This is a genomic window from Pedobacter foliorum (assembly GCF_013266735.1).
GTDB classification, from domain to species: domain Bacteria; phylum Bacteroidota; class Bacteroidia; order Sphingobacteriales; family Sphingobacteriaceae; genus Pedobacter; species Pedobacter foliorum.
Window position 1 is genome coordinate 115,344 of record NZ_JABSNU010000005.1, and the last position, 115,343, is coordinate 230,686.

The following is a 115,343-nucleotide window of genomic DNA, read 5'->3' on the forward strand; positions in this document are numbered from 1 at the left end:
CCCTGGCCAAGGATTTCATGAATACACCGCATCTCGCTACCGATACCAGGATCGATCTGGTTTTTGGCGACAATGGGAATGCTTCCTTTGAAGATCAAATGGAAAACTGGGAAAGATTTGCTAATACCTTAAAGCTCAAAATGTACTTACGAATGGCGTATGTAAAGCCGGCAGAGGCTGAGGCCGGTATCACCGCAATGTATGATGGAGATACGGAGTTTTTAAACATCAATGCAGGCGTGTCCGCGTATCAGAATGTCCCTAATAAAAGCAATCCTTTGTTTGAATACAATTTCAGAAGACTGAACACAACAGATAACCTGAAAGCGAGTGTAACACTGGTAAGCTGGCTGGAGCAAAACGCTGATCCCCGTGCCCAGGTTTATTTTGGAGCAGATAGTCCTGTTCCTGCAATTAATCAAGGTGATTTTTGGAATCAAAGTAACCATCCCGAATATTTTGATGCTGTAGTTCCAGTTATTGCGCCTACAGCCCCGGTTTGGTTCATCACCAAGGCAGAGTCTTGTTTTATGCAGGCAGAGTTTTTGGAGCGCTATTACGGAGGTGATAACGCAGAATCAAAGTACAACGATGGGGTAACAGCTGCATTCACAAACCTTGGTTTAGCTAGTCCGACAGATTTGTTGGCCGGTCCATATAAATATCCTAAAAATGCCAATCTCGAGACAAAAATAGAGAAGATAATTGTTCAGAAGTGGGCCTCACTATTTGGTTCCCACGCTTTAGAAGCTTTTTTTGAACAAAACAGAACAGGATATCCAAAAATTAGTCCAGTGTATTCAACAGAGCCGGGCTATCAGCCAGGTACTTTAGTGTATGCATCCAGGGGTGTTACCGGTGAAGGAAATTTCCCCAGAAGGTTAGTTTATCCAGACTATGAAAAAAGTAGAAATACCAATACACCGGCTGAAGTGCCGATTTACACCAAAGTTTGGTGGGGAAAATAATTTTTTAAACAAAAGAAATTCAAATGAAAACTAAGCATAATAAAATATTGACGTTAATGTTAACGCTTACGGCAGTGGTCTTTTATACCGGTTGTAAAAAGGATGTAGATTATGGAGGAACTAAAATGGAAAAAATGTCTGGTGACTGGCATGTATCTGTCGACAATTCTACAAGGCGTTATACCTTGTATAGTTTCAATACTGCAGACAATAGTGCAACGCAGTTTTGGATTCAAAGTACATCCCTCAGAGCCGGAACAAAGAACATAGCAATTAAAGGAAAGATCAATGTAGACCTTGCGAGTCAGACTTTCTCTGCATCAAATGTTACTAATCTTGGAACTGGAGCTGTTTACACCAGTTTCAGTGTGTCAAATGGCCGGATCATCACCAACGGTACTGTTGGTCCGGGATCTGGTACACCAACTGATTCAATCGTATTTGATCTGAACATTGATGGGGCTACGTTCAAAGTAACAGGAAGACATAAAACAGGATTTGTGGAGGATAGACCGTAATAAATTAAGTGGGTATCCAATAAGGCCATGTCGTCATCCTGAATTTATTTCAGGACCTCGCACGAGAAAGAAAGCCTTGTAAGAGAAGGAAAACTTTGCACGAGAAAGAAAGCCTCGCAAGAGAAGGAAAGCCTTGTAAGAGAAGGAAAGCCTTGCTAGTGCGAGGTCCTGAAATAAATTCAGGATGACGATGAGTATAATCAATGAGTATAATCAAATAGCAGTTAAACCTTTGTGGATACCCCTCTTTATTTTGAATCAATCCTCTTGGTTGTTGATTTCAATCAACAGATTAAAATATAGATTCATTTTTATTATATTTAATCGTTGTTTCTGTTGAATAAAAACTGCTCGGTATGAAACATATCTTTTTTCTCCCGGCTTTCCTTTTACTTTTGTCATGCAATAATGGCAACTCATCAAAGCAAAAGGAATCAGCTGTAAATACAGCACGGGTAGCTGTGTGCTATAGCCCTGCTACCAATGATAAAGATTGGTATAGTTCCGGTCGTAAGGCACCTATGTTAAAGGGACTTCAAGGAATTAACTTTAAGATTTCAACCACAGACCAGCAAGTACAAGATTATTTTAATCAAGGTATGATGCTGGCCTACGGATTTAACCATGCCGAAGCCGCAAGATCGCTCTATGAAGCCACAAGGTTAGATTCGGCATGTGCTATGGCTTACTGGGGATTTGCTTATGTGTTGGGCCCTAATTACAACGGGGGAATGGAAAAAGATAACTTCCAACGTGCATATGATGCAACTCTTAAGGCGCAGCAACTCGCCCATAACTGTACACCAAAGGAAAAAGCGTTGATAACAGCTTTGGCTACCCGATATGCTGTGCAACCACCTCCCGATCGTAAACCATTGGATATTGCTTATGCTGCAGCTATGAAAAAAGTGTACCACCAATATCCTTCTGACCCGGACATTGGAGCACTTTATGCGGAATCATTAATGAATTTGCATCCTTGGGATTTGTATCAAAAGAAGACAAAAACACCACAACCATGGACGCCGGAACTTGTGGCCGTATTGGAGCATCTCATCAGTATTAATTCACGCCATCCGGGTGCACATCATTTTTATATCCATGCGATGGAGACTTCCCTCAATCCTGAAAAAGCTATGGCAAGCGCCCGTCTGTTAGATACATTGGTTCCTGGTTCGGGTCATCTTGTGCATATGCCTTCCCATATTTACATCAATACAGGCGATTATCATTTGGGTTCTTTGTCAAATATCAATGCGGTTAAAACAGATAGCATTTATAGTACAGCTTGCCATGCGCAGGGTGTGTATCCGCTTGCCTATTATCCGCATAACTATCACTTTCTGGCTGCCACGGCTACACTGGAAGGAAATTCTTCATTGGCATGGCAGGCTGCTTTGCAAGTGCAGAAACATACTGCCAAAGACATTATGCGACTGCCCGATTGGGGTACTTTGCAGCATTATTATACCATTCCTTACTATGTGGCGGTAAAACTATCCATGTGGGATACCATACTTTCCCTGTCGCCTCCACCCAAGGATTTGGTATATCCTAAGGCCATCTGGCATTATGCAAAAGGCATGGCCTATCTGGGCAAAAAGGAGGTAGCCAATGCACAAAAAGAAATGAAGGCACTCTCGGCCCTTGTTGTTGATACTACACTGCAAGATTTAACTATATGGAATATCAATACAACCGCAGACTTGGTACAGATTGCTTCGAAAGTATTACAGGCAGGAATCGCTGTAAAACAAAAACAAACAGATCAGGCGATTACTTTACTCAAAGAGGCCATCGTTCTTGAAGATAAGCTCAATTACAACGAACCTCCCGATTGGTTTTTCTCCGTTAGGCATCATCTTGGAGCAGTATTGCTAAATGCAGGTAAATACAACGAAGCTGAAGAAATATACCTTCAGGATTTACAAACCTGGAAAAAGAACGGCTGGGCACTTGCAGGATTATACAAATCCCAGCTTAAGCAAAACAAAATCAACCAGGCAGAAAAAACCAAAAAGGTTTTGGATAAAGCTTGGCAATATGCAGATTTTTCACTTACTTCTTCCTCGGAAATAATGGAATGAAAAAGCTTGTTGCCGCCAACAATAACCTGCTATGCAGCCCATTATTTTGTTATTTTAAAGATGAACTATGTTATTTTATTACTTGCTGGCAGTCCTGGTTTTTTGGGTGGCTTTAGCCATTCTCCTTTTAATGAATGCGAAGAAGATTCGCTTTTTAAGGGATCAGCCCTTAGCTAAGGTTTCACCTACTGTTGCTGTAGTGATTGCTGTTCGTAATGAGGAAGATAATCTGGCAGAAGCACTTAAAAGCGTCTGTAGTTTAGATTATCCGAATTACCGGGTGATGGTGGTAAACGACCGTTCTACTGACCAAACGCAAACTATTTTGGAAAGCTTTACTGGGCAATACCCACATTTATCTGTTAGCGTAGTGAGCGAGTTGCCACCTGGCTGGCTCGGCAAAAATCATGCTTTACAACAGGGCTACCTTTGCACCGATTCAGAATGGCTTTTGTTTACTGATGCGGATATCGTTTTTGACAAAGCCGTCCTCAGTAGGTCAATGCATTACGTTACTGAACATTCGCTTGATCACCTCACTATTTTCCCTGAGGTCAAATCACGCTCGCTGTTCCTAAGGAGCATCCTGCAAACTTTTTTTATTATGCTGGAACTTAGACAGAAACCCTGGGATGCCAGAAATCCAAATTCAGATGCTCATATGGGTATTGGAGCTTTTAACTTGGTGAAGCGCAGTTCTTACCAACATGCTGGGACTCATTCCCGAATCAGGCTGAGACCTGATGATGACCTGCAACTGGGCAGGCTGATCAAGAGTTCGGGATTTAGTCAGGATGTGCTTTATGGAGAAGACCAAATCGGATTGGAGTGGTATACAAGTGTAGGTGAATTTATTGATGGGCTGATGAAAAATATGTTTTCCGTATTTGACTATAATCCGTTCAAAGCCCTGGGTACTGCAATCAGTACATTTCTTGTATTTACTTTGCCGTTGCCAGCGGCATTGCTGTCGGGAAACCGTTGGTGCATTTTGTTCGGACTGGCTATTTTGGTATTGCAATGGTTGGTGATGTGGTTTAAACCGACACGTAAACAATGGTGGGATTTTTTGACGATTGCTTTCGCAGGAGCGGTAATGACCTATATTGTCCTTAAGTCTACCTATAAAACATTGTCCCAAAATGGAATTGTCTGGAGAGATAGTTTTTACTCACTTAAAGAGCTTAAAAAAAGGAGTGACTGATAGTTGAAGTAATTTATCATTAAATAGTAATACTAGACTTTATTCCTTCATTTCTGTAAAGAGATACTGAATAGTAATGTAGGTTTTGCAAACTATAATGCTATTTTTGATAGCCATTGTCGTTTACAATTCTTCATGCAAAAATTTAACTTCAGCATTCTTAATGATCACTTTTCAAAAAATAAAGCTTTCTGGGCTGAGTTGATAGGTAGTCCATTAAAGTTTTCTTTAGAAAGTAGAATATTTCATTCTATAAGCATTAGTTTGATCGTTTTGGCTTGTATATATGTGCCTTATAATATATATGCACATCTGTATGTTGCGGCGGTGTCTACTTTTCTAATTGGCTTGTTCTTTTTGCAGCAATATTATTATTCCAGATTTTATGGAAAAGCACATAATAGTGCATTATTCGGTTTAGTAGGGGTTTTACTTTTAGGCGTTAATTACTTTTCTAATTCAGGAATCAATGGATCTACCGACCTGATATGGCCCGCTTATCTGTTATTGGTATTTGCAATTTCTCCGTATCAGCAGCACATCAAATGGTTAATTGTCTATTTATTGTGCTTCCTGGTGCTTCATATCATAGAGTATTATTACCCTTCTTTGGTGAAATATCCTTTTACCGCGGGTAAAGGGCAGTTTATCGACCGCATTACGGCATTTCCTATACCGGTAGTCACAATTTACATTGTCATAAAATTCATGAGGCGGAGTTATGATAAAGAAAGAAAAGCTACCGAAGAAAAGACAATAGCAATCCAAACACTGATGTCCATTATTTCTCACGATATGAGAACTCCCCTGATGAATGTACAAAGCTACCTGGAGTTGTTAAATACAAGTGATTTGGAGCCCAAAGACCGATTAGTATTAGAAAAGGCATTGCTAAAATCTACTAACAATACCATGGAAATGCTTTCCAGTTTGTTGCATTGGTCTAAATCGCAAATGGAGGGGCCAAATGTAAATCTAGTGGTTGTAAACTTGTTCTCAATATTACAGGGTACAATAGAGATGGAAAGAATACATGCCTTGAAAAAAGACATATCCCTAAATTACCATATTCCACAGGAACTTGAAGTGATTGCCGATGTTAATATGCTTCAGTTGGTAGTACGTAATCTGATTAGCAACGCGGTGAAATTTACTCCGTATGGAGGGCAGATTACTATTGAGGCTGAGGTGATATCTGATGAATGCAAAATAACTGTTAGCGATAATGGAAAAGGAATTCCGTTGGATAAACAGGAAAAGATTTTTTCTATTAACTCAGAACCTGAATATGGTACCGACAACGAAAGGGGAGTTGGCCTAGGCTTGGTATTGTGCAAAGAGTTTATAGAACGCCAAGGCGGAAGGATAAGGCTTGAAAGTAATCCAGGACTTGGTTCTCGCTTTTCGATTTTTATAAAATTGAAGCCCTAAACATTAGTATCTTAAAATTATCCCTCAAGGTAGAATATGCCATTAGTGAGTTATTGGAAATTATTTTTAGCGCCTTTCGTTAAAATTCTTAACCGTTTTAATCAGTGGGGCATTGTAGTCAGTTGAGCCTGGTATTGGCATTAAAACCAACCATCTCAAAATTATTAGGAAGTAAATAGATGATAATATAGTTTAAGTAGATGATAATTTGAATGGTATTCTGATACCAGACAAATTGTATTTTTATCCCTCTAGACAAATCAAATGAAAAAGATATTTATAGCAACAGCTTTAATGGCAGTTGTTTACTTAAATGCAGATGCACAAAGCATCGGAACAATTAAACTGCAAAACACTATTCCAGTTTCTGCAACCGACACAAAGGCTACAATTATAGCCAAGGCTGCTCATGTTGTGCCAACATCGAACCAGCTTAGTGCTTTAAAAAATGAATTTATTGCCTTTATACACTTTGGGCCAAATACTTTTACCCGCATGGAATGGGGTAGTGGTAAAGAGGATCCTAAGGTTTTCGATTTAAAGGAACTTCATACCGATCAGTGGTGCCAATCTATGAAAGCGGCAGGTATGAAAATGGTGATCATAACTGTAAAGCATCATGATGGATTTGTACTTTGGCAAAGCCGTTACACCACACATGGCATCATGTCTACAGGTTTCGAAAACGGAAAAGGCGACATTTTAAAAGAGCTATCAGCATCCTGCAAAAAGTATGGTTTAAAGCTGGGTATCTATTTGTCACCTGCCGACCTTTTCCAGATTGAAAGCCCTACAGGTTTATATGGCAACTTAAGCAAGGCAACCAAGCGCAGTATTCCACGTCAGGTTTCTGGCAGACCCTTTGCCAATAAAACGAAATTCGAATTTGAAGTAGATGATTATAACGAGTATTTCCTTAACCAACTGTTTGAAGTTTTAACGGAATATGGTCAGGTTGATGAGGTTTGGTTTGATGGTGCAACTCCTAAAACAAAAGGTGGTCAGCAATACAACTATGCCTCCTGGAAAAAGTTGATCCACACTTTAGCGCCTAAGGCTGTTATTTTTGGTAAAGAAGACATTCGTTGGTGCGGTAATGAGGCCGGTGCAACCCGAAATACTGAATGGAATGTTATTCCTTATATACAGAATCCCAATACGGCAAACAACTTTGCGGATTTAACCGAAGCATCATTGGGAAGCAGAGAGGATTTGTACAAAGGAAAATATTTGCATTACCAACAAGCAGAAACCAATACTTCAATTAGAGAAGGATGGTTTTACCGTGATGATGATAAACAAAAGGTACGTAGTACTGATGATGTTTTTGATATTTACGAAAGAGCTGTCGGCGGCAATTCTACATTTTTGCTTAATATTCCACCAAATCGCGAGGGTAAATTCTCTCCGGAGGATGTAAAGGTATTAACCGAAGTTGGTAAACGCATCAACGAAACTTACGGCAAAAATCTATTTACAGGTGCAAAAGGGCCAGCACAAGTATTGGACAAAAGCTTAAACACCTATTTGTTATTGGCTAAGCCTGAAAAAAGCATAGAAATTACTACCGGCAAACCGGTTACCATTAACAGAATTGTTTTGCAAGAAGCAATCACATCTCATGGTGAACGAGTAGAGCAGCATACTCTTGAGGCTTGGATTGATGGAAAATGGCAAGAAATTGCTTCGGCAACAAACATCGGTTATAAACGTATATTACGTTTTCCTGAGGTTACAGCCTCAAAATTCAGGTTAAAAGTACTTTCATCAAGAGCAGCACCTGCCATTGCAACAATTGAAGCGCATTATTACCATACAAAGCCATCTCAATTACAGTTTGACAGAGATGTTAATGGTTTATTAACCATATCGCCAAAAACCCATGAATTTGGATGGAACCCGCATGGTCAGAATGCCACAGAAAATTTAGGCAAAGGGGTCGAAATTTACTATACCACCGATGGTACTGAGCCTACTGCGGCATCAAAAAAATATACGGGGCCTGTTTCAATAGCTAAAGGCGAAATTAAGGCTATTGCTATCGCTCATAAAGATAAAGGAAGTATTGCCACTGAAACATTTGGTTTGATAAAGAAAGATTGGAAGCTATTAACGGTAAGTAGTGAAACTGATAAAAATAAAGGTGCAATGGCTTTTGATGCTAAAAAACAGACTTACTGGCTTTCAGAAGCTAATGATTCTAAACTTCAAATTGCTATAGATTTGGGTGCCGCGCACAATTTAAGCGCATTTGTTTATACGCCGCCAAAGAGCTTTTTAGATGGTATGATGGAAAAGGGGATAATCCAGATTAGTAACGATGGTAAGAATTGGGAGACTGTAGAAAGCTTTGAGTTTGGTAACTTAATAAATGATCCTACCGCCAGAACCCACTATTTTAAAAAGGCAGTAACAGCAAGGTATGTGCAGGTGCAGGCAACAACCATTGCCGGTAACAAAAAAGCATTGGCTATCGCTGAGTTGGATTTTCTGGAGAGATAATAAAATAGGTGGCTCAATTTTTAGCATAAGCATCTGAAATACCACATTTTATTATCGAAAAAAACTTGATTATAAAAAACGAGGGAATTTTATATATTTGTTATGCAATCGATTGTTTCGTTGTTTAATAACCAAAATAAAAGTATGACGATCTGTAAACGAGTTATGTGCTGCGTAGCATTTTTTATATGCTGCGCAACTAATACATGGGCGCAAAGCGCCAACCCTTATATCCTCAACGTAGGAAATAAACCTTATTTATTGCGAAGTTACCTCATGTTTGAAGGGAAGAAACGCACTCATGTGATCTCTGTAGGAACTCCAGAGAAGCTAAATTATAGTTATGATTTGAAGCAGGGTGCATTATTGCAGTTATGGCACGGACAGTTTATTGATGTGACTGAAATGTGGCACGATAGAGGAGAGCCGCAACTAGCCAAACCTCTGGGTACTGTGTTATCTCTTTCTGCGGCTCCAGCTATAGCAGCATTGGCTAATCAGAATGCAGCATGGCCTGATTCTATAGCTTTTGATGACCTTCAAAACAAGGGGTATGTATTGGATAAAAGCAAAATGCCTACATTCTTATACTCATCAAATGGCGCTGATATAAGTGATAAAATTGCAGTGCAAAGCGGGGGTGGAGGGATAGACCGTACCATCAGTATCAGTAATAGCAAAGGACTTCTTTATTGTAGGATTGCTGCCGCTACAACTATCGAAGCACTAAAAAACAATACTTATAGCATTGGAAATAAAGCGTATTCTGTAAAAGTTCCAGCTGAAGCAAAGGCTTTTATCAGGAAAACAAAAAATGGTCAGGAACTAATTGCTCCACTGGCCAACGGAACTGAGTCATTAACATATTCGCTAATCTGGTAATCGTAGAATGAAAAATTTAAAATACTTATTATCTCTCTTATTACTGGGTGCGGGCATGGCCAAAACGAATGCGCAAACAGAAAATACAATATTTCCAATTGTAACTATCCCTATTCCAAAAGAAGTAGCCCTTGAAGTTGGGGGAATGACCTTTTTACCCAATGACGAATTAGCTGTTGCTACCCGCCGCGGAGAGGTCTGGATCATCACAAATCCGTATATGAAAGACGGGCAACAACCTAAATACCGCCTATTTGCGCATGGTATGCATGAAATATTGGGATTGAGCTATATTAAAGGAGATCTCTACCTGACTCAGCGTGCTGAGCTTACGCGTCTTCGCGATTTGGACGGTGATGGTGAAGCCGACGAATACAGAACAATGTATTCCTGGCCATTATCTGGTAATTATCATGAGTATGCCTATGGCCCTATGCTTGATAAGGATGGTAATATGGTGGTTACCCTAAATTTAGGCTGGATAGGTTTTGGAGAAAGTATGTCCAAATGGCATGGCTGGATGCTTAAATTCACTCCTGATTTTAAAATGAAACCTTTTGCTACGGGCTTCCGCTCACCTGCGGCTTTCGCTCTGAACAATAGTGGAGATATATTTTATGCAGAAAACCAAGGCGACTGGGTGGGTTCAGGTAGCATCACACATGTTGAAGAGGGTGATTTTGTAGGTAATCCTGCAGGATTGATTTGGGCTGATCAGCCAGACTCTCCCGTAAAGCTTCGCAAAAAGGATATTCCAGATACAGGTGAACCTAAATATGATGTGGCTAAAAGAGTACCAGGACTAAAAACTCCTTCTGTATGGATTCCACATTCTATCATGGGTAATTCAACTTCCGGCATTCTTAGCTATTCGGATAATGGAAATATGGGGCCTTTTAAAGGGCAATTGTTTGTAGGCGATCAGGCTCAGAGTAAAATCAGCAGGGTATTCCTGGAAAAAGTTAAAGGAGTTTATCAAGGGATGGTATTTCCTTTTCGTGAAGGATTTTCTTCGGGTATATTGAGGATGAACTGGGGTTCTGATGGCAGTATGCTGGTTGGTATGACTTCAAGAGGATGGTCATCAACTGGAAAAGAAGAATATGGTTTGCAACGTTTAACCTGGTCTGGTGTTATGCCTTTTGAGGTGCAGACGGTAAAGGCGCAACCTGATGGTTTTGAATTGGAATTTACCATGCCGGTAGATGAAAAAACTGCCCGTAATGCGGGTTCTTATAAATTGTCGACTTTTACTTATAAGTACCACCACATTTACGGAAGCCCGGTGATAAACCAATCGCCACGTAGTATTAAAGCAATCGTAATCTCTCCAGATCATAAACGTGTACGCTTAGTGCTTGATAGTTTAAAAGAAGGATATATTCATGAGATCAAAACTGAAGGAATACGCTCAGAAAACGGCAATACTCCTTTACTTCACAATTATGGATATTATACTTTAAACAAAATTCCTGACGGGGAAAAAATAGTGGCTACGGATGAAAACAAACCTACTGGAGCCATGGAGGCAGATCATGCAATGCAAGGCATGGATCATCATAATATGAAGAATATGGCTTCGACCGGTGAAAAAGTTACCGGTAGCACTGATGCGGGAAAACATGTTACCAAACAACCGGAAAGCTGGAAGAATGGGGTGGTTAAAACCATTTTATTGGGAACCAAACCGGGATTGAAATTTAACATTACAAATTTAACTTTAAAGGCTGGTACTAAAGTGAAACTGACTTTTGCCAACACAGATGATATGCTACACAATTTTGTGCTTACAACTCCAGGGTCGGGCAATGTTGTTGGAGAAATGGTAATGAAGATGGGACTTGATGGTGAGAAGTATGATTTTGTTCCGAATAGTGTTAAGGTTATCGCACATACCTCATTACTGCAACCTGGAAAATCAGATACTATTTATTTTACAGTACCAAAAACACCTGGAATATATCCTTTTATCTGTACTTACCCAGGCCATTATATGGTAATGAAAGGGCAGATTAAAGTAGTGAAATAAAATTAAAGTAGTGAAATAAGATTAAAGTAGTCAAATAAAAGGTGTTGAAGTAAATTACCAATGACAGATTGTTTTTTAAACACTCTTCTAATGCGTTCGTCATGCTGAATTTATTTCAGCATCTCTCAAGAGAAAGAAAGCCTTGCTAGTGCGAGATGCTGAAATAAATTCAGCATGACGAAAGCATCAAAACAAGAAGTAAAAACAAGAAGTAAAAACCATAAGAGGGTGTATCATTTTTATGATACACCCTCTTATGGTTTTATCGCATTTTTTATAATTCTACACTTCACTATTCTGTCTCTCATTTCCTGTTCACTTTAATACACACTGTCCATAATGAAACAGTTGAGTTTTAATGTGTTTTTGTAACTATCTTATTTGTAGTTATTTGCGTTTGGCATTTGCATTGAAATATACGGTTCAAAGAAATATAATTATGGATCGTGAAATTTCACTCAAACAACAAGCCAGGCGAAGAACCAAAATATACCTCATTGTGTTTACCACTTTATTAGTTGCCGCTTTTGGATTTATTCAATTTAAAAGCATGGTTGAACCATCTGTAAAGCGGAGCACATTTACCACATCAATTGCAGAAATAGGCGTGATTGAAGCAACTGTACCTGCTTCAGGAATTATTACACCAGAGTATGAAGTTACGATAAGCGCTCCGGTAAGTGCCAAAATTGAGCAGGTGCTATTTAATGCTGGGGAAAAGGTATTTGCCGGTCAATCTATTTTACAACTGAACAAAGAAGCTTCCTTACTGGCCTTTGAAAAACTAAATGAGGAACAGCATGTTAATCGCAATAAAATAAACCAATTGTCTTTGGGACTTCAGAAAAGCCTTGATGAATTAAAAACCCAGTATTCAATTAAGCAGATGAAAATCAGTAGTCTGGAAACTGCTTTGGATCATGAACAATCGCTATTAGCTATTGGCGGAAGTACAGATGAAAATGTAAAACAAGCCCGTCTTACCTTAAATGTGGCACAATTGGAGTTAACACAAATCAAAAATCAGATTGACAACCAGAAGGCCACGATGCAGGCTGATTTGAAGAGTTTGGGTTATGAAATCAACATCCGTGAAAAGGATATTAAAGGCGTTAGTGATAAACTGAAAAACACCGCCATTTCTTCGCCTCGCAATGGTGTGATCACTTGGGTTAACAATAAGATTGGTGCAGAAATTAATGAAGGTGAAGAGTTGGTACGCATTGCAGATTTAAGCAGTTATAAGGTGGAAGCAACTATTTCTGATACCTATGCCGATGAAGTAAAAGCAGGTAGAACAGCTTTGGTACGCATCAATAAAACCGACCTGAGGGGAAACATCAGTAATGTACAACCTGCTGTTGAGAATGGCACTGTAAAGTTCTCTATCAGCTTAAGCAACAAAAGTTCAAAGCTACTTAGATCTAATTTAAAGGTGGATGTATTTGTAATTACTTCTTATAAAGAAAATACGGTAAGGGTAAAGAATGGCGCTGCCTTTAACGGCTCTGAAGAACAGAAAGTATTTGTACTGGAAGGCGAAAACGCGGTATCTCGTAAGGTGAAAGTAGGGGAAAGCAACTCGGATTATGTAGAGATTCTATCGGGCGTTAAAGCAGGCGAACGGGTCATCATCTCAGAGATGCAGGATTTTATCCACCTCAGCAAAGTTAAGATCAAATAATCCACATTAAATAAAAATACAGCCATGTTCAAGTTAATATTACTTGCCGGAATATTTATGCCTATAGTTGTAAAGAGTCAAAGCCTTAGTGATACTGTGAAACTAAATTTACAGGATGTCATTGAGATCGCTAAAACACATTCAACTGCAGCAGTACAAGCAGCTACCATTCGTGAAAATCAGTATTGGCAATATAAAACCTTTAAATCGAACTATAGTCCACAGTTAAGTCTGGATGGAACATTACCTCAGTTTAGTAAAACCAATATACCGGTTATACAGCCTGATGGAACAGTGGAGTTTAAGCCTGTAACTAATGATAATTCACAAGTGAATTTAGGCTTAACACAAAACATTGGGTTAACTGGTGGCCAATTGTTTCTTGGATCTAATGTATTGCGGTTTTCAGATTTCGATCGTAAACAGACCCGATACAACGGAAACCCTCTAATTATCGGGTTGAATCAGCCTTTGTTTGCATTCAATTCATTGTCATGGGATAAGAAAATAGAGCCATTGCGTTACGAGGAATCGCAAAAAAAGTATAGAGAAGACCTTGAAGTTGTGGGGCGTGATGCATCGGAACTATTCTTTAGCCTACTTATTGCTCAAATCAACAAAGATATAGCTGCTAAAAACCTGTCTAATAATGAAACAATCTATAAGATAGGCGAGGGTAAAGCTGCTTTGGGCAGGCTCTCTAAAGATGAGTTGCTGCGGTTGAAGCTGGGTGTTTTAAATGCACGAAAAGCTGTTTCACAGGCAAATGTTGATGCCGAAACATCAGACCTTCAGTTAAAATCTTTTATTGGGTTTTCAGCCACAAACCAAATTCAACTTATCCTACCCGAGAATTTACTCACTTTTGAGGTTGATGCAGCTGTTGCAGTTCAGCAGGCTAAAAATAACAGACAAAAAGCAATAGAGTTTAAAAGGGCATTACTTGAGGCCGATAAAGATGTAGCAAAAGCAAAGGGCGAGAACGGTTTAAAAGTTAACCTCTTCGGTACTTTTGGATTGACAAATGTTGCAAACCAACTACCGGGAATTTATAGGAATGCAAAGGATCAGCAGGAAATAAGTTTAGGTTTTCAAATCCCCATTCTGGATTGGGGGCGTTCGGCTTCAAGAATTAAAACGGCACAGTCGAACCGAAAGCTCGTAGAGGCTAACATTAAACAAGCACAAATAAATTTTGAACAGGAAATTTATACCACCCTGAGGCAGTTGGTTATGATAAAAGAGCAAATGCAAACTAATGCAGAGGCCGATATAACAGCAAATGAACGGTTTGAAATTGCGAAAAAAAGGTATTTCCTTAATGACTTAAGCATCACCGATTTGAATATCGCACTGCAGGAAAAAGATCAGGCTCGCCGTGATTATATTTTCTCCTTAAAAAGCTTTTGGAATGCTTACTTCAGCCTGCGCGTACTAACGCTATATGATTTTGCTACGAATAAAAACATCTAATTCATTTAAATTAAACAAATAGAAATATGAGAAATTTAATCCTAACTTTTACACCACCCTTAAACTAAATAGAGATGATACAGTTATTGAACATAGAAAAAATTTATCGAACCGATACCATTGAAACCACTGCCCTTAATAATGTTAATATCAATATTAACAAAGGCGAATTTGTGTCTATTATGGGGCCTTCTGGTTGTGGTAAAAGTACCTTGCTGAATATCATGGGACTATTGGACGCGCCAACTGGAGGTTCGATTACCATGGACAATCAATCTGTTACTTCTTTTAGTCGTAAGCGGTTGGCTGCATTCAGAAATCTTAAGCTTGGATTTATTTTTCAAAGTTACCATCTAATCAATGACCTTTCGGTTATAGACAATGTAGAGCTTCCTTTGTTGTATCGGAGCGGTATTTCTGGTGCTGAAAGACGCAAGAGGGCTTTGGAGGCATTAGGGAAAGTAGGACTAAGTGCCCGTACCAAGCACTATCCAAACCAGCTTTCAGGTGGACAGCGCCAACGTGTAGCTATTGCACGTGCCATTATTGGGAATCCTGAAATCCTCCTTGCAGATGAGCCTACCGGAAACCTGGATAGTGCAATGGGAGATGAGGTAATGAACTTAATGCTCCACCTCAATAAAACTGATGGAACTACTATAGTTATGGTTACTCACGATGAGCAAATGGCTAAAAAAACACAGCGTGTCATTCATTTCTTTGACGGGCAACAAGTCAGTTAACCATCCTTAACCTAGAAATCATGTTAAAAAATTATATAAAACTCACTTTTAAAGTAATGCTTCGTAAGAAGTATTATACGGCACTCACTTTGGTAGGCATAAGCCTTACCATTATGATTGTTACGATATTCGCATCTTTTATAGATCAGATTATCAGTGCAAATCCACCGGAAGTTAATAGAGATAAAACTTTAATAGTGGATAAAGTATCTGTATTTAAAAATGGTGAACAAACAGACGCAACGCCAAGTCTCACTTTCCTCCAGAAAAATATTAAGGATCTGGAAAGTGCTGAAACAATCTCTTATTTTTCTACCAAGGAGTTTATTTCTTTGCTCAATGGAAAAGCTGCCGGACACGCTCTTAAATTTACTGATGAAAATTTCTGGAAAATAACAGATTTTAAATTCCTGGAGGGAAAAGCTTTTGACCTCAATGAGGTGAAAAAAGGTGCTCGGGTTGCGGTTATCAACGAAAAAACTAAAGCCTATTTTTTTAATGAAAACGAGGCTCTGGGTAAAACGATCAATATATATGGTTCATCCTTTAAAGTAATTGGGGTGGTAAAATCTGCTACGCCTTTTAGCAAGGTTTATTCGGATGTTTATGTTCCCTATACTACAGACACCAATATTCAACTCACAGACAAGGAGATTGAAGGAACTTATAGTGCCATGCTTTTGGCAAAGACGAATGATCTGAAAAGAGTGCGTGCTGAGTTGAAAACCCGTATGAGAGGAAAGAACCTGGTTTCTGGGGCCGACTCTGTAAAAGTGCATGCTTTTACTGCCTTAGAGCAATTCGCTAAAAGTAGTTCCAGGAACGACGATGAGCCAGAGTATGGAAAAACAGCAATAGTTGTTCTCGTAGTTCTGACCCTGTTCATGCTGATTCCAGCAATTAGTTTGGTTAACATAAATATTACCCGGATAGGTGAGCGGGCAGAGGAAATTGGGGTACGCAAATCATTTGGCGCAACTTCAGGAACCCTGGTTACACAGTTGGTTATCGAAAATATCATCATCACCTTAATCGGCGGATTGATTGGGCTTGGCTTATCTGTGTATGCCTCAGAATTACTGGTTCATCTGATCAATACCTTCGATCCCTTGTTTAAGATGCCGACCGACAGTTTTATCATCAGCTGGCAGGTATTTTCATTCTGTCTTTTTAGCTGTTTGTTACTCGGACTGATCTCGGGAGTTTATCCGGCTTGGAAAATGTCACGCATGAACGTGATTTACGCTTTGAAAGGAGGAAACAACATATGATTTTGCACCTGTTTAAAATGATTATGAACCGGAAGAAAGAGAACTTTTTCTTGTTGTTTCAGCTGTTTGTTAGTTTTATTGCCTTGTTTCTTTTTATTGGGTTGAATTTGAAGAAGGTAAGTAACTATTTCAAACCTTTAGGCTATCACTATGAAGATGCCTGGTTGGTAAAGCTTGATTTCCAAAACCTATCAGAAGAAAAGAAACTGGAGTATGCCGGGTTGATTAAAGAAAAACTGCAGTCTATTAAAGAAGTAGAATTGATAAGTTCAACTCAGGTGGTTCCCTTTCTTCAATGGGGTAGGGAGGAAAAGATCACTTATAATAAGCAAGTTAGTAAGGCTTTAGCTTTTGAAGTAGATGAGCATTACAACGATGTATTGAACATTAAACTGCTTGAAGGACGATGGTTTGCCCCAAAAGATTACGCTTTAAATAACATCCCTGTAGTAATCACTAAAGATTTGGCTGAAAGAGATTTTAATAATGAAAACCCAATAGGGAAAACCATTTTGATAGCTAATAAGCCTGCGCTAATTGTAGGTATTTCGGAAACAGTAAGAGAAAACACAGGTGCTAACCTTAGCCCCGGCTTTTTCATTCCAATTAGCGGTGCGGCTAATACCTATCTTATTAAATCAAAAAACACAGATGATTTGTTGTTATTAGAAGAGAAAATTAGAAAAGCCATCATGTCGGTAAACGCTCCTGAAATCCAGATAAAGCAAAATTTATCCTTAACACTTATTCAAAAGTTTGCCCAGAAGATGGATTATATTCAATTAAGTATAGCCTTAGTTGTGTTTGCATTTTTATTTATAAACGTATTTCTGGGGATTTCCGGAGTATTTAGCTACAAGCTATCTAAACGTAAGGCCGAAGTTGGCTTACGGGTAATTATGGGTGCAAGTCCATTTGATATATTGAAGCAATTTCTTGGGGAATCCATGGTTCTTACTACCTTAGGTATTTTACCGGGTGTGCTGATTGCTACTCAATTGTTAATTATGCAATATTTAGATCCCTACGTGAACGGATATTACGGGGTATTAAGTATTGTTTTATCAGCCTTGTTTTTATACCTTTTGATGTTGAGCTGTGCCTTTTACCCAAGTTTAAAGGCGGCCAGACTTAGTCCGGTAAATGCCTTACATGAAGAATAAATTTATTTAATATGATCCTTATTATTGATGACGATATAGCGGTATGTGCTTCATTGAATCTTCTTTTAAAACAAGAAGGTTTCAAATCTATAAAGGCTCATGGTCCGGAAGAAGCATTAAAGCATCTTAAAGAAAAACCTATAGCGGCGGTTTTACTGGATATGAACTTTTCTATGGAAACTACGGGAGATGATGGTTTGGCTATGCTTCAGCAAATAAAAAAGTCATATCCAATGCTACCCGTTATTTTAATGACGGGCTGGGGTTCTATTAAATTAGCAGTTGAGGGCATGAAGTTGGGCGCAACAGATTTCATTAACAAGCCTTGGGATAATGAACATTTGATGCGCTCCTTAAGAACTGCCCTGGATTTATCTGATGAACAGGATACGCCCGGTGCGATGACCCGGAAAAGGCTAAATGAAAAATATGGCTTTGAGAATATTGTTGGAGAGGATCCTCAGCTGTTAGAAGTGCTCCAGACCATAGCAAGGGTTAGCCGTACCGATGCTTCTGTGTTGATTATTGGCGAAAGCGGAACAGGTAAAGAACTTATAGCAGAAGCTATTCACGAAAATAGCCCACGCAAACATAAGGCATTTGTTAAGGTGAATCTTGGAGGGATTTCATCCAGTTTATTTGAAAGTGAGATGTTCGGACATAAACGTGGGGCTTTTACAGATGCACGCAGCGATAGGGTTGGGCGGTTTGAACTGGCAGATAAGGGTACCATTTTCTTAGATGAAATCGGAGATCTGGATTTAAACAGTCAGGTAAAACTGCTGCGGGTACTACAGGATCGTAAGTATGAAGTACTGGGCGATAGCAGAACTCGTGCGGTAGACCTCCGTGTGGTTTGTGCAACTAATCGTGATTTACGTGAGATGATAGCCAGTAATAAGTTTCGGGAGGACTTATTTTACCGTATTAACCTGATTATTATTCGCCTTCCACCACTTCGTGAACGATCGGAGGATATCCCGATTTTGGCAAATTACTTTTTAAAGAACCTCAAAGAAATTTATAGCAGACCTAAGTTACAAATTGATAAAAAGACTTACAATTGGTTAAAATCACTTCCCCTTCCGGGGAATATACGTGAACTTAAAAACCTGATTGAACGTGCGGTTTTGCTAAGCGAATCAGATAGCCTTGGAATTAAGGATTTTGAGCAGCATCTTGAAGAACAGCGTTTGGCAAATACAGCGCTAAACCTTCCGGCTGTAGGCGCACTTTCAATCGATGAAATGGAGCTTTCTATGATCAAAAATGCGATGAATTTTCATCAAAACAACATCAGTAGAGTGGCCAAAGCATTGGGATTGAGCAGAGGTACATTATATCGCAAACTTGAAAAATATAATATTCCCTATGAAACTCAAAACTAAAGTTTTACTGTCGGCAATTGTTATTCATGGGATATTTATCTATCTGCTTACCGAGCTCTATGTAGTAAACAGAAATACATTTTTGATAGGGGAAGCTTTACTTTTTATCTCCATGATTTTTTCCTACTGGATGTATAAATCGATAAGCCAAACTTTTGATACGATCTCTTCAGGAATCGAAACTTTAAAAGACAAGGACTTCAGCGCTAAGCTAAATAGCATTGGCCATACGGAGATGGATGAACTGATTTATGTATATAATCTGATGATTGACCAGTTAAGGCATGAGCGATTGTTACAGGTTGAGAAAAGCTCTTTTCTGGAAAAACTGATTGAAGCTTCTCCTTCCGGGATTATCATTTTTGATTTTAGTGGGACTATTGCAACGGCAAATTCAGCAGCGCTAGAGATGTTTGGTTTATCGAAAGATAAGTTTTTAGGTAAACCTTTAAATGGAATTTCGGGCAGGCTGGCAGAGGAGCTGATAGATTTGGAGGTTAACGACCCTAAGGTAGTTAATTTAAATGGACTAAAATCTTATAAATGCCATAAGGCAACGTTTACTGACCTAGGATATTCCAGAACTTTTATCATTATTGAAGAGCTGACCCGCGAAATCTATATTAAAGAAAAGAATGCCTACGAGAAGGTAATCAAGATGATGTCGCACGAGGTAAACAATTCAATTGGTGCTATTAATTCTATTTTGAACAGTTGTTTGAATTATAAAAGTCAATTGGGGCAAGAGGATCAGGAAGATTACGAGACTGCCTTAAATGTTTCGATAAGCCGCAATGACGGCTTAAGTAGTTTGATGTCGAACTTTGCAAGGGTAATTAGGGTTCCTGAGCCTATTCGGCATGAAGTAGAATTGTACTCGCTGCTTCGGTCGGTGGTTTTATTAATGGAACCTGAAGCCAGGAAGAAGAAAGTGGATTGGCTATGGGAGACCGATTCTTTACCATTAGAAGCATTTGCAGATTACCAGCAATTGGAACAGGTATTTATTAATATTCTGAAAAATGCAATAGAAGCAGTGAATTTATCAGGAACAATACGTATTCAAATCCAGGCCTCTGCTAAAACAATCTCAATTGCCAATACCGGGCCTGGAATTTCAAATGAGGTCAGTCAAATGCTCTTTACACCCTTCTTTAGCACTACAAAGAATGGACAGGGAATTGGGTTGATGCTAACAAGGGAAATATTATATAATCACGATTTTAAGTTTTCTTTACAAAGTAGTGGTCAGTGGACTGAATTTAAAATATTGATGTAGCTGGACTGCTATATTCTTTATCCGTTACGGCCTCTAACCACGTTGTTTCACCTTTTTCTCTTCCGGTTATAGCTACTTGAATAAATTTGGTATCTGAACTTGCTCCGTGCCAATGAGGAATATCTGGTGGACATTTTATTGAGTCGCCTTTACGTAGTATTTTTTTGGGTTGCCCCAATTCCTGATAATAGCCAACACCATCAATTGCCAGTAATATTTGTCCAGCCGGATGAGTATGCCATTTGCTTCTGGCTCCAGGTTCAAAAGTTACACTCCCCACTGAATTCTGGTTTATGCTATCGGCCTGAATTAAGTTTTCTAACCATACGGTTCCTGTAAAATTATCATTCGTTATCAGTTTACCTTTTGCAAAAACGGTTTGTTGTTGGGTATCGGTTTGAGGTGTCTGTGCCGACTTATTTTGCTCTTTACACGACAATGAAACTGTTGCGATAAGAAATAGTATGGCTATGTTTTTAATGTTCATCATCTTTAATTTTAAAGGTTTGATTGATAGAAATTAAACAATTTACTTACGGCTTGGGCTACATATTCCGGCTTCCAATAGGTTTCTATATGAGTAGCTCCATCAATAAGAAACAGTTCCTTGCTTTTTGCATTGGTTGCTTTTGGGAATGCTTCGTCTGTTATGTATTTTGTATCGGCTTTGCTTCCGACTATCATCAATAGGGGTTGATTAATTAAATCCATATTGGTGCTGGCATCAAAGGTCATTAAGTCTAGAAGGCTGCTCATGGTATACTTAAATGTTGAATTTGGATGTGCATGGGTTTTGTAGTAATACACATATCCTTCGCGGTATAAATCTGTTGGGATTTTGGCAATCTCCTCGTCTGTTGGCATTGCTACACCAGCATAAATAATTTCACCGCCTGCGGCTTCCTGGGCACGAGCATCTGAGGCTTGTTTCAATCGCTCCTGAATTGTTGAAAGCTGTGAGTTCATGAAGCCGTTGCGTCTTACCTCACCAGAATTAAACATGCTTAAGGTTGCCACGGCTTTAAATCGTTTGTCGGACTGTGCTGCTTTTAAAGTGTAGCCACCGCCACCACAGATACCTAAAACACCTAAACGGTTTGCATCAACCCCTTTGTATTGAGTGATAAAGTCTGCCATGCCATGAATGTCTTCGATGCGGTTAGCAGGTTTATCTGTATGGCGTGGCAGTCCGCCACTAGCACCTTGGTAAGCCGCATCGGCAGCCATGGTAATATAACCAGCCTCGGCCAAACGCTGCGCATATAGCCCGGCTGTTTGCTCTTTTATACCTCCATTAGGGTGTGCCACTACAACAGCCGGGTATTTCTTTGTAGCATCGTAATTTGCCGGAGTATAAACATTGGCAGCAATATCAATCCCGTTCAGTTTATATTTTACAGGATGGATGTTTACTTTTCCTTTTTCATTTTTGGTAATGGCACCTTCATAAACCAAGGTAAAGGGATTTTGTTGATGTGATTTTGGAGTAGATTGTGCAGTTACCACATCTGTAGCTCCCAGTGATATTGCTAGTGCAATTATTGATGTTAATTTTTTCATGTTTTAAATTTTACTTCTTGTTTTTAGCACTTCGTCTAATACTTGTTGTGCCGATTTTGCTTCTTTTTTACCGATAGCTGATTTGATGGTTTCGATGAATTGTTGTAACTGGTTTGGAGTTAAACCTACATTTAGGCAGATGGTTAAATGTGAGCGCAACATAGGCTCTACACCTCCAATACTGCTGAGTACCGATACAGTTACCAATTCTCTTTCAACATAAGTCAATACATCTCTCTCAAAAATATCAGCGAAAAGATGTTCTTTAAGAAAGACCTCTATTTCAGGTGCAAACGCTGCATATCCTGTTTTCGATCCTGTCTCAGGCACACCGGTTAATTCTCCTAATATTGCTTTGCCTCTTTCGTACTTGCTGCGTTGATCAGTGATAGGAGAGGCTTCTGCGCCCATTTTATCGTTTATGCCTGCGGCTTTTCGTTCATTCAATACTGTCATTAGTGTTTGCAATCCTCTAATGCTGCGGGGAAATCCGGCATAGGCGTAGAGATGAACAATCGACTCTCTGATCTGATTGACAGTTAATCCGCTATCAAGGCCTTTATTTAATTCTATCTTTAATTTTGATAGGTCGCCTTTGGCCGTAACTGCTGCAATGGAGATCAAGCTTTGTTGTTTGGAATTTAATGCTTTTTCCATAGTGCTTTTTTGTTGTGCAGTTGCATTAAAGAACACGCAGATTAGTACAGTTATCGATATTATATGGAATAGCTTCATCTTTTACTTTAGTGTTTTGTGTTACTTATCTAAACCTTTTTCTTTTAGCCATTTTGACAATAGGTTAGCTATTTCTACATTATTCAGATCTGAAAAAGGGAAATGGGTATTGCCATTAATTCCTATTTCTGGCAGATGTACAACTGTGGCATCGCCTCCGTGTTTGTTAATTGTAGCAGCCCAGATTCTTGCCATTTCCAATCCTGAACGCCAGTGGTCTTTGTTCCATATTTTAGTAGGTTCTTTGGCTATGTTATCCCCATAATAAATAACAATGGGGATTTTAGTCAGTTTATTGAAGTCTGTTAGCGGTATTTCGGTGCCTTTCAACTCGCCAAAAAGACCTGCCGATTTTATCGGTGACGGCAGTTCTCCTTTAGGGAATACAAAGCTGCTATAGGGTTCGTAAGCTACAACTGCTTTAACTTTATTATTTTTGATGGCCGTAAACCAACCGGGACCACCTCCCTGTGAATGAGTGATGAGTATACCTTCGCCTATCTTATTGAAAAGTTGAGAGACGGCCTCAGAGATTACATTGCCATCAAAATCGCCAGTATTTGGGGTCATTTGTCTATAGAACTGCTCCAGGGAAGCCGAATCTTTAGGGAATTGGGTATTGGGGAAATAATCGGGGTAATTGCCAATCCTGAATTGTGTGAACCAGAATTGCTCATCGGGAACCGGAGTAATAGTTGCTGCCACTGTACTTTTTCCTGCTTCTCCACGTCTTGGCTGATCAAGAAGGTAAACTCCAAAACCACGCCTTAAGAAGATATTTTGGAAGCCCTCTCGTCCATCGGGTGTAGTCTCCCATGTTTTTTTAGATTGCCCTGCACCATGAAGGAACACTAAGGGATATTTGTGTGCCTTTACCGGAATTTGATAGAAAGCATAAGCATGATCTCCGTGAAAGGTCTGTCCCTGTGGTTTTAAAGCGTTGTTCAAATCAAAGCTACCCTGTTCGGTAGTTTTTGTTCCACCTACCGCAAAGCTACCTTGTTCTCTTATTACCAGGTTCTTGGGATCAGTCTGTTGCTTTGTAGTGATACAGGCTGAGAAAAACACTAGGACCGAAAGTAATGATAGAACTCCCTTATTTTTTTTCATGTTTACTGATTCAGTTTTCTTTCACCTAACCATTTTACCATTGCAGGATCGCGGTGATCAAAAAAGCTGCTGGTATTGGTGTCTAAAGTTTTGATGGTTTCCATATCTTCAGTGCTTAGCTGAAAATTAAAAATATCGAAATTCTCGGCCATGCGTTCTTTGCGTACCGATTTTGGAATAGCAACCACCCCGCGCTGAGTTAACCAGCGAAGTATTACCTGCGGAATGGACTTATCATATTTGCTGGCAATGGAACTTAGCAATTCGTTATGAAAAATGTTGTTCTTACCTTCGGCAAAAGGCCCCCAGGATTCTATCTGTACCTTGTTTTCGTTTAAAAACTGATGCGTTTCCTGTTGCTGATGAAAAGGATGGGTCTCGATCTGGTTTACAGCGGGGACGATTTTATTATGAATAATCAGGTCTATTAGTCTGTCTGGATGAAAGTTACTTACGCCAATTGCTCTTACTTTTCCTTCCTGATACAATTCTTCCATTGCGTGCCATTCTCCGTATACATCTCCATAAGGCTGATGGATCAGGTAAAGATCCAGATAATCCAATTGTAGCTTTTTTAATGAATTTTCGAAAGCCTTCTTGGTTCCTTCATATCCGTTTGATTGAATCCAAAGCTTTGTAGTGATGAAGAGTTCTTCTCTTGGTACATTACTGGCTTTAATCGCCCTGCCCACCGCTTCTTCGTTCATATATGAGGCCGCAGTATCAATTAAACGATATCCTGTATGGATTGCATCCAATACACTGCGTTCGCACTCTGCCTGATCTGTTACCTGAAATACCCCAAATCCTAAAAGTGGCATTTCAACTCCATTGTTTAATTTAACAGTTTCCATAAGTTATGATTAATGTTCTTTGTTTATTTTGGTAAAAGATAGCGATCCCATCTTCCAATGTCCTTTTTCTTTAATGTAAACCTCAGTTACAATAAATGGATTAGTAACTTCATTTCCACCAACAACAGCTAGTAAGGTGATGTTGTTTAATAATATGGCAGTATTACCAATTATATTTACTGAAACCGAATGGACATCTGCTTTTTTGTAATGAATTCCACCACTTTTGATCACATTGATCTCCTGTGCTTTTCCCCAGCTTCCGCCCATGTGAACAAAAACAGATTTTGTATCGAATAACACATTTAATGAATCTACATTCTTATCTGCCATCCAAAGCCATTTGGTTTTGGAAAGTTCAATGATTTGTTGTTCCTCTTTGGTTGGTGCCGGTGATGTACCATTTGGTGTTTGTGCAGCACTGTATTGTACAGTGGCAAATAATAGAAATAGTCCTAGAAATATTGTTTTCATGTTTGTATCGTTTTTGGTTTATCGTTGTAAAGGTTGCCATTTTAGATAGGTGCCGGATCTCAATAACCATTCTATTGGGCCATAGCGGAATTTCTTTAACCAATAATGGCTAATCTGTATTTGTAAAATGGTATAACATAAACATACCACTACACTTAAAAATACACCTAACTCATTGTGCAGTGCCAAACCATAGCCATAGAATATAAATACACCCAGCACAGATTGTAACATATAGTTGGTGAGTCCCATTCTTCCGTAACTCACTACCTTGGTCAGGCGTTTTTGCACCGAGCTATTCTTGTATAACCCTATAATCAGGACTACCCACAAATAGGCAGAAAGCAAGTTTATTAAACTATCTACCGGGGTGGCCAACCAAGCGGCTAAGCTTAGTCTTTCGCCACCAGGTAAAAAAGGCTTACCTGCATATAGTAAGAGTACCAATCCTAAAGCAATCCAGGCCCCTTTATACAAGGAATCCCGGTACTTGTCGAGATTTTGAAACAGGCGTATGCGGCCTGCCAGTAAACCCAAAATAAAAAAGCCCATAGTCATATAGCCACGACCATATTCTCCGAATTGGAAATTGAATTTAAAATTCAGTTGTTCGGTAGTATTGTGATGAATATTCGATGAAAATGATTCATTTAGAAAAATCTCCTGCCATCTTGCTCTTCGTTCTATTGATGTTTCTACTTGTTCGTGGCGTATTTGAGGAACTACAGATTTGTATCCGATATAGGTTAATTGTGCACCACCCAGCATGAAAAAAAGTGCTATGGAAAGTAGCCATTTACTAGGCCAACGATACATCAATACCAGAGGTACACCTAATACCGCATAAATGATTAAAATATCGTTACGAAATATAGCGCTATGTAATAATCCGATAATAAATAGTAGTGTTAAACGCCATAGGAAACGTTTACGAAAGTCGATTCCTTTTTTAGAGGCGCTATCCATTTGGATAAAGAAACTCAAACCGAATAGAAAAGAGAATATAATGAAGAATTTGCCCATGATTAAATACTGCAATATCCAATTGGTAATCTCATCCATAGTGCCTATCCAAGGGAATGGGGGCTGAGCGTTACTGGCAAATGCACCAAAATGTTGGAAAGCATGCGTAGCACAAATTCCTATTAAGGTAATGCCACGTATGGCATCAATAACGGTGATCCTGTTATTTGTGGTTTCTTGCTTACTTGTTAACTGCATAAAATGGTAATATTCTGATGTTATGCGGTAAATATCAGGTGATTACTTCATGCTTTTCTGTGCTGAGGGAGCAACACGAAAATGTTAAGCTTTAAGACGAAAGAGAGTGGTCAAAACTGCGTTGACTTATTCATTGACAAGCCATGCTTTAAAATCTGCGGCTTTGTTTTTACTGATGTAAATACGTTCAGGTACTTCTCTGTCTAGAGTAATCAGCAAGCGACTATCGAACCATACGGTAATATTTTTGACCGCATTGCGTGAAATGATGTATTGTTTATTGGCACGATAGAAATTGGCAGGGTTTAAAGTGGAAAAAATCTGCTCTAAGGTTTTGGGATAACTATAGGTATTTCCATTGCTTAGTCCAATCGAGGTGGTTTTATCTGTTGTATAGAAAAAGGAAACCTCTTGCATATCAATGGGCAACAGTTTGTCATTGATTGGAATTAGGAGTTTTTTGGTAAAGCGGGGTGTAGGAGCCAATTGGTTCACTTTGGATAAATACTCGAGGATGTTTGTGCGAGATAATTTAGTGAATTTTTGAAGCGAACGTTCCAATTCGCTGGTTTTTATTGGTTTAAGTAAATAGTCAATGCTATTTACTTTAAATGCTTCGATAGCATATTCATCATAAGCGGTTGTAAAAATAATCGGAACTTCAACTTCAATATGATCAAAAATTAGGAATGAAGAACCGTCAGATAAATGGATGTCCATTAAAATAAGATCGGGGAGGGGCCGTTCATTAAGCCATTTAATGGTCTGGCTAATACTTTCGGTATTGCCTATCACTTCAATAGTAGGATCAATTTCATTCAAAATCTCCACCAAACTTTCATAGGCGGCCGTTTCATCTTCAACAATTAGTATCTTCATATTGATTATCCCAGTGGTAAGTAAACATTAAATACATTCCCTTTGTTCTCCGTTTTAATTTGCTTGTTCATCAATAACAAAAAGCGGCCTTCCAGGTTTTTAAGTCCTGTTCCATTGGTTACAGATGGGCTCAGTTTTGGATAAATAGGATTAGAAATTACCAGCTCATTGTTTTCATTAACGAATATGTTTATGACCATTTTATGATCGCTGTCTATCGTATTGTGAACAACTACATTATCTAGGAGGGGAAGAATAGAAAGTACAGGTATCTTTTGTGACAGTGTTTTTTGGTCAATATTGATGTGGTATTCTAGTTTATTTGCAAAACGGATTTCCATCATGTAGCGAAACGCATCAACAAAGGTTAGTTCTTCTTCAAGTGTTACCAGACCTTTTTTGTCGCTTTGAAGGATATAGCGAAATACGTCGGAGAGTTTATTTACATAGGTCAATGTTTCTTCGTTATTCTTTTTCCTTATCAACGACGTCAACCCGTTAAGAGAATTAAAAAAGAAATGTGGGTTAATTTGATTTGTTAAAGCATCATAACGGCTTTCCAGATTCTTTACCTTTAATTCTTCTATTTCCAACTCTCTTTTTCGTTGCTCATTATACAAGGTTATAATATGTCCCATAAGTGTACTTAAAATTGAAATAATAAAGAACTGAAACAGGACTAAACTACCGTAATGTCTCACTTTTGCATACATCAAAAACGAGAGTCCTCCGTAGATTGCATAGGCTACTATGGAGATAATTACATTATAACCGAAACGTTTTTTGAAGTCGGGCGTTTTTATGCGTAGTAGGTTTATTTTTATCAATAGAAAAACCAGGGCTGCCAGGAACGCATATCTTAATAGATAGAAAGCAATATAGTTTGTTTTCTCTGATCCAGTGAGCCTTCCTAAATCGAAAGGTAGCCATGTGATATCCGGATACATCACAAATAGTGCAGCTATTAAGCTAATGAAAAGTAATTGGTAAGGGCTATATTTTTTAAGCAATTTGTTTCTTGTTTTTTGAATAAATCGATCTATGCATAATATACGAAATTAAGACTTTTGATCCCATGCTTTCTTTAAAGAGCGTATCAAAACGAAAAACACGAGATTCAAAACGAATAAAGAGCGATGTAGGTTATTTCTGTTTGTGTAATAAACGAAAGAAACTTTGATAAATATTTTAATTGTTGCTGGTTACTAATAGGATTTAGCGGTTTACTTATTAAAAAAATTGTAAAACTTGTTCGCTGTATTTTTAAAATTTATGGTTAACATTGAAAAAGAAATGTCTAAAATATTTTTTTAGGTCGAGGGAGATATTGATAAATCCATAAATGATTACTCATTTAAATGAAAACGTAGTAGCTGAGTATGCCCCGCTTTCAAAAGTAGCAGATGGTGATCATCAGGCATTTAGAGAGATTTATCAGAAATACCATAACAAAATATATACCTTTTCTATCCGAATACTGCATTCACAACTTCTGGCCGAAGAAGTAGTGCAGGAGAGTATGCTTAAACTTTGGTTGATGGGACCTGGCGTACTCAATATCAATAATCTGGATAGCTATTTAAAAAGAATTGCGCGTAACTGTGCTATAGATTTACTTAAGCGCAAAGAGCTTGAGCTTAAAACTGATCGTAAACTTGGGAATACCTGGGAAGAAAGCCACAATGAGACCGAGGAGCAAATACTATTGAATGACGTGCGAAAGATTTTAAATGATGGCGTGTCTTTATTACCTCAGCAGCAGAAGTTGGTGTATCAATTGTGCCATCTTGAAGGGCTAAAATATGAAGAAGCTGCTAATCGTTTAAAACTTTCTGTCTTAACGGTTCAAAGTTATATGAAACTCGCGTTAAGATTTTTAAGAAACTATATAAATGCCCATACAGATATAGTTGTCTTTCTTATCATTTTTAAGCTATTGTAAGTGACAAATGGCACAGGCTTTTTTTAAAATGGAAATGGATAATATACTGAAAATAAACCTGCAAGATATTGATGAGGTAATGTGCCTGATTAAAGAGGTTATTGCTGAAATGGAAAATAACGAAATATCTCAGTGGGATGAGGTTTACCCGGATTATAAAGGCATACTCGGTGATATACATGCAGAAACAATGTTTGGTGTTTTTAAAAATCTCGAATTGGCTGGAATCGTGGTTTTGGATAAAAATCAATCTCCGGAATATTCAAGTGTTAATTGGGAATTAAACAATGGCAGTCCATTGGTGATGCACAGATTATGTGTACATCCAAAATTTCAAAGACAGGGAGTTGCAAAGCAGTTACTTAAATTTTCAGAGCAATTTGCGATTAGTAGTAGGTGTAAGTCTATAAGACTAGATGCTTTTTCAGGGAACCCCTCTGCTCTCAATCTGTATGCTAACAATGGTTATTTGAAAAGAGGAATGGTTACATTCAGAAAAGGAGATTTCCATTGTTATGAAAAAATACTATAGTAAGGTGTATTTTTAAGCTATTTATCCCTCCATCAAAAGAAGTAAATCACATATTTTAAAAAAGTAACATTTTTGATACCCCCGATTTTTCTCTTCACTCGTCTTAATAGAAAGGGGTGTTGTTTAGTGCAATGATATCTCCTTTTTACTAAGCAATAAAAATGACCAAGTATAGATTAAGTAATTTGTACCAGCACTATTTGGCAGGTACTCTAACTACAGAGGAACAGATGGAATGGAAGTCCTTGTTAGCCAACCCAGATCTGAAACAAACTTTAGAGAAGATTGTTGAAGAAGGGTGGTACGACTTCTCTGACGAGGAAATTATCTCTATGGATCGGACCATAGCTGATCAGATTTTTGATCAAGTGGTTGCATTACCTCAAAAGAAAGTTAAGCGAACTATTCTGTGGAAACCTTTTGCTGCAGTTGCCTCTATAATTATTATTGCTGCATTGGGTTTATACCTCTACACCAACGGATCAGGCGGTAAAAAACAACAATTTGTTTCTTCTACTTCATATATCGAAACAGGTGGCAATAAAGCTTACTTGACTTTGGCAAACGGAAAACGGATTACTTTAACTGATTCGAAGAACGGAACTTTGGCCGCTCAGAATGGAGTGCAAATTACAAAGACAGCTGATGGACAGCTGGTTTACACCGTTGTGGGCAATAAAAGTTCAAGCGCCAACGATTTCAATACTATTGAAACTCCAAGAGGGGGACAGTATCAAATACGTTTACCTGATGGTACAAATGTTTGGCTAAATGCAGCTTCCTCTCTAAAATATCCTTCCATTTTTAAGGGAAATGAGCGCAAGGTTGAGCTAAAAGGTGAAGCCTATTTTGAAGTCTCCAAGAATAAAAAAATGCCTTTTAGAGTAATTACCAACACCCAAACTATAGAAGTTTTGGGTACTCATTTTAATGTAAAAGGTTATTTAGAAGAGGCAGATACAAAAACAACACTTTTGGAAGGAAGTGTTAAAGTGGTAAGCACTCATAGTACTAATGGCGTAGTAATTAAACCCGGGCAACAAGCACGGGTTAAGAATGATGGGGATGATGAGGTAGCTATTGTTGAAGCTGATATCGAAGAAGTGATGGCTTGGAAGAACAATTACTTTAGGTTCAATAATGAAAATATTCAATCTGTGATGCGCAAAATTTCAAGATGGTATGATGTGGATGTTGAATACAACGGTGACATCTCAGCTGAAGAATTTAACGGTACCATTTCCAGAACTAAGAACATTGCTCAGGTACTAAGAATGCTTGAAGAGACTAAAGGAGTTCATTTTAAAATTGAAGGAAGGAGGATTGTCGTGATGAAATAACCATTACCAGCACCGATAATCCAATAAAAAAGCCAGGAAACGACTGTAATCGAAATCCTGGCCATGTATGGGTTGTCTTGAATAATCAAAAACTAAACAACAAACCTAGCGTTGCAGGGCATCTGGACAATGAACAAGCACTCGCTATTAACCCAACTAAACAAATGTACAAAATTTGGAATCCAAACCTATGTCTCCAAAAAAGAGGCGTAACTAAACTACTATTGGTTATGAAACTAACCATTTTACTACTCACCACAGTAATATTGCAAGTAAGTGCAAACTCATTTGCCCAAAAGATATCCCTATCTGAAAAAAATGCAAAACTGACTAAGGTCTTTGACAAGATCAGGTTACAAACGGGATACGATTTTATGGTAACCAAGTCGACACTTAAAAATGCAAAACCGGTTAATATTGATGTAAAGGATAAGGAATTCCTTGAAGTATTAAAAATGATTTTTGCAGGTCAAAACCTTAACTATTCCTTTAACAATAATGCTATAATTGTTTCTGAAAAGCCTTTCAGTCCTGATTTTCCGGAAACAATTATTAAGGCGTTAATAAATGTGACAGGAAAGGTTCTTGATGAGAAGGGACTTGGTTTACCAGGAGCTACTATTAAAATTAAAGGAACTAAAAGAGCTGATATTACAGATGCTACCGGACGTTTTAGCTTAAAAGGAATAGACGAAAACGCAACTCTAGTGATCTCTTATTTAGGCTATGATTCGAAGGAAGTAAAAGCTGATGCCGCTGCGGAAATGATCATAACACTAACACCGCAGAGCAGCTCACTTACTGAAATTGTGGTTGTTGCTTACGGTACACAGAAAAAGACCAGCTTAACTGGCGCCATTGCTACTGTAACTCCTAAACAATTAAAGGACAGGCCTGTAACTTCTATACAGAATGCATTACAAGGAATTTCTCCTGGTCTAACTATTTTACAACGCCCTGGCGATGTAAGTCGCGATGCAGCTGCTTCTACAGCTGTTAGCATCAGGGGTAGAGGTAGTTTAGTAACTACAGCAGGTACAGGTAGCCCAATGTATGTTATTGATGGAATACCTGCTTCGGCACAAGAATTTGCAACCTTAAATCCAAGCGATGTATCAAGTATGTCGGTTTTAAAAGATGCTTCTTCGGCAGCGCTATATGGTTCCAGAGCAGCAAATGGAGTTATAATGGTAACCACCAAACGTGGTTCAGGAGATAAAACCACAGTTGAGCTAAATGCAAATTATGGATGGCAGTCACCTACAAAGATCGCACACTATGCAGGTTCTGTTGACTATACTACACTTTATAACGAAGCCCTAACAAATGCTGGCGCCGCACCGCTATTTACAGCCGAACAAATCCAATGGTACAAAGATGGCTCCAAACCAGATCTTTATCCAAATACCGATTGGTACAAACAGGTACTTCGTAAAACTGCTCCATTAAGTGATATCAACTTAAACATAAATGCGCCTGGTAAAATCACCAATAGTTATTTAGGCTTGTCTTATCTTAATCAGGAATCTATTATTCCTAATAGAAGTCAGGATCGTATAGTGGCTAAATTAAATACCGAAACTACCATCGTGCCTGAGATTTTGAAGGTTGGAACTAATTTCTCATTTATTAACCAAAATTTCGATCGCCAAGGTAACATGTCTTGGACAGAGCTGAATAGGTCATTACCTACTTCAGTGTTCCGTCAGAGCAACGGTGAGTGGGGATCAATTGACAATGGAAAAGCAAATTCACAAACTGCCGGCCGTAATCAAGTACGTATGATTGATGAGAGTGGTAAAGGCTGGGATCGTGATAATTACTTGCAAACAGCTGCCAATGCTACTTTAACTCCAATTAATGGACTATCGATAAAAGGTTTGGTTTCATTAAAGTATACAAATGGTAATTCTTGGGCTTTTAATAACACCATGAATCCGATTAATGATTTTTTAACCGGTAAGCCTATGACTTCTACACAAAAAGTGCAGAATGATATGCTTGAATACTGGCGTAAAAGAAAAGAGCTTTTAGTACAGGGAACTGCTGATTATGAGCGCACTTTTGGCAAACATTATGGTAAAGTAACTTTAGGAGCATCGCAAGAAAGTAATATGTATAGAACTGCCTTGGTTGGCCGTAAAAATTTCCCGAACAACGATATGACTACTGTGGTATCTGGTTCATCAAATCCTGAAGACATGAATTCTGATGTCGATGGACAGGCAAACCGAAGTAATGAGGAAGATTGGGCTATGCGTTCTGTATTTGGGCGTTTCAACTACGTTTTTAATGATAAATACCTTTTTGAAGTAAATACACGTATTGATTATTCATCACGTTTCCGCGCAGATGTGAGACAAGCTGTATTCCCGTCTTTTTCAGCAGGATGGAATGTTAGTAAAGAGGATTTTATGAAAAACGTTAATTGGATAAATAATTTGAAATTACGCGGTTCGTACGGTTCTTTGGGTAACCAGGAGGTAGTAAGTATTGGAAACTACTATGACCGTTTAAATACCGGTTACCAGTATAGCTTTGAAGAATCTCCTCAAGGCGGAGTTTGGTCAGATAAAATTTCGAATCCACGCACCAGTTGGGAAAAGGTTTTTATGACCAATATTGGGATTGACCTAAGTATGTTTAATGGTAAATTAGACATTACTACAGATTACTACATTAAAGATACTAAAGAACTATTGATGAGGGTTCCTGCCCTTGCAACAATTGGGGTAAATACAAGTACTACTGATGCTGTAAACAGCGGACTTCCTTTATCAAATGGTGCATCTACCCGAAATAAAGGGTTTGAACTCGCTATTAATCATAATAATAAAATTGGCGATGATTTTACTTTCAGTATTGGTGGTAATTTATCTATTATAAACAGTAAGATAACAAAACTGGGAGGTGGAGATGAAGTTGTTGACGGAAAATACATACAGAAAATAGGTGAATCAATAGGTTCTTTTTATGGTTATGAAGCCGAAGGTCTTTTTGTAGATGCTGCAGATGTAACCAATCATGCTTTTCAAACTGTAAATACCAAGCCTGGTGATATTAAATTTAAAGACCTTAACGGAGATAAAAAGATTGATGCGGCTGACCGTAAGGTAATTGGTAATGATGTTCCATGGTTAAATTATGGTTTTAACTTAAATGCGACGTATAAAGGGTTTGATTTTAATGTACTTACTTACGGTGTAGCAAAAGTTAAAACCTATTTATCTGAAGAAGCAGCTTATCCCTTCTTTAATGGCGCCAACGTTAAAGAACAATGGTTAAACCGTTGGACAATTGCTAATCCTAATCCAAATGCTGATTTTCCAAGAATTCTTACTACAGCGGCTGGAGCACAAAATTATAACCCAATTTCATCATTCTGGTTATTTAGTGGCTCTTATTTTAGGGTAAGAGGCATAACTCTAGGTTATACCATTCCACAAGATGTAAGCAAACGAATTGGCTTATCGAAACTAAGAATTTATGGAGCAGCTAACAATCCATTCACTATTATGGGGGATAAACGTTTGGCAGATTATGATCCGGAGACAGGTTCTGGACGTGGAGGCTATCCAGGTATGAAAACTTGGTCAATTGGTTTAAGTGCAGGGTTTTAATCACAAATAATTTGAATATCATGAAAAAAATAACATCAATATATATACTTACAGGGCTTTTAACAATTGGCACTGTAACCTCTTGTAAAAAAGATTTTCTGGAAAGACCACCGCTAGATCAACTGTCTGAAGCAACATTTTGGAAAACCCCTAATGATGTATACCAGGCTGTTATGGCAGTGTATAATCAATTACCTGGCGATGGAATAATTTATGAGGATGGTGCATCCGACAATGCTCATGCCCAGTATCCATGGGAAAGTTCTGCTACAGATGTTTCTGCAGGAACGCTTACTTCTACTACCGATGCCGGTTGGAGTTTTGTTGACATCCGTCGTGCTAATTATTTTCTTGCCAATGCAGATAAAGTAACTACAATAGATGCTGCTTTATTAGAAAGATATAAAGCAGAAGTTCGGTTTTTAAGGGCGCTGTTTTATTCCAGAATGGTAAATAAATTCGGAGATGTTCCATTAATTACAACAGTTTTAACTTTAGGACAAGAAAATGTGAAAAGAACTCCAAAGGCAGAGGTAATAAAGTTTATTACAGATGAACTGGAGGCGGTTTCTAAAATTTTACCTCAAGCTTATGCCGGTGGTAAGCCTAATGAAAAAGGAAGGATCACAAAAGGAGCGGCTTTGGCACTTAAAGCAAGAGTTTATTTAAATGATGGTCAATTCCAAGGGGCTGCAGATGCTGCCAGTCAGGTAATGACTTTAGGCTATACCTTATTTAAGGTTGATGCTGAAGAAGCCATAGATGCTAAAGATGATTATAGCAAATGGGTAACTTTTGCAAATGCTGCTGATGAGAAGAAATTCCGCTTAGGCTTGCGTAGTTACGAAGCTCTTTTTCATAAAGCAAATGAAGGCAACAATGAAGTGATTTTAGACCGTCAGCAAATTGACCAAAAGGATGCTAATTTCTTAAACACTTATTTATTGCCAGGCACTATTGGTGGTTGGAGCTCAGTAACTCCAACTCAGGAATTGGTAAACAGTTATGGCAGTTATAAAACTGGTGAGGCAGTTACACCAACCGATCCGGCACAGCGTGCTGCATGGTATATTGCTAAAAACCCTCTATTCGCTAATGAGTATAAAAACCGTGATCCACGTTTTTATGCGAGTATCTTGTTTGAAGATTCACCTTGGAATGCTGTTGAGGACGATTATAAATTTAATTGGGTTCAGGGAGCTTCCAATATGTCATTAACAGGATACAATTTCCGTAAAATGGTTGACCCTGCAATTTATCGTCTACAGGTAGATAATTATGCCAACATAATCTTAATCCGTTATGCTGAGGTGTTGTTAACCTATGCTGAGGCTAAAAATGAGGTTAGCGGTCCGGATAATTCAATTTATGAAGCCCTTGATGCTGTTAGAACGCGTTCAGGTATGCCTGTTGTAGATAGAGTAAAATATGCAGGTAAAGATGCGCTTAGAGAAGTAATTCGTAACGAACGTAGGGTAGAGCTTGCTTTAGAAGGACAGCGTTATATGGATATTCGTCGTTGGAAAATTGCCCCTCAGGTAATGAAAACTATTAATAATATTAAAAATACCCAAGCTCAGGAAAGGGTATGGAATGATAGATTTTACTTGATGCCGATTCCACAAAAGGAAATTGACCTTTCGAAAGGGGTATTAACTCCAAATCCAGGTTATAATTAAGACAGCATTTTTTAAACTATTAAAGAGGCCGTGCAATAATTGCACGGCCTCTTTAATATAATAGCGCTAATGTGTTGATACTCTCCATTTCTGTGGAGTCACCTTGTATTCCTGCTTAAATACTCTTGCAAAATAACCCGGGTCATCGTAGCCACAATCCATGGCAACTGATGCAATACTGTTGGTAGGATCTTGCAATAATTCCATCGCTTTTTTAAGCCTGATCATCCTGATAAACTTATTGGGAGAACACCCTGTCACTGCATCCAGTTTACGGTGAAGTTGCGAATGGCTCATAAAAACAAGTTTACTTAATTTTTCTACAGTAAAGTTGGTATCAGTCAGATTCTGTTCCACGGCTTCTCTAATTCTTTTTACAAAACTGTTATCTATAGCCTCACCGATCACTTTATCAGGTATGATCAGGTGTTCCATGAACTTGTTTTGATGTATTCCGGCTTTCTTAAGGTAATACTGCTGTAGATTTCTACGCATTTCCAGCAACTTTTTTATCCTTACCAATAGTTCTTTTTGATTGAAAGGTTTTTCCAGATACGCATCAGCGCCATGCTGAATGCCTTCAATTTTACTACTGATATCAGCTTTTGCCGTTAACATGATGATAGGGATATGGCTGGTATTTTCATTTTGGCGTAGCATTGTAGTCAGTTCAAAACCGTCCATAAAGGGCATCATAACATCGGTTATAATTAGATCAGGAATCATCTCTGTAGCGATATCAAAATCTTCACGACCGTTTGTGCCTACAAGCAACCGGTATTCAGAAATGCAGGAGGCTGTATATGCCACAACATCAGCATTATCTTCAACTAATAATATCAAAGGTGTATTTGTATCTTTTTCTTCATCAGGTGTAATAGATAAGACGTGATTGTTGGGTGTTATGGGTGTTGAACTTGGTTGTTCTTTAAAATCTTTCTGCATATTTTCCGCAACCGGAGCCACTTTCATTAACGGAAGGGATACGGTAAATTCAGTACCCTTAAGTGCTCCGGTAGGAGGGCTTTTCACGCTAATATCTCCCTCCATCAACTTTACCAGTTCTTTTGTCAATGCAAGACCAATACCTGTGCCTTCGGTATTCCGGGTATGGCTATTGTCAGTCTGAAAAAAACGATCGAAAATAAACTGTATCTGATCTTCAGAGATGCCTATTCCTGTATCTTTTATTTTTATGATCAGTGTAGGGCCGTTAATATTGATGGATTCTATACTTACACCAATATAGATATTCCCTTTTTCGGGGGTGAATTTGATGGCATTAGAGAGTAGGTTGGAAACGATCTGTCTTAATTTCTCCTCGTCATATTTTACGTAAAGCACATCAATATCTGTTAAAAAATGTAATTGTTTTTGCTGACTCTCAGCCAAAGAATGAAAAGATTCGACTATATAACGAAGAAAATGAATGACATCTCCATTGGATAATTGTAAATTCATTTTACCGGTTTCCAGCTTAGAAAGATCTAACATCTGGTTCACAAGATTCAGGAGGCTTCGGCCATTACGGATGATCATGTCCATTCGGGTTTGAAACAATTCTGTAGGCTTTTCTATTACCTGCTGAGCCATTCCCAGTATCACCGTAAGTGGCGTGCGGAATTCATGGGTAATATTGGTATATAATTGTGTTTTAATAGAATCCAGCTCTTTCATTCTTCTGGCTTCCAATTGCTCATAGTTTAACTGAGATTGAAGTTTGGCCTTATTCACATTGAACTTAAGGTATGCTCTAACCGAGAACGCAATAGCTAAAGCATAGATAAGATATGCCCACCAATTTAGCCACCATGGAGGCAATACCTGTATTTTTAATTCAGCAATATGATCGCTCCAAATCCCCTGACTATTACTAATCTGATTGCATTTTTAAAGGAAGTTCAGGATAAAAAGTTTATTGCTGATAAAAAGTAATTCACGATAGGATAACGAGGTCAGTTTCGGTAGCAGAAATACTCTTCAATAGCTGATTAAAAATTGCTGTTCTCATAATAACCTGGAACAGATTTAAATGCGGTTTGCCAATACATATAGTGGTGATTTCCTTTTCTTCTGCTATTTTTAAAATGGTTTGGGTAATCTGGTCACTTTTAACTTTAATAACTTCGGCTCCCAGCTCTGTTGCCATTTTAAAATTATTGATAAGGTGACGCTGCAGATCCAGTTTAATACGATCCCCACTTTCATGATTGTTTTGCACATATAGCACAATCCAGGGAGATCGATAATAGGAGGCTAGTCTGGCTGTTTTTCTAATCACCGTTTTGGCTGTTGCATTATTGGTGGAAATGCAGGCCAGAAAGCGTTCGGGACGAAGTTTGATTTGTTTAGGTATTTCAATACTGATTTTCCTTTCCAGATGATGGGCCACTTCCTTTAACGCTAGCTCCCTTAGTTGCAGAATACGTTCAGGTTGGAAGAAATTGCTTAGGGCTCTTTCAATTTTTGTCTTGTCATATATTTTTCCGGCTTTTAACCGGTCAATCAACTCATCTGCGGTAAGGTCGATGTTTACAATTTCATCTGCGGTTTCCAGAATCTTATCAGGAATCCGCTCTGTGATCGGAATACCTGTGATGGTCTCAATATCCTGGTTCATACTTTCCAGGTGTTGGATGTTTACTGCGGAGATCACGCTGATCCCTGCTTCCAGTATATCTGAAACATCCTGCCAGCGTTTACCGTTTTTACTGCCTTCTACGTTAGTATGTGCCAGTTCATCTACAATGACTACTTCGGGATGGATGTTGATGATGGCATGTACATCCATCTCTTCGAGTTCTTTTCCTTTGTAAAAGATTTTTCTTCTTGGAATGACAGGAACACCTTCTAGCAGCGCATGCGTTTCCACACGGTTATGGGTTTCAATATAACCGATCTGTATGTTAATACCATTTTTGAGTAAGGCATGTGCTTCCTGCAGCATTCTGTAGGTTTTGCCGACACCTGCACTCATACCGATGTATACTTTAAACTTTCCTCTTCTGGATTTTTTTACCAGATCAAGAAATTTTCTTACTGAATCAGTTTTATTGTCTTCTTCCATAATTTATTAAATTTACCATTTAATAATGATGTAATGGTTACTCGTTAAGTACCAGAGTCCCATGATAATTAGTCCGATACCAAAACGCACAATCAGTTTTTTCATAACATATATTTGATTTAACAATTACGGAACTCAACAGGTTTTAGAGGAGTTCCGTAAGTTTAAAATAGTATAATCTAAGTTTAAAATGCGACAGCGATGCTTGCTGTAATTGCTGCATTGTTATCTACAGCATTTAAATTACGTGTAAATATTTTGTCTTTACTATTGTACATTTTGCCTTCCAATCTGATTACCGCATTACTAATTGGTGCATAATCCAGATTCAGAGAATAGCCAGTTGTTTTAAAACCATTAGGTGTTCCAGTAGCAATAAAAACACCCTCTTTATCCTGATAATACTCCGCTCTTCCGGCGATTGCCCATTTGCTGTTGATCTTGTATTGTGCGATGGCAACAGGCGAAAGGACTTCATTTTTGTCGCTGCTTCCTTTGGCTTTCTGTTGTGTTCCATAATCAAAACCAAGGGTTAATCCAAATTGATTGGTTATCTGGAATATCCCGTAAACATTATGATAGAATCTCGTTACGCGAACAGAATCTGCACCCTCTGTGCCTAGATAATTGCTGTAGTTAACCGTAATTTTATCGGTTGGTTTCCAGGTTAGTTGTACGCCTCCCGCAGGTTGGCTGTTTCCATTCTGACGGGTAATTCTTTGCCATCCGTTTAAGTAAAAAGCGGTAGCTGCAAACTTTCCATCATTACTGCCGTAAGTAATTTTTGCACCTGATTCATAGTAAGGAGTGTTTTCTGAGGAAATGTTTCTGGTTAGTACCCAGCAATCTTTGGAAATGGCACTCTCAAACCCAATATGTGAGGAGAATACCCCGGCATCTAACCATAAATTTGCAGTTTTGGATAGTTTGACTCCGGCATTAGCTTCATAGATATTTTTTAATACTCCCGGTTCGGTAGTTAAATTGGCATTGGCGTAGGTTCCGGCCATTACGGCTACGTTTGCTCTGATGTTTCCATTATCATAATTGCCTTTAATGAAACCGAGGTTTAAATTAATTTCGTTATGTCGGTTGTGAGAATAGATAAATCCGGGTCTGTTGTTGTCTGTTGGTTTATTCAAATCATAACCGAAGTAAGTTTCCAGGTAACCACTTACTTTGATCTTAGGTTCTTCCTGTCCGTAAGCGATTGATCCTGTAGTTAATGCTGCGGCTAATGCTAAAAGTTTTTTCATTTTATATTGTTGTATTTTATATTGTTGTATTTAGTTGGTATTCTTAGTTGGAGTTATTGTTTTTTAGTTGGAGTTATTGTTATGCAGTCGTCATCCTGAATTTATTTCAGGATCTCGCAAGAGAAAAGACTAGCGAGTGCGAGGTCCTGAAATAAATTCAGGATGACGATGGTATAAATTCAGGATGACAATCATTAACGTTTCAACTCATCCAGGGCAAGGTTCAACTTAAGCACATTTACCGATGAAGGACCAAACAGACCCAATAACGGGCCTTGTGTGTTTTTTACCACCAGTTCGGCTACGGTCTTTTCATCTATTTTGCGATAGGCAGCAACTCTTTTGATCTGGATAATGGCACCTTGTTCAGATATATTTGGATCTAAACCACTACCTGAAGCAGTGACCATATCTGCCGGAATATCGGCTCTTTTTATGGATGGGTTGTATTTCAATAAAGTATCGATCCTGTTAGAAACCTCTTTTAGGTAGTCGGGGTTAGAAGGTCCTTTGTTAGAGCCTGCAGATCCTGCCGCATTGTAACCTACAGCTGATGGTCTTCCCCAGAAATATTCTGGTTTGGTAAAGGATTGGCCAATTGCGGCATAACCAACAACTTTACCATTTCTGGTGATCTTCTCACCTCCACCTTTTCCTTTTGAAAATCCACCGGCAAAAGCTACAATTAGAGGATAAATAACGCACAGTAATACCATAAGTACTAGTGTTAAGCGTAAGGATTGTATGATATATTTTTTCATGATATTTTTTTTAAACAAATAAGCCTACTACAATGTCAATTAGCTTGATGCCAATAAATGGAGCGATAACACCACCCAAACCGTAAATCAACAAGTTTCTGCGTAACAATGCACTGGCACCAATTGGTTTATATTCTACACCTTTTAAGGCCAAAGGGATAAGGATTGGGATAATGATCGCATTGAAAATTACAGCTGATAAAATCGCACTTTCAGGACTGTGTAGTCCCATGATATTCAAACTCTGCAATGCAGGAATTGAAGCGATAAACAGAGCTGGCACAATCGCAAAATACTTGGCCACATCATTGGCAATTGAGAAGGTGGTCAGTGTTCCGCGAGTGATCAGCAATTGCTTACCAATTTCTACGATCTCGATTAGTTTGGTTGGGTCGTTGTCCAGATCTACCATGTTGCCAGCTTCTTTAGCTGCCTGTGTACCACTGTTCATGGCCACACCAACATCTGCCTGTGCAAGGGCAGGGGCGTCATTGGTACCATCACCCATCATTGCAACGAGTTTACCTAAAGCTTGCTCTTCTTTAATGTAATTCATTTTATCCTCAGGTTTGGCCTCAGCAATAAAATCATCCACACCGGCTTTCTCTGCAATGAATTTTGCAGTAAGGGGGTTGTCACCGGTAACCATTACAGTTTTTACACCCATTTTGCGCAGGCGCTCAAAACGCTCGCTGATGCCCGGTTTAATGATGTCCTGTAATTCAATTACACCCAGGGCTTTTTCATTTTCAGAAACAACGAGTGGGGTTCCTCCATTACTTGCTATAATTTTTACCTGCTCTTCAATGTCAATTGGGAATGGATTACCAGCTGTTAAAACAATATTTCGGATAGAATCAAATGCTCCTTTACGAATTCTTTTTCCATCTGGAGTATCCAAACCACTTGACCTGGTTTCTGCGGTGAATTTGATAAATTTAGATCCTTCCGGTGCAGTCAGTAATTTATGATCTTGAGATACTGCAAGTTCAATAATAGATTTACCCTCAGGAGTTTCATCTGCAAGAGAACTTAACATGCAGGCGTTAACAAATTGATTGTTATCCAGCCCCGAGGTAGGATAAAAATTGGTTGCTTTACGATTACCAATAGTAATGGTGCCCGTTTTATCCAACAATAAAACATCAATATCACCTGCTGTTTCAACAGCTTTACCTGATTTGGTGATTACATTAGCACGCAATGCTCTGTCCATACCGGCAATACCAATTGCAGATAACAGTCCACCGATGGTGGTTGGAATCAAACACACAAACAACGAAATTAAGGCTGCAATAGTGATAGGGGTATTGGCATAATCAGCAAATGGTTTCAGTGTTACACAAACAATAATGAATACCAGAGTAAAACTGGCAAGCAATATGGTTAATGCAATCTCATTAGGTGTTTTTTGACGTGAAGCTCCTTCAACCAATGCAATCATTTTATCCAGAAAACTTTCGCCTGGTTGGGTGTTTACCTGCACTTTAATGTGGTCAGACAATACCTTTGTTCCGCCTGTAACAGAGGATTTGTCTCCTCCCGACTCCCGGATTACCGGTGCAGATTCTCCGGTGATTGCTGATTCATCAATGGTTGCAATACCTTCAATGATCTCCCCGTCAGTAGGGATGGTGTCGCCTGCTTCACAAGTAAAAACATCTCCTTTTTTTAACTGGTTGGAAGAACGGATCTCTATCTTTCCATTGGCCAGAACAACTTTAGCAGGAGTTTCCTCACGTGTTTTTCTTAAGCTGTCTGCTTGGGCTTTTCCTCTTGCTTCTGCAATGGCTTCAGCAAAGTTGGCAAAGAGCACAGTAAGCAATAAGATTAAGAAGATAAAAAAGTTATATAGTGGCGAACCCTGGCCTTCGTTGCTCATGGAATATATGGTCACGTAAGCCATAATCACGGTACCGATTTCAACGGTAAACATGACTGGGTTGCGTACCATTACCCTTGGATCAAGTTTGATGAAAGACTGTTTCAGTGCGGTTTGCACTAAGGCAGGTTCAAATAATTTATTAGATGAGTGTTTCATTATAATCTATTTAAGCATAGTAAAGTATTCTGCCAATGGGCCTAAAGCCAGAGCAGGGAAGTAAGAAAGTGCATTCAGTACAACGATCACCGCAAAAGTCATCAGACTGAAAGTCAAAGTATCTGTTTTTAAGGTACCAGCAGATTCTGGGATGTATTTTTTAGCACCAAGTAAACCTGCAATGGCAATCGGTCCAATAATCGGTAAGAAACGACCAAGGAACAACACAAAGCCTGTAGCCACGTTCCAGAAAACGTTATTGTCGCCAAGACCTTCAAAACCAGAACCGTTATTGGCATTGGATGAGGTCACTTCATACAACATCTCTGAGAAACCATGGAAGCCAGGGTTGTTTAACCAGCTTTTAGGTTGTACTGCCCATGCGGCATCGCCATGATTGGTAAACACATAACTGGCTATGGCAGTTCCTGCTAAAATTAGGAAGGGGCTCAGTAAGGTGATCAATGCGGCTATCTTTACTTCTCTAGCTTCTACTTTATGACCAAGGAACTCAGGGGTTCTACCCACCATTAACCCGGAAATAAATACAGCAATGATCAGGTAGATAAAATAATTCAGCACTCCGACACCACAACCTCCGTAAAAGGAGTTGATCATCATACCCAGTAATTGCCATGCGCCTGTTAGTGGCATGGTGCTGTCGTGCATACTATTTACAGAACCTGTAGAAATAATTGTAGTTACTGTACTCCAGTAAGCAGATATGGCTGGTCCGAAACGCACCTCTTTGCCCTCCATGGCTCCGGTAGCCTGTGAAATGCCCATTTTTGCAATGGATGGACTTCCTCCAAGTTCTGAACTTACTGTTGGGATTAACAAAAGGAACATCCCAATGGTCATAACTCCGAAGATCATCCAGCCCAGCCTTTTGCGTCGGATGAAAATACCAAAGGCGATGACCATGGCAATAGGGATGATTACCTGTGCAATCAATTCAACCATATTGGTAATGTAATTCGGATTTTCAAGTGGGTGGGTAGAGTTGGCTCCAAACCATCCACCACCATTAGTACCTAAGTGCTTGATGGCAATAAAGGCTGCTGCCGGACCTCTTGACACATTTACAGTATCACCTTGAACTGAAATGAATTGATCTTTTCCTTCATAACTGGTTGGTGAACCGTTAAAAGCAAGAATGATTGCCATTACCAATGATAAAGGAAGTAATAGTCGTGTAATAGATTTTACAAAGAACTCCCAGAAGTTACCCAGTTTAGTGCTTGTTTTATCGCGAAAAGCTTTAAAGAGCACCACAGCTGCAGCAATACCTGTTGCACAGCTTACAAACTGAAGGAACATCAGCACAAAATGCTGAGTTAGGTAGGTAACACCGGTTTCACCTGAGTAGTGCTGCAGGTTACAGTTTACTACGAAACTGATGATGGTATTAAAGGATAGGTCTGGTGTCATTCCAGGGTTTCCATCTGGATTCATCGGAAGCTTATCCTGGTACATCAGGACGAAGAATCCGTAAACCAACCATACCAGATTAATGGTCAGCAGCGCTTTCATGTGCTGCTTCCAGTTCATTTCTTCTTTTGGGTTAATACCCGATAGTTTATAGATTCCGGATTCAATAGGTTTTAAAAAGTCTGTCCAGACTTTTTCTCCGGCAAATACCTTGGCTAGGTACTTGCCCAGCGGAATAGCGATCACCAATGTAAGCAGGTAGGTAGCTATTATTCCAAGTAATTCAGTGTTCATAATTTACAATTAAAATTTTTCGGGTTTAATCAGCACGTAAATCATGTAAATGAAAACGGCGATAGCGATAATGAATAATGCGATCATAATTTTTAGATTTTTTCGAACCAGTCGATTGATTTGTAAACTACCCAGCAGAGGATCAGCAGGGCTAAAAAAAGCAGGATTGTAAGCATGATATTTTATTTTATGATAGGCCTATGCCAATCCATATGCCATATAATTGGTTATATTCGTAACTATCTTGTAGTCAGTTTGTTTTGATGATTTTAAATAAAACACTGATGGGTTAAAACATAAAGACCCTTCCATTATGGAAGGGTCTTTATCATATTGGTTTGCTATTGTTATAATGATTCAGAAGTCAGCAAGTTTAGTGCGGTATCGTTGGCGAGATATGGGAATAAGGATTCCAACAGATCGATGTAAATGATGATCCCATCATTGATTTCTGCAAGGTAAATGTATTCATCAGCGGTATGTGAGCGGGCAGAGTCGCCGGGGCCCATTTTTATTGACGGCATATCCAACCATCCCTGGTCAGAACTGGTAGGAGAGAGGTAGGTTTTCCTGCCGATAGCAATGCCCGTCTTTACCAATGGGTGCATCAAGTCGATTGAAGAGGGACTTAGTACATTCGGGCGCAGGGTGGTATCGCAGAAGGTATGGTTTTTAATGATATTTAGTATTTCCTTTTCTGTATAACTGTGGTCAAATCGTATGTCGACAGTGAAGTTGCATTCCCCAGGAACAATATTGTGCTGCAGGCCTCCATTGATCTGGGTGACGGTCATTTTTACCGGGTTTGGAAAATTTGACTCTATTGGGAAAACATAATTCGAAAACCAGTGGATATCTCTGATGGCTTTGTAAATGGCATTATCACCTTCTTCTCTGGCCGCATGTCCAGAACGCCCTGTTGATAAACAGTCCAACACCATAGAACCCTTTTCAGCAATAGCCATTTGCATGTTTGTGGGTTCACCTACAATGGCAAAGGAAATGGGCATCAGGTCATCTAATATGCATTTTATCCCTTTCTGACCAGAATTTTCCTCTTCAGCAGTTGCAGCAAGGCAAAAGTTAAAAGGGAGGTCAGTCTGCTCATAAAAATGAATGAAGGTTGAGATGAGTGACACAAGTGGGCCTCCAGCATCATTGCTGCCAAGGCCGTACAACTTCCCGTCTTTCGTAACTGGCGTAAAGGGGTCATTCACATATTGTGAGTTAGGTTTTACTGTATCCAGGTGCGAATTGAGCAGGATGATAGGTTTGTTGGGGTCAAAATATTTATTGTAGCACCAGATGTTGTTGAATTTACGGATTGTAGCTATAGATCGCTCATTTAAAAATGTTTCTACGTGATCTGCAGCAAAGCTTTCTTCACCACTGAAGGATGGGGTTTTTATTAATTTCTCGAGCAATAATACTGCTTCTTCATACAATTTTTTCATATGTATAGTTTCTTTGATACGCGTGTTTCAAAGGCAATGCCTTCAATATGCCAAAGAAAGAAAAACAGACTTTAGGCCATTCAAATCAAAGAGAAATATTTTTTAGCAGAATGAACATGAAAAGAAAGCCTTCCATTATGGAAGGCTTTCTGTCAAATTGAGTTGGCTGTTACGTCCGGTTTTTTGTAGACGTTCACTTCTATAAAAGTAACAACACTTTATAATCTTATTTTTATTCCTCCGTTAATTACAAAACCATCAACTGGAGCATAAATGTCTCTAAAAACTGGTTCGGTAATAGTACCCGTATAAATGGTGTCAAACTTAGTTTGACGAGTATCGGTTAGGTTTTCAAAGTTGATGAAGATAGAAAATCGTTCCCATAGTTTTTCAGCCATAAATCCGGCTGTCCAATAGCTTTTTCCATTGGTACCATCATTTAACCTTTGTTTGCTATAATAATAAGCCTCAGCTCCAATTTTCCATTCGTCTTCCACCTCATACATTAAAACATTGTTTAAACGGTGTTTTGAAACCAGTGGATATATAGTGCTTGTGCTCCCTGTATATTGGTTTACATCGGCTAGGGTATAGCCAATAAACAACTTAAAATCACCGTAAGTGATTTTGGCATTTGTTTCCATTCCTTTGGTATCCAAATTACCTTTAGGCTGCACATAGGCTAAATTATTGCCCGTCGTAGTGGTTAACAATATCGGATTATTGACACGAGTATAAAAGAACATTTGATTAATACTGAAACCAATTTTATCATCAAATAGGATTGTTTGGTAATTTACATCATAGTTGGCACCATAAGAACGTTCTGCTTTCGTATTGGCCACATCAATAGGCAATACATTACGAAATTGGACTCTTTCTGCGTCCTCTGTAAATACAGTAGGTGCTTTGTATCCTAGTCCACCACCTAAGCGGGTAGAGAAATGCTCATTGATTTTCCATAAGCCTGATACTCTCGGTAAAAAGAAAAAACCATATTCATTATGATAATCACCACGAATGCCGGATTCAAGAGTTAATTTCTCCGTGAGGTTCCAGGTATTTTGCACAAAACCTCCAATTGTTGTGTAATTGTAGTTTCTTAAGGCGAAATCGCTATTTTGATCTTCCTTAAAATGATCTGTAAGAAGGTTTACACCTGCAACCCAGTCTGATTTTTCGCCAGTACGAGCATAATTGGCTTCGCTATAGGTTGCTAACTGTACTCCTGAAAAAAGATAAGATGGTAAGCCAATATTTCTATCATAATAGCTTACAGAATTACGAAAAGTCAGTTTCTCTTTATCATTTAATTTATGGTCTAATTCAATCTGGGTACTATAGCGACCTGTTTTATTCTCTTCAAAATAACTGTGCTGAGCACTGCCATTGCCTTTAATATATTCCAAATCACCACCTATACGTTTTTCTGTGGTAGCATTTATTCCGGCAGAAAGGGTAGTCGCATTGTTAAAATAAACAAACAGCTTTGGATTTAGCGTAAAGCGATTAAATTTTGGAATGGCTGTGAGACCAATATCTGATGGATCGTATGCCGTACCCTTGTTGTAAGCACCGTAAACAGTAATCCCAATTTTTTCAAATTTCTGTCCGTAAAACCCACTTGCATCAAGTCCTAAGGCCGAAGTTCCATTTAAAAGAAAATTTAACTGACGCTCTTCTGTCGGTTTCTTGGAGACTAAGTTTACAAGTCCAGCAATTGCCCCACCGCCATAAAGAGTAGAAGATGAACCTTTTATAACCTCTACTTGCTGTAAATCTAGTGGGGCTATTTGTAACAATCCTAAACCACCCGAAAAACCAGCGTATAAAGGAAATCCATCACGGATGATTTGAGTGTATTTTCCATCCAGACCTTGAATACGAATACTTGAGTTGCCACTTGTGGCCGAAGTTTGCTGGGTTTGGATACCTGTACTTTCTGCTAGCAGCATTCGGATATCTCCTGGTTTCATATTTCCTTTTTCATCTAATTCTTCTCCTGCAATGACCTCTACACGAGTAGGTATATTGTCAATAGTTCTGCTGCTTCTTGTAGCCGAAACAACAACTTCATCCAATTCCTCTTCTGTTTCAAGTAAGATCAGCATAGGTGAAGGTTGAGTTAAAGGGAAATTTAAAGTATCAGTTCGCGTTTTGAAACCGACATAACTAAACTGGATAATTTGCTTCCCTGATGGAACATTGTTTAATGTAACTATTCCATCAGCACCCGATATAAAACTGATGTTTGTTCCTTGGACCTTAATGTTTGCTCCAATGATGCCCTCATTGGTTTTTACATTTTTTACAACCGCATTGTATGTGTTTTGGGCATAGGCTGAAACTGTAAAAAACAGTGCAGCCATAATCAAGATATATTTATTCATGATGTGTTTAATAATTAAGTAATTTCAATAAATACAGCTTCAAAAAACTGTTAAATAAAGATTAACTTAATTTAGGTGGTTGCCAGATGGAATATGGCATTTGCCGTAATTTAACAGGGATGTAAATATAATTGTGCTGAATAGGTTTTAAATGGAGTGTAAATGTTAATACAGATAAGTTGTTAATGGTAAACCCAATACAAGTTCCGCAAACATAAAAAGGTGAACAGTTCTTACAGCAATCATCATCTGGGTCAGGGCATTTGTCATGTTTCTCCTCTGAATATGCTTTATGGACATGAGTCTCATTTTTTTCAAATGCACAGCATGGTGCTGCGGTTAGCGTCAGCACGATTACAGATAAAAGTAATGCGAGGAATTTCACAGTGCGAAGGTAGAAAAAAACTGTAAACTATGATTGCTGCCCTAGCTATGAGCTTCAGTTCCGTATCGGTAATTCTGAATTCTTTAAGACTTAGAAGTGCAAATATTAGTTAAGTAAATTTATTGTCGATGACTTAAAGATAAGCAATAGAAGATTAAGCATGATTCAAAGTGGAAATCAATCGATTGTAACAATAATCTAGTAAATCGGTAGATTTTATTTGTTTTTGTGAAAAATGCCATTACATTTGTGGCAAATGAATCAATTACGATGACAAAATAAACACATGGAAAAACAACTACTCCACAAAAAAGAGGACACCACATCTATCTCCCAAAAGTTGAAATTCTCAACTTATTGTTGTTGCTGTTTCGAGCAATAGCATCATTGCTACTCCCTTAAAAAAAATAAAGACAGGATAGGATCCTGCCTTTATGCTGGCTATCAGTATGCAACGCCAATCACCTACTGAAATGCCAATAGTTTCAATCAACGATTTAATTAATTAAAACTTTTTAAAGTTATGCAAAATTTTAAAAAGGGGAGGCCTTTATTTAAGGTCCACTCCTTTGTTAAAAAGACATCATTGCTGTGCGCTGGCCTGATGATCTTTTTGTTCATTCCATTAATCTCCAAATCTCAAACCACGCCTATTATCAATTCCACACTGAATGGAAGAGTTGTGGATAAAAGCACCAAAGAAGGAATCCCGGGTGTTACTGTTTTGATCAAGGGCACTACCCATGTGGTGCAGACAGATAAGGACGGTAAATTTGATTTTGTAACAGGACAAAAATTCCCTTACACCCTGATCTTAAAAAGCATCGGATTTAAAACCAGAGAGGTTATTGCTGATGGCAGTCCACTGGAAGTTAGCCTGGAAGAAGATTTGAAGCAACTTGACGACGTTGTGGTTGTGGGTTACACCCAAACCAAAAGAAATGCACAGACCAGTGCAATTACAACAATAAGTTCCCAGGATTTATCAAAAGCGGCATATACCAGTGTTACCGAAAAACTGCAAGGACAAGTGCCAGGCTTGCTTATAGCAAGTAACTCAGGAGTACCTGGAACTTCTGTCTTGGTACGTTTAAGAGGAGCAACTTCAATTAATGCCGGCAATAATCCACTTTATGTGGTAGATGGTGTATTCATCAATAACGATAATTTGCAAAGCATTTCTATGGGCGGTCAGACCCCCAATTCATTAGCTGACCTGAATCCGGATGATATTGAGACAGTTTCTGTATTAAAAGATGCAAGTGCAACAGCAGTTTATGGTGCGCGGGGTGCAAACGGAGTTATCCTGATCACCACTAAACGTGGCGCTAAAAATTCGCGGACCAAGGTAAGCTTCTCAGCTGATTACGGATTGGCCAAAGCAACCAATTTATGGGAACTGGTGACGGGGCAAGAACATGCTGAATTGGTGAATCTGGTGCACCTTAACGATGGAAAATCATTTGCAACCAGGCCTTTTAGGCCGAAGACGGAAGTAGTGCCTGGATTTCCCGCATATGGAAACCCGGAGGACCAGAAAACTTATGACCGTGTAAGTGATGTATTCCGAACAGCCCAATCACAGCGTTATAATGTTTCTATTTCCGGAGGTGATGCCAAAACTAATTTCTATATAGGAGGAGAATATCAGGATCAGGAATCTACATTGAAACTACAGGATTTTTCACGATACTCTTTCCGTGTTAATCTGGATCATAACATCAGCTCCAAATTTAAGATAGGGACCAGTAACAGTCTTTCTAGTGTGCCAAGGAGATTGGTTAGGGTAGGCGATGGCCCCGCAGGATTGTTTCAGGCGGCCCTGCATACCCCTACATTTTATCCGATTTATAATGACGATGGAAGTTTTTCGAGGCCAACAGTGTTTGATAATCACATTGCTATTCTTGAAAACTCTGACTCACATTCTAACAGTCTCAGAAGTATTAATAATCTATATGCAACTTATAATATTATCCCGGGGTTATCCTTTAAATCTTCTGTAAGTAATGATTATAACAATTATCATGAAAAAGCCTATTTCAATACCAATTTGGTATATGGGCAACCAGCTGGAGAGGCGGATGATGCCATCACAACCAAGCAGACACTGACTGCTGAGCAGTTACTGAACTTCAATTCTTTTAAGGGGAAAAATAACTTTTCAGTATTTTTGGGTAATACCCTTCAGTACACTAAATCGGAACGCGAATCGCTGGTTGGAAAAGGTTTCTCTACCAATCAGTTTAAAAGGATAGCTTCAGCAGCTGTACAAACTGCAAGTTCTTCGGGGTCTGACTACGGTTTAGTATCCTTTTTCTCTGGAGCGAATTATTCTTATGACAATCGTTACGTAATCGATGCTAACTTCAGGGCAGATGCTTCTTCCAGGTTTGGAACTGATAACCGCTGGGGTTATTTTCCTTCTGTAGGTCTAGGATGGAACATTAGTAACGAGTCTTTCTTTCCTAAAACAGAAGCCATCAGTAATGTACGTTTGAAAACAAGCTATGGGCTGACCGGAAATCAGGATATAGATGATTTTGCTTCAAGAGGCCAATGGAGTGGTGGTAGCAGTTATTTGGAGCTGCCAGGACTAACACCCAGCCAACTGGGTAATCCTGACTTGAAATGGGAGTCTACCAGTCAGTTTAATATTGGGTTATCTGCTTCGCTGATTCGAGATAGGTTGAGGTTTGAGTTCGATTATTATCGTAAGTATACTACTGATCTCTTGCTGCAGGTTCCGGTTGCTGCAAAAACCGGTTATTCTACCGTTTACCAGAATATCGGAGAGATCAGTAACAAAGGCTTAGAGCTTCTGTTAACCTCAGATAATATCAAAAATGATAACTTCAAATGGACAACTACTTTTACAATTTCCCATAACAAGAACCGTATCGAGAAACTTCCAACTCCAATTACCGGTAGTTATGGAATGTACAGACTTGAGCAGGGGGCTGCTTTATATTCTGTTTGGGTATACAATTATCTGGGCGTAGATCCTCATACAGGTAATGCTATTTTTGAAGATTATAAACCAGATGGAAAGATCACTGCAGATGACCGTAAGATTGTTGGTAATGTATGGCCCAATTTTGAAGGTGCATTCAGAAATAACTTTACGTACAAAAATGTGGATCTGGGGATCAACCTTACTTACAAGTCGGGCAATAAGTTATTCAATTACACGGCAATGTTCCTCGAAGCAGGTGGCACAAGAGGAGTAACCCGGTCTATTCAAAAAAGTCAGCTGAATTACTGGAAGAAAGATGGTGATGTTAACGTGCTGCCGAGGCTAAGCTCGCTAACCAACCCTGATGGAAGCAAGAACTATGAAGGTAATACCAGCCGCTTTTTGGAAGATGCCTCTTTTATTCGTGTGCGTGACATAACACTGGGTTATACTTTACCTAAACACCTGACTTCTAAATTCCAAGTTAGTGCTTTGCGTTTTTATGTGACGGCAAGTAACCTATTTACGATCACCAAATACAGTGGCCCCGATCCGGAAACGAATTCTGCTGGCGACAGTAGCAGCGGGTTGGTACAGGGACTTGATTTTAATGGTACACCACAATCCAAGGCTGTCAACTTTGGTGTCAATGTTACATTTTAATATTTAAAACAGATGAAAAATTATATCATACTAATGCTAATTGCTTTGGGCTTGAGTTCTTGCAGCAGAATATTGGATACCGAACCGCAAACCACCATTTCTGATGAAGCCGTGATCGTAGATCAAAAATCTGCTCAGGCGGCATTGATTGGTGTTTATGATGGACTTCAAGGCTATGCAACCAATATTGTATCATTAGATCTTGCAGGAGACAATGTAGTTAACTTTAATGCTCAAAACAATGTAGTAGCAAATAAGACCGCCTCGGGTTCTGGTGGTGGATTTTCTGGTATCTATAGCGTAATTAATCGCGCAAATTTTGTATTGAACAAAGTGCCTTCGCTGAGTGACGCTTTGGTTTCGTCGGCCAATAAGAACCAGATTCTTGGAGAAGCCTATTTTCTGAGGGGATTGGCCTATTTTGACCTGGTGAAGATTTATGGAGGAGTGCAGATCGTTTTGGAGCCTGCTACTAAGGCGGATGCACACAAAGGTGTGAAAAGAAGTACCAAAGAACAGACGTATGCGCAGGCGTTAGCAGACCTAAATAAAGCAGAGGAGTTGTTACCGACTACAATTAACCGTAACAGAGCCAATAAATACACAGTATTTGCCTTAAAGGCCAGATTGTATCTATATACAGAAAAATGGGAGTTGGCAGAAGAATTTGCCACCAGAAGCATCGGCAATACCTCTTTTAAACTAGTGAAGCCTTATGCCTTGTTCTTTACCGGTAAAAATACTGAGGAGTCCATCTTCGAACTTGCATTCAGTACTTCAGATCCTAGTTCCTTTTACACCAACTGGAATTCTCCAGATAGAGGTGGGAGGCATGATTATATTCCTGAACGCGCGTTTGCAGGTCTGTTGCTCAACCCCAATTTAGGTGGTTCCAGAAAGAGCCTGTTGTTCCAAACACCTGCTGGCGTTTATGATCTGGATCAGTATAGCAAACAAAATGGTACCAGTTCAATTTTTCTGCTTCGCATAGCTGAACAATACCTGATTCGTGCCGAAGCCCGGGCCAAAAAGGCTGCACCTGATCTGGCTGGATCTGCTTCCGATCTCAATCAAATCAAAGGAAGAGCTGATGTTCCACTATTCAATTATATACCTTCAACAACCAAAGAAGAACTGCTGCTTGCCATTGAAAATGAAAGAAGATTTGAGCTAGGTTTTGAAGGGCATCGTTTCTTAGATATTGTTCGTACAGGCAGAGCTGCTACAGTTTTTGGTACAATCAATAAGGAATTGCTCAAACCAGATTTCTGGATATTCCCTATTCCACAAAGCGACATCTTAAGAGATCCCGATCTAACTGGCGCTCAAAACCCAGGCTATTAATAACCTTACTTAAACATAAAAGATATGAAAAAATTAATTCTTGCAGTAGCCCTTACTTTTAGTTCAGCACTGCTTATCGCTCAAACACCTGTAACCATCAATCAAAAATCTAGCACTAAACATGGCCCTGAAAAGGGCTCATTGATCATTGTTGGTGGCGGCGGCAGTACTCCGGAGATCTGGAGTAAATTCCTGGAACTGGCTGGAGGAAAAGCAAAAGCCAATATCGTAGTGATTACTGCTGCTACAGGCGACTCTGCTGCTTTTAACACAAGCAGTTTAAAAAAGATAAAAAAGGAACTGGGTATCGAAAACGTAACTGTACTGCATACCAATAGCCTAGCCGAGGCCAATAGTGAAAAATTCATTGCACCGTTAAAAAAGGCTACGGGAGTATGGTTTGATGGTGGCAGACAATGGCGTATTGCAGATTCTTATCTTAACACCTTAACTCATCAAGCTTTCTTTGATGTGTTGAATCGTGGTGGTGTCATTATTGGAAGCTCTGCAGGAGCCAGCATTCAAGGGTCATTCCTCTGGAGAGGAGATACGAAAGGACCCCAAATTTTAGTGGGTGATCATACCCAAGGGCTTGGTTTCTTAAAAAACTCAGCCATTGATCAGCATTTATTGAAGCGTAACAGACAATTTGATCTGGTTGATTTTATCAAAAAGTCACCTGAACTAATCGGGATTGGCCTGGATGAAGCAACCTCTGTGGTTGTACAACGTGATACGCTTGAAGTATTGGGGAAATCGTATGCAGTAATTTATGATTACCAAACCATCTCTGGTAAAGGGGAAAACCATGTAAAACAGGATAAGGAAGATTATACCGCTTCTTCCGGACCATTCATTTTCCTTAGCCAAGGTCAAAAGTACGATTTGCGTAACCGAAAGGTATTGGAAACACCTCGCAAAAAACAAGAGCCTGTAGCCGGAGTATCTAATAACAAATAAATTTTAATACACGAAGATTTATAGATTATGACCAGTATAAAAACTGAACAATCTGCTGACCATTGGAAGGGATATGAGAAGCTCATTTTCCGTTTCCTGTTCATCTATTTTCTCTTGCAAACCATTCCTCTGGATTGGAGGTATTACCGTGGGATCTTTTCCATTAACTGGCTTGATTTGAAGTACGGGGATATCTTTTTCATTAGCAGGTATTTTCCAAGTTTTTCTACTACGGGAAGCTTTACAGAATGGTTCATCATTGCTATAGTTGCTGCAATTGGAACTGTATTATGGACCATAAGAGAGAAGAAGGAAGCAAACTATGATGTATTACATTATTGGCTCAGAACTATATTGCGTTACAGACTTGCTATAGGAGTGATTGGCTATGGATTTCTGAAATTTTTTCCGCTGCAGGCACCATTTCCATCAATCAGTAATCTGAATACCAATTATGGTGATTTTACCGACTGGAAGCTTTTTTCTTTGAGTTTGGGGGTGGTACCAAACTATGAGTCTTTTCTTGGCGCGGTAGAGTTACTGGCAGGCTTTCTGTTATTTTTCAGAAGAACTGCATCTGTTGGAGCATTAATCATATTGGTGTTCACCGGGAATGTCTTTATGTCGAATTTAGCCTATGGAGGTGGGGAATATGTATACAGCCTTTACCTAATCTCTCTGGCGTTATTCATTTTTGCCTATGATGCCGGACGTATCTATCGGCTGATTGCCCTCGGGAAACCAACTCATCCTAATTTATTTCATCCATCTTTTTTGGGATGGCAGGCAAAGGCCAGGATAGTGGTTAAAGTATTGCTGGTTTTCTTTTTTGTCGCCGTTTACGGCTTTAAAACTTATGAGGGCTTTAAATATGATCCTTATCAGTTCCCAAAACAGGATGGACTTGCTGATGCAGCTGGGATTTATAATGTAAAAGAGTTTAAGATCAACAACGAGATACATCCGTATTCGGCAAGTGATTCTATCCGATGGAAAGATGTTGTATTTGAAAAATGGGCAACAATCAGTATTCGTTCTAAAAGGCCTGTTATCCTTGATTCTATCAACTACGAGCAGATTGTTTCTCGTGATGTTGATCGGAATTATGAACTTTCTGGATCAGGTGGAAGGCATTATTACAGCTACAAGGTTGATACGTTAAAGCATGTTCTATTTCTAGAGAATAAAAACAAAAATTATAGAAATGAAAAGCTGACCCTGAATTTCAGTAGACCGGACAGCGTTTCTATTGTCCTTTCAGGGGTTAATGAAAATAAGGATTCTATTTATGTTTTGCTTGAAAAATTGGATAAGAAATATCCGATAAAGCTTGGACGTCGTGGTCGTTTGAAACTTTAATGCTCTGAAAAATGATAAAAGTATATTTTAAAATAGTTTAATATGGCTAGTACAGAAAATAATCCCGGGGTGCCATCAGCCCAATGGTCTACTGTAAAGAAAATTGCATTCCGCATCGCTTTTGTATTTTTCATATTGGTATCCATTCCATTAAGTGGCAGTTGGTATAAAAATTTATTTGCTATTGATTGGTTAAATCCTCATTACCGAGATATATATGATATTGCCCGTTATGGTACAAATGTGCCACCCGTGCTTTTCAGTTCCGGGCGTCAGAACGTGGCCGATGGAGAAGTGCAGGAAAGCAATAATAAAGGGGGAAAAGTAAAGCGGAACAAAGCTGCCAGAGATCAGCAGCCTAATGTTGGAAACGAAGATGGACCTCAGAAAAAGAGAAGCTGGCTAAGTGATTTCAGTGCCTGGGGTAATGCTTTGGCCATTGCAGTTGTAGTAGGATTGATATGGACAATCTTGGATCGTAAAAGACCATCCTATAATGTGCTTTATTACTGGCTTACAGTTATTGTTCGTTTCAGGGCAGCAATTGGTATCATTGGTTTTGGTTTCACCAAATTATTCCCAACGCAGATGCCTTTTCCTTCTTTAGGCCTATTAAATACTGATTTTGGAGACTTTACTGCTCAAAAAATCTATTGGTTGTCTGTAGGGATTGTACCCTGGTATCAGGTATTTGGCGGAGTGGTAGAGATTGCGGCTGGTTTGTTGTTGTTCTTTAGGAAGACGGCCACATTTGGTGCTATCCTGTTGATAGGTGCACTTGGAGACATTACCTTTGTCAACTACGCATACGATGGTGGGGTACACGTTTACGCATTTTACTTCGTATTACTCGGTTCCTTTGTGATTGCTGCGGATGTGCCAAGACTGTATAACCTGTTGATATTGGAACGCTATACTGTTCCGGTTTCTTATTATCCGGATTATAGTCGGCCTGTTTATAAATACAGCAGGATCTTTTTAAAAGGATTGGCTATTCTTATCTTCTTCGGAATTCTCACTTATACTGAGGTCAATAATTTTAAATATGATCCTTATAAGCAGCCTTCAACAGCCGGAGTTAAAATCTTAAGGGGAAATTATCAGGTAACAGAATTCAGAATTAACGGAAAGGTTATTCCGTATTCTCCTGTAGATACTACAAGGTGGAAGGAAGCTACTTTCGAAAAATGGACCACACTTACCTTTAGGGTGAACAAACCTGTGGTGATCGATCCTTCCAATGGTGGTGGTAGTCCTATGCGGGATGTTCAGCGAACTTTCGAGATTGCAGGCACTGCAGGAGGACAGCGTGCTTTTCATTATTATGCGGATACTGTGCAAAGAATATTGTACCTGCAGGATAAAAATGTGATGGCTGCAAGAGGTCGAAAAGAGCGGGCAGGTACAGATGCTATTCAATTGCGTTCTAAAAACAAAAAGTCAGACAATTGGATCAGTGATGCCGCCTGGAAGAATATTGGAGATGAAAACAGGATGATTGCCAAGCAGGCATGGTCTACCAGAAGAGATCGCGAATTCGCCCGTCCTGAACGGAGGGCAAACCGACCGAAGATGATTCTGAAATACCACACTACTGACGGAAACAAAGTTACTCTCGAGGGGGTAAATGAAAATAATGACTCATTGTACGTAGTACTGGATAAAGTCAATAGAAAATATGTGTTGCCCGAAAGTACATTAAACGCAGGGAAGTATTAAATAAATAAGGGCGTCCAAAAAGCAAAGCCTTTTAGACGCCCTTATTGTCTTAAGATTTCCAGGGACCGGTAATCGCCAAGGTTAAACCAGGTGACTGGATATTTACAAATAAAGTTTTACCAGATGGAGAAAAGACTGGACCAGCAAATTCAGACTCGCGCAGGCCAATATTCTGTGCAATTACATAGGTTTTTCCTTGTGGAGTAATACCTATTATTCTTGCGTCTTCCTTATCTTCACATATGATCACATCTCCCCAGGGGGCAATAGTAAGGTTGTCACAATTTTGGAAAGTGTTGATGTCGTTAGGTTCAAGAAATAGCTCCAATGTACCGGGGTGATCTTTTTCCATAGGTTGTCCCTCGTATTCACTCGGGGTATATCTAAATATTTGTCCTTTACTGTTTCGACCACCGGATGTACAGGCAAAGAATAATTCATTATTGCCGTACCAAATTCCCTCAGCAGCAGAAAATCTTGCAGCTCCTTGTTGATAAGCACGTAGTCTTAGGTCATTTTCCGGAGCATCCACGTTGTCAAGATCAATCCATTCTGTTTTGAATGATTTTTTTTCAGGAAAACGGTCAGTCTTTAAGTCTTTGTAATTCCGGGTATCGGCACTTTTCCATTCGGAAATTACAAGAGCCTGCAGTTTACCTCCTTTGTGCAGTTCGCCAAACACATTTGGTAGGTATCTGTAAAATACCCCTGTACCGCTGTCTTCAGTTTGGTAGACAATTCCGGCAGTAGGATGTACTGCTACTGCTTCATGAACAAAGCGTCCCATTGGTTTAATCGGAATGGCGGGGGTAAGGACAATCTTATCGCTGGCGAAAACCTCGAAGTTGTATCCATGGTCTTTTTCTAAAAAACCATCCTCATCGCCTATCCCTAATTCTGTTTCCTCGCAAGTAATCCAGGAATTCCACGGTGTAATACCTCCCGCGCAGTTCCTGATTGTTCCGGTAAGACTAAGGTATTCCAATTCGATTTGTTGCTTTTTCTCATCATAAACCATAGTTGTGGTTCCGCCGACACATAATCTTTCTCCTTTTCCAGTATCATATATATGGTTTTGGTTTGCTTTATGAAGTAGTTTGTTGTCAGCTCCGAAAGCACCTGAACCATCTGATCCCGGGGTAAGCTCATGATTCCTGATGAGCATTACTTTATCGTTTTTCCATTTAAAAACGCCCATGCCATCATGATTTCCAGGAGAAAAGAATCCATCGTTCATGAGGTCTCCCTTTTTTGAAATCACCTTTGCTGAAAACCCTTTTGGCAGACTAAGTAAATCGCCACTTTTATGCACAAGGGGTCCAAAACCAAGGCCTCTTGTACTTATAGGATCAAGGAATGCAGCATTGGCTGCGAAGCGGTTTAGTCCCAAGAAACCAAGGCTAACTAAGCCTGTATGTTTGATGAAATCTCTTCTTGAATTTGTCATTATCTTCTTTTTTACTGTTAAAATTATTTCTTGTTCCACCAGATTCTCGTACTAGTTAAATCTGGACCTTGTCTTTCTATTGCTTTTTGAATGCCTGGATTAGCGGTGTACTCTGCACGCGGATAGAATAACCTTCTTGGCAATTCTGCACCTAGATTTCCACTTAGGCTAAGGTCAAGTTTGCTATAGGTATCCGGATAGCCACTTCTACGCATGTTTGCCCAGCTTTCGTACCAGTTGTAATGTGTTTCAATCCAGTATTGTGTATTGATCATTTCTAATCCTCTAGCAGGGTTGAAGGGATTGTTTTTTAAATATTCATTTTGCTGCTCGGTTGTGATTACCCCATTATTTCCATAAATGGCGAGCTGACTCATCGCTGCCCTAACACCTTCCTCATAATTGCTTTTTACAGCTACTGGGTTTCCAGTTACAATTCCCCGAAGTATGCATTCGGCAAGTTGGAACTTTACCTGTGCATAGCTCAGGTGTACATAAGGGGCATCATACCTCCCGAAAGTTTTGATATTGGAAACTGAAAAGTTGTTTCTTGATTCGGCAATGCTGCTAAATTGTGGATAGCCCTGCTGATTGGCAAAAGTATGGTCTCCATCATGGTAGGAACTAAAAGGGGCGGTAAGCCTCATACAATAAACCAGAGTACGTGGATCATTGTGATTTTTTAATGAATCAACAAATGGTGCCGCGAGCCTGTAGGTGGCAATATAGCTAGAACTAATAAAGATGTGAGGAACGCCATTAGAAGTAGTCCCTGTTCCTGCGCGCTGGGAAGTATAACTAACAACAAAGCTATCTTCGTTCGAATTCATTATGCCTCCGGCTATTGCAGTTTCTATCCATTTCTTTCCATTTATCGGATCAACTTCCATAATGCGTAAACCTAGTCTGAGCATCAAGCTGTAGGCGAACCTTTTCCACTTTTCGAGATTTCCTTTATAGACGATGTCCGATGCAGTGGGAATATCTTTTTTGCTATCAAAAGCGGTTGCCGCCTCATTAAGTTCTTTAAACATATCCTGGTAAATGGCTTGCTGGGTATCATATTCAGGGGTCATAATCTGATCGGTATATCCTTTCCCTGCCTGGAAATAGGGAATATCACCATAAGAATCAGTAAGGTGATGAAACAAATACGCCTTCAGAATTCTGCCCATACTCAGATAATTCACTTTTGCCGGATCTGATTTTGCATGATCAATTAAATCAAGCACTGTTTTTAAAGGGTTTTTATAGATCCATACAAAATGCTCCGACATTTCTGCGTCTTTATATGCTGTAATTGAAGGAAAATCTTTATTAGTGTTGAGTTGACTAGAATAAGCCCCTGCATAATAAGCATGAGTATAATAGTTTTTGTCAAGCATAGTAAGCTGAACGTAAGGTAATTCATAATCCAGGTTAGGAGTGGATACAAAATCAACACTTTTATTGATGTCTTCAAAGCCTTTGTCGCATGCCGAAAATAGGAATGCGATAAATGTAAAAATGGTTAAACTGCAATTTCTAATATTTTTTGTCATGATAATTTTCATTTTATACCTGATTGATAATGACTATAATCCAAACTTTAAGGTAAGCCCCAGATTTCTGGTTGCCGGGTAAACCATTCTTTCTATTCCCTGTTGGTTGTTGCTGGCTACATTACTCTCGGGATCAACATTATCTAAATTTTTGTCTTTGTAGATGGTAAAAAGATTTCTGGCTACCAATGAAACCGAAGCACTGTTGATTCCGATCTTGCTAAAGGTTTTATCAGGGAATTTATACCTTAATGCCACCTCTCTAAGTTTTAAAAAGCTCGCATCGTAAATGAATTGTTCAGATATGGAACCAACCTGATTGTAGTAGGAATTAATGTTAGCCGCCGGTACTCTGACTGTATTTTGTTGCCCTTGTTGGTTTACACCTTCAGCCAGTATTCCGTCTTCACGGCCAATCAGCGTGGCTTTGTGTTTGCCATTTTTATAAGCTGTGGCATTAGTTTCAGAATAAATCACAGCACCGAATTTGCCGTCTACAAGTGTATATAGGGAAATGTTTTTATAAGTGAAAGTGTTGCTGAAACCTAGCAGCTTGTCGTAAGTGCCGTAACCCAGAAATCCTGCCTTTGGGCTTGCAAGTGGGAAGCCACGACTATCTAGTACTTTGCGTCCCTGATCGTCACGCATGTAAGTGAAGCCATAAATGGCAGCATAACGCCTTCCTTCTTCCAGCTGGATGGAAGCATTGCCACTTTTGGAGGTTGCCAATTGAATAGGTGCACCCTGTACACCATTTCCCAGGGCAATTACTTTATTGTCATTTTTAGAAAAGGTAGCAGTCATGTCCCAGGTAAAGTCCCCTGATTTCACTGGCATTCCTCTCAGTAATATTTCTATTCCGCTGTTTTGCATTTTTCCAACGTTGAGTACAGCTGTAGAATAGGTGGTTGCGCTAGATACTGCAGTTTGAACAATATCATCTTTGATCTGGCGCTTATAATAGGCAATGTCAAATCCAATTCGTCCAGATAGAAAATCCATCTCCATGCCGATTTCATAATCCTTTGATAAAAGTGGTTTTAAGAATCTGTTCGGAATGTTACTGGTAGCTACAGTTTGAAGCGGAACGGTACTGTTGTATTGTAATGCATCAAGTGCATAACTCAGATCTAACTGATAGGGGTCGGTATCACCACTAACCTGAGCAGTAGAAAGTCTCAGTTTGCCATAAGAAATTGCATCTGGAAATTTTATCGCGTCTGTAAAGACAAATGATAAAGCTGCTGATGGATAGAACAGGTTATTATTGCTCATAGGTAGGGTCGAAAACCAATCGTTCCTTCCGGTTAGTGTCAGGTATAAATATTGTTTATAGGCAAATTCCACATTACCAAAAAGAGAGTTGGTTCGTTGTCTGCTTTCAGAAGTCGAAGGGAGTTTGGTTGTCAGGTTATTAAAGGTGTAAACTCCAGGAACGGTAAAGGTATTTCCGGATGTAATTACTTGTGAACCTGTTCTCCAGTTGATATTACCTCCAATAAACCCATTAACGGTAAAATGACCTTTCAGTTTTGGATCTACACCGATAAGAAGTTCATAATTATTCTCCGCATTGTCGATTGCGCGCTGGTTAAGTATACCTCCAATATTGCTGGGTGAATTGTAAGGGAAGCTTGAAGAAGCATTTCCATCCGGGATATACTGGAATCTTTTCGCCAATGAATTGTCACGGGTAAATCTGCCCCTTGTGTATAGCCAGTTCGTAAACTGGTATTTAAGACTTATTGATCCGGTGAGTCTTCCTCTGGTATCAAATTCCTTTTCTTTATTAACAATGTAATAAGGGTTAGATACTCCCTGGGTATAAAGAAGCTCTCGTCCATTAGCATCATATCCCGGTTTTAACGATTCAATATCTAGGCTATTTGGTAAATATAGCAGGGAATAGAACTGATTGTCATGATTACCACCGATGTACGGTCTGTTATTTGCCTTTTCATAGATGTAGTTCAATACAATATCAACATCTAATTTTCCGAATTTTGAATGTGCTTTGGTATTGATGCTACTGCGGGCAAAATTTGCATTAGGAACAATATCTGTATTCCTGAGGTCGGAAAGCGATACCCTATAATCCTGATTTTCGCTGCTCCCAGATAAGGCTATTGTATTATTGATGGTGCTTCCGGTAGTAAAGAAACGCTCATAATTATCCTTTACAGCGCTGAACGGCCTGATTACACCATCAAATTGTACTGTTGGAGTTCCATCCAGTTTATGACCCCAGTTATCCGACCCTTTCGCATTGTCGGCACTTGTCGGGAGATCGGTTGCATTAGGTTGGTTGATGGCACTTTGGCCATATACGTTTTGAAAATTGGCATGATTTATCAATCGGTCAACCAGCAAAGATGAACTGAAATCTATGTTCATTTTCCCTTTAGCTGATTTTCCACTTTTTGTGGTGATCAGAATCACTCCATTAGATGCCCTTGAGCCATAAAGTGCAGCTGCCGCATTTCCTTTAAGTACACTAATACTTTGGATATCGTCAGGATTAATGCCAGTTAATCCATCTCCATAGTCAATTCCACCCTCAGGTGTATTTGAAGCTAATCCACCAAGGCTGGTTGTATTAATCGGGATACCATCAACTATCCAGAGTGGTTGGTTATTTCCGGTTAAAGAAGATGCACCACGTATAACCACTCTCTTACTTCCGGCAACACCATTAGCTGTATTTCCTATATCTACGCCTGCTACTTTACCAGAAAGTGCATTAATAAGGTTTGGTGTTTGTACCGTGTTTACCTTGGATCCATCTAATCTGGCAATCGAATAGCCTAAGCTTCTCTCGCTTTTTTCGATATTAAGTGCGGTAACCACAACCTCATTTAAGGCTTGAATATCAGGTTGCATACTGATATTTATTATGGTTCCTGAGGTTGGCTTAATTTCCTGACGGAGGTACCCTATAAAATGGAAAACCAGAGTTAGATTAAGGTCTGGAACCTGCAAAGAGTAATTGCCTTGCGAATTGGAGCTGGCTTGAAGCTGTTTTCCCTTTACGGATACAGAAACTCCTGGGAGGGGTTCTCCTTTTTCATCAGTGACTTTACCGGTTATAGTAACCAGTTTCACTTTTTTGTTAAGCAGAATGTTTCCTGCTTGCTGCTGGTAGCTAATGCTATATTCTTTAAGCAGGAATTCAAGTATAACTGCCATCCGTTCGTTTTTAAAGAGGATATCTTTAACTGTTTTGTTCTTTAGCCCTAGATATTCCTGATCATAGGCGAAGATGGCACTGCTCTTTGATTCCAGTTTTTTGATGGCGGATAATAGTGTTTCTTGTTTAAATTCTACGTTGATACGCTCCTCCATTGCCTGTGCATCGGCAGTGTTGGCCTGAACGGAAAATAAACCCGTTGTGATGAGTATAAATGATAAAACTGTAGTTCGCATAGTTTGCATTGAAAACAGTAGTGAAATTTTCATATTTTTGATTGCTTGGTAAATTAAAGATGAGCTGAGTAACAATTAAGCCTTATGACTTGAATGAACCGGGTTGTTAGAGCAATCCGGTTTTTTAGTAAATTATAATGTCGTTGCCCTCCTTTCTGTAATGCGTATTGTGAATCATACTAATAGCTTTTAAAATGCTTTCTATAGGTTGACTATGGCTCAGTTTAAGTGTAAAACGGTATTCTTTAACCTTGTTTGAGTTGGCACTTAAATGAAGTCCGTAGGTGTTATGAACAATAAGAGCTAGCTCAGAAAAGGAAACCTGGTCCATATATACATTTCCATTGTTCCATGCCATTCGTTTGGTATTTATGGAATCAATATTGCTTAGCCCATTTAGAGTATTGTAGGATAATTGTTGTCCGGGTCTGAGTAACCCTAAAATCTTGTTTTTATCACTAACCTGTACCAATCCGGTTGCTACCTGAACTTTTTGATCCTTAATAGTAGGGTAGGATCTGACATTGAAACTGGTTCCGAGAACCCGGATATTTATTTTTCCGGTATGGACAATAAATGGACGGTTAGGGTTTTTAGCTACATTAAAGAAAACTTCTCCTTCATCAAGATAAACTTCTCGTGATATGCCTGTGAATTTAGTTGGGACTCTGATCTTAGTTGCTGCATTGAGCCAGATTACGGAATTGTCTGAAAGTGTAACTTTCTTGATTCGACCTATTTCAGTACTGATTCTTGAATAAGAGGGTAACCTTTCGTTTTTTTGTGATTGAACAAAATAAAGTAATCCTAGGGTACAGCAGATGAGGATACTGGCCGCAATGCCATACTGTCTGATTCTTTTGAAATTTATTCTTTTTACCGGTCGGATTTGGGTTCTTAAACGTGCCTTAACCAGTTTTTTGGAATTCTCATTCTCATTTTTATCAATGCCGATCAGGTGTTCATTAGATTCATAAGATTTATACCAGGCATTAACAACCGCATTCTCGGTTTCGTTGGCTTCACCGTTCAGATATCGATCTAATAGTTTATTGAATTTGTTGTAGTCCATTATAGGGGTTCTTACAATGGAGTCGCAAAAAAGCCTAAATGGTACTTAAAATTAAGATCAAGTTTATGTTAATTAATGAGTGCGTAAATAGCAGCAATGATTCCAAGGTATTCCTCAGGATATTTACGGGAGATCACAATTTTTAGTCTTCTCAGCACTTCTGTTATGTAATTTTTAACGGTTTGGTCTGCGAGACCCAACTTATCTGCAATTTCCTTTACTGAAAGATTATCGCTTCTCAGCAGGTAAACCTGTTTTAGCATTTGCGGCATAGCATTTACTGCTTCTTCCAATGTTTTTTCCAGTAAATAGTAGTTAGAAAGATCATCTACTGTTGTTTCCAGGATATTTATGCGCTGCATAGCTTCTTCAAGCTGATGCTGTTTGGCTTTTTGTGAACGCAGGTGGCTGATCACTGCAAACTTAAGTGCCCCTGTTAGGTAACCCTCAAATGAAGTCTTTATAACAATGCTGTTTCTACGGTTCCATATGCTGATGAAGACCTCCTGCAAAATATCCTGTGCGTCATCGGTATCTTGGACTCTCGACAGGGCAATTCTGTAGAGCTTATCCCAATGTCTGTCAAACAGCACTTCGAAGGCGAGCACATGATCTTGATTGACGTAGGCTAATAACTGGCTGTCTGATAAATTCTTCATGCGAATAATGTTTCAAATTTAAAGGACTCATGTTAAGCCAAAATCAACTTAAAATTACCTTCATTTCCTATTCACGTAAAGCCAGAACCAATAAATTGATGGTTAAACAATATTTCTGCTTCTGTCTGCTTAAAGGAGAGGGCTTTTCCTTTGGTTACAAAACGAATGTCGGAAGAACCGAATGGTTTACTCTTACCTTCGTTAAAGTCTTGAGTACTTAGTGGAGCAGCTGATTCCATTGCAGGTCCTAGGGGTGTAATCTTACAAACTGAACGTAATCTGTACTCGGAGGTTGAATACTATGCTGCTTCAATTCTTTGGCTATCTGCGCGCGATGGTAAGTGCCATGATTGAATGTGTGCAATAATATATCTGCAACACTGGTTTCAAAATTGACACCCGTTGTAGTGGAGTATTTAATAACCCGCGTGTCAATGTTTTTCATCTGTTCTAGCTGTAGTAAGCTATTGGCGCTTTCCTCAAGCAGGACTCTGCATGTTTCCAGTTCATGTAATTGCCAAACACCAAAGGAAGGGATGGCACCATTAATTCTGGAAATCCATCTTGTTTGTGCATTTACGATATGGCTAAACAGCAAAATGGAGGATTCTGGAACTAAAGCTGAATTGTCGGTCAGCGTGTTTAAAAAGAGTGAGTTTGCCCAGTTATTGTATTGACAGAATTTATTTAACATAGCAGCTTTTTTTATCTAAGTTAAAGGAATTCAATCGAAACATTGTGGTTTTATACTAAGAACAGCTATGGTGATCCGGCCCTTGGTGCCTTACCTTCCGATCCCAGAACGTATTACATGACCTTACAGTTTAAACTGTAGCTTTTGTTGGTTAAGTATATGTATACTTGTGTGTGATTTTAATCTGATTTCTGTAAAGCGATATGTTGTTGTACTTGCCGCCGACTGACATAATAGTAATTGCACCTGTGTTCTTTGTTTAGTTTTTATTATGTTGATAAACAAGTTGTAGTGTCTTTGCTTTTATATGAAGTTAAGATGTTGAGTATAAAAAGTAAGGAGTACTAATATTAATAAAAGCTTAACATTTACTGAACGTAACTGGAGATAAATAATGTTTAGTTTTGCTAAACATTTAGTTTATCATGTTATGCAATCAATTATAAAGACTGAAAAATTACAGAAAGTATTTGCCAATCCAGCCTGGGCACTGGTAGCGGCTTTCGGCACTTATTTTTGCATGTATGGCTTCAGAAAGCCATACACTGCTGCTACTTACGCTGAAATTTCACTTTTTGGTTTGAGCTATAAATTTCTACTGGTTATTGCCCAAACTTTAGGGTATGTTTTAGCGAAATGGTTAGGTATAAAAATTGTGTCAGAGATTAAATCTCATCAGCGGATAAAGGCAATTCTAGGCTTCATTGGATTTGCGGAGGTAATGTTACTGCTCTTCGGATTAGTGCCAAATCCATTTAATGTAATTTTTCTGTTTTTAAACGGGCTGTCTTTGGGTGTAATATTTGGTTTGGTACTTGGTTTCGTGGAGGGCCGTAAGCATACTGAGTTTATGGTGGCGGGGCTTTGTGCAAGTTTTATCATTTCCGATGGTGTATCCAAATCTGTTGGGGCTTATATTTTAGCATCTGGGGTAACCGAGCAGTGGATGCCTTTTGTGGCAGGCCTTGTGTTTTTGATACCCACATTGTTATTTATTGCAATGCTAACCTGCGTACCAGCTCCTTCGGCAAGGGACATTGCTTTACGATCAGCAAGAGTACCCATGACAGCTGAGGACAGGAGCAAATTCTTTAATAAATATGCACCAGGACTTATAGGGATTATTTTAGTTTATCTGATTGTTACATTGTTAAGGAGTGTAAGGGCTGATTTTGCTGTAGAGATATGGTCTGGACTTGGTTATGAGCAAACCCCAGATTTGTTTACACGCTCAGAATTGTTAGTATCATTTGGTGTTATCATTATAAGCGGTTTTGCTGCTTTCATACACAATCACTATAAAGCATTTAGTTTCTCTCTCTTTACAAGCCTTACAGGGTTTATGATTTTGCTTTTTGCTGTAGCTGGTTTAAATCATGGTGCAGACAAATTCATTTCTATGGTGCTGATTGGGCTTGGAATTTACATCCCTTATGTAGCTGTGCACGCTATTATGTTTGAGCGACTTATAGCCATTACTCGTGAAAAAGCCAATGTTGGATTTTTAATGTACATAGCTGATTCTGTTGGTTATACAGGTTATATTGGCCTGATGATTTTAAAGTCCTTTGCGCCAGCATCCGATTCTATTTTCGATCTGTTTCTAAAAATCAGCATCGGTATGGGGATTTTTGGTATTCTCCTGATTATATTTTGTTATCTGTATTTTAAAAATAAGCTAAAAAGTAATGAGCAACAAATTTCCACAATATCCGCAGGGCAAAGCTATACTGTTTAAAGGGCCTGGAAAACCTTTCGAGGTAATCAACAAGGACGTAACCGGTATCACTTTAAAGGAAATTTTAGTCAAAAATCTTTATACTACCCTCTGCGGAAGCGACATACATACCTATTGTGGCCATCGCGCAGAAGCTGAGCGGGTAGTGTTGGGGCACGAAATTGTTGGTGAGGTTTTATGGTTTGATGATGAACAGGAGTTAAAGGATTTAAATGGCGAGTTGATACAAATTGGGGACCGTATTGTATGGTCAGTTTTTGCTGTTCCTGAAGGTGTTGAGGCACCAAGAGCTGATATGCCTCAAAAAAGTGAACAGCTATTTAAATATGGTCATGCACTGGCAACTGAACAAGATATTTTTAATGGCGGAATGGCCGACTACTGTATACTCAAACCTAATACAGCATTCTTGAAAATATCAACAGACGTTCCTTTGAAAGTAGCTGCTACAATCAGTTGCGCACATTCAACAGTGATGGGGGCCCTAAGGATAGCAGGAGATATCATGGAGAAAAAGGTACTTATAGTAGGTGCAGGATTGCTGGGTATATCATGTGTAGCCATGTGCAGAGAGGCAGGGGCCAAATGGATAGGTTTGGTTGATAATGACCTATCACGCTTGCATTGGGGACCAAAATTTGGAACCGACGAGACTTACTTATTTCCTGAAAACACTAATGCAATACTGCCATGGCCAGAAGCCGATATTGTATTTGATATGACTGGGAGCCCAAAAGCCATGAAAACAGGTATTGACTCGCTGGCTCTTGGCGGCTGTGCTGTCTGGATTGGTGCTGTTTCTCCGGTAGATGCAGTTCCGGTGGATGCTCAAAAAATAGTACGCAAGCTTTTAACAATAAAAGGCCTGCATAACTACAACTACCAAGATTTTACAAATGCAACTGCTTTTATAATGAAAGAACATACAAAGTATCCTTTTAGCGAACTCATTGAAAAAGAATTTCTATTGGATAATGTAGAAGAAGCATTTCAGTTTGCCATTGAAAATAAACCTGTAAGGGTGGGCATCCAGATTAAGTAGTTTTTACAATTATAACTCGGTAATAAAATTAATAAAAGACTAAAAACTCTTTTATTTTTGATAAATATCTGTAGCTTTGCAACGGTTATGGGAGTCTTTTCAAAAACATGTGAATATGCTATACGCTCGGTTTTTTTTATCGCGCACCGTACGGCTTCTGGCAATAGGGTGGGGATAAAAGAAATCGCTAATGGTATTGATTCTCCTGAACATTTTCTAGCCAAAATCTTACAGGATTTAAGTAGAAGAGGTATAGTACAATCGGCGAAAGGACCTAATGGTGGTTTTTACATTGATGAGCGTGGTCTTAAACGCCCTTTATCAGAGGTTGTAGAAGCAGTAGATGGAAACAGTATTTTTACGGGCTGTGGCTTGGGGCTTGCTTATTGCTCTGAAACAAATCCTTGCCCATTGCATAATGAATTTAAAGCCATCCGTAACCAGCTGAAAGACCTTTTGGAGCAGACAACCATTGCTGATTTTAGTGAAAGTCTGAATTTGGGCATTACTAAATTGAGGAAATAATAGAGAAAAAAAATTTGCAATAATAAAAGATAAAAAGGTATTAATATATTTATTATGAACATTGAACAAAAACAATTGATTAGCGCTACGGTACCGGTATTGAAGGAAAATGGTGTATTATTAACCACCTACTTCTACAACAGAATGTTTACACATAACCCTGAACTTAAAAATATGTTCAATATGGGGAATCAGGAGAGTGGGAAACAACAAACCGCTTTAGCCATGGCTGTGTTGGCTTATGCAGAGAATATTGCAAATCCTGGTGTATTGATGCCTGTTGTGGATAGGATTGGACATAAACACGTAAGTTTAGACATCAGACCTGAGCACTATCAAATTGTTGGACGTCATTTAATTGCTTCAATACAGGAGGTTTTGGGAGCGGCAGCAACGCCTGATATCATAGATGCATGGACAGCTGCTTATCAACAGCTGGCAGCATTAATGTCAGGGCATGAAACAAAATTGTATCAGCAAAAAGCCGCTCAACAGGATGGTTGGACAGGTTGGAGACCGTTTTTTGTTGGAAAGAAAATTGTTGAATCTTTAGAGATTACTTCATTCTATTTGTACCCAGCCGACGGAGGAAAAGTAATGCCTCATATCCCGGGTCAGTACATTAGTATCCGTGTGTTTTTGCCAGAGTTAAGTTTGTATCAATCACGTCAGTATAGTGTGTCAAGTACGCCAATTAACGATTATTATCGCATTTCCGTAAAAAAAGAAAAAGGACTTTTGTTGGATGCCAATGGTAAGATTAGTAATTACCTGCACGATTTTATTCAGGAAGGAAATAAAATAGACCTTACCGCTCCTGCCGGTAACTTCACATTGGCTGAGGATTTGGATGCTCCGGTAGTATTAATTAGCGGAGGTGTGGGATTAACACCTATGATGAGTATGTTGCAGAATCTTGTAGATAAAGATTATGGTCATACTATTACCTGGTTGCACGGATGCAGAAACCGTAAGGTACATGCTTTTAAAGAAGAGTTAGATGAGATTACAAAGGAAAATGAGAATGTAAGCCAGCATATTTTTTATGATTGTCCAACCGCAATGGATAAACGTGAGGGCGTGATGGAAGGATTTTTAGATATCAATAAAATAACTTCACTACCCCAATTTTCTGGAACGAGATATTATGTATGTGGGCCCTCAGCATTTATTCAAAAACAATTCAACGATCTTGTTGCCAAAGGAATTGAAAAGGAATCAATTCTATTTGAAGAATTTGGCCCGGCCCTACTTCAATTGAATTAATTTATTGATACTAGCAGATGGAATCAACACCTTTGATTCCATCTGTATAGAAAGAGGATAGGAAATAGATTTATAGTATTATGGAAGAACAACGAAAAGATATAGATACAGAAACCGATGTAGAATTGCTTGTAAACGAATTTTATACCAAGGTAAGAAATGATGAACTTTTAGACCCCATTTTTGCTGCTGTCATTAAAGGGAATTGGGATACTCACCTTAAACTTATGGTTGATTTTTGGTCAACTTTACTCTTATATACCCGAAAATACGTTGGCGCTCCCTTACCTAAGCATTTACCACTTAAACTCTCAAATGAGCATTTCGACCGATGGATTAAGTTATTTAGCGAAACAGTAGACGAATTGTTTATTGGGGTAATTGCCGAAAATGCAAAAAACAGAGCATTAAGTATCGCAAGAATTATGAAAGCAACTAAAGGAATTTCAGCTGATTGAAGTCAATAGTCAGTGCATGTTAATTGGGATCAAAAAATACTCCACTTAATACCGCATTATCGCCTCGCACCATGTTGATCCTGAACTTTACCGATTTGTTATAAGAGTAAGTGAGGTAAGCGCCACCAAGGCAATTTTCCACTATTTTTACCGGTGCAATCAGTTTAGAGCTGGCTGCATCGAACATTTCTACTGCGATTTTTCTTCCCTTATTGTCCCAATCAACAAAGTAAAGGGATACTTTAAAGTCCTTAGTGCCCTTTATGTCAATTGTTGAAGTAAAAGTATACCCAATCTGGTCTGCATCCATAGCAAATAAACAAGCAGCGGTTCTAGGGAAGCTATTGGCAGCATCCGGCGAGAGTGCTCTGCTATCGTTCGTATTAGTTCTCCATACCACATTTAGGGGTAAACTGTTTCCCTTTACTTTATAGTAATTGACACCGGTGACATATGAAGGGAGTGACTTTTTATCTTTTCCATCCCCATTATAATTGCAGAGTACGTAACCATCTTTTCCATATACTTTTCCCCAATTTCCACTGGTTATAGAATCTATTCCGATGAATTTGGCAGGATATACCTCGGCCAGTTCGGAGTAACGGGGAGATTTACCTTTGTAAGTAGTTACAATTTGGTAGTTTCCAGGTTTAACTCCTGTAAAGTAAACGAACTGCGCATCTTCGCTAGCGCCATCAAAAGTCTGAAGAGCTCGAGAACGACCATTCCATGCTAAAACACCATTAATTTTAATGCTCATGATGGTTTTTTCAACTTTTGGAATACCGATTCGACCAAGGGTTCCAACAGGTATTGATACGTTACTTAACCCTGTAGAAACATCAAAACTTGCGCTGATTACACCCCGAGGAGTTGGTGTTTTTCCTGAAACATTTGTTAGTGTTCGCCCAAGGTGCGGAAGGATGTCAAATGTGGAGAAACCAGGTGATGTTGGTTTTATACCAAGAACCTCTTCACTAAGCCATTTGGTAGCCCCTGCACCCCATGGGTGACAAAGGCTTGTAAAGCCACATTGGTTATTGGGTACAGGTCCATTTTTGCTAACTACCGCATTCCATGATGGACGATAATCTTCGAAAAAAGTAGTGCCCCCGTATTTAATCTGACCACCCCATAAGTCACGTATAGAACTTAATGCGTCGTCATATTTATTCATTAAAGCAAATGCCTGGATTACAAAATATTGGTTGAAAGGAGAATAGGAGATGCGATTTACCTTGTCGGTAAAACTCTTTTCATAAATTGCTTTTTTCTCGTTACTGTTCAGAAAACCGGTTGAAACTGCATCTGCACCTGCGTGAAGACCGAAATCCTGATACCATGCTGCATTTTTCTTCAAGTCAGAAATTTTTTCAGTAGCATAACTAAGATATTTATCCCTCAAATCTTTCCGGCCATAAACATTCATTACCTCCGAAAATTCTTTCCAGGCACGTATGGATACCATTTTGTAAGCATTTTGTGGTTCCGGAAGATTGGGGTGTTCAAATCCGGATCCCAACCGCTCATCCCAACCGAAAAACTCAAGATTGGGATTGGTTCCATAAACCTTATAAGCGTCGTCCAGCTTCGCTGAGGCGTTATCTATATACTTTTTCAGTGTTGCAGTGTCGCCAGTGTATTTATAATAGTCAATTAAACTTAGTACCCAATAAAGCGCATAACTTCTGATACCATTACTCTGAGTTGAGGTATAATCAATATTTTTCTTTACAAAATCATAATTTCCAAATGCTACCATTGAGGCCGCCTGAGATGGATGGGCATCGCCGGTCCACGAAAATCTATCGCCACGATTCATCAAAATTGCCCCTAAATAATCTTTGAGTAGGTTCAACTTTACTGTGTAAGCTCCGGTATACCATATGCGAGTGAGTGTTGTATCGCTGCAGGAGAAACTTCCATTGTAATTCACAGGCCTGGTTTGGCATACTACTCGTACCCCGGTAATCCGCCAACTTTTAGAAAATGAGCGTACATGGATCCAGGCAAATCGTACACCCTCATATAAATCAGGGTTTAATTCAAGACGATATGTATTACCAAGCTTTTTAGGGGTGAGTGTTTTTGTCGGATAATTTGATGGATAGTTAGGCGTTTGATTGTATTCGCTTATACTCATTTCTACTTTTCCGGTAAGGTCAGGGCTATCAAATTCGACCCATCCTGCATTAGTTTGTCCGAAATCAAATCGGATATATCCTTCACCATTCACAACAATAACCTCGTTTTTCTTAAAATCATCCGTATTGAAACTGCGTGAGTCTGAAACAGTATAGTTCACAGGGTGTAATTGGTAGCTTTCCAAACCATCAGTTGCTTTTGGGTTTGCCCAGGTGTAATTAATAATAGGATCGGGAGAAAATGGGTTTATAGTTCCATTTTTTGTAGCTGTTATTGGCGGATAGCCTTTAATTTGCGCTTGTACCGAATTGTTGCCGATTGATAAAAGCACCAAGAAAGTAAGTGCAAAATAAGCTTTCCCCATTTGAACTGGTGTTATATTTTAGTTGAACAACGAAAGTACAGTGTATAAATTGAAATTCCGTTGCAGTAAAGCTGCAGTTATTTATACTTTTTGATATAAATCTCTAAAGTGAGATTCACATCGTGTCCCGATAATCTATTGCTAAGTTAAATTCTGGTGGTTAGTGGTTTACTGGTCGCCCTGTTTTTTGATAAAATATGTACACATTACGAGAAAACATACAAAAAACGACGAATCTGACGAAATCCGTAGTAATGCGATGAAATACGCGAAAAGGTTCGAATTGCTCCTCAGTCTGTTTTTATTATCAACATATTTGATTTATTAAACGAAGAAATAAAACAGTGATGGTTTTGTGCTGATGGATATTTGAATTTAAGCGGATCAGCACTTTGAAACGGCTAAAATGGGGGATTTGTAGGACTCTTATAGGACTTTTGTAGGACTATTAGTCCTACAAAAGTCCTATAAGAGTCCTATGTCAACCGGATGTTTAACTTAGTTTTATCAGAACCTGCGGATGATTTTGTTAGCATCCGCGTAAGTGAAAAGAAGAAATAAATAATTTATTAATCAATTAAAAATAAATAAAATGGCAAAAATGAGAAAAGGGATTTTCGGCCCTATTTCCGGAAGACTCGGTCCAGTTGTAGGCGGTGTTTGGAAAGGGATTGCTTACTTGCGTGGAGCTCCAAAAAAGAAAATAAAATCTGCACCCCGATCTCAGTTACAGATTGAGAATGAGCAGAAAATGAAATTTATGAATGAAGTATTGGTGCCTTTTCATCCATTTATTAACATTGGTTTCCAGAATCTTGCTAAAGCAAAAACGGCAATAAGTGCTGCGTATTCTGCAAATTACTATACGGCTATTACCGGGGTTTATCCTAATTTAGGAGTAGATTACAGTCGGTTGGTACTTGCTTTAGGCAATTTGCCTGGCTTAAACAGTTCGCAAGCCTCGCTTAGTGCTCCAGATACACTACAGCTTAACTGGATAGCCAATCAGGGAAATAAGGCAGTATATAATGATCAACTGATGCTGGTGGTATATTCTCCTCAATTAGGTATTTCCGATGGGTTTGTTGGTGCGGCACTTCGCAGAGACCTGCAATGTTCCTTTAAGTTTGACCCCAGGCTTGTAGGTATGCAGTTGGAAGTATACGTGAGTCTTACTTCATTTGACAGGAAGAAAATTGCAAATAGTATCTATTTAGGAAGAATAGATCCGCTTTAAGAATGTAATTAATTCTGGCAGAAATTTGACAACCAATTACATTCTCAATTGTTTTATAATCAGCAATTCTATGTGCTTAATATAGGTGTTATGGGATTTGTTGGAGTTTTATTCGCACTTTTTGTTGCTGTTATGCTTACGGCAATTTTCAGGCTGGTATTTAGAAATACTGGACCCTGGGGAGGATTTTGGGTTTTCTTTGTACTCATGTTTTTTATCTCTTTTGCTGCGGGAGAATGGGCAGTCCAAAGAGGGCCATCTGCTTGGGGATATTATTGGGTGCCTGGATTAATTGCTGCCGTTGTTGTAGCACTGATACTAGCTGCTGCCTCACCACAATCACCTGTACGAAAGAGAAATTTAAAGCGAAAAGCCGATGCGCACGACGAGGAGGAAGAGGAAGTATTTATTGCTACATCAGTTCTTAATATTTTTTTCTGGATTTTGATAATCACGCTGGTTTTAATCGTTATTGGAACTCTGGCCAGTAAAATGTAAGTCAGGATAGTAGATATTTAAATAATGGTATCATGCAACGCAATATTAAAAGTCTCATTGGTTTTAGCATGGGTGCTACCGATGGGGAAATCGGAAAAGTTGATGAGTTTTATTTTGATGATGAAACTTGGACAATACGTTATCTGATTGTAAAGACAGGTGGTTGGCTAATGGAGCGGAAAGTGCTCGTTTCGCCTGGAGCTTTAAAAGAACCGGATTGGGGAAACAGGTGTTTTCCGGTTAACCTCAGTAAGAGCCAAATAAAACATAGTCCGGATATAGATACTGAAAAACCTGTGTCCCGTCAGCATGAGCTGGAATTGTACAGTTATTATGGATGGCCTTATGGTGATCCTACCGGTGGCGGATTTTATGGACATATGGGTATGATGGGGATGGTTGAATCCAGAGTGCCATTTGAGACAGCTATCGGCGCAGTGCACAACGAAGAGGAACCTGGTGATCCACACCTGCGCAGCGTTAGTGAAATAAGAGGGTATCGCATTCATGCTAAAGATGGCGAAGTTGGTGAGGCGGTGGATTTAATAGTTGATGGGCACTTGAAAATTATTTCCCTAGTGGTGGATACAGGCAGTTGGTTGGCTGGTAAAAAGGTGCAAATCTCTACGGAATGGATAAAAGAGATTAACTGGAAAAGTTTATCATTTACTGTGGATATTTCTTTGGAGGATGTTAAGAATAGTCAGGAGTATAAATAATATTATTCTAACTTATCTAAAAGCCAATCTTTCATAAATAAATTGATTTCCCATTGGTCTGCAATTGGCTTATTGTCATTTAAACCTGTCAACATATATGGTGAAGGGCCGAATTCAGTAGTAATTGTTAAATACTCGTTGTTTAAGGTGCTGTGGTTTTTTAGTATTGAGCTCCATAGCGCAGTAAAAAAGAGAAGCTCTTTCTCCCAGTATGGGCTTCTTGGGTCGGGGATTTGTGGGCCTTGTGTGTAGCCAACCCTTGCGTGAACATGTTTGGTTCGTTTTACAGCTTCTTCCATAATTTCTGAGCAATTTTCTAAAAAGCTCTCAGTAACGCATGTCCAGTGTGAAAAGTCAGCAGTAATTTTCATCTCTGGCCTGCAATTAAAGAGGGCTGAGGCATTATATGGACTAAAACCTAATCTTCCACGATGGGTTTCATGTGCAACAGTAATGTTGTTTTTTATAGAAAACTCCTCGGCTATATCAATTACCCTTAATTGTTCGTCAAGGCTAAAATAATCCCTTCCACTGTGTGAATTTATCAGGAGAGGATTGCACTCCATAGTAAGGTTTAAGTAGTATTCATAGGATTTGCAATACTCATCTATATTTCTTCCTGTTGCCTGATGTTGATGGCCTACAATTGAAAGTTGGTATTCGTTCAATAAGCTAATGAATTTATTTCTTTCGATCGTATTTTCGGGTACCCAGGTATCAATTCCATTGTAACCGGCAGAACTAACCTTTTCAAAAAAATCTTCTAAAGTTAAGTGTTCGAGTCCCCATTGCGGGCAAAGGATAAGTAGTTTCATCAATCAAAAGTAAATAATATGATGCCTATGTCACACGACCAATAGTCACTTTTATTTGTCCTTTTTGACATGAATAATTAAATGTTTACTGATATCGTATTTGTGCAAACATTAGTCGTATTTGTTTAAATATTGGAAATGGAATTGCTTTAATTTCATCTTCAAATAACCAGTATAAATTTTGATGTGATGATGCGACTAATTTTTATGTTGTTTGGTGCAGTCCTTTTAGTGGGCATTGGAATCTATGTGTTTTCATCGTCTGTGCCTGCGCTGCCAAAAGACGTGGAGGAAGCATATCAAACTTTGCCAAAATCCCTTGACTATAATATAGATGTAAAACCAATACTTTCTGATAAATGTTTTGCTTGCCATGGCCCCGATAAAGCTAAACAGAAAGCCGGACTAAGATTAGATCATGCTGATTTTGCTTATGCTGAATTACCTGAAAATAAAGGCAAAGTTGCTATTGATCCAGGTAATCTAAATAATAGTGAGGCTTTTCATAGAATCATATCTGCCGACCCGAAGTACAAAATGCCTACTCCGGAATCGCATCTTAACCTTACGGCTATTGAAAAAGCAACACTGATTAGATGGATTAAGGAGGGTGCAGTATATAAGCCTCACTGGGCTTTTGTAAAACCCGTTAAAGTTGAAACACCGAAAGTTGATGAGGCTGCTAAAGTGAATAATCCTATTGATAATTTTATTGTCGATAAATTGCAAAAGCAAAAGTTAAAACAATCACCAGAGGCTAATAAGGAATTGCTGCTGCGCAGAGTATCGTTAGACCTAACCGGTTTGCCTCCAACCATAGCAGAAACTGATGCTTTTTTGAAAGATAAATCTCCCAATGCTTATGAGAAACAGGTTGACCGTTTGCTCCGTTCGCAGCATTATGGCGAAAAAATGGCGGTCGATTGGCTTGATGTAGCACGGTTTGCTGATTCTCATGGATATACTGTGGACAGGCTCAGAGATATGTCGCCTTATCGCGATTGGGTCATTAAAGCATTTAATACCAATATGGCTTACGACAAATTTATGCAATGGCAACTTGCAGGTGATCTTATGCCAAATCCAACGCGCGAAATGTTGATTGCAACGGCCTTTAATCGTAACCATCAGCAAAATATGGAGGGCGGAATTATTGAACAGGAATTTCAAACAGAATATGTAATAGATCGTACCAATACTTTTGGCGATGCTATGCTGGGTTTGTCGGTTGGTTGTGCCAAATGCCACGACCATAAGTACGATCCCATTTCACAAAAGAATTACTATCAGTTGTTCAGCTTTTTTAATAATGTGAAAGAAGCAGGACAGATTTCATTTGATGATACCATGCCGGGTCCAACATTGTTACTGCCCAATTCAGAAAAAGAGCGAGTGATAAGTGATATTAAAAAGACCATCTCAGTGCAGCAACAAAAGATAAGGGAAAAAGAACGTCAGGAGGAGGCTAGCTTTCAGAACTGGCTTAGTCGAAAGGATTATAAGAAACTAGCTGCCGACAATATACCTAAGGATGGGTTACAGGCCTACTTTAACTTTGATCAAGGTAACCTTAATGACCAGGTAGATCGTAAACAGATTGCTGTGATGAAACGTGATGCAGGAGGACCTGGTGAAGCCCCGGTTTTTATTGCAGGGAGCGCTGGTAAAGGTTTAGTACTGGATGGTGATACCTGGCTTGATCTGAATCAGGTGGGGGTTTTTCGTAAATCTGAACCATTTAGTATAGGGCTTTGGGTTAATATACCTAAACAGCTTACTGAAGGGGTAATATTTCATAAAAGTATTGCTGAACGCTTGTATAATTTTAAGGGATACCATCTTTACTTGAAAGATAATAAGTTGGAATTGAATATGGCCCACGCTTATCCTGCAAATGCGATAACCAAACTTAGTATTGATAATGTGCCACGCGATAAATGGATACAGCTAACTATGATCTATGATGGCTCATCAAAAGCATCTGGCCTAAAATTATATCTTGATGGTGCAGAGATGAAAATGGAAACTGTTATGGATAAGTTGGATAAGGATATTCTATTTCCCGGTGGTACACAACCGGGTTTACAAGTAGGAGCCTGGTGGCGCGGTCGTGGTTTTAAAGAAGGTAAGGTAGATGATGTTACGGTGTACAACCGTAGCTTAACACCAATTGAAGTATGCGTTTTGGCTAAAAAGACAAGCTGGAATCAATTGGTTTCAAAGCCCAAGCTAACAGATGCAGAGATAAGTTCATTTAGACAGTATTATTTTAATGTAGTTGATCCGCTATTGAAGAAAGAAGAAAATGAACTAAAGGTATTGCGCACTAACCTGTCAGACTCTACTGCGAATGTTCCGGAGCTGATGGTGATGCAGGAAATGACAAAACCGAAAAAAACTTTCTTACTTAAAAGGGGTAATTATGATATGCCCGGAGAGCAGGTATTTCCTAATACTCCTGAAAGTATATTGCCTTATGCTAAAAATCTTCCTAAAAACAGGTATGGCTTAGCCCAGTGGTTAACTAATCGTGATAACCCACTAACTGCCCGAGTTGCAGTAAATCGCCTTTGGCAGAATTTCTTTGGTGTAGGTTTGGTGAAAACTTCAGAAGATTTTGGTAACCAAGGGGAGATGCCTAGCCATTTAGAATTGCTAGATTGGTTGGCGGTTTCTTTCTTGGAATCGGGATGGAATGTAAAGGAATTGAACAAAAAGATCGTTATGTCGGCCACTTACAGACAAGATTCTAGGGCAAGTAAAGAAGCGCGTGAAAAAGATCCTGAAAACCGACTACTTTCTCACGGCCCTGCGTATCGGATGTCGGCCGAAATGATACGAGACAATGCACTTATGGCAAGTGGATTATTGAACCCTAAAATTGGTGGAAAAAGTGTAAAGCCTTATCAACCAGATGGTCTTTGGGAAATTAACAATACTTCATATACCCAGGATAAAGGTGCTGATGTATACCGCCGTAGTTTGTACGTGGTTGTTAAAAGGTCGGTGCCGAATCCTACACTGTCGACCTTTGATGCTACTTCACGTAGCTATTGTGTTATCCGAAGACAAAAAACGAATACTCCTTTGCAGGCACTGGTAACGCTAAATGATCCTACTTTTTTGGAAGCAGCAAAGGTATTGGGCGAACAGATGACCAAGGTAGCTGATAGTCGTCAGGCTATAGCTCAAACTTATAGAAAGCTTACAGGCCGTTTAGTACAATCAAAAGAGTTGGAATTGCTGTCTGCTTTACAGCAAATGGAATTGAAGAAATTCAGGAAAAACCTGGAAAAGCAAAGTGGTTGGCTCAATGCCGGCCAATACCAGGTTAATAAAACGATGGACAGTGCAATGATTGCTGCAAATGCAGTTGTTGCCAGTACCATATTAAATTCAGATGCAACATTAACAAAACGATAACCTCATGGCAGATCATCACCACCACGAAGAAGAATTTAGGCTCAATGACCCTGAATTTAATCGGTTGAACCAAAGACTGGATCGGCGCGACTTTCTGACCAAAACATCCATGGGAATTGGTGCTTTGGCACTTGGGTCCTTGTTTGGTAACAAACTAATGGGAAATGCTCCTCGTCCTGCAATCAGCAATGCAACAGGAGATATGGAGCAGGAGATATTAAGGGCATTGCCACACTTTGCTCCAAAGGCTAAAAGAGTGGTATACCTTTTTATGAGTGGGGGGCCTTCGCAGCTTGAAACTTTTGATTATAAGCCTGCATTGGTAAATATGATGGGGCAAAACCTGCCGGATTCTGTCCGTAAGGGGCAGAGGTTAACAGGGATGAGTGCAAACCAGAGCGCTTTACCGATGGTGCCTTCTTATTATAAGTTTAATCAACACGGGCAAAACCAGACCTGGATTAGCGAGTTGTTACCTTATACCGCCAAAGTGGTTGATGATTTATGTATTGTAAAATCTATGCATTCTGAAGCGATTAATCATGATCCGGCAATTACCTTTTTTCAAACTGGGAATCAATTACCTGGTCGCCCATCAATAGGCTCCTGGTTAAGTTATGGGTTAGGCTCTGATAATGAAAATCTGCCCACATTTATTGTTTTGGTATCTAAAAACGGTCAGAAAGATCAACCTCTTTACGCCCGCTTATGGGGTAATGGATTTTTACCATCCAAACATCAGGGTGTACAATTTGGATCAGGAAAAGATCCGGTATTGTTTCTTAACAATCCCGATGGCTATGATGGAGCCGATAGGAAAGAAATGCTGGAATATCTGTCGAAGTTAAATCAGGTACAAAACAGTACTTATGGTGATCCGGAGGTAGATGCGCGAATAGCGCAATATGAAATGGCTTACCGTATGCAAACATCGGTGCCGGAAGTGATGAGTGTAGCTGATGAGCCAGAGGAAGTATTTGAGTTGTATGGGCCTGATAGTAAAGATCCGGATACTTATGCGGCAAACTGTCTGTTGGCGCGGAAACTGTTAGAAAAGGATGTGAAATTTGTTCAGCTGTACCACCAGGGATGGGATCAGCATGGAGGCTTGCCATCTGGTATCGCGGGACAATGTAAAGCTACAGATCAGGCAACAGCAGCCCTGATCACAGATTTGAAACGCAGAGGTTTGCTTGAAGATACATTAGTGATTTGGGGAGGCGAGTTTGGTCGTACAGTATACTCACAAGGCAAGTTAACGGCCAATGATTATGGTAGAGACCATCATCCGCGCTGTTTCACCATGTGGATGGCTGGTGCAGGGGTAAAGCCGGGAATTAGTTTCGGTGAAACTGATGACTTTAGCTATAATATTGTGAAAGATCCTGTTCATGTACATGATTTTCAGGCTACTTTATTGCACCTCATGGGGATTGATCATGAGCGGCTTACTTATAAGTTTCAAGGTAGGAGGTTTAGACTTACTGATGTAGAAGGAAAAATAGTAAAGGGTATTTTAGCATGATATTACTGGATATTTTTACTTTTTCCGGGCGGTTACACCCACTGATTGTACACTTGCCAATTGGTTTTATTTTGCTTGCTACATTGTTTAACATCTTATCCTATTTGCAAAAATATAGGCATCTGAAGCAAAGTGTCCCTCTTATTTTGTTCATTGGTTTTGTTGCGGCAGTGCTGGCCTGTATATTTGGGTATGTGCTCTCTCTAAGTGGAGATTATGATGCCGATACGCTTAGCCATCACAAGTTTTCGGGAATTACATTAGCCATTATTTGTGGGTTACTTTATTTTTCTTCTACTTCGGTGTTTAGAAAATACCTTCATATTGGAGATAAACTCTTCTCGGCTTTACTGTTGGGATTGGTTGTGTTGATGAGTTATAGTGGCCACCAGGGTGCAAGCCTTACACATGGAAACGATTATCTGACTTTTCGCACATTGATGCAACAGGAACGTGAAAAGCCAGCAACAGTAGAACAAGCAATGTTGTTTGAGGATGTAATACAACCAATCCTTCAAAAAAAATGCATACAATGCCACCGTGATGGGAAACAAAAAGGTGAACTATCTTTAGAATCATTAACTGCACTAAAAAAAGGCGGCAAGAATGGTCAGGCCGTGGTGCCAGGCAAGCCGGATGCCAGCGAGCTTTTTAAGCGCATTACTCTCGATGAAGATCATAAGGATTTTATGCCAGCCGATGGAAAACCTCCTTTAACCAAAAATGAAGTAAAACTGATTACATGGTGGATTAAAGAAGGTAAAGCAGAAGGGGGTAAAACTATTGCTGAAATTAAAAATACAACTGCATTAAAACCAATGGTAGCGCTGTTTTTAGGGATAGGAGGAGTTACAGATTCTGAAGAGGATGGTGGTAGTGAAGTGTCTCAGGTTATTAATCCTGATTTGCCACTTGCTGTGGATACCGCAATCATTGCTAAGCTGAAAAATAAAGGAATTAGGATTAGAATGATGTTGAATAAACCTGTAATGCTTGATGTGACCTTACCTTCGAAATCCGGCATTAAAGTGGCAGATGTAAAAACTGATATATTAAAGCTGGCAAAGAACATTGTTTGGTTAAATTTTTCGGACAATCAATTAACAGATCAGGACCTTGATTTTCTACCTTCACTAACTAACCTTGAGAAACTGAGACTGGATAAAAATCCTGTTACGGATCGTTTAAGCGATTACTTAATTTCCATGAAGCATCTTGAAGCAGTGAACCTCAATGAAACTAAGATAACAGATGCCACTACGCTAAAGCTTAAAAAGAATCCTGGCATTAAAAGGGTGTACAGTTGGAAAACTAGCATCGCCGAAATAAAAATGGATTAGCCATAAAACCTAACTGAACAACAATTTTTGTGGAGATAGAAATGGAAAATATTATCTTCAAATAAATATTTCTTAATGAACACTATTGATTGCAAGTCAACATTTACATTACTGCTTACAGATTATGTGAAATTGAATAAGAACTGGAATTATAAGAATGTTACCAGTGTGTTCTATAGGATAATATATATTGATGAAGGAGAAGGGAAACTTATATGCGATCTGGAAGAGTATGCCCTTGAGCCAGGTTTTTTGTATTTAATACCTAGTTTTACCACTTGTAGCTATATATGTGAGCATTATCTGAGCCATTATTACATTTGTTTTTTGGAGGAATTTCAGTTAGGTTCTCTATTTGTTTCTAATAGAAATGTGTTTAAGATTTCTGCAAGTGAAATAGACATTACGTCTATGAAAAGAGTATTTAAGCTTAATCCTGGGAGGGGGTTGGTTACTTCAAATAATCCTGAGGTATTTGAAAAGGATAAAGATTTAACAGCTTATTATGATTTGAATAATACGATGCCATTGTCTGCTTATATGGAAACATGTGGACTTCTATTGACACTGGTTTCCAGATTTGTTCAATCTCCATTGTTTTTAAAGACTGAGGCGAATCATATTAATTCGAAAATTGCTAGTGCTATTTTCTTTATGAAGAATAATTTAAGACGTCCTATCTCAGTTGCGGAATTGGCTAGAACTGCAAATTATCATCCGGATCATTTCTCCAGACTATTTTTACAAAATACAGGTGCAAGGCCTTTAGATTACCTTAAATCGAAAAGAATTGAACGGTCACAGTTTCTTTTGGCCACTACCGATATGACTTTTTACGAAATAGCCAACGAATCCGGATTTGAAAGTCAAGCTTATTTCTCAAGAGCTTTCAAAAGTGTAACCGGTTTTACTCCGGGGCAATACAAAAAGAATATTGCCCGGAGGTTAATTTTATAGCTTACCTTTTTGCTAGGTTAAATCATTAATTTTTTACTGATTTAGAAGAGGCTTTACTTTTCTAAGCATTTCATCGGCTGTGGTAGTAGCCAATGATTTTATGTCGAACATTTTCAACGCATTGTTTAGCTCGTTTAGCTGCTTAGTCTGTTTGTTTTTTTGATAAAATGATTTTAATTGTCTGATTTTTTCAAAATCCTGAGCACCTTCCAATAGCTTTTCAAATCTTAAAGAGCTTAGTGGACCAGGGTAAACCATATAAGTATCCCCAGCTGGCCAAGTGATAAAACGGCTATCTACCAGTGGATTTTTTGTCCAGCTATTATAAGCCCATCTTAAATAGCCGTCCATATTTTTATTCGCGGTGTACCAACCTATCCATGCGCCCTCAGCAGGTGATGAGAAAGTGAATCCATTAGGATAAGGCTCAGTACAGCAGGTGTACCAGGTGCTAACTTTACCTTGTTGCTGGCGTTTTTGCAAAGTAGCCGCAGGAAAGTCCCATCTAGAGGCAATGCAATAGGTATCTATATCTTTTTCTATTTCAGGATGATAATCTCCTGCCAATGCAATTTTCCAGTTTTTATCTGTTTCTTTCAATAATTTTATCACTGATTTCATTGCTTCCATTGGCCTTTCGTCCATTGCAATATAAGTTTTGCTAAACCATCCTTTTTGTTTCAGGTGCTTGGTAAAATCGACAAGCATAGTTTTCCAAAAAGCGTCATATGATGGAGTGCCAATAGCATCTGTTAAAATGGCCTCTTTTTGTAGGTTTTCGTCATAATAGGTGAAAGCAATTTTCCAAGGCACCATACTGTAACAGTTGATTCGTTCCGTAATACCGCAATCCATTACAAAAGCTACATATTTATCAAATAAGCTATAATCGTATTTCCAGCTTCCATCTTTTTTCTTGGTCCATTTAATCAAACTCGGATAATCATCATACGTTTGATGACCCCAAGGCTCATTAACTATACTTGTGGTAATGGTTTTTTGGCCTGCATTGGCCAACATTTGATAGTACTCTTTCATTAATGAAAAATGTTCAGTACTCCATAATGGCACATTGTGCGTGCGGGAAATAGCTGCCGGATGTTGCCATAAATCTAAATCATATTTCCATTTACTAGCAGGAGGTAGTGTTTTGTTTAATACCTGCACAGTTATCGACATAGTATATTCCTTATCACCTTTTATTTTAATTGCACCTTTGTAACTTCCTGGAGTGGTGTTGTTTGGAACTTTTATGCTTAGCCAAATTGGTTGGGTGCTATTTTTTTTAAGTAGGACAGCGGTAGTTTTTGTATCAATGATATCTGCAACATATGAAGAATCAAAGTCTTCTGGTTTACGGTAACCACAGCCATCTCTAAATTCGTCGGTAATCACATATTTTACAAAACCAGCTGTAATGTTTTCTTTGTTAATGACTTGTCCTTCCTTGTTTTTCAGATCAGACATTTGTAAACTAATGTTGTTTACACTCTGGTTTGCCCATACCAATAGTTGTGTGTGTATTTTTTCACCTTTCCATGCTTTTGCTTGCCACATTGATTGTAATTGCACTTTTGGGGGCAATTCTTTTGCAAAACGTGTGTTAGAGGATGCAAAACTTACATTTAATCCATTGGATACTTTGCTCCATTCATTACTAATGATTTGCTCATTTAACTGAGGCTTTTTTTGCAAGGCTAAGCTTACATCTTGCGCCTTAATATTTAAGCATAAAAAGGATAGACAGATAAGAAAAAGATGTTTCATGTTTCTAAGTTAAGTATTTAGAGGGTATGGTAAAATTGTTTATGTATCAGGTTTATTACGCAAGCGTTTGATGTAGTGTAACAATGTCGATAGGGTTGTTTAGGGCTCACTTCAAGAATACTTTATTAATGAGATTGGGTAGTGTAAATGCAGGGTGTTGATTTATACTAAACTAATGTTTAGTATTGGTGCTTTTGTTGGCCAGATATAAATTTTTTAGATATGAGAACAAATTTTTTAAAAATGCTTGTTTTAACAATGATCTCCTTTTCGGCAATAGCTCAAAAAATACCTGCCAAAGTATTGATTATTGGCCTGGATGGTTTTAGCTCCGAAGGTTTTAAGACTGCAAAACATCCTAATTTGGATAAAATGATTGCCGATGGTGTATTGTCGCTCACTACAAGGCCGGTTATGCCATCTGTTACCCTGCCGAACTGGACCAGTCATATGACCGGTTCCGGGCCTGAAGAGCACGGAATAACAAGTAATGATTGGACGTTAGAGAAACATCCTTTGGCTTCCATTGAGACGGACAAGGATGGCTATTACCCTTCAATCTTTAAAGTTCTGAAAGATGAAATGCCATCTTCCAAAATCGCATACTATTACAATTGGAAAGAATTGATTAATCCTATTAACAGAAAATACCTTGATGAGGTTTATTTTGAAGATAAGGATCAGTATCAACAGAGTTATCAAAAAGCTTATGATTTTTTGCTAAAGAATAGGCAAAGCCCTTCACTTGTATTTTTATATAGTGTACACACTGATCATGCAGGTCATAGTTTTAAATGGATGTCGCCGGAATATATCAAAGCTATTGAAGATGCAGATGTCGAAATAGGGATATTGCTGGATAAGTTAAAAGCTTCGGGAATTTATAAGGACACACATATTTTGTTAATTACCGATCATGGTGGGGTAAACCAAGGGCATGGTGGTGTTTCGATGGCTGAGATGCAAATACCTTGGGCCATCACCGGACCAAAGATCAGAAAGCGTGGGTTAATTACCGAATTCAACAGCAATAAGAATACGGCTCTGGTGTTGGCTAAGATTTTTGGAATTAGTAAGCTTCCTTCTTCCTGGACCGGGGTAGTGCCAAATGGGGTATTTAAATAAAGCCTGTTTCAGTTTTTTTAGAACCAAAAGACTGTTCTGTGATAAGTATTATGTTTTAAAAGTAAGGAAGGATAATTATATATTAAAGAATATAATGGAATATAGGATTGCTTTAATGGAAATTCTAAGAGCTTTTAATGCTATTGTAATTTGATTTTCAACAGTGCGTTTTGAAATCCCTAGCTTATCTGCGATTTCTTGATTAGATAAGTTATCGAATCTGCTTAGCATAAAAATTTCTTTGCATTTCTTTGGCAATTTTGCAAGAACGAGTTCAATACTATTTTCCATTTCCTGGTAACGGATTTTTTCCTCTCCTTGATTCACGACATAACTTGAGTCTGGGAGCGCATCATATTCGTCGACAAGCACAATTGGGTTGAGTTTTCCTCTTTTTATTAATTTGTATACCTGGTACCTTGATGCTGTGGTGAGATAATTTTTAAAAGAAGTAACTTCTAAACTGTGTCTGTTGCGCCAGATGTTTAAAAAGATATCATGTACAAGTTCGGTACAAGCTTCCTGGTCTTTAAGGTATGTAAAGGATGTAGTATAGACAGCAGACCAATACCTGTTAAATAACAGATCAAAGGCCTTGTTGTTATCTAATTGTATCAGCTTCCATAATTCAGAATCGGAAGGTTGAGCTTTTGTCATACAGAATATCCCTGATTTAAAAATAGGTTATTTTTTGCTGAATAACCTCTACATAGTTAGTTAATAGTTTAGCAAAATAAAATAAAAAAATATTTATGTGTGTGTTGGTCGAAATTCGGCTCTATATAAGTGATACCAAATATTAAAGTATGTCTAAGAACGAGTTTATAAAACTTTACGAAAAGTTTAAGTCGGGGAATTGTTCAGCAAAAGAAAAGGAATTCTTAGAGAATTTTAAGGATGATTATAAGCTGGAGGATTATGAATGGACACCTGAAATGGGTAATAAAACTTATGTACATGAAGTTTTATATGCCAGATTGAAGGAGGAAACAGAGCCGACAAGGGATAAAGTGCGTAAACTTTATCCAGTTCTACGATGGATATCCGCTGCGGCTATATTAATCATAATAGGTACATCTGTAGTTCTCTTTTATCAAAATAGAATTCAAGTAAGTAATGATGCCCTGCCGTTAGTTAAGTTTGAGACGAGAAAGGGCCAGAAAAAGCAAATCACATTAAGTGATGGAACTGTAGTTTGGTTAAATTCACTTAGTTCTCTAACATTAAAAAATGGATTTAATGATGAAGTCAGAGAGGTAAACCTTATTGGGGAGGCTTATTTTGATGTAACTCATAACGCAGATAAACCCTTTAAAGTTCATACCATAGATTTTACTATAAATGTATTGGGAACTGCATTTAATGTAAAAGCATACGCTGATGATAAGACTTCTGAAACAACTTTGATTCGTGGTTTAATTACCATGCAACCCCATGAAGATCATAAAAATGCGATTACTGTAAAACCTAGTCAAAAAGTAGTATTTATAAAAAATGAGAAGTTAAAATCTGGTGGCAATGAAACTGGTATTCAGGATATTATTGTTAAAAAATATCAAGAGGTTCGTGATACTACTGTAGTTGAAACTGCATGGACTAAAAATACTCTGGAAATATATGATCAAAAATTTATTGATATAAAAAGCGACTTAGAAAGGTGGTTTGATGTACAAATCATTTTTAAGTCGGAGGAAGTGAAGAACTATAAAATTACAGCAACATTCGCAAATGATAATATAAATGATGTATTAATTGCACTTAAAAAAACACTAAATTTTAACTATGAGATAAAAGAAAAGACGATCACCATATCAAAATAAAAGGACGGTGTTGAAGCCACCGCCCTTAATTTTTTGATCCTTATTAATGACAGTTACTGCGCAAACAATGTGCTGTCAAAATTCACTAAACCAAAAAACAAAAATATGATAAATTATTACTTCCACCAAAAGCGGCTGAGAATAAGGTCGTTTTCCAAATTCATTAGAATAATGAAACTCACCTTTCTTCTGGTGCTCCTTACTTGCCTCCATGTTTCAGCAAGTGTTTTTTCGCAGGAAAGAATATCTCTTGATGTAAAAAATACTTCCTTGGAAAGAGTTTTAAAGACCATTGAAAAACAAAGCAAATATCGTTTTGTATACAGTTCAACCTTTGTTTCGGTAACGAAAAAGATAACTATTGATGCTGAAAATCTGCTAGTTACAGATGTGTTAGCGCAGATTTTAAAAGGTACAGAACTCACGTTTAGCGTTTCAACTGGGTGTTTAATAGCGATTTCAAATCAAGGTGTTGTAACAAACGATATCGCTGTATCTGGTGTTGTAAAAGATACCGCAGGAGTAGCCATACCCGGTGTTACTGTACTTGTAAAGGGAACAAAAAAGGGTGTCGCAACAGATTCCGAAGGTAAATTTGCGATAAGTGTTCCAGAAAATGGAGTACTTGTTTTTTCTGTTGTGGGCTTTGAAACAGTTGAACTGCCAGCATCAAGCTCATCTATGACGGTAGTTTTAAAGTTATCGAGTAATAATCTTGATGAAGTTGTAGTGCAAGCTTATGGTACAACTACAAAAAGAAAAACAACCAGTGCTATCAGTACTTTGGATATGACTACTGTGGCACAATTGCCTGTCCAATCTATTAATGACGGAGTTGCCGGTCGCTTACCAGGTATTACAGTAACCGCGAATAGTGGTGCTCCGGGTTCTAAAAGTGCCATTTCGATCCGAGGTGGTGGTACGCCTTTATTTGTCATCGACAATGTGATCCGTTCTGAGAATGATTTCACAAACCTGAATCCGAATGATATAGAAGATTATTCTATACTAAAGGATGCTGCTGCTACAGCACTTTATGGTGTTTCGGCGGCAAACGGTGTTGTAGTTGTTACAACTAAGCGTGGTCGTGAGGGAAAGATTAATATTAATTATGCCTATAACCAGATATTTTCACAACCTACTTTGTTTGGTAAAAAATTAAGCTCCTTCCAACAGCAATCGGCAGTTAACAAAATATATGTAAATGAGGGAAAGAATGCACCACTATCTGCCGAAGATCTTGAGAAATATCGCACCGGATCTGATCCGTTAAGGTTTCCCAATACTGATTGGCAAGATTTAACGATGAAAAATTTTGCACCCGAGATGCGACATGACCTATCCGTATCAGGTGGAAGCAAATTAATAAGCTTTTATGGAGGTTTGTCTTATTACGATCAAGGGACGATATTGAAAACGGACAATAACTACAATAGACGAACTACCTATAGATTGAATACCACTAGTGATTTAGAAAAAATTAATTTAAAGGTAACGCTTGGTTTAGATGGTTTTATTGAAAACAATGTGATTCCTAACTCAGCTTCAAATGCAGCTGCGTCAACTTTTTATGGCATTTATAGCCATATACAGAATCAAGGTGCAACTGCATTGGCTAGAAATGAATTTGGTTTGCCTACTCCAATACCAGATAACCCTGTTAGAGAGCTTGATCCACTGTCTGGCTATAAAAAAGGGTCAAATAATACGCTTAATGCAAATCTAGGACTTGAATACAGTGCCCATTTTTTGGAAGGATTAAAATTTAAATTCAACGGAGTTTACAATACGTTTAATAACGATGGAAAGATATGGGATTTCCTTGCTCCTGGTTATTTGATCGGAAGCAGAGTCCCTGTTTATGGTAATGCTCCGAGTTTGAACGTGCTGAGCGGTAAAACAAATTCAACAACACTTCAGGGCTATATTACCTATAATAAAAAGATTGGGGATCATACCATCGATTTTACAGGCGTATATGAGCAAAATAAAACAAGTTCAAATATGTTGAATGTAACCCGGTCAAATTATCAGATTTTATATGATCAGCTTGTAGCGGGACCGGCAGAAAGCCAATCTATCAATATTTTTGATGCTAATGGAAAGCTTCTTAGTGGTGAAAGCGAAAGTGCCAGGGCGGCATTATTGGGACGTATTTCTTATGACTATAAATCAAAATATTTTATTGAGGCATCAGTAAGGAGAGACGGTGATTACCTTTTTGTTCCTGGCAAGCAATGGGGAACTTTCTTTGCATTTTCTGGAGGATATATCCTGTCTGAAGAGAATTTTATGAAATCATTAAGGGACAGACATATTCTTGATTTCCTGAAATTAAGAGCCTCTTATGGTGTTTTAGGGAATAAGGATGGTGTAAGCCCTTTTCAATATGTTTCGGCTTATTCCGTAAATCCACTTGGTTTGATTGTTGATGGAAAGGCTGTTCAAAGCACTTCTGAGCCGCTATCTATCCCAAGCCAGTCATACTCATGGCAGAAAATCGGAAGCAGGGATTTTGCAATAGATATGGCTTCCTTGAATAACCGATTATCGGCAACAATAGATTATTTCTATACACGTACTACAGGTTACGTAGCAAGTGATCCGAGATTTGCCCAAACATTGGGCATCGGATTGCCGGTTATCAATTTTAACGAGGGAGCAGCAAGAAAAGAAGGTTTTGATTTTAATGTTAGCTGGAAAGATAATTTAGGTGCGCTTTCTTATAAACTAGGTGTTAATTACAATTATTTCAATACCGCATGGGAGCGCAATAAAGATGATAGTGATGCCGATTTGAAAAACCCTTACAGAAGACGGTCTAGCGCAGTCGGAAATTTCTTGTTAGATGCGGATGGTAATGCTATTTATGGATATACCAACAGCGGGTTTATTACAAGTAACAGTCAATTATTATCAGGTGCCCGTTTACCCGGAGCTAATGGGGTTGCTGCTGGAGATTTAAGGTATGTAGATACAAATGGTGACGGACAGATTACGACCGATGATCAAACCCGGATCGGTAAGAATACTTTCCCGCGTTCTAACTATGGTATCACTGTTGATTTAGGTTATAAAGGATTTTCTTTTAGTGTTGTTGTTCAGGGGGCTGGTGCCAGAGACCGTTTACTGGGCAGTTCTGTACAAGGAAATGAATCTGCAACATTAATGACATATGGCTTTCAGGAGGATTACTGGCGTCCGGACAATACCGATGCACTATTCCCTAGAGCTACCACTTCTGGCGCTATAAATGGGAACAATAACTTCCAGCAAAGTGATTTCTGGTTGGTACAATCAAAATACATACGATTAAAATATTTGCAGTTCGGATACGACTTCAAACAAGGTGTATTGAAGAAATCACCATTTCAACAGCTTCGCTTGTTTGTGTCGGGAACAAACCTGCTCACATCAGCAAAGAGTCAGAAGTATTTTATAGATCCCGAATCGGATACCAGTAATTATGGCTATCCCATTCAACGCACGTTTGCAATAGGTATTAACGCAGGATTTTAATCATTAATTTTTAGGAAAATGAAAATAAAAATATTAATAATAATTGGTTGCGCGTTCGTAATAAGTTCCTGTAAAAAGGTTCTGGATGTGGAGCCTTTAGATAAGGTAAAAGAAGACATAATATGGAGTACCAAGGCTAATGCTGAGACGTTCATCTATGGTACATATGGAATTATGGATGTTTATAGAAGTGGTCCTGGACCTGATACAAGAACTTCAAATATTTTGGCTACCGATGGAACTGCTAGAAATGCATTTACTGTTTTTAGCGAAAGCTTAACAAATAGTTATGATTGGAACGACCACGGCGACAGCAAAATCTTGGACAACTTTAACAATTGGGCGGAAATCCGCCGTTGCAACCTGATTATCAAAAAAGTTGGAGAATCAACGGGAATAACCGATGCTGATAAGAAGGTATTGATTGCGGAAGGCAAATTTTTAAGGGCGATGTCTTATTTCGGTGTCGCAAGGAAAACTGGTCGTATTGTGTGGATAGACAATGTTTTAACTGAAAGTGATGATTTTAAACTGCCTACTGTTGCTACGCCTGTAGAAAGTTATAATTATATTATTAAGGATCTGGAAGATGCTGTGGCTGACTTGCCAACAACTAAAATTGCCGGAAGGGCCAACAAATACGTAGCCGCCGCCTTTTTAACAGAGGCTTGTTTGCAAGCTCTGGCTTATAAAAACTATCCAGCTGCAGCTAATGTGAATTCCGCTGACCCTCTTATTGAAAAGATTATTACCAATGCTCAATTGGTAATTGGTGGAGGATACGCATTGGAAGCCGACTACGAAGGGATGTTTAATGAAACTAAAAGTACTTCAGTTGAGATTATTTTTGGTATTTACAAAAAGGCAATAGATAACATAGTACAAAATACACCTATGCAAAATGCTTTTCCAAATATATCTAATGATAAGGTGAAAAAATTTGACGGAGGCCCATTGTTTAGTAAGCCGGTAGCTTTTGAACTTTGGCCGGAGTACTTTCCAAGTCAAAACCTGGCTGATGATTACTTGGTTATTGATAAGGCAGATCCAACAAAAGTATTGCCTTGGAACCAGACTTCTCAATATTTTGCTGCTGTAGATGAGGGGGTAAATGTGCGTGCTCCTTATGCAAGAAGAGATTTTCCTAATGATAAAGTTCCTTCGGGAGGGGACGAGATTGTTGTAAAGCAGGGTAGAATTAAAGCAGGTAGCTTAGAGACTTTTTGGACATTGACAAATGTTAACCGGGATGCCAGATGGAAAAGCTCCATCGTTAGTGATTCTTCTCGTTTTGCAAATGAACTATTTACTACAAATACTAAGGGAAATGCCAATCGCTGGATTAGTGTGTACGGTGGTGATTGGGGTTCAAGTGTAACAAATATGTATTTCAGAAAAGGAATGTATACCAATGTAGCACCTAGCTATTTGAATTCGGTTAAGACAGACTACCATTATGTTTGTATGCGCCTGGGAAGAGTTTATCTGAATTTAGCAGAAGCGTATTTACTTAAAGGGGATTTGGCCAATGCATTAACTAATTTAAATAAAACACGCATGATGCATGGTGCTTTACCTGCATCTGCGGCAGGTAATTTAGCTGATGGATGGAAAGATTATAAAAGAGAAAGAAGGGTCGAGTTGACGGAAGAAAATGATTTTTACTACAGTTTATTAAGATGGGGTAGGTATGGTGGAAATGCCAATGACGGTTTGGCATCAGGTGGGACTATTGCCAATTTGACTGAGTCTATCCGTGTATTGGATATATCAAAGGACCGGAAATCTTTTGCGATAGTTACAGGATCATTCAATTTCGGCTATAATCAACGAAGATTTGATGCCTCAAGAAGGTATTTATTCCCTATTCCTCAAGGTTTTATTGACAACAACTCTAAATTCGGACCTCAGAATTCTGGATGGTAATATTTATTTTTTGACGATATAAGATTATGAAAAGACAAATAAAATTGAATGTAGCTTTAGTAGCTACCCTTATAATTATCATGCTTTCTTCTTGTTTGAAGAAAGACTTGCCGGTGTACCCTGAATTTGATGCAAATGAAATCACGTTGGTAAACATTGAGTATCGTTTCAATGGCAGTCAAATGATGAATGGCCAACCAATTGTTGCTTATCAAAAGTTAACAGTTGCACAAACTATTGATAAAACTAGCTCGACAATAAATGTGGTGATAACTGTACCTTCTGTTGGTGGTGAATTTACCGCTGAAGAAAGAGCAAAAGTAGTTCAAAGTAAACTGTGGTTTTACATGAATATTTCTACAGCAGCAAAGATTTCACCAGTGGAGGGTACACCTGCACTGGGTGATCCTACTGATGCTACAAAACCTTTGAAATACATTGTTAAAGCTGCAAATGGTGCAAGCAAGACATGGACAGTTAATGTGACAGCTCTTAATAAATAAATTGGTTAGTTAGATTAGGTTGATTAGAGCCGTTGCTTTTGACGGCTCTTTTCTATCATCTACAACTAGCTAATGTGAAATTCCAATGAATATGTTTAAAACGAAATTAATAGGCCTTGCTTTGAGTAGTTTATTGTTTTCTCAATTAAGAGCTCAGGTTTATAAAATAGATGTACACAATACATCTGAGAAGCAAAAGACTGTTATTCCTATGTCGGCTAAAAGTCCGAAAGGAACGGTTTTATCGGTAAATAGCCAGTATTTTGAAAAGGATGGAAAACCTTGGTTTCCGATAATGGGCGAGATGCACTATAACCGTGTGTTACCCCAAGATTGGGAAAAGGAGATCATCAAGATGAAAAACGGAGGCCTATCTATTGTAGCCACCTACGTTTTTTGGAATGAACACGAAATTGCAAAAGGTGTATGGGATTGGAAGGGAAATAGGGACATCAATAAATTCATCGGTCTTTGCCAAAAACATGATATGTACGTTTGGTTACGTATTGGTCCGTGGAGTCATGGTGAGCAGTTACATGGGGGGCATCCGGATTGGATACAGAAAATGAAAGGTCGTAGAAGTAATGATCCTGAATATTTAAAAGAATCGACCAAATTGTTTAACCAAATTGGTGTTCAGACGAACGGGCAATACTTTGCACAGGGTGGGCCAATTATTGGTGTACAGTTAGAAAACGAATACGCCAGTGGACAAGCAGAGCACATTACCAAACTGAAAGAAATTGCCCTTAAAGCACAAATCAATCCGGCATATTGGACAATAACAGCTAACACTGTTTTCGATGATAAAAAGATGGAGGTAATACCTTTACAAGGATCTTATCCTTATCGTGGTTGGGAAAAGGCTGGAGGAGGTCCGACAAAGGATTTTTTATACGGTAATGACCAATGGATCATGACTGATGCCCTTGGGAAAGTATTTTATGATGTGAATATGTTTCCGAAAGGTTTGTGCGAACAAGGCTGTGGAAGCCAAATGATGTTCGCCAATCGTTTTGTGGTTAAACCCGAAGTAGTAGAGGCTCATCTTCAAAATCAAATTGGGCGTGGTATGAACCTTGCTGGTTATTATATGTTTCATGGTGGTACGCAAACACCTGGACTAAAAGAGCCTGGTCTTCCTGAAAGCTATGATTTTCAATCGCCAATAAGTGAGTTCGGTTTACTTAGACCGTCGTATAAATATCTTAAAGTTCTCCACTCTTTTGTTAATGACTTTGGTTCTGATTTGGCTGCAATGCAGGTTTATGAGCCAGAGAATCCGGTGCGTGATGAAATGGATACCAAAAACTTAAGGTATGTGGCCAGGGCACAGGGCAACAGTGGATTTTTATTTTTGGGAAATACACAAGTTCGGGTAACTATGCCTGATAAAACTGTAAGCATGCAGGTGAATTTGGCCAATGAAACTATCAGTTTCCCTGAGTTAACCCTTAAAGGTCAAACCACCGCCATATTACCGTTTAATTTAAAAGTTGGTTCAGCCGTAATTAAATATGTAACAGCACAGCCATTTGTAAGGCTGGTAAACGGGAAAAATATCACTTTGTTTTTTCAGCAATTACCGGGTGTAAAACCACAGTTAGCTTTGACTAAGGGCACTCTTAAAACCAAAAATTTTGCAGGGTGGCAAAGTCAGATTAAAAGTAATGAAGTGCAATTGACAACCACTAATAAATCTGATCTAAGTTTTTCAGATACGGATGGCAATAATATAACTCTCGTTTTTTTAACTCGCAAACAAGTCGAAAATGCCTGGCGTATCAAACTGAAAAATCAGGAGGCTTTGTTAATTACAGATGCTGATGTATTGGCCGAAAACGATAAAATCACATTGCAACAAGTAGGTCGGGCTAATTTTAATATGCAGGTTTATCCTAAAGAATTAAATGCATTTACTAATCAAAAATTGCAGTTAGCTGGTCACGCAAGCACTTTGTTTGATACTTATCAGCAAAAAACGCAACTTTATGTACCAAAGGTATCAATCAAATATCCGGAAAAGCAAAGGGCTATTATCAGTTTTCCATCTGCTTTACCAAGTAATGTAAACGACTTGATTTTAAATGTTGATTATTTAGGTAATGTTTGTAAAATAACGCAAAATGGTAAGTACATTACTGATAATCTTTATAATGGTACCACCTGGCAAATTGCTATGGAAAGATTTTCAAAACAAAGTGATGTGGAGCTAACCATTTCGGATTGGGACAATAAAACTACGGGAGTACCTGAGAATTTGGTTGATGAAATAAAAAGCAAAGGCAGTATGTTTAAAAGTATTAAAGCAGTGCCTCAGTATCAGATGGTATTTATGCTTAAAAATTAATATGAAAAAATATTTTGCAGTTTTATTATTGTTTTCTTGCTTTCAAGTAAGGGCTCAGGTAATTGATGTTACTAAATTTGGCGTAAACCCAAACACCTTTGCTGACGCTACCGAAGGTGTAAAAAAAGCCATTAATGCCACCAAGGAGCAGCCAGAATCAGTATTGAATTTTCCGAAAGGGAGATATGATTTTTGGCCTGATAATGCCACCGAAACGTATTATTATATTTCGAACTCTTCTTCTGAGAAAGAATTTCCGGTAAAAAAACAAAGGGTTGGCTTGTTTCTAAAAGGATTAAAAAATATTACAATAGAAGGCAACGGCTCAGTGTTTGTATTTCATGGGAAAATGGTTACCTGGGTTCTGGATAGCTGTGAAAATATAACAATTCAAAACCTGGCGATAAACTACGAACGTCCGGGCATGTCTGAAATGACCATCAAAGAGTTAACACCAACAAGTGTTATAGCCAGTATACATCCCGATAGTAAATTCGCTATTATCAATAACAGGTTAGAATGGTATGGCGAAAAATGGATGACGCGGAATTATCACGCGGTTTTGGTACGCCCTACAGAAGGTAGTTTGTTTTATAGCAAATGGGATCCTTTTTTAGCAAGTAAGGCCGAAAAAATTGATCCGCTTACGGTAAAGTTTACTGGTGATTTTTCAAAATTTAAAGCTCAGCCAAATGACGTATTAACCATTAGAGATCCTTATCGCGATTATGTTTGTGCGTTCAACAATCGGTCTAAAAATATTAAGTTACATAACCTGAAGATGTACTCGCTTCATGGATTGGGAATTGTTTCGCAATTTTCCGAAAACTTAAACTTTGATAGTGTTTTTGTGGAGCCTGAAAAAGGAAGTGGTCGTGTAATCGCCTCATCAGCTGATGGGATGCATTTTTCTGGCTGTAAAGGGCAAATCACCATTAATAATTGTCGCTTTAATGGTTTGCATGATGATCCTGTAAATGTTCACGGTACACATCTTATAGTAAGTGAAATTGTATCGGCAACTTCTCTGAAATTAAAATTTATGCATCATCAAACTTATGGTTTTGAAGCATTTATTTCCGGAGATACTGTGGCTTATCTTCACGCTTCTTCCTTACAGATTTTTGCGCAGGGTGTAGTTAAAACTGCGAAATTAATTTCGGAAAGGGAGATGTTGGTAGAAATGCAAAAGCCTTTTACTGCTGAGTTAAAAGTTGGAGATGCACTTGAAAACATAACATGGACACCATCGGTGGTTATCAAAAATTCACTGTTTGCAGGCACCATATCCCGTGGTAATTTAATTACTACCCGCCGTAAGGTGGTCATAGAAAACAATATATATTACCGTACGGGAATGCATGCTATTTTAATCGAAAACGATGCCTCTGGATGGTACGAATCCGGACCGGTTACTGATGTCACGATCCGAAGTAATCAGTTTATAGAATGCGGGCACAATTCATCACCAAATAATTATGTAATTAGTATTAATCCTCAAAACCATCAATTGGTGCCAAATTACTATGTTCATAAAAATATTCGCATAGCGGATAATGTATTTAAGGTTTATGATTATCCCATATTATCTGCAAGAAGTACTGATGGATTGACATTTATTAATAATAAGATTATTCAAACTAATTTTTTGAAGGTAGGTGAAAAAAGACCTGCTATTTTATTGACTGGGAACACAAAAGTTAATATTAACGGCAATGACTTCGGATCTGAAGAATTACCTGTGGTTAGTTTACTGAATATGCAAAAGACAGATATACGATCTGATATGAAATTTGACTTAAAGCATTAACAATATATCTGTATGAAAATAACAGATTTAAGAAAAAAATAACATGAAAAAAAACATCCTGTATTCCTGTATACTTATACTAGCAATACAATTACTTTTGCCAAAATCCGGTTTTGGACAACCGTTTAAAAATCTACAAGAGCCGCCAGGCGGCCCTGAAAATTCATCTGCTAAAGTAAGACTTAGTAATGATGGCAAAAACATGAGTTTGATTTATAATGGCATTGAAATTTTTGCAGCACAGTTTAATGAAAAGGTTAAGGTAACAACAACCTCAAGTGGAAATGGTGCCATTACCCAAAAAATAACAATTCAATTAAATAAAAGAAATGGGTTTAAAGCAAAGGTTAATGGAAGTGGCGAAGCACTTGCAGCCGAAACAGGCGGTAAGGCTCAGCGAGCTTTTGCAATCATAAGAACTTCGCATGGGTTAAGTAACAATTTGAGAAACAATGCTATCTATGATCGTAACCTCGACTGGATGTTGCAGGCTTCGGAGGGTACCGGTATCAAATCAAGAAAAATTGCGGAGCGACTGACCAGCTTTGAACTTACGTTCAAAAATAATCGAGAGGAAATTATATTTTATCCCAAATATTATCAAAAGCATAAAAACCTACCTTACTATCAACCTTGGAATTATAAGGTTTATAAAGAATCGATTACTGGTTGGTCTTCCTGGTGGGCATACTTCAGAGAATTTACAGAAAAAGACCAGAACAAAATATTGGAGGTTTGGCAGAAAAAGCACTTTGCTGACTACGGATACCGCTTTATTCAGATTGATGATGTTTACCAGGGTGAGAACGACAAAGGACGAGGAAATAGTGAAATGGCAAATAGTTATTATGGCGGTCGCCCAACAACATGGCTAGATTGGAAGAAAGATCTATTTCCTGGAGGAATTGCCAATTATGTTAACAGTATTAATGCTGCTGGTTTCAAATCTGCTATTTGGATGGGTTGTTTTTTCTCTGATAAAAAAACAGCAAATGAACATCCCGATTGGTTTGTAACAGATAAAAATGGAAAACCTGTAGAAACTCCATGGGTTAGTTACACTATGGATGCAACCAATCCTGAGGTGGTCGAAGCACTTATTCGTCCAACTTTTAAGGGGTTGAAAAATGCAGGGTTAGAATATGTAAAAATAGATCAACTTCGCCATTTTCTTTATGATTGTCTGAATAATAATTTAGATTGGTGTAAACGGAAAGGGGTTACACCTGATCAAGTGGTTAGAGCTTATCTTCAAATTGCGCGTGAAGAGTTGGGGGATAAAGCTTTTATTCTTGCCTGTTGGGGCACACTTCCTGAATCAATAGGTTTGGTGGATGCCTGTCGTATAGGTGGTGATGGTTTTGGACCAGTAACAATGCAGCAGTATAACTCATGGAATGGTATCGTTTGGCGTAATGACCCTGATCATTGTGACATACTCCCTCGAAAAGCAGGCCAGGGTACTGGCAACATTACAGAAACAAAAGACATAAAAGCAATTCGTAATGAGTCTATAATTAGGCCGGCATTAGCTTCGATAGCTGGCGCCATGCTGTTACTTAGTGATAAACCAGAAGTATATGAAAATGAAAATAATCTTATTGGACTCCGTCGTTCCTCACCTGTTTTGTTCTCTGTTCCTGGTCAGTTGTATGATTTCGATGCCTCAAAAACAGATTGGTTAAAAAGTCACCAAAGAACCGAAATTGTCTCGGGGAAAAGCCCTGCACCGGTTGATGGAGATCAGTTTGGAAATGTTTGTCCTTATTGGCTTAACGAATTCAATACTGATATTGAAAGTTGGAATGTTTTTCATATTCTTAATTGGTCGGAAAAGGATAATACCGGAACTCATGCAAAGGGAGTAGCTTTCAAAGATTTGGGACTTGATTCATCGAAAGAATATCTTGTTTATGAGTTTTGGAGCGACAAATTTTTAGGTGTTTTGAAAAATCAAATTCAGGCGGAAGGTTTGGCTCCTTATGGTTTGCAATCTTTTGCAATTCGAGAAAAATTGAAACATCCACAGCTGGTTTCTACCAACAGGCATTTATCTCAGGGAGCAGTGGAAATTGAAATGATGTTATGGGATTCAAACAGTATCAAAGGTCGCAGTCGCATGATCGTAAATGACAAGTATGTGATGAGCTTTTATGTGCCGGATGGCTACAAATTTAAAATGGCGCTAGTTGATGGGAAACCCGCAGCTGTTGAGAAAAATGGCAATTTATTAAAGGTAAATTATACACCCTCACAGACTGCTTCTCTGAGTTGGGAAATCAATTTTGAGAAATCCTAGACAAAGCAACTCCATTGATGAATGTAGTATGATTTACCTTTACTGCAGTTTAGAGATTGGTTGCTACTATTCAATAAGTGTAGTGTTTAGTTCAAATGATTTCAGGTTAAATTGACTCTATTAAATATTGTAATCATGATTGATACAAAATTGTACTATAGTCAAACTGAGGCTTGTAATATTAAGGGGATTTCTTTAAAGAAATTTAAGAGCATAATTGAAAATAATAAACTAGCTGTTTATAAAAGTCCTGGAAGTGCAAATATTTATGTTAAAAAAATAGATTTTCTCAATGCAGTACTTAGAGGGGCTTGAGGAGGGTTAGGAAACTTTTTATTTAATTTTATCATAGTATTAAGTGATTTTGGCATATTAGAAATTCTATCGTGTAAAGTGTATACCTTGTAAGAGGTTCAATTAAATCTTTTTCATAAATAGAATTTCTAATATGAGTAAATCGGTTAAGATGTTTAAAAAACTACTAATAGTTTTGGTATTCGGTAGTACAATAATTCTGTCTGGCTGCCAGAATTATAGCATTAAAACAACTGAAAATCTTGCGCAAGGTTGGAAAGAACAGCTTAATCAGAAATTACCATTACTTGGACATAGGAATTGGATTCTAGTTGTGGATAAAGCATTCCCGGAGCAAAATGCACCAGGAATGGATTATATTTATGTTAACGAGAGCTTGTTGCCTGTATTAAAGGAGGTGTTAACACAAGTGAATTCCTCTGCTCACGTTAAACCTATTGTCTATCAGGATAAAGAACTAGGCTTTATTACAGAAAGCCAGGCTAAAGGAGTGAAGGAGTTTGTTTTGGGAGCCAAAACAATTTTCGGTACTCAAAAAGTTGAGACCATGCCTCACGATTCTGTATTTAAAAAGCTTGATACTGAATCAAAGTTGTTTAAAGTTCTGGTTATTAAAACAAATGAAACAATTCCTTACACCTCTGTTTTCTTACAGCTAGATTGTGCTTACTGGAATGGTGATAAAGAAAAAGCATTGCGTGATGCCATTAAGGCTGGTAATTAAGGGGCTATAATAGTGAAAAGATAAACCATAAATATAACTATTAGTACTATTCCTTGTAATATATTGGTGCGGCCGGTTGCCAGTGAAAGCATAATTGTAAACTGTGCCAGTAGTAATAGTACTGTAGCCTTCATGTCGATACCCAATGTAATTGTCATCCCTGTTACCATAGATACGATTGCTACCGCTGGAATGGTTAGGCCAATACTAGCCAAGGCAGATCCTAAAGCCAGATTTAGGCTAGTTTGCAAACGGTTCTTTCTGGCCGCTCGATATGCTGCGAGCCCTTCGGGCAATAATACAACAGCAGCAATAATTACCCCAACTAATGATTTTGGCGCGCCAAAATTAACTACCGCATTTTCTATATCAGGTGCCAGGGCTTTTGCCAGGAGAACTACAATCCCTAAACATAAAAGCAATAAAAATGTACTCAGTAAGGCAACTTTATTAGTTGGTGGTTCGGCGTGGACTTCCTCATTGCCATCAGCATCAGGAGGTAAAAAGAAATCGCGGTGTCTGATGGTTTGAACCATTACAAAAGCACCATATAACACCAAACATACCACAGCTACAAAGATGAGTTGGGTAGGGGTGTATTCGGGGCCTGCTTTACTTGTTGTGTAATTTGGAAGGATCAGTGTAAGTACTAATATTGCAGTGAGGGTAACCACAGCTGCACTTACTCCCGGTAAACTGAAAACCTGTTCTTTGAATTTTGCACCTCCTACTAGTAGGCACAAACCAATAATTCCGGTTAAAATGATCATCACAGCAGCCAAAACGGTGTCTCTGGCAAGAGCGGCGGTATCTGGACCACCGGTTAGCATTAAAGAAACAATTAGCGCTACTTCAATTACGGTAATGGCAAGTGCCAATAGCAAAGTTCCAAATGGCTCCCCAACACGATGAGCAACAACTTCGGCATGATGTACTGCAGCGAGTACAGCTGCAACAAGTACAGCCGCCAGAAAAAATGTATAAAAAACTCCGAGATCTAGTGAATTGGCAAAATATGCTAGCCAGGCTACGATTGGGGATAGAATGGTCCATAAGGGTACTGGTAATTTTTTAATCATTAATTCGGGATTAAATAAGAATTATACTGAAAACAATAAAAACAATATCGTGTTTCAGAAAAAGTACATGTTTTAGCCGATAAAACCAAATTATCAGGTATAAACACATCTATTAAGGGTGCTAAGAGGCCTTGGATTCTATAAATTTGACCCAATCAATAGACTTCAAACTGATCACTAATTTTATATGACTATTTTCAATTTCTTCAATAAAATCATGTAACCTTTTAAAAAAGTGTCTTTTAAAAAGGTGCTTCATTTCCGGTTCATTAAAGTCATCAATAAAGATAACTAGTGTCGAGTTTGAATGTTTACAGTAGCTATCTACATATTTAATTAAATCATTAGACTGTTCAATACCTAATTCATTTTTGATACAGGATGATATGTTTAGTACCCCAAAGTCATCGCATAAAAAGCGGTGTGCATTTAGAAACAATAATGAACTGAATTTGTGAGCCGGATCAGATAACAAACGCTCGGCAAGTTGAGCAAAGAGAATGGTTTTTTCATTTTCATCCTGCGACATAAAACAAGTGAAATTGTGAGCACTGCTTAAGAAAGAATCAAAATGTTTCTCAGAAAATTTCCTGCTGAGAGTGTTTTTTTCTATTGAGGTTTCCCTGTGGTTGGACTTTATTTGCTTTCTTATTTCATCTTTGAAGTCTGCTAACAGTGTTAATGTATACTGTGAGAAATTGTGTTTTACACTAGCGAATCCGAATACACGCTTGACAGTTGTTTCGCTGATATTTTTGTTGGTTAAATTTTTTATCTCATTTGCAATAAACTTACAGTGAGAGGGGTTAAGCGTATTGATGCCGAATTTATGTAGTAACAAGGATTTTAATTCATCTAATATGATGGCTCTTTCCATAACGTACTTGTTTGCTTTTATTATGCGGCCGCAAAAATAAGTATCTGATTTCCTTTAAAATAGTAAAAGTGTAACCATCATTTTTATATAAATAGCCAACTCACTAATCCATCATTTAGGGGGCTTACCTTTTTAAAATATGTTTTTGGTGTAAGTCCTGTTATTGACTTGAAATCTTTGATGAGGTGGGAGTGATCAAAGAAATCGACTTTATGTGCAATATCACAAAGTTTAAATTTTTCGTTAAACTTTATATGCTCTTTAATGATCTGTCTAAAACGGATCAATTTCCTCATCTCAGCCGGACTTTTTCCTATATGAATTTCGAAATGCTTGTATAGCGTTTTTCTGCTGATTTTATATTTGGCTGCAATATCCTTTATGGTATAGTTGCAATCTGCATTGAGCATATCTGCTAATACCTCATGCAGAAAAGGGTGATTGAATTTTCTATGTTTAGTAATAAGATAATCCTCTAGTTGTTTAATTTTTTCAGTTGATGAGTTTAAAGATAGAATTTCGGCCATCACCGGATGGAAATCTATATAAGGGTTGAAAAAAGAAAAATAAATGTCAGTGTATGTGTTCAGATCTTTATCCAGAAATGCATTTAAACCCAATGGCTTAAAGCTGATTGTAATTTCATTAAGGTAGCCTGGGATACTTACTTCAATAGGTTTACTGTAATTACAAATTAATGTGGAAAGCACTGTAAGTTTGCGGTTTCTCTTTACGGTGACTTTATTTTTTTCAAATATAAATCTTGGGTTATGGTTAATAGAAACAATGGAGTTGATTTGAGGAAAAGTATAATAAGAGACGTTTTCTGAAAGGTCATTCTTATTGATCAAGTAGAAGTAATCAATGTACTTTTTAAGTAGTTCAGATTGAGGCTTGAAAAATAGTACTTCCATTGAAATATATTTGATATATAAAAATAGAATAATTCATGCTTTTACTGAATTCTCTATTGAATTTCTGGTGATTAGCGAAGATATTGTATGCTAGTAATTTCATGCCCTTATGAGAAGGTTTTTGGCATCAGAAATGGATAAAATTTGTAATACTTCTAAACTACACAAAATGAAGCCCTTTAAAATTATTTTATTATTGTTAAATCTAGGCTGTGTTTTTACAGTCTGCGCGCAAATACCTGATGCACGTTTTAATTTGTTGTTAAAAGCTCCTATAAACACCTGGGATGAGGCTATCCCATTAGGGAATGGTTTGATGGGTGGCTTGTTATGGGGAGAGGATAATACCATAAGACTATCTCTGGATAGAGGTGATTTATGGGATGAACGCACTACAGGTGAAAAGGAGTGGTGGAAAAAGTATACCTATCAAAAAGGAGCAGAAATGATTGCTCAAAAGAAATTTAGTACTGTAAATGAGTGGTGGGATGGCCCATACAACGGTGTAAGTCCAACTAAGCTGCCAGCGGGACGTATTGAAATTAAATTGCCGGTTGGCCAGATTGCGAAGAGCTTTGAACTGAAATTGGCTACTGCCGAGGGCTTGGCTTATTTTAAATCGGGGGCTGTAGTGAGGGCTCTGTATAGTGCTAGTGAGCCTGTGGCATTGCTTTCAGTTAAAGGAACTATTCCGGATGCTGTTGACCTTTTGAGTACTTCGGATGTATATCGTAAAAATGTAGATGAAAAGGGCGGTCCAAGCAGTGGTGGTTCTGTAAGTAAGCTGGGTTACCCTGATGCTGTTAAAGGAAAAAAGGGTAATGCACAATGGTACATACAGGAAGCAGCAGAAGGATTAAAATATTGCGTTTATATAGAGAAAAAAGTAATTAACAAAGAGACTTTACTTGCCGTTACTATTACCTCTACATCGGATGCAGGTGATTTTCTTTCGCTTGCTGCGAAACGCTGTATGGTGGCTTTAGCAAAAGGATATGAGGCTAACCTTAAGCCTCATAAACAATGGTGGAATGCATTTTGGCAGAAATCAAGTGTAAGTGTACCGGATACTGCTGTTCAAAAACAATACAACTTAGTTCAATATTTTTATGGGGCAGCATCACGTTTAAATGCTCCTCCAATGCCCTTGCAAGGAGTTTGGACTGCAGATAATGGTTCGCTACCTCCTTGGAAAGGAGATTATCATAATGATTTGAATACTCAGATGACTTATATGGCTTATCAGGAGTCAGGCCGTTTTGATGAGGGTGCTTCTTACCTTAATTTTCTATGGGATCGACGCGACTCGTTTCGAGCCTTTGCCAAAGATTTTTATGGTACTAAAGGATTAGCTTGCCCAGGTGTAATGTCTTATAGCGGACAACCATTGGGTGGATGGGGACAATATAGTATGTCGCCATCAATGAGTGCGTGGAGTGCACATTTATTTTACCTTCACTGGGCTTATACTGCTGATGATAAATTCTTGAAAGAAAAAGCCTATCCATGGAGTTCAGAGGTAGGAGAGTGTATGTTAGGACTACTGAAAAAGGATGCTAATGGGATTTTGAAACTGCCTCTTTCTTCTTCTCCTGAAATGTTTGATAACAGCCCTAAAGCTTGGCTTGAACCTAATAGTAATTATGATTTGATGAGTTTAAAGATGTTATTTCTATCTCTAAAGGAAATGGCTGAAGCTTGTGGTAAAAGTTCTGATATAAAAAAATGGGATGAGGCCGCTACAGCGTTAGGAGATTTTCATACTAAGGATGATGGCACATTGCTGTTGGATGCAAATAATGAGCTGAAGAGTAGTCACCGCCATTTGTCTAATATCATCGGCTTGTATCCTTTTAATTTAATTACGACGGAAAATGGTGAAAAGGCTACACAGATAATAGACGCGAGTTTAAAAAGTTGGGATAAATTAGGAACAAGTCAATGGTGTGGTTATAGCTTTTCGTGGATGAGTTGCCTTAAGGCAAGAGTCGGGGATGCCGAAGGTGCTGTTAAGGATCTGGATATTTTTGTTAAAGCATTTGTATTGCGCAATGGCTTTCATGTTAATGGTGATCAGACTAAAAGTGGATTTTCGGATTTTACATACCGTCCGTTTACTTTAGAAGGTAACTTTTTGGCCTCACAAGCGGTTCATGAAATGTTGCTTCAAAGCTGGAGCTCAGCACCCGGTAAAATAAACACAGGGGTTATCCGTATTTTTCCGGCTACGCCAGAAAAATGGGCTAATGCTTCGTTCACAAATTTAAGAGCTGAGGGAGGCTATAAGGTATCTGCAATACGGAAAAACAATTTGACTGTCGGATTTAGCATCGTCGCTTCAAAAGCCGGAAAAGTTAGAATTAAGGATAATTTTGATGGAAGAAAACCGAAATGGAGCATTAAAAATGTAAATAAAACAGGAGATGTTTATGAGGTTAACCTGATTAAAGGACAAAAAGTAAGCGCTAGTTTTTAGATTAATAATTAAAAATAATAAACCCAATGGCCGATATTTGCCATTGGGTTTTCGAGCGTCTATCAGATGATAGGTAACTTTGATCTAGTTATAGTTTGTAATACGATTATTGGTCATAACCAGGGTTTTGTTTTAGGGCATCGTTACTTCTTCTTATTTCGCCTCTCGGAATTGGGAACAAGTAATAGTAATCTCCTTTCCATGGTTTTCTTACTTCAGCTTCCGATATCACACCATAAGTATAAGTCAGTTTACCTTTTAAGTCACCAACTTTAGCTCCTGTCCAGTCCATTTTAACGCTGGTTAGTCCTCTTACTGCAACATCTACATTTCCTGGAGCGGCTTTCCAGCGCATAAGGTCGTAGAAGCGGGAATCTTCCAGGTGTAATTCTATAGCTCTTTCATTTCTATAATCTCTTACTAAATTGGCACCAGAACTGGTGATATCAGGCATGTTAACTGATGATCTTTTTCTGATTTTATTTATGTACTCGCGTGCAATTGGCTCTTTGCCTAATGCTATTTGAATTTCGGCATAGTTTAAATAAAACTCTGTTAATCTCAAGAAAATGATTACCTGACTGTAATCGTAATCAAAACTTGCACGAGGTCCTTCAAAATCCAATAGTTTTTTGAATGTATATCCGGTTTGAACCCTCCAATGGAATGGAGTTAATCCTTTTACCCAATAGGTTTTGGAATCCCTACCGAAATCAAACAGTTCTTGTCCATTTTTGGAATCTATTTTATTCGGATTTAAGTACGGCGGTGCATTATTTGGGTTAGGGTTTGCATCCTCCCAGTATTCGTATGTTCTTACTGTACTCTTTGCCCCATCATTTATAGTAAATGGGCCAGCACCAGGGTAAACAATATAGCTGTAATATCTTGGGTCTCTGTTTTTCTCTGGATTCTGTGGGTCATAACCAGAAGCAGGATTTACAGATGTGCCATCAGCAAGATATGGATATTCTCCGTTTGTCAATTGAAACATATTAACAAAAGTTTGGGTAGGCATAAGGCGTTGTTGTGCATCAAATCCGCTAGGCCAATAATCGTAATTCATACCCCAATCCGGAATTCTGGTTCCGGGAGTAAAGGATTTACCGAAGATGATTTCATCTGTTTTTAGTGGTTTTACATTCAAATCCTCATGTGTTGGATGTAATGTAAATCCTGCATCGAGAACAGCTTTGGTTGCTACTTCAGCAGCTTGCCATTTAGAGATATCATTTGAAGGGTTATTCAGAGGACTGGCTAAATACAACAATACTCGTGCTTTTAAGCCAAGAGCCGCTGCCTTGCTGATTTTTCCGGCATTAACAGGTTGGCCATCTAATAATCCGATTGCTAAATCACATTCACTTAATACAAAGGCAGCACATTCATCAAAAGTATTTCTAGGTGTATCAAAGCTATTGTCATTTAAATTATAGCTGGTTTTAATAATTGGTACGCCACCATAAGTGCGCATTAGTTCAAAATACATCCAGCCACGTAAAAAGTGAACCTCACCCTTCATTGGATTTAGTTTCTCAGGAGCAATTTCAGAGTTTTCAACCTTTTCAAAAAAGATATTAGCTTTTCTGATATAACCATATTCATCAGTCCAGATGTTGGTAAGGTCTGTAACATTGTCAGGATTAAGATTTCCTTCTATATACTGGCGGATACCTCCCGATCTACTGTGAGTTTCAGGCTGATTAACTGCAATGTCGGTCAGTGCCTCAAATCCTCCAACTCCCGGGCTCCATGGTGGTTTTATTCCATTGTACACATTGTATACATAATTTTGAAGAAATGTAGCGTCCTTAAAAACAACATCCTCAGATATTGCATCTAATGGTTTTTTATCCAACAAATCACGCTTACACGCGGAAGCGGCGAGGCCTATAAGCAGTATAGTAAATGCTCTTTTGGCTATTTTATTTTTGAGTATTAAATATTTCATATGAGTTGTAATTAGAAAGTAAGATTAAGTCCAAAACTTAAGGTTCTCATATTAGGATAAACCCCACCATTTCCACTTAAGAATTCAGGATCACCTGCTCCATACTTTTTAAGGTTATTATATAGCATGAATAGGTTGTCTCCAGATACGTATACCCTTAATGCCGAAATTCCAATTTTAGAAATTACATCTTTTGGAAGCGTGTATCCTAGTTCAGCCGATTTGAAACGAACCCATACTGAATTGTGATAATAAAAGTCACTATCTGAACCTTCTAAACCTGTTGGCCCAATTCTCGGAAGTATTGAATTAGGGTTTTCTAATGAATAACTATTTTTAGCGACGTAGGCTAGTCCATTACCGTTTGCTCCTGAATTGAAACCATTGCTTAAGCGCCATTTAGCTCCGCTTTGCCCTTGCAGTAACATTGTTAAATCGAAGTTTTTGTAATCTACTCCAATGTTCAACCCAAATTGCATTTTAGGGAAAGGAATGTGAGGTGCATTTGTTGCTTCTGTTCTTGGAAATGCAGTATCATCAAATCTATAGCGGTCATTTGTATTGATAACGCCGTCGTTGTTTAAGTCGGCAAAAATTAACCCTCCTAATTGGGCACCTGGATAGTTTACGTTATTATCCAAATCCTGTTGGGTTCTGTAGATGCCTATTGCTTTATATACTAAATCAGATCCAAGAGGATTTCCTTCTAGCTTTTGATAGGGTTCTGCCTGAGGTGCTTCATCAAAATAAACTATTTTGTTCTTATTGTAAGATATATTTCCATTGAATTTAAGATTTAAATCCCCCAGATTCTGGGTGTATCCGGCCTGAAACTCAATACCTCTGCTATCCATTTTGCCAATATTTTCATCTGGAAGTATCAAGCCGGTGTAACCTGGAATAGAAGCTTGTCTTTTTCCTAAAATATTGGATGTTTTGGTTTTATATACATCTACCTCAAAGGTTAACTTGTTGTTTAGAAAACCTGCCTCCAAGCCTAAATCTGTAGTTTCGCTTACCTCCCAGGTGATATTTGGGTTAGGTGTTGATGTCGCGGCAATACCTCGTACATCGTTTCCGTTAACAACCCAGCCATCAGTATACCCGAAGGCGCCAATGTATTGGAATGGATTTACTCTGTCATTACCCAATTGGCCCCATGAAGCTCTTAGTTTTAAATTACTAAACAGGTCTTTTGGCATAAATGATTCATTACTAACCACCCAAGCTGCTGAGGCCTGTGGGAAGAAACCAAAACGGGTTTCTTTAGGGAAAATAGGCGAGCCATCATATCTTGCACTGAAACCAAGAAGGTATTTGCTTTTGTAACCGTAACTTACACGACCAAAATAGTTTTGTCTGGAGGATTCAGAAGCGCGACCATCATTACTCCAGTTTTTACGATCTGTACTCCCCGCAAAAAGTTGATCTATTAGAGGTGAGTCATAACCAAGACGTTGAGCATAGAAATTATTGGCACTATATTCCATTTGTTCGTATGCAACAAATGCATCAATTTTATGGGCTTCTTTTATTGTTTTAGTATAAGAAAGCTTTAAATTTTCTGTGTTTCTTAAGCTTTGATCGAAATCTTCTCTCAATCCAATATCTTCTATTACTCTTGATGGCTTCTTAATTATTTCTCCCGCTGTATTTTTTTCATAATAAAACCAGGTGTAGTTGAAGGTTTTATTATAGTTCATTGTTTTAACAATAGAGGCATATCCCTCTAAGGCTAATCCCGGTACATAAGGCATACTGTATTTGAACCTAAGGGTTCCACTGGCTACATCGGCTTTATATTTGCGATAGCCAGGGCTTAGCAGCCTTGCAGCAGGGTTTGATTGCGACCAACCTTCACCCGGATAGCGATAATCGCCTCCTATATAAGCTTCTTGTAAAGGGCTTGTGACAGCAAGATATCCAATTTCTCCTCCAGGACCTCCCTGAGGGGTTTGAGTAGATTTCTCTCTGAATGAAAGGTCGAGCCCTACCTCAAAACTATTAGTAACGGTTACATCTAAATTATTTCTAACATTGTACTGTCTGAGCTTTGTAGTATTATCTCCACGAAGAATTCCCCCTTGGTTGGCCATACCAGCAGAAGTAAAATACCTTATTTTTTCGGTACCTCCACGCATAGTAAGAGATTGCCTGGATTGTTTGGCCGGGCCATCAACCAATGCATCCCACCAGTCTTCGGCTCTTCTTTCCCCATTTCTGAAAGATTCAACCAATGCCTCAGGAAAATCAGGAGGAGTGCCTTCTAATTTTCTTCTGTCATTAAGAACCTTCATATACTCAAGAGCACTTGCCGATTTTACTTTCATCGTTGGAGACTGAAAGGTATGTGTGGTTGTAAAATCAAATGCTGGTTTCCCTGTTTTACCTCTTTTAGTGGTTACTAAAATAACACCACCGGCTGATTGAGCACCATAAATGGCTGCAGAAGCATCTTTTAGAACCGAAATAGATTCTATATCGTTAGGATCTAGTCGATTTAAACCATCAGGATCTGCACTGGCTACACCATCGATAACAATTAGTGCAGAACTGTTTCGTGAAGTTTTAGGACCTCTTACTAAAATTTGCGCATCATCAAAGCCTGGAACAGCACTGGTTTTGTTTACATACAATCCAGCTAATCTGCCTGCTAATGAGTTTGAGACTGATAGTGCGTTAGATTTTTTAATCTCATCTCCAGATGTTTGTACCACGGCATTGGTCAGTTCAGATCTTTTCTGGGTGCCGTAACCTACTACTACTATCTCATCAAGATTTTTTTGATTAGGCTCCAGTTTTATATTAATAGCGGATGAAGAGCCAACCGTTATTTCCTTATTTAAATAGCCTACATAAGAAATTATCAGGACACTACTCTCGCCTTTAACTTTTAAAGTGAATTTTCCATCACCATCTGAAACCGCACCATTAGTAGTGCCTTTTTCAAGAACATTCGCGCCAGGAATTCCAGCTCCGCTTTCGTCTGTTATTTTTCCTGTAATAACCTTGTCTTGTGATCGCTTTGTTTCATAATCCTTAGCATTAGGAGTATTCCAATCTTTATTTGTTGATGTTTTTTTATTTTCAGCCCGTAATTCCGAGCTTAAAAAAAATTGGAGCACAACTCCACAAACGGCGCACATTGTTTTTAGCCGGGTGCGCGGCAATAGTTTACGTTTCATAAAAGCAATTAACTATAGTTTATATTTGGTTTATTGACTGGGTATGAATCCAGTTTTATCTTATATCGCTTGTTTGTACTGGCGGCCGTTTGTTTTTTTTTAAATAGCTACTACTATCTCCATAATTATTGGCATGAAAAATATCTTTTTAAAGAATTAGATTTCTTAATTAGTAATACCCCTTGTTTATTTGATTTGATGCTACATAATTATGTACATACATATAAACATAAATCGAATATAACAGAAAAATTATAATTCAAAGATTTTTATTTTTTATTTTTTTACAAATGAATCAATCAAGTCAATTTTTGAAGAGAATATTTTAATGTTTGATTTTGTAAGTTCTATTTGCTTTTTTTCCGTATTTTGTTTTGATTTTTAATCTTTTGTATGATTAAATTGCGATATTGTTCTTGTGTGGATAGATATTAATAAAAGAGAGATAGTATTTAATAAGGCATTTTAGGGTAAATATTTTTAAGTTTCTTTGTTTATGATATTATAATTATTGTCATATATTTGATACAGTTCATGATGGTTTTTGGTGTTTTTACTTTATTATGTACTAACATTGTATTAATTATTAGTTTTTGTTTTTTCTTTTAAACTTATTTTAATGAAATCTATTGGTTTTAGGATTCTTGTTGGTGTTGTTTCCCTATTTCAGTTCTCCTGCAAGCAGAATCCCAAGTTGTTTAAACAAATAACATCGGAACATTCAGGTATTACTTTTAATAATAAAATAGTTGAAACGGACTCTATCAATCCAATAGATGTAACTAACATTTATAATGGTGGTGGTGTTGGGATAGGTGATTTTAATAATGATGGTTTGCAGGATCTCTATTTTACGGGAAGTATGGTGTCTAATAAATTGTATCTGAACAAAGGCGGATTACAATTTAAGGATATAACAGAAAGTGCAGGGGTAACTGGAAATGGTAAATGGTGCAGGGGGGTGGCCGTTGTTGATATTAATAACGATGGATGGATGGATATGTACGTTTGTGCTTCCATGGATAGCAATCCTGAAAAAAGGAAAAATCTTCTTTACGTTAATCAAGGTTTAGATAAAGATGGATTGCCTGTCTTTAAAGAAAAGGCTGCGGAGTATGGATTGGATGATACCTCTCATTCAACAATGGCTGCTTTTTTTGATTACGA

Annotated in this window: 84 protein-coding genes (2 of these 84 cut by a window edge); 49 read left to right on the forward strand and 35 right to left on the reverse strand. The window is 38.5% G+C overall.

Annotation, left to right across the window (positions count from 1 at the left end):
• The 15 genes from HQN83_RS12220 to HQN83_RS12290 form a co-directional block, all read left to right on the forward strand.
• Nucleotides 1-968, forward strand: the 3' portion of a protein-coding gene (locus tag HQN83_RS12220) for a SusD/RagB family nutrient-binding outer membrane lipoprotein (RefSeq protein ID WP_173090634.1). 538 nt of this gene lie to the left of the window's left edge; the window shows 968 of its 1,506 coding nt (coding positions 539-1,506); its start codon lies beyond the left edge, outside the window; the stop codon is at nt 966-968.
• A gap of 23 nt (nt 969-991) precedes the next feature.
• Nucleotides 992-1,486 carry a lipid-binding protein gene (locus tag HQN83_RS12225; protein WP_173090635.1) on the forward strand — a complete coding sequence of 165 codons (495 nt, stop codon included), beginning with the start codon at nt 992-994 and terminating at the stop codon, nt 1,484-1,486.
• Nucleotides 1,487-1,842: 356 nt separating this feature from the next.
• Nucleotides 1,843-3,573: a tetratricopeptide repeat protein gene (locus HQN83_RS12230; protein ID WP_173090636.1), complete on the forward strand. Its 1,731-nt coding sequence runs from the start codon at nt 1,843-1,845 to the stop codon at nt 3,571-3,573.
• A 67-nt stretch (nt 3,574-3,640) separates the two neighbouring features.
• Nucleotides 3,641-4,777: a glycosyltransferase gene (locus tag HQN83_RS12235; RefSeq protein ID WP_173090637.1), complete on the forward strand. Its 1,137-nt coding sequence runs from the start codon at nt 3,641-3,643 to the stop codon at nt 4,775-4,777.
• A 135-nt stretch (nt 4,778-4,912) separates the two neighbouring features.
• The gene (locus HQN83_RS12240; RefSeq protein ID WP_173090638.1) at nt 4,913-6,208 is read left to right on the forward strand and encodes a sensor histidine kinase; all 1,296 of its coding nucleotides are present in this window, start codon (nt 4,913-4,915) and stop codon (nt 6,206-6,208) included.
• Nucleotides 6,209-6,472: 264 nt separating this feature from the next.
• A complete protein-coding gene (locus tag HQN83_RS12245) occupies nt 6,473-8,710 on the forward strand; it encodes an alpha-L-fucosidase (RefSeq protein WP_173090639.1) in 2,238 nt (745 codons plus the stop codon).
• Between the two features lie 261 nt (nt 8,711-8,971).
• On the forward strand, nt 8,972-9,592 hold the full coding sequence (locus HQN83_RS12250) for a hypothetical protein (RefSeq protein WP_173090640.1): 621 nt from the start codon (nt 8,972-8,974) through the stop codon (nt 9,590-9,592).
• A gap of 7 nt (nt 9,593-9,599) precedes the next feature.
• Nucleotides 9,600-11,621, forward strand: a complete 2,022-nt coding sequence (locus HQN83_RS12255; protein ID WP_173090641.1) for a plastocyanin/azurin family copper-binding protein — start codon at nt 9,600-9,602, stop codon at nt 11,619-11,621.
• 439 nt (nt 11,622-12,060) lie between these two features.
• A complete protein-coding gene (locus HQN83_RS12260; RefSeq protein ID WP_173090642.1) occupies nt 12,061-13,305 on the forward strand; it encodes an efflux RND transporter periplasmic adaptor subunit in 1,245 nt (414 codons plus the stop codon).
• Between the two features lie 24 nt (nt 13,306-13,329).
• Nucleotides 13,330-14,778, forward strand: coding sequence for a TolC family protein (locus tag HQN83_RS12265; protein WP_217277381.1), 1,449 nt, complete (start codon nt 13,330-13,332; stop codon nt 14,776-14,778).
• Nucleotides 14,779-14,852: 74 nt separating this feature from the next.
• Nucleotides 14,853-15,521 (forward strand): ABC transporter ATP-binding protein, encoded by a 669-nt coding sequence (locus tag HQN83_RS12270; protein ID WP_173090643.1) that lies wholly within the window; start codon nt 14,853-14,855, stop codon nt 15,519-15,521.
• Nucleotides 15,522-15,541: 20 nt separating this feature from the next.
• The gene (locus HQN83_RS12275) at nt 15,542-16,792 is read left to right on the forward strand and encodes an ABC transporter permease (protein ID WP_173090644.1); all 1,251 of its coding nucleotides are present in this window, start codon (nt 15,542-15,544) and stop codon (nt 16,790-16,792) included.
• Between the two features lie 23 nt (nt 16,793-16,815).
• A complete protein-coding gene (locus HQN83_RS12280; RefSeq protein WP_173090645.1) occupies nt 16,816-17,955 on the forward strand; it encodes an ABC transporter permease in 1,140 nt (379 codons plus the stop codon).
• Nucleotides 17,956-17,966: 11 nt separating this feature from the next.
• Nucleotides 17,967-19,343, forward strand: a complete 1,377-nt coding sequence (locus HQN83_RS12285; protein WP_173090646.1) for a sigma-54-dependent transcriptional regulator — start codon at nt 17,967-17,969, stop codon at nt 19,341-19,343.
• A complete protein-coding gene (locus HQN83_RS12290; RefSeq protein WP_173090647.1) occupies nt 19,327-20,622 on the forward strand; it encodes a sensor histidine kinase in 1,296 nt (431 codons plus the stop codon). The genes HQN83_RS12285 and HQN83_RS12290 overlap by 17 nt, the downstream gene beginning before the upstream one ends.
• On the opposite strand, the gene HQN83_RS12295 is transcribed toward HQN83_RS12290, so the two are convergent.
• The 9 genes from HQN83_RS12295 to HQN83_RS12335 all read right to left on the reverse strand — a co-directional run bounded on the left by HQN83_RS12295 (nt 20,606) and on the right by HQN83_RS12335 (nt 28,465).
• A complete protein-coding gene (locus HQN83_RS12295; RefSeq protein WP_217277382.1) occupies nt 20,606-21,112 on the reverse strand; it encodes a cupin domain-containing protein in 507 nt (168 codons plus the stop codon). The genes HQN83_RS12290 and HQN83_RS12295 overlap by 17 nt on opposite strands.
• 8 nt (nt 21,113-21,120) lie before the next feature.
• Complete coding sequence (locus HQN83_RS12300) at nt 21,121-22,182, reverse strand: alpha/beta hydrolase (protein WP_173090648.1); 1,062 nt, start codon at nt 22,180-22,182, stop codon at nt 21,121-21,123.
• A gap of 3 nt (nt 22,183-22,185) precedes the next feature.
• A complete protein-coding gene (locus HQN83_RS12305; protein WP_246254480.1) occupies nt 22,186-22,839 on the reverse strand; it encodes a carboxymuconolactone decarboxylase family protein in 654 nt (217 codons plus the stop codon).
• Between the two features lie 99 nt (nt 22,840-22,938).
• Nucleotides 22,939-24,027, reverse strand: coding sequence for an alpha/beta hydrolase (locus HQN83_RS12310; protein ID WP_173090650.1), 1,089 nt, complete (start codon nt 24,025-24,027; stop codon nt 22,939-22,941).
• Nucleotides 24,028-24,029: 2 nt separating this feature from the next.
• Nucleotides 24,030-24,881: an aldo/keto reductase gene (locus HQN83_RS12315; RefSeq protein WP_173090651.1), complete on the reverse strand. Its 852-nt coding sequence runs from the start codon at nt 24,879-24,881 to the stop codon at nt 24,030-24,032.
• A 9-nt stretch (nt 24,882-24,890) separates the two neighbouring features.
• Nucleotides 24,891-25,355 carry a nuclear transport factor 2 family protein gene (locus HQN83_RS12320; protein ID WP_173090652.1) on the reverse strand — a complete coding sequence of 155 codons (465 nt, stop codon included), beginning with the start codon at nt 25,353-25,355 and terminating at the stop codon, nt 24,891-24,893.
• 18 nt (nt 25,356-25,373) lie between these two features.
• Nucleotides 25,374-26,576 carry a DUF418 domain-containing protein gene (locus tag HQN83_RS12325; RefSeq protein ID WP_173090653.1) on the reverse strand — a complete coding sequence of 401 codons (1,203 nt, stop codon included), beginning with the start codon at nt 26,574-26,576 and terminating at the stop codon, nt 25,374-25,376.
• A gap of 126 nt (nt 26,577-26,702) precedes the next feature.
• Nucleotides 26,703-27,455, reverse strand: coding sequence for a LytR/AlgR family response regulator transcription factor (locus HQN83_RS12330; RefSeq protein ID WP_173090654.1), 753 nt, complete (start codon nt 27,453-27,455; stop codon nt 26,703-26,705).
• A gap of 5 nt (nt 27,456-27,460) precedes the next feature.
• Nucleotides 27,461-28,465, reverse strand: coding sequence for a sensor histidine kinase (locus tag HQN83_RS12335; RefSeq protein WP_217277383.1), 1,005 nt, complete (start codon nt 28,463-28,465; stop codon nt 27,461-27,463).
• A gap of 332 nt (nt 28,466-28,797) precedes the next feature.
• On the opposite strand from HQN83_RS12335, the gene HQN83_RS12340 reads away from it, so the two are divergent.
• The 5 genes from HQN83_RS12340 to HQN83_RS12360 all read left to right on the forward strand — a co-directional run bounded on the left by HQN83_RS12340 (nt 28,798) and on the right by HQN83_RS12360 (nt 36,568).
• The gene (locus tag HQN83_RS12340) at nt 28,798-29,397 is read left to right on the forward strand and encodes an RNA polymerase sigma factor (RefSeq protein ID WP_173090655.1); all 600 of its coding nucleotides are present in this window, start codon (nt 28,798-28,800) and stop codon (nt 29,395-29,397) included.
• A gap of 34 nt (nt 29,398-29,431) precedes the next feature.
• Nucleotides 29,432-29,929, forward strand: coding sequence for a GNAT family N-acetyltransferase (locus HQN83_RS12345; protein ID WP_173090656.1), 498 nt, complete (start codon nt 29,432-29,434; stop codon nt 29,927-29,929).
• Between the two features lie 161 nt (nt 29,930-30,090).
• A complete protein-coding gene (locus HQN83_RS12350) occupies nt 30,091-31,269 on the forward strand; it encodes a FecR family protein (protein ID WP_173090657.1) in 1,179 nt (392 codons plus the stop codon).
• A 230-nt stretch (nt 31,270-31,499) separates the two neighbouring features.
• On the forward strand, nt 31,500-34,889 hold the full coding sequence (locus HQN83_RS12355) for a TonB-dependent receptor (protein ID WP_173090658.1): 3,390 nt from the start codon (nt 31,500-31,502) through the stop codon (nt 34,887-34,889).
• A gap of 20 nt (nt 34,890-34,909) precedes the next feature.
• A complete protein-coding gene (locus HQN83_RS12360) occupies nt 34,910-36,568 on the forward strand; it encodes a RagB/SusD family nutrient uptake outer membrane protein (RefSeq protein WP_173090659.1) in 1,659 nt (552 codons plus the stop codon).
• Nucleotides 36,569-36,634: 66 nt separating this feature from the next.
• On the opposite strand, the gene HQN83_RS12365 is transcribed toward HQN83_RS12360, so the two are convergent.
• From HQN83_RS12365 to HQN83_RS25515, 10 genes are all read right to left on the reverse strand, one after another.
• A complete protein-coding gene (locus HQN83_RS12365) occupies nt 36,635-38,389 on the reverse strand; it encodes a hybrid sensor histidine kinase/response regulator transcription factor (RefSeq protein ID WP_173090660.1) in 1,755 nt (584 codons plus the stop codon).
• Between the two features lie 115 nt (nt 38,390-38,504).
• A complete protein-coding gene (locus HQN83_RS12370; protein WP_173090661.1) occupies nt 38,505-39,635 on the reverse strand; it encodes a sensor protein KdpD in 1,131 nt (376 codons plus the stop codon).
• A 185-nt stretch (nt 39,636-39,820) separates the two neighbouring features.
• Entirely contained in the window at nt 39,821-40,891 is a 1,071-nt protein-coding gene (locus HQN83_RS12375) for a porin (protein WP_173090662.1), read from the reverse strand.
• Between the two features lie 194 nt (nt 40,892-41,085).
• Nucleotides 41,086-41,652 (reverse strand): K(+)-transporting ATPase subunit C, encoded by a 567-nt coding sequence (locus HQN83_RS12380; RefSeq protein ID WP_173090663.1) that lies wholly within the window; start codon nt 41,650-41,652, stop codon nt 41,086-41,088.
• Nucleotides 41,653-41,662: 10 nt separating this feature from the next.
• Nucleotides 41,663-43,693 (reverse strand): potassium-transporting ATPase subunit KdpB, encoded by a 2,031-nt coding sequence (kdpB, locus tag HQN83_RS12385; RefSeq protein ID WP_173090664.1) that lies wholly within the window; start codon nt 43,691-43,693, stop codon nt 41,663-41,665.
• 6 nt (nt 43,694-43,699) lie between these two features.
• Nucleotides 43,700-45,418 carry a potassium-transporting ATPase subunit KdpA gene (gene kdpA, locus HQN83_RS12390; RefSeq protein ID WP_173090665.1) on the reverse strand — a complete coding sequence of 573 codons (1,719 nt, stop codon included), beginning with the start codon at nt 45,416-45,418 and terminating at the stop codon, nt 43,700-43,702.
• Nucleotides 45,419-45,427: 9 nt separating this feature from the next.
• Complete coding sequence (locus tag HQN83_RS12395; RefSeq protein ID WP_082035969.1) at nt 45,428-45,505, reverse strand: potassium-transporting ATPase subunit F; 78 nt, start codon at nt 45,503-45,505, stop codon at nt 45,428-45,430.
• A gap of 260 nt (nt 45,506-45,765) precedes the next feature.
• Nucleotides 45,766-46,872: a M20 family metallo-hydrolase gene (locus HQN83_RS12400; RefSeq protein ID WP_173090666.1), complete on the reverse strand. Its 1,107-nt coding sequence runs from the start codon at nt 46,870-46,872 to the stop codon at nt 45,766-45,768.
• A 218-nt stretch (nt 46,873-47,090) separates the two neighbouring features.
• Entirely contained in the window at nt 47,091-49,262 is a 2,172-nt protein-coding gene (locus tag HQN83_RS12405; protein ID WP_173090667.1) for a TonB-dependent receptor, read from the reverse strand.
• 61 nt (nt 49,263-49,323) lie between these two features.
• Nucleotides 49,324-49,647, reverse strand: coding sequence for a DUF6660 family protein (locus HQN83_RS25515; RefSeq protein WP_394353506.1), 324 nt, complete (start codon nt 49,645-49,647; stop codon nt 49,324-49,326).
• Nucleotides 49,648-50,170: 523 nt separating this feature from the next.
• Here HQN83_RS25515 and HQN83_RS12410 point away from each other — a divergent pair.
• The 5 genes from HQN83_RS12410 to HQN83_RS12430 are packed head-to-tail and all read left to right on the forward strand — an operon-like array spanning nt 50,171 to nt 58,648.
• On the forward strand, nt 50,171-53,266 hold the full coding sequence (locus HQN83_RS12410) for a SusC/RagA family TonB-linked outer membrane protein (protein ID WP_173090668.1): 3,096 nt from the start codon (nt 50,171-50,173) through the stop codon (nt 53,264-53,266).
• A 12-nt stretch (nt 53,267-53,278) separates the two neighbouring features.
• Nucleotides 53,279-54,610, forward strand: coding sequence for a RagB/SusD family nutrient uptake outer membrane protein (locus HQN83_RS12415; RefSeq protein WP_173090669.1), 1,332 nt, complete (start codon nt 53,279-53,281; stop codon nt 54,608-54,610).
• Nucleotides 54,611-54,634: 24 nt separating this feature from the next.
• Complete coding sequence (locus HQN83_RS12420) at nt 54,635-55,570, forward strand: cyanophycinase (protein ID WP_173090670.1); 936 nt, start codon at nt 54,635-54,637, stop codon at nt 55,568-55,570.
• 27 nt (nt 55,571-55,597) lie between these two features.
• The gene (locus tag HQN83_RS12425) at nt 55,598-56,929 is read left to right on the forward strand and encodes a DoxX family protein (RefSeq protein WP_173090671.1); all 1,332 of its coding nucleotides are present in this window, start codon (nt 55,598-55,600) and stop codon (nt 56,927-56,929) included.
• 42 nt (nt 56,930-56,971) lie between these two features.
• Nucleotides 56,972-58,648, forward strand: a complete 1,677-nt coding sequence (locus HQN83_RS12430) for a hypothetical protein (RefSeq protein WP_173090672.1) — start codon at nt 56,972-56,974, stop codon at nt 58,646-58,648.
• Between the two features lie 49 nt (nt 58,649-58,697).
• Here the strand turns inward: HQN83_RS12430 and HQN83_RS12435 are convergent, their stop codons facing one another.
• The 7 genes from HQN83_RS12435 to HQN83_RS12465 form a co-directional block, all read right to left on the reverse strand.
• Nucleotides 58,698-60,095 carry an alkaline phosphatase PhoX gene (locus HQN83_RS12435; protein ID WP_173090673.1) on the reverse strand — a complete coding sequence of 466 codons (1,398 nt, stop codon included), beginning with the start codon at nt 60,093-60,095 and terminating at the stop codon, nt 58,698-58,700.
• A gap of 23 nt (nt 60,096-60,118) precedes the next feature.
• The gene (locus HQN83_RS12440; protein ID WP_173090674.1) at nt 60,119-61,636 is read right to left on the reverse strand and encodes a SusD/RagB family nutrient-binding outer membrane lipoprotein; all 1,518 of its coding nucleotides are present in this window, start codon (nt 61,634-61,636) and stop codon (nt 60,119-60,121) included.
• 33 nt (nt 61,637-61,669) lie between these two features.
• Nucleotides 61,670-65,092 (reverse strand): SusC/RagA family TonB-linked outer membrane protein, encoded by a 3,423-nt coding sequence (locus HQN83_RS12445; RefSeq protein WP_173090675.1) that lies wholly within the window; start codon nt 65,090-65,092, stop codon nt 61,670-61,672.
• A gap of 91 nt (nt 65,093-65,183) precedes the next feature.
• Nucleotides 65,184-66,131: a FecR family protein gene (locus tag HQN83_RS12450; protein WP_173090676.1), complete on the reverse strand. Its 948-nt coding sequence runs from the start codon at nt 66,129-66,131 to the stop codon at nt 65,184-65,186.
• Between the two features lie 68 nt (nt 66,132-66,199).
• On the reverse strand, nt 66,200-66,790 hold the full coding sequence (locus HQN83_RS12455) for an RNA polymerase sigma factor (RefSeq protein ID WP_173090677.1): 591 nt from the start codon (nt 66,788-66,790) through the stop codon (nt 66,200-66,202).
• A 71-nt stretch (nt 66,791-66,861) separates the two neighbouring features.
• Nucleotides 66,862-67,029 (reverse strand): hypothetical protein, encoded by a 168-nt coding sequence (locus HQN83_RS12460; RefSeq protein ID WP_173090678.1) that lies wholly within the window; start codon nt 67,027-67,029, stop codon nt 66,862-66,864.
• A gap of 8 nt (nt 67,030-67,037) precedes the next feature.
• The gene (locus HQN83_RS12465) at nt 67,038-67,484 is read right to left on the reverse strand and encodes a DinB family protein (protein ID WP_173090679.1); all 447 of its coding nucleotides are present in this window, start codon (nt 67,482-67,484) and stop codon (nt 67,038-67,040) included.
• 430 nt (nt 67,485-67,914) lie between these two features.
• Here HQN83_RS12465 and HQN83_RS12470 point away from each other — a divergent pair, with 430 nt between their 5' ends.
• The 5 genes from HQN83_RS12470 (at nt 67,915) to HQN83_RS12490 (ending at nt 72,513) form a co-directional block, all read left to right on the forward strand.
• On the forward strand, nt 67,915-69,222 hold the full coding sequence (locus HQN83_RS12470) for a DUF5690 family protein (protein ID WP_173090680.1): 1,308 nt from the start codon (nt 67,915-67,917) through the stop codon (nt 69,220-69,222).
• A complete protein-coding gene (locus tag HQN83_RS12475) occupies nt 69,173-70,264 on the forward strand; it encodes a zinc-binding dehydrogenase (RefSeq protein ID WP_173090681.1) in 1,092 nt (363 codons plus the stop codon). Before HQN83_RS12470 ends, HQN83_RS12475 begins: the two co-directional genes overlap by 50 nt.
• A gap of 57 nt (nt 70,265-70,321) precedes the next feature.
• A complete protein-coding gene (locus HQN83_RS12480) occupies nt 70,322-70,789 on the forward strand; it encodes an RrF2 family transcriptional regulator (RefSeq protein ID WP_246254487.1) in 468 nt (155 codons plus the stop codon).
• Nucleotides 70,790-70,843: 54 nt separating this feature from the next.
• Entirely contained in the window at nt 70,844-72,055 is a 1,212-nt protein-coding gene (gene hmpA, locus HQN83_RS12485; RefSeq protein WP_173090682.1) for an NO-inducible flavohemoprotein, read from the forward strand.
• A gap of 80 nt (nt 72,056-72,135) precedes the next feature.
• Nucleotides 72,136-72,513, forward strand: a complete 378-nt coding sequence (locus tag HQN83_RS12490; RefSeq protein ID WP_173090683.1) for a group III truncated hemoglobin — start codon at nt 72,136-72,138, stop codon at nt 72,511-72,513.
• A gap of 19 nt (nt 72,514-72,532) precedes the next feature.
• Here the strand turns inward: HQN83_RS12490 and HQN83_RS12495 are convergent, their stop codons facing one another.
• The gene (locus tag HQN83_RS12495) at nt 72,533-75,022 is read right to left on the reverse strand and encodes an alpha-L-rhamnosidase C-terminal domain-containing protein (protein WP_173090684.1); all 2,490 of its coding nucleotides are present in this window, start codon (nt 75,020-75,022) and stop codon (nt 72,533-72,535) included.
• A gap of 601 nt (nt 75,023-75,623) precedes the next feature.
• On the opposite strand from HQN83_RS12495, the gene HQN83_RS12500 reads away from it, so the two are divergent.
• From HQN83_RS12500 to HQN83_RS12510, 3 genes are all read left to right on the forward strand, one after another.
• Nucleotides 75,624-76,259, forward strand: a complete 636-nt coding sequence (locus HQN83_RS12500) for a DUF6266 family protein (RefSeq protein ID WP_173090685.1) — start codon at nt 75,624-75,626, stop codon at nt 76,257-76,259.
• A 90-nt stretch (nt 76,260-76,349) separates the two neighbouring features.
• Complete coding sequence (locus tag HQN83_RS12505) at nt 76,350-76,757, forward strand: hypothetical protein (RefSeq protein WP_173090686.1); 408 nt, start codon at nt 76,350-76,352, stop codon at nt 76,755-76,757.
• 32 nt (nt 76,758-76,789) lie between these two features.
• The gene (locus HQN83_RS12510; protein WP_173090687.1) at nt 76,790-77,476 is read left to right on the forward strand and encodes a PRC-barrel domain-containing protein; all 687 of its coding nucleotides are present in this window, start codon (nt 76,790-76,792) and stop codon (nt 77,474-77,476) included.
• A 2-nt stretch (nt 77,477-77,478) separates the two neighbouring features.
• Here HQN83_RS12510 and HQN83_RS12515 read toward each other — a convergent pair whose 3' ends face one another.
• Entirely contained in the window at nt 77,479-78,291 is an 813-nt protein-coding gene (locus tag HQN83_RS12515; RefSeq protein WP_173090688.1) for a sugar phosphate isomerase/epimerase family protein, read from the reverse strand.
• A gap of 189 nt (nt 78,292-78,480) precedes the next feature.
• Here HQN83_RS12515 and HQN83_RS12520 point away from each other — a divergent pair, with 189 nt between their 5' ends.
• From HQN83_RS12520 to HQN83_RS12535, 4 genes are all read left to right on the forward strand, one after another.
• Nucleotides 78,481-81,714, forward strand: coding sequence for a DUF1553 domain-containing protein (locus HQN83_RS12520; protein WP_217277384.1), 3,234 nt, complete (start codon nt 78,481-78,483; stop codon nt 81,712-81,714).
• A gap of 4 nt (nt 81,715-81,718) precedes the next feature.
• Nucleotides 81,719-83,239: a DUF1501 domain-containing protein gene (locus HQN83_RS12525; protein WP_173090689.1), complete on the forward strand. Its 1,521-nt coding sequence runs from the start codon at nt 81,719-81,721 to the stop codon at nt 83,237-83,239.
• Nucleotides 83,236-84,579: a c-type cytochrome domain-containing protein gene (locus HQN83_RS12530; RefSeq protein ID WP_173090690.1), complete on the forward strand. Its 1,344-nt coding sequence runs from the start codon at nt 83,236-83,238 to the stop codon at nt 84,577-84,579. The genes HQN83_RS12525 and HQN83_RS12530 overlap by 4 nt, the downstream gene beginning before the upstream one ends.
• Before the next feature lie 75 nt (nt 84,580-84,654).
• Entirely contained in the window at nt 84,655-85,536 is an 882-nt protein-coding gene (locus tag HQN83_RS12535) for a helix-turn-helix domain-containing protein (protein WP_173090691.1), read from the forward strand.
• 33 nt (nt 85,537-85,569) lie between these two features.
• Here the strand turns inward: HQN83_RS12535 and HQN83_RS12540 are convergent, their stop codons facing one another.
• Nucleotides 85,570-87,303, reverse strand: coding sequence for a DUF4091 domain-containing protein (locus HQN83_RS12540; protein ID WP_173090692.1), 1,734 nt, complete (start codon nt 87,301-87,303; stop codon nt 85,570-85,572).
• Nucleotides 87,304-87,525: 222 nt separating this feature from the next.
• Between HQN83_RS12540 and HQN83_RS12545 the strand changes: the two genes are divergently transcribed.
• Entirely contained in the window at nt 87,526-88,428 is a 903-nt protein-coding gene (locus tag HQN83_RS12545; protein ID WP_173090693.1) for an alkaline phosphatase family protein, read from the forward strand.
• A 75-nt stretch (nt 88,429-88,503) separates the two neighbouring features.
• On the opposite strand, the gene HQN83_RS12550 is transcribed toward HQN83_RS12545, so the two are convergent.
• The gene (locus HQN83_RS12550; protein WP_173090694.1) at nt 88,504-89,085 is read right to left on the reverse strand and encodes an RNA polymerase sigma factor; all 582 of its coding nucleotides are present in this window, start codon (nt 89,083-89,085) and stop codon (nt 88,504-88,506) included.
• A 149-nt stretch (nt 89,086-89,234) separates the two neighbouring features.
• Between HQN83_RS12550 and HQN83_RS12555 the strand changes: the two genes are divergently transcribed.
• The 9 genes from HQN83_RS12555 to HQN83_RS12595 all read left to right on the forward strand — a co-directional run bounded on the left by HQN83_RS12555 (nt 89,235) and on the right by HQN83_RS12595 (nt 103,694).
• Nucleotides 89,235-90,248 carry a FecR family protein gene (locus tag HQN83_RS12555; protein ID WP_173090695.1) on the forward strand — a complete coding sequence of 338 codons (1,014 nt, stop codon included), beginning with the start codon at nt 89,235-89,237 and terminating at the stop codon, nt 90,246-90,248.
• A gap of 171 nt (nt 90,249-90,419) precedes the next feature.
• The gene (locus HQN83_RS12560; RefSeq protein ID WP_173090696.1) at nt 90,420-93,767 is read left to right on the forward strand and encodes a TonB-dependent receptor; all 3,348 of its coding nucleotides are present in this window, start codon (nt 90,420-90,422) and stop codon (nt 93,765-93,767) included.
• An 18-nt stretch (nt 93,768-93,785) separates the two neighbouring features.
• A complete protein-coding gene (locus tag HQN83_RS12565; RefSeq protein WP_173090697.1) occupies nt 93,786-95,693 on the forward strand; it encodes a RagB/SusD family nutrient uptake outer membrane protein in 1,908 nt (635 codons plus the stop codon).
• A 26-nt stretch (nt 95,694-95,719) separates the two neighbouring features.
• Entirely contained in the window at nt 95,720-96,196 is a 477-nt protein-coding gene (locus HQN83_RS12570) for a DUF5018-related domain-containing protein (protein WP_173090698.1), read from the forward strand.
• A gap of 91 nt (nt 96,197-96,287) precedes the next feature.
• A complete protein-coding gene (locus tag HQN83_RS12575; RefSeq protein ID WP_173090699.1) occupies nt 96,288-98,546 on the forward strand; it encodes a beta-galactosidase in 2,259 nt (752 codons plus the stop codon).
• Nucleotide 98,547: 1 nt separating this feature from the next.
• Nucleotides 98,548-100,356, forward strand: coding sequence for an alpha-1,3-galactosidase-related protein (locus HQN83_RS12580; protein ID WP_173090700.1), 1,809 nt, complete (start codon nt 98,548-98,550; stop codon nt 100,354-100,356).
• A gap of 43 nt (nt 100,357-100,399) precedes the next feature.
• Nucleotides 100,400-102,655: an alpha-galactosidase gene (locus HQN83_RS12585; RefSeq protein ID WP_173090701.1), complete on the forward strand. Its 2,256-nt coding sequence runs from the start codon at nt 100,400-100,402 to the stop codon at nt 102,653-102,655.
• Nucleotides 102,656-102,790: 135 nt separating this feature from the next.
• Complete coding sequence (locus HQN83_RS12590) at nt 102,791-102,970, forward strand: hypothetical protein (RefSeq protein WP_173090702.1); 180 nt, start codon at nt 102,791-102,793, stop codon at nt 102,968-102,970.
• 133 nt (nt 102,971-103,103) lie between these two features.
• Complete coding sequence (locus tag HQN83_RS12595) at nt 103,104-103,694, forward strand: RbsD/FucU domain-containing protein (RefSeq protein WP_173090703.1); 591 nt, start codon at nt 103,104-103,106, stop codon at nt 103,692-103,694.
• Here HQN83_RS12595 and HQN83_RS12600 read toward each other — a convergent pair.
• The 3 genes from HQN83_RS12600 to HQN83_RS12610 form a co-directional block, all read right to left on the reverse strand.
• On the reverse strand, nt 103,691-104,773 hold the full coding sequence (locus tag HQN83_RS12600; RefSeq protein ID WP_173090704.1) for a calcium:proton antiporter: 1,083 nt from the start codon (nt 104,771-104,773) through the stop codon (nt 103,691-103,693). The genes HQN83_RS12595 and HQN83_RS12600 overlap by 4 nt on opposite strands.
• A gap of 121 nt (nt 104,774-104,894) precedes the next feature.
• Nucleotides 104,895-105,650: a hypothetical protein gene (locus HQN83_RS12605; protein WP_173090705.1), complete on the reverse strand. Its 756-nt coding sequence runs from the start codon at nt 105,648-105,650 to the stop codon at nt 104,895-104,897.
• Nucleotides 105,651-105,733: 83 nt separating this feature from the next.
• Nucleotides 105,734-106,564 carry a helix-turn-helix domain-containing protein gene (locus tag HQN83_RS12610; protein ID WP_173090706.1) on the reverse strand — a complete coding sequence of 277 codons (831 nt, stop codon included), beginning with the start codon at nt 106,562-106,564 and terminating at the stop codon, nt 105,734-105,736.
• A gap of 169 nt (nt 106,565-106,733) precedes the next feature.
• On the opposite strand from HQN83_RS12610, the gene HQN83_RS12615 reads away from it, so the two are divergent.
• Nucleotides 106,734-109,040: a glycosyl hydrolase family 95 catalytic domain-containing protein gene (locus HQN83_RS12615; protein WP_173090707.1), complete on the forward strand. Its 2,307-nt coding sequence runs from the start codon at nt 106,734-106,736 to the stop codon at nt 109,038-109,040.
• 106 nt (nt 109,041-109,146) lie between these two features.
• On the opposite strand, the gene HQN83_RS12620 is transcribed toward HQN83_RS12615, so the two are convergent.
• Nucleotides 109,147-110,991, reverse strand: coding sequence for a RagB/SusD family nutrient uptake outer membrane protein (locus tag HQN83_RS12620; protein WP_173090708.1), 1,845 nt, complete (start codon nt 110,989-110,991; stop codon nt 109,147-109,149).
• 11 nt (nt 110,992-111,002) lie between these two features.
• Nucleotides 111,003-114,176 carry a SusC/RagA family TonB-linked outer membrane protein gene (locus HQN83_RS12625; protein WP_173090709.1) on the reverse strand — a complete coding sequence of 1,058 codons (3,174 nt, stop codon included), beginning with the start codon at nt 114,174-114,176 and terminating at the stop codon, nt 111,003-111,005.
• Nucleotides 114,177-114,795: 619 nt separating this feature from the next.
• Here HQN83_RS12625 and HQN83_RS12630 point away from each other — a divergent pair.
• Nucleotides 114,796-115,343: the 5' portion of an FG-GAP-like repeat-containing protein gene (locus tag HQN83_RS12630; RefSeq protein ID WP_173090710.1), read on the forward strand. It continues 3,034 nt past the right edge of the window; 548 of the gene's 3,582 nt are visible here — the first part of the coding sequence; its start codon is at nt 114,796-114,798; the stop codon falls past the right edge of the window.

Bases quoted from the DNA above. Each gene is read 5' to 3' on its own strand.
- HQN83_RS12535 (WP_173090691.1), top strand. From the start codon at position 84,655: ATGAACACTATTGATTGCAAGTCAACATTTACATTACTGCTTACAGAT.
- HQN83_RS12370 (WP_173090661.1), bottom strand. From the start codon at position 39,635: ATGGAAGAAGACAATAAAACTGATTCAGTAAGAAAATTTCTTGATCTG.
- HQN83_RS12375 (WP_173090662.1), bottom strand. From the start codon at position 40,891: ATGAAAAAACTTTTAGCATTAGCCGCAGCATTAACTACAGGATCAATC.
- HQN83_RS12425 (WP_173090671.1), top strand. From the start codon at position 55,598: ATGACCAGTATAAAAACTGAACAATCTGCTGACCATTGGAAGGGATAT.
- HQN83_RS12225 (WP_173090635.1), top strand. From the start codon at position 992: ATGAAAACTAAGCATAATAAAATATTGACGTTAATGTTAACGCTTACG.
- HQN83_RS12405 (WP_173090667.1), bottom strand. From the start codon at position 49,262: ATGAATAAATATATCTTGATTATGGCTGCACTGTTTTTTACAGTTTCA.
- HQN83_RS12315 (WP_173090651.1), bottom strand. From the start codon at position 24,881: ATGGAAACTGTTAAATTAAACAATGGAGTTGAAATGCCACTTTTAGGA.
- HQN83_RS12410 (WP_173090668.1), top strand. From the start codon at position 50,171: ATGCAAAATTTTAAAAAGGGGAGGCCTTTATTTAAGGTCCACTCCTTT.
- HQN83_RS12600 (WP_173090704.1), bottom strand. From the start codon at position 104,773: ATGATTAAAAAATTACCAGTACCCTTATGGACCATTCTATCCCCAATC.
- HQN83_RS12460 (WP_173090678.1), bottom strand. From the start codon at position 67,029: ATGGAATCAGCTGCTCCACTAAGTACTCAAGACTTTAACGAAGGTAAG.
- HQN83_RS12415 (WP_173090669.1), top strand. From the start codon at position 53,279: ATGAAAAATTATATCATACTAATGCTAATTGCTTTGGGCTTGAGTTCT.
- HQN83_RS12620 (WP_173090708.1), bottom strand. From the start codon at position 110,991: ATGAAATATTTAATACTCAAAAATAAAATAGCCAAAAGAGCATTTACT.
- HQN83_RS12520 (WP_217277384.1), top strand. From the start codon at position 78,481: ATGATGCGACTAATTTTTATGTTGTTTGGTGCAGTCCTTTTAGTGGGC.
- HQN83_RS12320 (WP_173090652.1), bottom strand. From the start codon at position 25,355: ATGAAAACAATATTTCTAGGACTATTTCTATTATTTGCCACTGTACAA.
- HQN83_RS12430 (WP_173090672.1), top strand. From the start codon at position 56,972: ATGGCTAGTACAGAAAATAATCCCGGGGTGCCATCAGCCCAATGGTCT.
- HQN83_RS12330 (WP_173090654.1), bottom strand. From the start codon at position 27,455: ATGAAGATACTAATTGTTGAAGATGAAACGGCCGCCTATGAAAGTTTG.
- HQN83_RS12500 (WP_173090685.1), top strand. From the start codon at position 75,624: ATGAGAAAAGGGATTTTCGGCCCTATTTCCGGAAGACTCGGTCCAGTT.
- HQN83_RS12310 (WP_173090650.1), bottom strand. From the start codon at position 24,027: ATGAAAAAAAATAAGGGAGTTCTATCATTACTTTCGGTCCTAGTGTTT.
- HQN83_RS12560 (WP_173090696.1), top strand. From the start codon at position 90,420: ATGAAACTCACCTTTCTTCTGGTGCTCCTTACTTGCCTCCATGTTTCA.
- HQN83_RS12350 (WP_173090657.1), top strand. From the start codon at position 30,091: ATGACCAAGTATAGATTAAGTAATTTGTACCAGCACTATTTGGCAGGT.
- kdpB (WP_173090664.1), bottom strand. From the start codon at position 43,693: ATGAAACACTCATCTAATAAATTATTTGAACCTGCCTTAGTGCAAACC.
- HQN83_RS12470 (WP_173090680.1), top strand. From the start codon at position 67,915: ATGCAATCAATTATAAAGACTGAAAAATTACAGAAAGTATTTGCCAAT.
- HQN83_RS12260 (WP_173090642.1), top strand. From the start codon at position 12,061: ATGGATCGTGAAATTTCACTCAAACAACAAGCCAGGCGAAGAACCAAA.
- HQN83_RS12285 (WP_173090646.1), top strand. From the start codon at position 17,967: ATGATCCTTATTATTGATGACGATATAGCGGTATGTGCTTCATTGAAT.
- kdpA (WP_173090665.1), bottom strand. From the start codon at position 45,418: ATGAACACTGAATTACTTGGAATAATAGCTACCTACCTGCTTACATTG.
- HQN83_RS12240 (WP_173090638.1), top strand. From the start codon at position 4,913: ATGCAAAAATTTAACTTCAGCATTCTTAATGATCACTTTTCAAAAAAT.
- HQN83_RS12275 (WP_173090644.1), top strand. From the start codon at position 15,542: ATGTTAAAAAATTATATAAAACTCACTTTTAAAGTAATGCTTCGTAAG.
- HQN83_RS12245 (WP_173090639.1), top strand. From the start codon at position 6,473: ATGAAAAAGATATTTATAGCAACAGCTTTAATGGCAGTTGTTTACTTA.
- HQN83_RS12450 (WP_173090676.1), bottom strand. From the start codon at position 66,131: ATGGACTACAACAAATTCAATAAACTATTAGATCGATATCTGAACGGT.
- HQN83_RS12550 (WP_173090694.1), bottom strand. From the start codon at position 89,085: ATGACAAAAGCTCAACCTTCCGATTCTGAATTATGGAAGCTGATACAA.
- HQN83_RS12580 (WP_173090700.1), top strand. From the start codon at position 98,548: ATGAAAAAATATTTTGCAGTTTTATTATTGTTTTCTTGCTTTCAAGTA.
- HQN83_RS12525 (WP_173090689.1), top strand. From the start codon at position 81,719: ATGGCAGATCATCACCACCACGAAGAAGAATTTAGGCTCAATGACCCT.
- HQN83_RS12615 (WP_173090707.1), top strand. From the start codon at position 106,734: ATGAAGCCCTTTAAAATTATTTTATTATTGTTAAATCTAGGCTGTGTT.
- HQN83_RS12300 (WP_173090648.1), bottom strand. From the start codon at position 22,182: ATGAAAAAATTAACATCAATAATTGCACTAGCAATATCACTGGGAGCT.
- HQN83_RS12575 (WP_173090699.1), top strand. From the start codon at position 96,288: ATGTTTAAAACGAAATTAATAGGCCTTGCTTTGAGTAGTTTATTGTTT.
- HQN83_RS12290 (WP_173090647.1), top strand. From the start codon at position 19,327: ATGAAACTCAAAACTAAAGTTTTACTGTCGGCAATTGTTATTCATGGG.
- HQN83_RS12585 (WP_173090701.1), top strand. From the start codon at position 100,400: ATGAAAAAAAACATCCTGTATTCCTGTATACTTATACTAGCAATACAA.
- HQN83_RS12490 (WP_173090683.1), top strand. From the start codon at position 72,136: ATGGAAGAACAACGAAAAGATATAGATACAGAAACCGATGTAGAATTG.
- HQN83_RS12570 (WP_173090698.1), top strand. From the start codon at position 95,720: ATGAAAAGACAAATAAAATTGAATGTAGCTTTAGTAGCTACCCTTATA.
- HQN83_RS12270 (WP_173090643.1), top strand. From the start codon at position 14,853: ATGATACAGTTATTGAACATAGAAAAAATTTATCGAACCGATACCATT.
- HQN83_RS12395 (WP_082035969.1), bottom strand. From the start codon at position 45,505: ATGATCGCATTATTCATTATCGCTATCGCCGTTTTCATTTACATGATT.
- HQN83_RS12400 (WP_173090666.1), bottom strand. From the start codon at position 46,872: ATGAAAAAATTGTATGAAGAAGCAGTATTATTGCTCGAGAAATTAATA.
- HQN83_RS12345 (WP_173090656.1), top strand. From the start codon at position 29,432: ATGGATAATATACTGAAAATAAACCTGCAAGATATTGATGAGGTAATG.
- HQN83_RS12505 (WP_173090686.1), top strand. From the start codon at position 76,350: ATGGGATTTGTTGGAGTTTTATTCGCACTTTTTGTTGCTGTTATGCTT.
- HQN83_RS12455 (WP_173090677.1), bottom strand. From the start codon at position 66,790: ATGAAGAATTTATCAGACAGCCAGTTATTAGCCTACGTCAATCAAGAT.
- HQN83_RS12545 (WP_173090693.1), top strand. From the start codon at position 87,526: ATGAGAACAAATTTTTTAAAAATGCTTGTTTTAACAATGATCTCCTTT.
- HQN83_RS12495 (WP_173090684.1), bottom strand. From the start codon at position 75,022: ATGGGGAAAGCTTATTTTGCACTTACTTTCTTGGTGCTTTTATCAATC.
- HQN83_RS12540 (WP_173090692.1), bottom strand. From the start codon at position 87,303: ATGAAACATCTTTTTCTTATCTGTCTATCCTTTTTATGCTTAAATATT.
- HQN83_RS12445 (WP_173090675.1), bottom strand. From the start codon at position 65,092: ATGAAAATTTCACTACTGTTTTCAATGCAAACTATGCGAACTACAGTT.
- HQN83_RS12325 (WP_173090653.1), bottom strand. From the start codon at position 26,576: ATGCAGTTAACAAGTAAGCAAGAAACCACAAATAACAGGATCACCGTT.
- HQN83_RS12440 (WP_173090674.1), bottom strand. From the start codon at position 61,636: ATGACAAAAAATATTAGAAATTGCAGTTTAACCATTTTTACATTTATC.
- HQN83_RS12515 (WP_173090688.1), bottom strand. From the start codon at position 78,291: ATGAAACTACTTATCCTTTGCCCGCAATGGGGACTCGAACACTTAACT.
- HQN83_RS12420 (WP_173090670.1), top strand. From the start codon at position 54,635: ATGAAAAAATTAATTCTTGCAGTAGCCCTTACTTTTAGTTCAGCACTG.
- HQN83_RS12255 (WP_173090641.1), top strand. From the start codon at position 9,600: ATGAAAAATTTAAAATACTTATTATCTCTCTTATTACTGGGTGCGGGC.
- HQN83_RS12595 (WP_173090703.1), top strand. From the start codon at position 103,104: ATGAGTAAATCGGTTAAGATGTTTAAAAAACTACTAATAGTTTTGGTA.
- HQN83_RS12230 (WP_173090636.1), top strand. From the start codon at position 1,843: ATGAAACATATCTTTTTTCTCCCGGCTTTCCTTTTACTTTTGTCATGC.
- HQN83_RS12565 (WP_173090697.1), top strand. From the start codon at position 93,786: ATGAAAATAAAAATATTAATAATAATTGGTTGCGCGTTCGTAATAAGT.
- HQN83_RS12475 (WP_173090681.1), top strand. From the start codon at position 69,173: ATGAGCAACAAATTTCCACAATATCCGCAGGGCAAAGCTATACTGTTT.
- HQN83_RS12605 (WP_173090705.1), bottom strand. From the start codon at position 105,650: ATGGAAAGAGCCATCATATTAGATGAATTAAAATCCTTGTTACTACAT.
- HQN83_RS12510 (WP_173090687.1), top strand. From the start codon at position 76,790: ATGCAACGCAATATTAAAAGTCTCATTGGTTTTAGCATGGGTGCTACC.
- HQN83_RS12340 (WP_173090655.1), top strand. From the start codon at position 28,798: ATGATTACTCATTTAAATGAAAACGTAGTAGCTGAGTATGCCCCGCTT.
- HQN83_RS12355 (WP_173090658.1), top strand. From the start codon at position 31,500: ATGAAACTAACCATTTTACTACTCACCACAGTAATATTGCAAGTAAGT.
- HQN83_RS12265 (WP_217277381.1), top strand. From the start codon at position 13,330: ATGTTCAAGTTAATATTACTTGCCGGAATATTTATGCCTATAGTTGTA.
- HQN83_RS12625 (WP_173090709.1), bottom strand. From the start codon at position 114,176: ATGAAACGTAAACTATTGCCGCGCACCCGGCTAAAAACAATGTGCGCC.
- HQN83_RS12360 (WP_173090659.1), top strand. From the start codon at position 34,910: ATGAAAAAAATAACATCAATATATATACTTACAGGGCTTTTAACAATT.
- HQN83_RS12235 (WP_173090637.1), top strand. From the start codon at position 3,641: ATGTTATTTTATTACTTGCTGGCAGTCCTGGTTTTTTGGGTGGCTTTA.
- HQN83_RS12465 (WP_173090679.1), bottom strand. From the start codon at position 67,484: ATGTTAAATAAATTCTGTCAATACAATAACTGGGCAAACTCACTCTTT.
- HQN83_RS12590 (WP_173090702.1), top strand. From the start codon at position 102,791: ATGATTGATACAAAATTGTACTATAGTCAAACTGAGGCTTGTAATATT.
- HQN83_RS12435 (WP_173090673.1), bottom strand. From the start codon at position 60,095: ATGACAAATTCAAGAAGAGATTTCATCAAACATACAGGCTTAGTTAGC.
- HQN83_RS12610 (WP_173090706.1), bottom strand. From the start codon at position 106,564: ATGGAAGTACTATTTTTCAAGCCTCAATCTGAACTACTTAAAAAGTAC.
- hmpA (WP_173090682.1), top strand. From the start codon at position 70,844: ATGAACATTGAACAAAAACAATTGATTAGCGCTACGGTACCGGTATTG.
- HQN83_RS12295 (WP_217277382.1), bottom strand. From the start codon at position 21,112: ATGATGAACATTAAAAACATAGCCATACTATTTCTTATCGCAACAGTT.
- HQN83_RS12530 (WP_173090690.1), top strand. From the start codon at position 83,236: ATGATATTACTGGATATTTTTACTTTTTCCGGGCGGTTACACCCACTG.
- HQN83_RS12305 (WP_246254480.1), bottom strand. From the start codon at position 22,839: ATGGAAAAAGCATTAAATTCCAAACAACAAAGCTTGATCTCCATTGCA.
- HQN83_RS12555 (WP_173090695.1), top strand. From the start codon at position 89,235: ATGTCTAAGAACGAGTTTATAAAACTTTACGAAAAGTTTAAGTCGGGG.
- HQN83_RS12280 (WP_173090645.1), top strand. From the start codon at position 16,816: ATGAACCGGAAGAAAGAGAACTTTTTCTTGTTGTTTCAGCTGTTTGTT.
- HQN83_RS12380 (WP_173090663.1), bottom strand. From the start codon at position 41,652: ATGAAAAAATATATCATACAATCCTTACGCTTAACACTAGTACTTATG.